Raw genomic sequence first — 113,576 nt, forward strand, 5'->3', positions numbered from 1 at the left:
GGTGTACAACCACCCGAAGGCGATGCCCATCGCGAAGTTACCGATGAACGCGCCGAACCCCTGATAGAGGTGATAGCTGCCGCGGAGAAGGGCGGTGCCGATGATGATCTTCCACCGCCCCCAGCCGAGGTCGCCGAGCCGGGCGTAGAGGTAGCCGACGACGATCACCTCCTCGGTGAGGGCGGCGCGCAACGCCGAGAGCAGCAGCACGGGCACGGTCCACCAGTACGCGTCGAGCGCGGTCGGCACGACGTCGACCGAGATGCCGAGGGCGCGCCCGCCCAGGTAGACGGCTATTCCGGGGATGCCGATCGCCGCCGCGAGGCCGAGGCCCGCGAGACCGTCGCGGCGCACGCGTGTCGAGTCGATGCCGAGCCGGCCGAGGTGCGGACGACCGGACTGCCAGAGGAGGAAGACGACGAGGGCGACCGGCACCAGGTCGAAGACCACCGCGAGCACCTGGTAGATCAGGTCGAAGGCCGGCCGTTCGCTCAGCGACGTGTTGAGCGTCGCCGTCTGGTCCGCCAGAGCCTCGGTCCGTGTCATCCGGTTCACTATCGAAACGATCGAATAGACGGCGGATGCGCCGAGAGACAGGCCGAGGACGATTGCGATCTCGAAACGGATCCGGCCGCGTGATGGGAGAAGCGACACCTCGGTGGTCACACGGCCTCGGGGCGGGGCAGGCGGCAGGCCGCGGTGCCGCCGGGGAGACGGTGACGGTTCAGAGCGACTACCCGGTAGCCGACGGCGGCCATCCACGAGTACGGGGGAGTGGCGAGCAGGTGACCGGCGAATCGGAGCAGAGCGTTGGGCTGGCTGCGCAAGAGGGCGGAGACCGCGAGGTGTCCGGCGTAGTGGCGCGACGGCGTGATGTACCACGCGTAGTCCGTGACGTCGTCGACGGTGAGCCCCAGCGAGTCGAGGTCGGCCCACTGCGACGGGATAGTGCGCGGCGGATTGGGCAGCGTGCGCTCGAGACGCCCGACCCAGGTCGAGCAGAAGGCACAATCGCCGTCGAAGACGAGCAGGTGCGGGGCGGGCATCGTCTGGTACTCGGATTCGCTCACACACCGATGCTACGCCGCCGCGAATCTATGGGGGACAAGCCCACGAAGCCGCCCTGCGCAACGACCGTGCAGAAGGCCGGATGTACACGCAGCATTCGTGTGCTGTGCGCAACAATGTGGAGAATGAGTTACCAGCGTGTAACGTTTCCACTCTCCGCTTTGCCGATGGGCAGGCGCCGATTTAGGGTACATCTAACCAACCCGGCACTTTCGCAGCAGTTTGTTGTGCCGTGTGAAATCTCGCACTGGAGGAAAATTGAAAAGATCACGTATCGGCATGGGCGCTATCGCGCTCGTGGCGGCCAGCGCTCTGGCGCTGACCGGTTGCGCCGCAGGCGACGATGAAGCTTCGTCGCCCAGCGGCGACACGTCGGCGATCGTCTCGACAAACGGTTCGGAGCCTCAGAACCCGCTGATCACCACGAACACCACCGAGACCGGCGGTGGCAAGATCGCCACCTCGCTGTTCGCCGGCCTGGTTTCGTACGACGCTGACGGCGCCATCGAGAACGAGGTCGCCGAGTCGATCGAGTCCGACGACGCCACCACCTGGAACGTCACCCTCGAAGAGGGATGGACCTTCACCAACGGCGAACCCGTCACCTCGCAGTCGTTCGTCGACGCGTGGAACTACGGCGCCAAGCTCAGCAACGCGCAGAGCGCTTCGTACTTCTTCGACAACATCGTGGGCTACAACGCCGAGGCGGACAGCGAACTGACCGGCATCACTGTCGAAGACGACACCCACTTCACCGTCGAGCTCATCGCGCCGGAGGCCGACTGGCCCCTGCGCCTCGGTTACACGGCCTACATGCCGTGGCCGACCGTCGCGCTCGAGGACATCGAAGCCTTCGGTGAGAACCCGATCGGAAACGGCCCGTACATGCTGGCCGAAGAAGAGGGCTCGTGGAACCACGAGGTCGGAATCAGCCTCGTGACGAACCCCGACTACGACGGTGTTCGCAAGCCCGTCAACGGCGGACTCGAGATCAAGTTCTACACCGACCTCGACGGCGCCTACGCCGACGTGCAGTCGGGCAACCTCGACGTCCTCGACGCCGTCCCCGACTCGGCATTCGAGACCTTCGAGTCCGACTTCCCGGACAGCGCCGTGAACCAGCCTGCCGCGATCTTCCAGGGCTTCAACATGCCGTACTACCTCGAGCACTGGAGCGGCGAGGAAGGCAAGCTGCGTCGCGCGGCTCTGTCGATGTCCATCGATCGTGAGCAGATCACCGACGTGATCTTCCAGGGCACCCGCACCCCGGCGACCGACTTCACCTCGCCGGTTCTCGACGGCTACTCCGACTCCCTCGAGGGATCCGAAGTTCTCGAGTTCAACCCCGAGGAAGCCAAGAAGCTGTGGGCAGAGGCCGACAAGATCTCGCCCTACACCGGCACGTTCGACATCGCCTACAACTCCGACGGTGGCCACCAGGCCTGGGTCGACGCCGTGATCAACAGCGTCAAGAACACCCTCGGCATCGAGGCAACCGGCAAGGCGTACCCGACCTTCGCGGCCGCTCTCGCCGACCGTGACGCCAACAAGCTCACCGGCGGAACGCGCGCCGGCTGGCAGGGCGACTACCCGTCGCTGTACAACTTCCTCGCGCCGCTCTACACCACCGGAGCCGGTTCGAACTACGAGGACTACAGCAGCGAGGAATTCGATTCCACCCTCGCCGAGGGCACCAAGGCGTCGACCGTCGAAGACGCCATCGCGAAGTACCAGGACGCACAGGAGATCCTCCTCGAGGACCTTCCGACGATCCCGCTCTGGTACTCCAACGTTGTGGGAGTTTCCGCCGACACCGTATCCAACGTGACGTTCGGCTGGGATTCCGTCCCGCTGTACTTCGCTATCACCAAGGGCTAGTAACATACCTGTTTGATCTCAGCGCGTAATGTCCGGGGCAAAACTGCCCCGGACATTACCGTGAGTGGCGTGACTCGACGATTGTGATCTCCATGTTCAATAGTTCAATGCGGGGTGCCTGATGCTTTGGTACACGGGCAAAAGAATCCTCCAGATGATCCCGGTGTTCTTCGGGGCGACTTTCCTCATCTACTTCATGGTGTTCGCCCTCCCCGGCGACCCCATCGCGGCTCTCTACGGAGACCGCCCGCCCACCGAGGCGGTGCTCGAACAGGTCCGGGCGAGGTACAACCTCGACCAGCCGTTCATTGTGCAGTACCTGCTCTACATCGGCGGGCTGTTCACGGGCGACTTCGGAACGACCTTCTCCGGCCGGCCCGTCACTGACGTGATGGCCGCCGCGTTCCCCATCACCTTCCGCCTCGCGATGCTGGCGTTGCTCTTCGAGGCCTTCTTCGGCGTCCTCGTCGGCTTCATCGCCGGTCTCCGCAAAGGCAAGCTCTTCGACGCGTCGGCCCTCGTGGTCAGCCTGCTGCTGATCTCGGTGCCGACCTTCGTCATCGGCTTCATCCTGCAGTACCTGTTCGGGGTGCAGTGGGGTCTCGTGCGGCCCACCGTGAGCGGCGAGGCGCCGTGGAGCGAGCTGGTGCTGCCCGCCGTCGTGCTCGCATCGGTCTCGTTCGCGTACATCGTGCGCCTCACCCGCGCCAGCGTCTCGGACAACCTCAGCGCCGACTTCGTGCGCACCGCGACAGCAAAGGGGCTGTCGCGACGCCGGGTCGTCACCGTGCACGTCCTCCGCAACTCCCTCGTGCCCGTCGTCGCCTTCCTCGGAGTCGACCTGGGCGCCCTCATGGTCGGTGCGATCGTGACCGAGGGCATCTTCAACATCAACGGGGTCGGTGGCACCGTCTACAAGGCCATCACCCTCGGAGAAGGTCCGACCGTCGTGTCGTTCATCGCGGTGATGGTCATCATTTTCGTGCTGGCGAACCTGCTCGTCGACCTGCTCTACGCCGCCCTCGACCCGAGGATCCGCTATGCAAAGTAATAACCGTCCCGAGCAGGCGCACTTCGTTGCCTCGCTCGAAGACACGCCCATCGTCGCCGTCGACAAGCTCGACGAATCCCAGAAGGCGCGCAGCACGTGGGCCGACGCGTGGGACTCCATGCGCCGCCGGCCGATGTTCTGGATCTCGTCGGTGCTCATCGTCTTCATCGTGATCGTCGGCCTGTTCCCTGGGCTGTTCACCCAGGTGGATCCGACCTCGTGCGACCTCTCGTCGAGCAACGGCTCGCCCGAGGCCGGGCACCCGCTCGGCTTCACCCGCCAGGGCTGCGACGTCTACTCGCGCATCGTGTTCGGCACCCAGGCCTCCCTCACCGTCGGCCTGCTGGCCACGGTGCTCGTGACGCTGTTCGGTGCGATCGTGGGAGCTCTCGCCGGCTTCTACGGCGGATTCTTCGACTCGCTGATCTCGCGCGTCGGCGACATCTTCTTCGCGATCCCCACCGTGCTCGGCGCGATTGTGCTCATGACGGTCATCCCCGACCGCACGGCACTCACCGTGGCACTCGTGCTGTCGGTGTTCGCCTGGCCGCAGGTGGCCCGCATCATGCGCGGTTCGGTGTTGTCGGCGCGCAACTCCGACTACGTGACGGCCTCGACCGCCCTAGGCGTCTCGAACTCGAAGATCCTCGTCCGTCACGTCGTGCCGAACGCCATCGCCCCGGTCATCGTGGTCGCGACCGTCTCCCTCGGCACGTTCATCGTCGCCGAGGCGACGCTGTCGTTCCTCGGAATCGGGCTCCCCTCGAACATCATGTCCTGGGGCAACGACATCGGGCAGGCCCGCACCTCGATCCGCACGAGCCCGCAGGTGCTGATCTACCCGTCGATCGCGCTGTCGATCACGGTCCTGTCCTTCCTTATGCTCGGTGACGTCGTGCGCGACGCCCTCGACCCGAAAGCGAGAGCGCGCGGATGAGTAACACACTGGCTGAACCGATTGCCACCTCACACTCCGGAGCCGAGAGGCCGCTCCTGCAGATCCGCGGGCTCGAGGTCGGGTTCCAGACCCAGCGGGGGCTCGTTCCCGCCGTCCGCGGCGTGGACCTCACGCTGTACGCCGGACAGACCCTCGCAATCGTGGGCGAATCGGGTTCCGGCAAGTCGACCACCGCGCAGTCGATCATCGACCTGCTCCCGGGCACCGGCAAGGTCACGGCCGGCGAGATCCTCTTCGAGGGGCGCGACCTGACAAAGCTGAACTCGCGGGAGATCCAAGACGTCCGCGGCCGTCTCATCGGCTACGTGCCGCAAGACCCGATGTCGAACCTCAACCCGGTCTGGAACATCGGATTCCAAGTGGAAGAGGCCATCACCGCGAACAGCTCGCTGCGCGGCAAGGCCGCTCGGGCCGAGACCATCAAGGTACTCAAGGAAGCGGGCCTCAGCGACGCCGCCGACCGGCTCAAGCAGTACCCGCACCAGTTCTCCGGCGGCATGCGCCAGCGCGTGCTCATCGGCATCGGTCTCTCGGCGAAGCCGAAACTCCTGATCGCCGACGAGCCGACCTCAGCGCTCGACGTCACCGTGCAGCGCCAGATCCTCGACCACCTCGCGACGCTCACGCGTGACTACGGCACCTCGGTGCTGTTCATCACCCACGACCTCGGCCTCGCTGCCGAGCGTGCCGAGCAGCTCGTCGTGATGTACAAGGGCAAAGTCGTCGAGTCAGGTCCCTCGACGGAAATCCTCGCCGATCCGAAGCACCCGTACACCCAGCGCCTCGTGGCCGCGGCTCCGAGCCTTGCCTCGCGTCGTATCCAGTCGGCCAAGCACACCGCCACCGACGCCGACGACGCCGAGATCTTCGCCGGCGGCTCGCTCGACGACACCCTCGTCGCGCGCGCCGTCGAGCGCGAAGCCACCGCCCCCGCCCGGGACCTCATCTCGCTCAGCAACGTCTCGAAGGTGTACCGCATCCGCACGAAGGGGTTCAAGCACAACGAGCTGCTCGCCGTGAACGACGTCTCGTTCGGCGTGAAGAAGGGCACGACCACTGCTCTGGTCGGCGAGTCCGGCTCGGGCAAGTCGACCGTCGCCAAGCTCATCCTGCAGCTCGAGGGCATCACGTCAGGCTCCATCGAGTTCGACGGCCAGGATGTCGCGGGGCTGCGCGGCGCCGACCTGCTCAAGTTCCGTCGCCGGGTCCAGCCCGTATTCCAGGATCCCTACGGTTCGCTCGACCCGCAGTACAACGTGGGCAACACGATCGCCGAACCGCTGCTGGCCCACAAGGTGGGAACGCCGAAGGAGCGCCAGGAGCGCGTGCGCGAGCTGCTCGACCAGGTGTCCCTGCCCTGGTCGACCCGGTACCGCTACCCGAGCGAACTCTCGGGCGGCCAGCGCCAGCGCATCGCGATCGCTCGCGCGCTCGCGTTGAAGCCCGACGTTCTCGTGCTCGACGAAGCGGTCTCCGCGCTCGACGTGCTGGTGCAGGGCCAAGTACTCAACCTGCTGACCGAGCTGCAGACCGAGCTCGACCTCACGTACCTCTTCATCACGCACGACCTGGCGGTCGTGCGGCTCGTCGCCGACAACGTCTGCGTGATGCGCAAGGGCGAGATCATCGAGTCCGCGACGACCGACGAGGTGTTCGAGAACCCGAAAGAGCAGTACACGCGAGACCTGTTGGCCGCCATTCCAGGCGCACACTTCGAGTTCGGGCGCTAGGCCGTGTTCGCGGCGGCGGGGGACCGGGCGACGTGCTCGCTCGGGAGCCTCCCGCTGCTGCCCGCGAATACCCGCCCCCGGCTCGTCGGCGCCTCTGCGCTTCCGCGCGACGTGATAACGCCGGCGACGTCGGCCCGTGTCCCGGCGCACTCGCGCGACGAGCGCAGGCTGGCCCGCATCGACCGCAAGGTGGCTGAGAGGGACCGCCCGGCGGTCTGAATCCGCTGTTCAGGCGGTCGACGCTGTGCCTACAGCGAACAGTGAGGGTTTAGCCGTTACACTGGTTTGTGCAGGGCACCATCGACGTGATCCTGAGATCCCCACAAACCACCTCCGCGTTTGTGCGTGGTCGTGCCCATGCCGCGAAAGCGCAACGCGCGCGCCCGTCACCGCTAAGAAGCAGTCAAGGAAAACACCTATGGCAATCGCCACCCGCACCGACCTGCGCAACGTCGCAATCGTCGCCCACGTTGACCACGGCAAGACCACGCTGGTCGACGCCATGCTCCGCCAGACGAACTCGTTCGACGCACACGCGCACCTCGAAGACCGCGCCATGGACTCCAACGAGCTCGAGCGCGAAAAGGGCATCACGATCCTCGCGAAGAACACCGCGGTGCTCTACAACGGCAAGCACGCCGAAGAGAACCACGCGGGCGGCAACATCACGATCAACGTGATCGACACCCCCGGCCACGCCGACTTCGGCGGCGAGGTCGAGCGCGGCCTGTCCATGGTCGACGGAGTCGTCCTCCTCGTCGACGCGTCCGAGGGCCCGCTCCCGCAGACCCGCTTCGTGCTGCGCAAGGCCCTCGAGGCCAAGCTCCCCGTCATCCTCCTGGTCAACAAGACCGACCGTCCCGACGCCCGCATCGACGAGGTTGTCGCCGAGAGCCAGGACCTCCTGCTCGGCCTCGCCTCGGACATGTCCGACGAGCACCCCGACCTCGACCTCGACGCTATCCTCGACGTTCCCGTCGTCTACGCGTCCGGCCGCAACGGCGCCGCGAGCTGGAACAAGCCCGAGAACGGCACGCTGCCCGACAACGAAGACCTCGAGCCGCTGTTCGACGCGATCCTCAAGCACATCCCCGCGCCGACCTACGACGACGAGCACCCCCTTCAGGCCTGGGTCACCAACCTCGACGCCAGCCCGTTCCTCGGACGCCTCGCGCTGCTGCGCGTCTTCCAGGGCAACATCAAGAAGGGCCAGACGGTCGCCTGGGTCAAGCACGACGGCTCCGTCGCCAACGTGAAGGTCACCGAGCTGCTCATCACGAAGGCGCTCGACCGTTACCCCACCGACTCCGCAGGCCCCGGCGACATCGTCGCCGTCGCCGGCTTCGACGACATCTTCATCGGTGAGACCCTCGCCGACCCCGAAGACGTCCGCCCGCTGCCGACCATCACGGTCGACGACCCGGCCATCTCGATGACCATCGGAACCAACACCTCGCCGATGATCGGCAAGGTCAAGGGCCACAAGCTCACCGCGCGCATGGTCAAGGACCGTCTCGACCGCGAGCTCGTCGGTAACGTCTCGCTCAAGCTGGTCGACGTCGGACGCCCCGACGCCTGGGAGGTCCAGGGCCGTGGAGAGCTCGCGCTCGCCATCCTCGTCGAGCAGATGCGTCGCGAGGGCTTCGAGCTCACCGTCGGCAAGCCGCAGGTAGTGACCAAGCGTGTCGACGGCAAGCTGCACGAGCCGTTCGAGCACCTCACCACCGACGCGCCCGAAGAGTACCTCGGCGCCATCACCCAGCTCCTCGCCGCCCGCAAGGGTCGCATGGAGGGCATGAGCAACCACGGCACCGGCTGGGTGCGCATGGAGTTCGTCGTGCCGTCGCGCGGCCTCATCGGATTCCGCACCGAATTCCTCACCGTCACGCGCGGTGCGGGCATCGCCAACGCCGTCTCGCACGGCTACGAGCCCTGGGCCGGAAACATCGAGACCCGCACGAACGGCTCGATCGTCGCCGACCGCGCCGGTGTCGCCACCCCGTTCGCGATGGTCGCCCTGCAGGAGCGCATGTCGTTCTTCGTCGAGCCCACGCAGGAGGTCTACGAGGGCATGGTCGTCGGCGAGAACTCGCGTGCCGACGACATGGACGTCAACATCACGAAGGAAAAGCAGCTCACCAACATGCGCCAGTCGACCTCGGACTCGTTCGAGCGCATGACGCCGTCGCGCAAGCTGACGCTGGAGGAGTGCCTCGAGTTCGCCCGCGAAGACGAGTGCGTCGAGGTGACGCCCGAGTTCGTGCGCATCCGCAAGGTCGAGCTCGACGCCAGCGCCCGCCAGCGCAGCACCGCCCGCCTGAAGAAGCAGAACGCGTAAGTCACAGCACATACACACGAGCCCCGCCCCGGATCATCCGGTGCGGGGCTCGTCTGCATTTAAACTGGACGCATGACGACTTCGCGCCTCCGGATCGCCCGCCCCCTGTCCATCGCCCTCCTGATTTTCGCCGCGCCAGCGCTGGTCGGATGCAGCGTGGCAGAGAACATGGTCGACGGGGTCGTGAGCGAGGCCCAGGACCAGGCCGGAGACGCGGTCTCCGACGCGCTGGGCGGCGCCGGTGTGAGCACCGACGGCGAGCTGCCCACCGGTTTCCCGGCCGACGCGATCCCGCTCGTCGGCGAGGTCCAGGGCGGCGGCAGCGCCCCCGGCTCGACCGGCTGGGTCGTCGTCACCACCCTCGCCGGCGACGACTTCGCCTCGGCGCAGGCCGCACTCGAGTCCGCCGGCTACGTGCCGAGCGCCGCGGACGGCGACGCCGACAGCGGCTTCGGCACCTTCACCCTCGCGCCGTACACGGTCGTGCTCACCGTCGCGACCGACGGGGCCGGCGTCTCGACCGCGACCTACGTCGTCACAACGAGCTAGCCGAACAGCCCGTCGCCGATCGAGCCGCCCGTTTTCGCGCCGGGCGGTACCGCGAAGATGCCAGAGCCCACGTGCCGCAGGTACTCGTTCATCGCGTCGTTCTTCGCGAGCCGCAGCTGGATCGGCACGAACTGCTCGCGCGGGTCGCGCTGGAAGCAGATGAAGAACAGTCCGGCGTTGAGGCGGCCGAGGTCGTCGTTGCCGTCGACGAAGTTGTAGCCGCGGCGCAGCATCTTCGCGCCGCCGTTCGTATCCGGGTGGGCCAGCCGCACGTGCGCCGCCTCGTCGATGAGCGGAGCGTCCTGCCTGCCGGTCGCGTCGAAGTCCGGGGCGGTGAACTCGGTGCCGCCGCTCAGCGGTGCGCCCTCGCCCTTCGTGCGTCCGACGACGCGCTCCTGCTCGCGCAGCGACGAGCGGTCCCACGTCTCGATCGTCATCCGGATCTTCCGTGCCACCAGGTAGCTGCCGCCGGCCATCCACCGTGCGCCGTCCGAGGCGCGGGCCCAGACGTCCGCCGCGGTGTCGGAGTCCTCCGCGCGCAAGTTGGCGGTGCCGTCCTTGAAGCCGAACAGGTTGCGCGGCGTCGCCTGCGCCCGTGTTGTCGACGAGGTTCGCCCGAAGCCCAGTTGCGACCAGCGCAGGCTGGCCCGGCCGAACGCGATGCGGGAGAGGTTGCGGATCGCGTGCACCGCCACCTGCGGGTCGTCGCTGCAGGCCTGGATGCACAGGTCGCCGCCGGTGAGTGCGGGGACCAGGGCGTCGCCGGGGAAGTGCGGCAGGTCTATGAGCGCCTCGGGGCGTCTACCGGCGAGGCCGAAGCGGTCGTCGAACAGCGTCGGACCGAATCCGAAGGTGATCGTGAGGCCCGACGGTGGGAGGTCGAGTGCCTCGCCCGTGTCATCCGGAGGCGCGTCGTACGGTCCGCTCGCCGGTCCGTACTGCCCGGCCCCGAGCCCCGTCGTCATCCGGTTCGCCGCGTAGGTCCAGTCGGACAGCAGCTCCTCGAGTTCGGCCGCCGTGATGTCGCTCACGTCGAATGCCGCGAAGTGCAGGCGGTCCTGCGCCGCGGTGATGATGCCCGACTGGTGCTCGCCGAAAAAGGGATAGGAGGCGGCGGCTCCGGATGCGGCCGAGGCCTCTGGCGTGAAAACGCGGTCGACCCCGAAGCCGAGTCCGGCGCCCACGACGCCGGCGCCGGCCAGCCCGAGGAGCCCCCGGCGGGACAGCCGCGGGCTGCCCGGTTCCTGGTCGTCAGTCATCCGTCGACTAGCCGACCAGAACCGCGGTGAGCTTGCTCAGCGGCTCGCTCAGGGCGTTCACGCCGTCGGCCAGCTCCTTCACCTGCTCGGTGGTGAGGTCGGTGTAGTACGTGAAGCCGGTCTCGAGGCTGCCGTAGCCGGCGAGGAGCGACTCGAGCGAGGCGAATTCCTCGTCGAGCTGGTCGACCAGCTCGGGATCCTTCGGCTCGACGATGTCGCGCACGCCCTCGTAGGCCACGCGGGCGCCCTCGAGGTTGGCCTGGAAGTCCCAGAGGTCGGTGTGCGACCAGATCTCTTCCTCGCCGGTGATCTTGCCGGAGGCGACCTCGTCGAGCAGGCCGATGGCGCCGTTGCTGATCGCGTCGATGGAGACCGTGTAGTCGCTCTCGTGCACGGCATCGTTCAGTGCGGCGGTGTCCTGTTCCAGCAGGTCGGCGAACCGCGCCCGCTCGTCGGCGGTCAGCGGCACGTAGGCCTCTCCGCCGTTGTTCTCGGCGGTCGGCTGCCACAGGTCCTTCTCGATGCGGTGCCAACCGGTCCACTCGGTGCCCTCTTCGACGTCCGCCTCGCGGAAGTCGATCTTCGGGTCGAGGTCGCCGAACGATTCGGCGACGGGTTCGATGCGCTCGTACGCGGCGCGTGTCGGAGCGTAGAGGGCGCGCGCGGCCTCGTCGTCGCCGGCGCGGTAGGCGTCGAGGAAGGTCGTCGTCGAGGTCACGAGTCCCTCGACCTGGTTCTTGATGTACGCCACGTAGTTCGCGGCGGCCGCCTCGACGAGCTCTTTGTCGTCGCCGTCGGCGGCGAGGTCGGCTCCCGAGTCGGTGACGGTGAAGGCCGCCTTGCCGATGCCGTCGCCCACCATGCCGGGCTTGCAGACGGTGAAGTAGTCGCCCGGCTTCGCCTGCACCACGAGGTCGCGGGTGATGCCGGGGCCGATGTTCTCGACTTCGCCGACGATGCGCAGCTCGTCGTCGGCCAGCAGGTAGAACTCGGTGACCTGGTCGCCGGTGTTCTCGATGCTGAAGCTCACGCTGCCGCTCGGAGCCTCCGTGGCCGAGAGCACGCAGTCGGTCGCGCTCGAGTCGACAGTGAGCGCCGTCGCGTCCGCGCCGCCCGTCGCGGCGGGGTTGTTGGCCACGCAGGCCGAGAGCGCGAGCAGGGCTGCAGCGCCCATGCTCGCCGCGAAGACCGCGCGGGTGCGGATCGGGGTCGCTGTCGACCGGTTCATAGGGCTCCTTCTGGGGTGATGGTGGATGACACGGGCGCGGACCTGGGCGCCGAGCCGCCCTGACGGCGTGCCGAACGCAGGAACAGGAACATGACCGGAACCACGTAGGCGACCCACGCGACGGCCTCGAGGACCGTGGTGGCGGGGGAGAAGTTGAAGACGCCCTTGAGCAGGGTGCCGTACCAGCTGTCGGGCGGTACGGCCGCCGAGACGTCGAAGGCGAGGGTGCCGAGACCCGGCAGGAATCCGGCCTCCTGCAGGTCGTGCACGCCGTAGGCGAGCACCCCGCCGGCGACGACGATGAGGAACGCCCCCGTGTAGGTGAAGAACCGCGAGAGGTTGATCGACACGACGCCGCGGTAGACCAGGTAGGCGAGGACGACCGACACGGCGATACCGAGCGCGGCGCCGAGCAGGGGGAGCGTCGTCGACCCGCTCGCCTGCACGGCCGCCCAGATGAACAGGGCCGTCTCGAGTCCTTCGCGCCCGACGGCGAGGAAGGCGACGAGGACGAGCCCCCACCCGGCACCGGAGAGGTGGTTGTCGATCTCGCCGCGCAACTCGCGCGACAGCCCACGTGCGGTACGCAGCATCCAGAAGATCATCCACGTGACGAACCCGGTGGCGACGATCGACAGCAGTCCGCCGATGAGCTCCTGCGCCTGGAACGACAGGCCGTAGGCGCCGAACGTCAGCAGGCAGCCCAGGCCGAGAGACAGGGCGACGGCGAGACCGACGCCCAGCCAGATGCGGGGAAGCACGTCGCGGCGGCCGATCTTGACCACGTAGGCGATGAGGATGCCTACCACCAGCCCGGCTTCGAGGCCCTCGCGCAGGCCGATGAGGAAGTTTGCGAGCACGGGTCTTCTCTGAAAGTGGGGGGAGGGGATTGGTAAGGCTTACCTTAGCCATTCGACTCTAATCCCTCTTGTCTAAGCTGTCCACTAATGTCTGACTTCACCGCACCCTCGGACCCGGCCGAGCGCGTTCTCTTCGTGCACGCGCATCCCGACGACGAGAGCATCACCACCGGTGGCACCATAGCCACGCTCGTGAGCGCCGGCGCAGCGGTGACCGTGCTCACCTGCACGCGCGGCGAGCTGGGCGAGGTCATCCCCGACGAGCTGCAGTACCTGCTGGACTCCGGCGACGAGCTCGCCGCTTACCGTGAGGGCGAGCTCGCCGAGGCGATGCGGGCGCTGGGTGTCACCGACCACCGCTACCTGGGCGAGGCCAACGCCCGCTGGGTCGACCTCGAACCGCGCCGGTACCTCGACTCGGGGATGCGCTGGGGCGCATCCGGAACCGCCGAAGCCCTCGACTCTAGCGACGAGCCCTCCCTCGCAGCCGCGCCGGTCAGCGCGGTCACCGCGGACATCGCGGCGGTCATCTCCGACATCGCAGCGACCGCCGTCGTGAGCTACGACGAGCGCGGCGGCTACGGACACCCCGACCACGTCCGGGCCCACGACGCGGCACGACGCGCCGCCGAGGTCATGGGCGTGCCCTACTTCGAGATTGCCACGGATGCTCGCGGCCCGGTCGTCGTGGACGTCACGCCGGTCGCGGACCGCAAACGCGCCGCGCTCGCGGCCCACCGCACGCAGCTCACCCTCGACGGCGACACTTTCGCGCTCTCGAACGGCGTCTCCCAGCCGATCGGCGTCACGGAGTCGTTCCGACGGGTCAGCACGGAGGCGGCCGACGAGAGCGTGCCCTTCCGCGAGCAGACCGTCGGCGTCAAGATCGGCGTCGCAGCACTCGTGCTGGTGCTCGGGGCGCTCATCGGCACGCTGATGACCGCCGTGCACCAGTCGAGCGGCACGGTGGGCGACCTCGCTGTGCCCTGGGGGCTGGCCCTCGCCCTCGTGGCATCCACCGGCTTCGTGGTGGGGCTGCGGGTGCTCACCGGATCGCGCATCCTGCCGATCCTTGCGACCGTCGGCATTATGGGCGTCACCGCGTATCTCGCCTCGCCGACGGTGGGCGGATCCGTGATCGTGCCGGCCAATTTCGCCGGTGTTATCTGGACTTTTGCTCCCGCGGTCGTCATTCTCGTCGCGGTCGCGTGGCCCAATCTCAGCCGCATCACGCCGGTCACCGCAGAACCCCAGCCTCACCGTGGGTAAGATTGTCTAGTTCTCGTGCCGTGAAAGGATCTCGACCTAAGTGACCTACGTCATCGCCCAACCCTGTGTCGATATCAAAGACCGCGCCTGCATCGACGAATGCCCCGTCGACTGCATCTACGAGGGTGACCGGATGCTCTACATCCACCCCGACGAGTGCGTCGACTGCGGTGCGTGCGAGCCGGTCTGCCCCGTCGAGGCCATCTACTACGAAGACGACGTGCCCGAGCAGTGGGCCGACTACTACAAGGCGAACGTCGAATTCTTCGACGAGGTGGGCTCGCCCGGCGGAGCCGCGAAGGTCGGAGTGATCCACAAGGACCACGCGCTCGTTATGGCCGAGCCATTCAACGGCCACGCCGAATAGCGTGACCCGCTCGCCGCTCAGCCTCCCCGACTTCCCGTGGGACGCGCTCGTGCCGTTCGGCGCGCGCGCACGGCTGCACCCGGGCGGCATCATCGACCTGTCGGTCGGCTCGCCCGTCGATCCGACGCCCGCGCTGATCCGTGACGCGATCACGGCCGCGACCGACGCCCACGCCTACCCGCAGGTGGCGGGAACTCCGGCGCTGCGGGAGGCGATCGTCGAGTGGTACGCGCGGCGCAGGGGAGTGCACGGGCTCGACACGGCCGACGTCCTGCCGTCGATCGGCTCGAAAGAGCTCATCGCGTGGCTGCCCCTCATGCTCGGCATCGGGGAGGGCGACGTGGTCGTACACCCGAGCGTCGCCTATCCGACCTACGCCATCGGCGCCGCCCTCGCCAAAGCGACCGCGCTCGCGAGCGACGACCCCGCCGAGTGGCCGCAGAACACCAGGCTCGTCTGGATCAACTCGCCGGGCAACCCCGACGGCCGCGTGCTCGACGTCGAGACGATGCGCGCCATGGTGGCACGCGCCCGAGAACTGGGCGCCGTGATCGCAGGCGACGAATGCTACGCCGAACTCAACTGGGCCGCGGATGAACCGACCCCCTCGGTCCTCGACCCGCGGGTCGTCGGCGGCGACCGTACCTCCGTGCTCTCGGTCTACTCGCTCAGCAAACAGTCGAACCTCGCCGGGTACCGCGCCGGGTTCGTCGCCGGAGACGGCGCGCTGATCGCCGAGCTCCTCGGCGTGCGGAAGCACGCCGGGCTCATCCCGCCGGCTCCCGTGCAGGCGGCGATGATCGTCGCGCTCGGCGACGAGACCCACGTCGATGTGCAGCGCGAGCTCTACCGTTCGCGGCGCGACCGCCTCAAGGCCGCCGTCGAGGCGGCCGGATTCACCGTCGACCACAGCGAGGCGGGGCTCTACCTCTGGGCGACCCGCGGTCAGGACGCGTGGCAGACCGTCGCCGACCTGGCCGACATCGGCCTGCTCGTCGTGCCCGGTACCTTCTACACCGACGGCGCCCCCCAACACGTGCGTATCGCCCTCACGGTGAGCGACGACGACATCGATACCGCCGTCGAGAGGCTTGCCGGGCTGGCCTGATCTTTTGGAGGGATCCTCCAATAGGCTTTGTGCACTTTTGGCGGCGATACGACTAGTCAAGCGTGGCCGAATAAGCTGGCGGTGTGAATGACATGGCGCCAGGTACAGAGAAGGCCACGCTGCATTTTCCGGGGGGAACAGCGGAGTTCCCGGTCATTCGCGGCGTTGACGGCCGCGACAGCATTGATATCTCCACTTTTATGAAGCAGACGGGGTTCACCACCCTGGATCAGGGCTTCGTGAACACCGCCTCGACGAAGAGTGCGATCACCTACATCGACGGCGACGCGGGCATCCTGCGCTACCGCGGGTATCCGATCGAGGCCGTCGCGAAGAACTCCACCTACCTCGAGGTGGCGTGGCTGCTCATCTACGGTGAGATCCCGTCGGAGTCCGAGCTCTCGGCTTTCGACGATCGCATCCGCCGGCACACGCTGCTGCACGAAGACCTCCGCCGGTTCTTCGACGCTCTTCCGCACAACGCCCACCCGATGTCGGTGCTGTCGAGCGCGGTCTCCGCGCTCTCCACCTACTACGAGGGCTCGCTCAGCGTGAAGGACCCCGAGCAGATCGAGATGTCGATCGTCCGCCTGCTCGCCAAGCTCCCGGTGATCGCGGCCTACGCGCACAAGAAGAGCCTCGGCCAGGCGTTCCTCTACCCCGACAACTCGCTGAGCTTTGTCGACAACTTCCTCAAGCTCAACTTCGGCACGATGGCCGAGCCGTACGAGGTGAACCCGGTTCTCTCCAAGGCCCTCGACCGGCTGCTCATCCTGCACGAAGACCACGAGCAGAACGCGTCGACCTCGACCGTGCGTCTCGTCGGCAGCACCGAGGCCAACATCTTCGCCTCGGTCTCGGCCGGCATCAACGCCCTCTACGGACCGCTCCACGGCGGCGCCAACGAGGCCGTGCTCAAGATGCTGCGCGAGATCAAGGAATCGGGCGACGGCGTCTCGAAGTTCGTCGACCGCGTGAAGAACAAGGAAGAGGGCGTGCGCCTGATGGGCTTCGGCCACCGGGTGTACAAGAACTTCGACCCGCGCGCGACCCTCGTCAAGGAGAGCGCCGACGAGGTGCTCGAGGCCCTCGGGGTGCAGGACGACCTGCTCGACATCGCCAAGGAACTCGAGGCCGTCGCGCTCGCCGACGACTACTTCGCCGAGCGCAAGCTTTACCCCAACGTCGACTTCTACACCGGGGTCATCTACAAGGCAATGGGCTTCCCGCCGCGTATGTTCACGCCGCTGTTCGCGATCGGACGCCTCCCCGGCTGGATCGCCCACTGGCGCGAGATGAACCTCGACCCGGCCACGAAGATCGGGCGCCCGCAGCAGCTGTACATCGGCGAGCCCGAGCGCACCTGGCCCGAGCGCTAGAGCCGGTCGAGTAGGCCGCTCGCGGCCGTGCTCGTGCCGGTCGAGTTGGCCGCCCGCGGCCGTATCGAAACCCTCGGATGCCGCGGCTCCCGTTCCCCGGAACGTGAGCCGCGGCATCCGTCGTTTCGCGGCCCGAGCCTTATACGCCTTGCGCCCTAGCCGACCGGGGTCGCCGTCAGCGTGACCCGGCGGTAGCCGATACCGAAATCGCCCGCGGCACTGGGGCTGCAGCGGATGCCGAGCGTGACCGCGGGTACGTCGTAGATAGCGCCGGCGCCGAGGCGCGTCCATTCGCCGTTGCCGGGCACCGGGAACACCGTGTCGTCGAGGTAGCCGATGCGCCCGCTCGCGTCGATGAGCCCGCACTCGAGTACGGTGTCGCGCCGGTCGGCGAAGAACTGCACCTCGGCGCCATACTCGACCCGGTAGGTGCCGTCGGCCACCGTGAGATTCGTGAGCGCGAGCTGCTGGCCCGGCTGAAAGAACCCGACACGCAGCGCGGAGTCGTCCTGCGCCCGCCCTGGCATACCCCAGACGACGCTCGCGCCGGCGACGGCGGCGGCGGCCACCCCGGCGAAAACTGCCAAATGAAGGAAAAACCGGGTGCGAGTCACAGCTTTCCGCGCCGGCGAGGGGTGCCGCGCGAAGATCTCCTTCATTTGGCAGGTCCGGCTAGGCGTGCAGCGCCGAGTTCAGCTCGATGCCGGTGCCCGAGCGGGCCAGCACCTCGACCGCGCCGGTGAGCGAATTGCGGCGGAACAGCAGCCCGGGCACGCCGCTGAGCTCGGCAGCCTTCACGGTGCGCTGCGCAGCGACGGGCTCGGCGTCCGAACCCTTGGGGGCCACGACGAGCACCTTGGTGCCGGCGGTGACGTACAGCCCAGCCTCGACCACCGAGTCGTCGCCGATCGAGATGCCGATGCCCGAGTTGGCGCCGAGCAGCGCGCGTTCGCCGATCGTGACGCGCTGCGTTCCGCCGCCCGAGAGCGTGCCCATGATCGAGGCGCCTCCGCCGATGTCGGAGCCGTCGCCGACCACGACGCCCTGCGAGATGCGTCCCTCGACCATCGAGGTGCCGAGCGTGCCGGCGTTGAAGTTCACGAAGCCCTCGTGCATCACGGTCGTGCCGGGGGCGAGGTGGGCGCCCAAGCGCACCCGCGACGCGTCGGCGATGCGCACGCGGGCGGGCACGACGTAGTCGAGCAGGCGCGGGAACTTGTCGATGCCGTGCGCCGAGATGCCGGCGCGCTGCAGCACGGGACGCAGACGGGTGAAGTCGTCGGGGTGCATCGGTCCCGCGGTGGTCCACGCCACGATGGGAAGGTACCCGAAGATGCCGTCGAGGTTGATCGTGTTGGGGGCCACGAGCAGGTGGCTGAGCAGGTGCAGGCGCAGGTAGGCGTCGGGGGTCGACGCCGGCGCGGCATCCAGATCGATCTGCACCGTCTGGAAGTCGACGTGCACGTTCCTGCGCTCGTCCGGTCCGAGCAGCGGCTCGAGCTCGGCCGGCGCGATGTACGGGTCGACGCCCGCCGGGAACTCGCCGAGAACCGGCGTCGGGAACCAGGTGTCGAGCACGGTCGAGTCGGCGGCGATCGTGGCGAGGCCGTAGCCCCAGGCGGCGCGAGAAGTCATGCCCCCAGCGTACCGACCCTAAACTTGACCCCATGCCCGTCGCCGACACCACGCTGCCCGTTCTCGACCTCAGCCAGACCTCGATCGACATCACCCGCCAGTTGTGCGACATCGAGTCGGTGTCGGGCAACGAGGGGCCGATCACCGAGGCGATCCTCGTCGCGCTGGCCGGTGCGGAGCACCTCGAGGTGCTGCGCGACGGCGACGTCGTGATCGCCCGCACCAACCTCGGCCGCGACAAGCGCGTCGTGATCGCCGGCCACACCGACACGGTCCCGCTGAACGACAACCTCCCGACCCGCTACGAGACCGAAGACGGGGTCGAGTACCTCTGGGGCCGCGGCACCGTCGACATGAAGTCGGGTGTCGCCGTGCAGCTCAAGCTCGCCGTCGAACTCACCGAGCCCGCCGTCGACATCACCTGGCTCTGGTACGACCACGAGGAGGTCTCCGCCGACCTCAACGGTCTCAAGCGCCTCGCCGACAACCGCCCCGACCTCCTGCAGGGCGACTTCGCGATCCTCGGAGAGCCGACGCGCTCGGAGATAGAGGGCGGATGCAACGGCAACGCCCGAATCGAGGTGCGCACCTTCGGCCTCCGCGCGCACTCCGCGCGGGCCTGGGTCGGTCACAATGCCATCCACGACCTGTCCCCGATTCTCGACACCCTCGCCGCCTACGTTCCCCGCGAGGTGGAGGTCGACGGGCTCGTCTACCGTGAGGGGCTGAACGCCGTCGGCATCACCGGTGGTGTCGCCGGAAACGTCATTCCCGACGCCGCGATGGTGCACATCAACTACCGGTTCGCGCCGAGCCGCTCGGGCGAGGAGGCCATCGCCCACCTGCGCGAACTCTTCGAGGGTTACGACGTGACGGTCGTCGACCTCGCCGAGGGCGCCCGTCCGGGGCTCGACGCCCCGCTCGCCCAGGACCTCCTCGCGGCCGTCGGCGGCGAGGCCAAGCCCAAGTACGGCTGGACCGACGTCGCCCGCTTCTCGGCGCTCGGTATGCCCGCCGTGAACTACGGACCCGGCGACCCGCTCAAAGCGCACGCCGACGACGAACGCGTCGCGGTCGACCAGATCACCGCGTGCGAGCAGGGGTTGCGCGCATGGCTCATGACGGGCTGAGCGAGCTGATCGGAACGGGCGGCGGTCGCGCGCCGACGAAACCCAGCCCGGCGGTCTGGCTGAAGGTCCGTTACCGGTTGACGGCATGGTGGGCACGAGTGCTCGTCGTCTTCGTCGTCTCCCGGGTCGTCACTAGCGCGATCCTGCTCTGGTTCGCGTCGCGGCAGGAGGCGAACGCCTGGACGGGGGCACACCCGGGCTACCTCGACTTCGCCAAGATGTGGGACGGCCACTGGTATTTCATCGTCGCCCTCGCCGGCTACCCGAGCGAACTGCCGATGACCGACGACGGTCACGTGGGGGAGAGCGCGTGGGCGTTTATGCCCGCCTACCCGTTCCTGGTGCGCGGGCTGATGTTCGTCTCCGGTCTCGACTTCCGCGCCGTCGCGGTGTTCGTCTCGGTGGCGTTCGCGCTCGGCACCGCCCTGATGTTCTACAAACTCATGAGGCTCGTGCTGCCGGAGGGAACGGCGCTCTTCTCGGTAGTGCTCTACTGCTTCGCCCCGCTCTCGCCGATCCTGCAGGTGGCCTACGCCGAGTCGATGCAGGCGTTCTTCCTCACCGTCGCGCTCTACCTGCTGATGAAGCGCGACTACTGGGCACTGCTGCCCGTCGTGGTCGTGATGTCGCTCACACGGCCGAGCGGCCTGGCCTTCGCCCTCGCGCTCGGCCTGCACGTGGTGTACCGGTGGGTGCGGCGTGACCGGGATCCTTTCGGGCGGCGGGAGATCGTGGCATCCGTCACCGCCGGCCTGGTCAGCGTCGCGAGCGGGTTCGCCTGGCTCTTCGTGGCGGCCGCCACTACCGGCTCCCTCACCGCGTACACCGACACCGAACTCGCCTGGCGCTCGGCCTACATCGGGTATCAGGAGCTGGTGCCGCTCACGCCGTGGTTCCTCGGTGCGAACTTCTGGGTTCCCGGCGCACTCGGCGTCGGGCTGCTGGTCGCCGCGGTGGTGGCCTTCGCCGCCTTAATGTTCACGCCGGCCGTGCGGCGGTTGGGTCCCGACATCCGGTTCTGGGTCGCCAGCTACGTGCTCTACCTGCTCGCCGTGTTCTTCCCGCAGTCGAGCACGTTCCGGCTGCTGCTCCCGGTGTTCCCGCTCTGGGGTGCTCTCGCGCAACCGCGTTCCCTGGTCTACCGTCTGGCCCTGGTCGGCCTGTGCATCGCCGGCCAGTTCGGTTGGATCCACATCGCCTGGTGGGTCGACGGGTACGACTGGACGCCGCCGTAATCAGCTAGTTAAGTTACGCTCGGTTTTTCTCATACCGATTCATAGTCAATAATGGGTAGGTACCTATGAAAGGGGACTTCAGATGGCAGCCATGAAACCGAGGACCGGCGACGGCCCAATGGAGGCTGTGAAAGAAGGTCGCCTCATCATCGTTCGTGTTCCGCTCGAGGGTGGGGGCCGGCTCGTAGTGTCGGTCAACGACGCTGAAGCAAAAGAGCTCCACGACGCTCTCGCGGGCGTCGTCGCGACCGCTTAACAGATTTCCTACGAGAAACCCGCGTGATCTCCCGATCGGGAGTCACGCGGGTTTCTGCGTTTAAGTCCGTCGTCAGTCGGCGATCTTGGTGAGCTGCAGCAGTCCGTCGCCGACGGGGGAGAGCGAGCTGATGACCGCGGATGACTCGGCGACCTCTCTCAGCAACGTGCGGAATCCCGTCACGGTGTCATCGCGCTGGGCCGGGTCGGCGACCCGCCCGCGCCACAGCGCGTGCGCCACGACGACGGTGCCGCCCGTGCGCACCATGCGCAGGCCGTGCTCGACGTACTCGATCACCGAGTACGGGTCGGCGTCGACGAGGACCAGGTCGTAGCTCGACTCGTTCATGCGCGGCAGCACGTCGAGCGCGCGGCCGGCGATGAGGCGGACCCGGTTCGCGGGGATATCGGCTGCGGTGAAGGTGACCTTGGCGAGCTGCTGGTGGTCGATCTCCGAGTCGATCGACGTGAGAACGGCATTGGGTGCGCCCGTGAGCATCCAGAGCCCGGAGACGCCGAGCCCGGTGCCGATCTCCATGATGTTGCTGGCGTTGGTCGCGGCGGCGAGCACCGCGAGCTGGGCGCCCGTCGCGGGCGACACGGGTTCGACCCCTACCTCGACGGAGTGTTGACGCGCGAGCGCAATCTCCGGTCGTTCGACGATGAATTCTTCCGCGAACTTCCAGCTCGACTCTTTACCTGCCACCAACGACTCCTTGTTCGTCCCCCACTGTAAGCCAGTCCCCGGCAAGCAGGGACTATTCTGGGCGGGTGTCCTTTGGGTTGACGTTCGAGAAGCTGGTGATCATCGGGATCATCGCCGTCTTCCTGCTCGGACCCGAACGGCTGCCCTACTACGCGTCGCAGCTCGCGCGCCTCACCAAGACCGTGCGCGGCATGGCGAACGGCGCGAAAGAGCGCATGCGGGAGGAGATGGGGCCCGACTTCGACGAGGTCGACTGGAAGAAGCTCGACCCCCGCCAGTACGATCCGCGGCGGATCATCCGCGAAGCCCTCGTCGACGACGAGCCCGTCCCCGTGATCAAGCCGCCCATCGTGTCCGCCTACGCCCAGCGGCAGGCCCTGCTGCGCGACGGCAAGCCGGCGCCGTTCGACTCCGAGGCCACCTAGCTGCTGGTCGATTAGCTCGCTCCGCGGGCGTATCGAGACCCCCGTTCAGCGGCGCCGCAGCGCCTTCAGCAGCACGAGCACGCCCACCATCAGGCCCGCGGACGCGGCGAACTCCCGTCCGCTGCGCGGCAGCGTGAACAGACCCGTGGATGCCGCGACGGTGCGCGCCTCCACGAAGCGCAGCAGCCCCTCGGGGCCGTTGCGACGCCCGAGCCCCGACTGCTTCATGCCGCCCATCGGAGCGTCGATGCTGGAGAACGTTGCGCGATAGCCCTCGTTGATGTTGACGCTGCCCGCGTCGAGGCGTTCGGCGACGCGCCTGGCGCGGGAGACGGAGCCGGCGAAGACCGACGCGTTGAGGCCGAACTCGGAGGCGTTCGCCGCCGCGACCGCTTCGTCCTCGCTCTGCACGACGTGGATGGCGACGACGGGCCCGAAGGTTTCTTCCGTCGCGCAGAGCATGTCGTCGGTGACGTCGGCGAGCACCGTCGGTTCGAAGAAGAACGGTCCGAGGTCGGGTCGGGCACGGCCCCCCGTGAGCAGCATCGCGCCCTTCGCGACCGCGTCGTCGACGTGGGCCTGCACGCGTTCGAGCTGGGCGGCGGAGGTGAGCGAGCCGACATCCGTCGAGAAGGCGAGGTCGGCGCCCTGCTTCAACTGCGCGACCCGCTCGACGAACAGCCGGGTGAAGGAGTCGGCGACGTGCCGCTGCACGTAGATGCGTTCGATCGACACGCACAGCTGCCCCATTGACGAGTAGCAGGCGTAGACGGCGTCGGCGGCGGCCTTCGCCGGGTCGACGTCGTCGAGCACGATGAGCGGGTTCTTGCCGCCGAGCTCGAGCGAGGCGCCGATGAGGCGTCCGGCCGCCCGCACGCCGACGCTCGTGCCGGTGGGCGTGCTGCCCGTGAAACAGACGTAGTCGGCGTTGTCGACCACCGCGTTGCCGATCTCGGCGCCGTCGCCGGCGACCACCGACCACAGTGCCGCGGGGACGCCGGCCTCGATGAAGGCGCGGCGGGAGGCGAGGATCGTGAGTGCGCCCTGGTTGTCGGCCTTCTGCACTACGCCGTTGCCGGCGGCCAGGGCGGGGATCACGTCCATGAGCGAGAGGCTCAGCGGGTAGTTCCAGGGCGTGATCACGCCGACCATGCCCTTCGGCCGGTAGCTCACCCGCGTGCTGACCACGAAGGGGATGCCCGAGCGGCGGCGACTCGACGCGAGCACCGAGTGGGCGGAGACGGCGTAGTAACGCGTGACGCTCGCGCCGCTGAAGACCTCCTCGAAGGCCTGTCCGCGGGTCTTGCCGGTCTCAGACTGCAGGGTGTTCATCAGCTCTTCGCTGTTGCGCAGCAGCAGGTCGTGGGCCCGAAGCAGCACGGCCCGGCGATGCGCTGGCCCCGCGGCCAGCCAGGCGTGCTGCGCGACCCGTCCGGCCGCGGCGGCGGCGGCCACGTCGTGCGCCGTGCTGATCGGGACCTCGTGCGACACCTCGCCGGTGAACGGGGCGATGACGGGGGTGCTTGTGGTTCCCGTGAAGCTGAGATCGCTGACGAGTTCGGCGACGAGTGTGCGGTTGAGGGCTGTTGCTGGCATGTCTCGATCCTAGGGAGCGCCGTCGGGGTTTTGATACGGCCGCGAATCCTCCTCCGCAGGCTCAGCCGGCTTCTCAACCAGCTGACGCCGTTTCGTGCTCGGCCTGAAAGCGGGCGGCCTCGGTGCGCAACGCCTCCACCACGAGTCGTACCGACGGCCGCTCGGCCCGGTCGGGACGCATGAGCGCCGAGATCTTGCGCACCGCGCGCACGCCGGTGAGCGGCCGGGTGACGAGGCCGTTCTCGTGATCACGGGTGGTGAACCGGGGCAGGATCGCGATGCCGTGGCCCGCCGCGACGATCGACTCGACGATGCCGTTGTCGACGAAGCGCTGCATCACCCTGGCGGGCGAACCGTTCGCGGTCTCGATCTGGCGCAGGATGCGGTCGAACGGGAAACCGGCGGGAACACCGATCCAGGTCTCGTCGATCACGTCTCTGGGCGAGAGCGACTTCTTCTCCGAGAGCGGGTGTCCCTCGGGCAGGGCCACATCGAGCGGCTCCGTCATGAGCGGCACGACTGCCAGCCCGCGCTCGCGCCACGACGGCAGGATCGCCGGCGCGTCGGCCACGACGATATCGAAGTCGGGCGTCAGGTCGGCGAAGTCGGGGAGCAGGGGATCCTGGTCGCTGCAGTCGAGTGTGAGCCCGGCGACGTCCCGGATAGCGGTGAGCAGCCCGGGCAGCAGCATCTGCCCGCCGGTCGGAAAGATCGTGAGGGTCACATCGCCGCTCGGTGCCTGCTTGAAGTCGTTCCAGAGCGCGTCGGCCCGCTCGAGCGCGACGGCGACGTCGGTCGCAGTCTGCGCGAGCATGCGTCCCGCGCCGGTCAGCACGATGCCCCGGCCGCGGCGCTCGGTGAGGGGGATGCCCGCCTCGCGTTCGAGCACCTTGAGCTGCTGGGAAACCGCAGATGACGTGCGATTTGTCGCGGCTGCCACCGCCGTGATGCTTCCGCGCTCGGCGAGTTCGCGCAGCAGTTCCAACCGTCTCACGTCCATGTAGCAACTCTACATATATGCACAAGAAGTATGCGATTGTGCTAACGCTTCGGCAGGGCTTGAATTGTTTCAGACCTAGAGAAAGAAATACCCATGATCATCGAATTCATCATCATCGGCGCCCTCGCCGTAGCCGGCATCGTCGGAGCAGTCGTCATCACGGTGCGCGACGGTTACGGCCGCATCCCGACCCGCCGCGCGTAGTCGGCGCATCGCGCCTGACGGCGCACTCAGACGGCGACCAGGTCGCGGTCCGGAAGCGCAGCAGCTCACACTGAGCCGCTGCGCTTCTGTCGTTAACGGGCGGGGTCGGTCGACACGGTCGCACCCGCTGCGCGGTGGATTTTCACCGACGCGGACGAAATTTCTGCGGCGCCAGCGGAAATACGCCGCGCAACGGTCCGGCAGCCCCAGCGGGCCGGCGGATGCCGCGGCTCACGCCCGGCGGAACAGCCCCGGGTAGTCCACCACGAAGCCGGCATCGTCGACCGTGATGTCACGGTGGAAGTCGGAGTCGCGCGACTCGAACCGGTAGCTGCGCTCGTCCAACCGGGTGTAACGCTGCGGGTCGGCGGTCACGGTCAGTCCCGGCAGCGCGATGTAGGCCGTCACGATGTCGGCGCTCTCGCCCACTCCCAGCCCCAGCCGCCAGATGGGCAGGGTGTTGGTCAGCGGGGTGGCGGTGATGTCGACGTCGATCGCTCCGGCCAGCCGGTCGAGCAGACGCCCGTCGCCCTCCGTCCAGTTGCCGTGCCCGTCGGCGAACAGCACGAGCGAGCTGGAATCGGTGGCCAGCCGCACGGTGCGGGTCGCCCAGCTCGCGTCGGTGTCGATCGCGTAGCGCACGCCGACCGCCCCCTCGACCAGGCCGTCGACGTGGCATCCGTCTGCCGACATCGTGACCTCGGTCGTCTCGGTCGTCTCCCCGCCGGTGCTGTCGGTGCCGACCCAGTGCAGTTGTGTCATGGGTCCGGTCTAGTACGCGGCCTCGGGCCGGCGCAACGCCGTTGACGGGGGCGCCGCTAGGTGACGGTGAAGCCGAGCTTGCGGCCGGCGAGCCCGCGGCCGCGCACGGCGAGCTGCCCGGCGAGGGCGCTGATGGCGCGCGCGGCGGGATCGTCGGGGTGCGAGATCACGATCGGCAGGCCGGCGTCGCCGCCCTCGCGCAGGGCGATGGAGATGGGGATGGCGGCGAGCACGGACACCGGCTCCTCCGCGGTCGACAGGCGGGACGCGGCATCCGCACCGCCCCCGCTGCCGAAGATGTCGAGAACCGAGCCGTCCGGCTGGGCCAGGCCCGCCATGTTCTCGATCACGCCGATGACCTTCTGTCCGGTCTGCCGGGCGACGAGGGCGCTGCGCTCCGCGACTTCGGCGGCGGCCGGCTGCGGGGTAGTCACGACGATGATCTCGGCCTGGGGCAGCAGCTGGCCGATCGAGATGGCGATGTCGCCGGTGCCGGGCGGGAGGTCGAGCAGCAGCACGTCGAGGTCGCCGAAATACACGTCGGTGAGGAACTGCTGGATGGTGCGGTGCAGCATGGGGCCGCGCCAGGACACGACCCTGTCTGCCGCTTGTCCCGAGCTTGTCGAAGGAACGAACATGCCGATTGAGATGACCTTCACGTCGTGCGCGAGCGGCGGCAGGATCATGTCGTTGACCTGGGTCGGCGTCGCGCCGGCGATGCCGAGGATGCCCGGAATGGAGAAGCCGAACACGTCGGCGTCGACGATGCCGACGCGCAGTCCCGTGGCGGCGAGCGCGACGCCGAGGTTGGCGGTGAGCGTCGACTTACCGACGCCGCCCTTGCCGCTCGTCACGGCGTAGATGCGCGTGAGCGAGTCGGGGCCGAACTGCACGGTCTTGGCCCGCCCGCCGCGGAGCTTGTCGGTCAGGGCGTCGCGTTCGGCGCGCGTCATGATGCTCACGTCGACGTCGACGGACGAAATGCCCGAGACGGATGCCGCGGCCTCCCGCACGTCGCGCTCGATCGTGTCGGCGGCCGGACAGCCCACGATGGTGAGCTTGAGCGCGATGCTCGCGGTCGCACCGGCGACGCTCACGCCGCTGATCATGTCGAGGTCGACGATCGGCTTGCGGATTTCGGGGTCGATGACGCGACGCAGAGCGGTCAGAACCTGCGCTTCGGTCGCTGAGCCTGTCGAAGCGCTAATCCGCGGTCTCTTTCGTGCCGTCGCGCTCGTCGAGCTCGGCCAGCAGGCTGCGCAGCTCGCTGCGGATGAAGTCCTTCGACGCCATATCCCGCATCGCGAGCCGCAGGGCCACGACCTCGCGGGCGAGGTACTCGGTGTCGTTGAGGTTGCGCTCCGAGCGCTGCCTGTCCTGCTCGATCTGCACGCGGTCGCGGTCGTCCTGCCGGTTCTGCGCCAGCAGGATGAGCGGCGCGGCGTACGAGGCCTGCAGCGACAGGATGAGCGTGAGCGCGGTGAAGCCGATCGCGGCCGAGTCGAACCGGATGCCCTCGGGCGCCACCGTGTTGTAGATCATCCAGATGACCACGAACACGCTGAGGCCGAGCAGGAACCACGGGGTGCCCATGCCGCGGGCGATCGACTCGGTGAACCGGCCGAAGCGGTCGCGGCTCTCGAAGCGGAAGGCCGTGCGCAGGCCCTTGGGGGAGTCGAGTCGTGTCTCGGCTCGGTTGATGCGGTTAGTGCGTGCCATGCGGTGTCCTCCTTCCCTTCACAGGGATGCTCGAGGTGGTTACGGGTACGGGGGCGGGTTCCGGTTTCTCTTCGTCGGAATCGGTACTTCGCCAGTCGTCGGGCAACAGATAGTCGAGGACATCGTCAATGGTCACCACCCCGACCAGTCGGTGGTTCTCGTCGACCACGGGCACCGAGACGAGGTTGTAGCTCGCCAGGATGCGGGAGACCTCGGCCGCGCTCGCCGCGGCGCGCACGGGCTCGAGGGTCTGGTCGAGCAGCGTGCCCAGCCGCTCGTTCGGCGGGTAGCGCAGCATCCGCTGGAAGTGCACCATGCCGAGGAAGCGGCCCGTGGGCGACTCATAGGGCGGCAGGGTGACGCAGATGGCGGCGCCGAGCGCGGGGGCGAGTTCGTGCCGACGGATGAGCGCGAGGCCCTCGGCCACGGTCGCGTCGGCCGAGACGATGATCGGCTCGGTGGTCATCAGACCACCGGCGGTATCCGGGGCGTACGCGAGCAGGAAGCGCACGTCTTCGGCCTCTTCGGGCTCCATCAGGTCGAGGAGTGCCTCGCCCCGCTCGTCGCTGAGGTGCGCGATGAGGTCGGCCGCGTCATCCGGCTGCATCTGGTCCAACACGTCTGCCGCGCGGTCGTCGTCCAGCTGGTTGAGGATGTCGACCTGTTCGCTCTCGGGCATCTCCTCCAGTACGTCGGCGAGACGGTCGTCGCTGAGTTCTTCGGCCACTTCGAACATGCGCTGTTCGGTGAGGTCGAGCATCGCGTTCGCGAGGTCGGCGGGCAGCAGGTCGGCGTAGCTCGCCACGAGCTGGGTGGCCGACTGGGCCTCGCCCACGGTGGTCTTCTCGCTGATCTCGCGCCAGCGCACGAAGATCGTGGCGCCCTTGCCGAACGGCGACCCTGGCGGCTTGGGGCGACGGCAGAAGAGCTGCGCGATCTCCCACTCGCCGAGGCCGGTCTCTTCGATCGCGACGTCCTCGATGGTGGCCTCGCCCGAACCGTCGGCGAGGGTGACCTTGCGGCCGAGCAGTTCGGCCATCACCCGGATCTCGCCGCCGCGCTGTTCGAACCGGCGCAGGTTGATGAGCCCGGTCGTGATGACCTGGCCCGAACCGATGCTGGTGACGCGGCCGATCGAGAGGAAGACGTGCTTCTTGCCCGGCACCTCGACGACGAAGCCGACGACCCGCGGTGCCTGCTTGTTGCGGTAGACGACGAGCACGTCGCGCACGCGGCCGACCTTGTCTCCGTTGGGGTCGAAAACGGAGCACCCGGTCAGGCGGGCAGCAAAAACTCGTGTGGCGCTCACGGTAAAACCCTACCGCCGCAATGGAAGAATGGGATTCGTGAGCAACCAGAGCGCCTTCGGACGCAGACCCCAAGCCCAGCCAAGCCTGCCGCAGGGCGACGTTCTCGGTACCTACGAGACGTACCCGGAGGCCCAGGCCGTCGTCGACCGGCTGTCGAAGGCCGAGTTCGAGGTGAAGCAGCTCGCTATCGTCGGCAACGACCTCAAGACTGTCGAGCGCGTGACCGGCAAGCTCACCTACGGCCGTGCGGCCGCGACGGGTGCGGCGAGCGGCGCCTGGTTCGGGCTCTTCTTCGGTGTGCTGCTCTTCCTGTTCTCGACGACTCCGCAGATCGGCTTCGTCGCCGCGGCCGCGCTCATCGGCGCCGGTTTCGGCATGCTGTTCGGCATCGTCAGCTACTCGATGGGCCGTCGCCGCCGCGACTTCACGTCGACCCACCAGGTGCTCGCGTCGAGCTACCAGATCATCATCGACCCGCAGTTGACGGCGAAAGCCCAGCAGCTTCTCGACCGTCCCGAGAATTCGTCGGTATAGTCGCCCCATGGTCGACGCCCGGATTCTCAACACCGCAGCGGCCCTGAAGACCGCCGTCCTCACCCTCGCCGCGGCGACGCCGATCTCGCGCATCACGGTGTCGGATGTCACGCGCGAGGCCGGCATCAACCGCGCGACCTTCTACGCGCACTACGCGTCGCCGTCGGCGCTGCTCGCCAACGCGCTGACGAGCGAACTCGACGAGGTGCGAGAAGCCGACACCCAGCTGCGTCTCGACGGCGATCTCGCGGCCGACCTCGTGACCCGCAAGGCGATCGCCGACACCGCGGCGCACATCGACCGCCACCTCGCGATCTACCGCCTGGCGCTCGGTGACGCGACCGACGGCACGATCCAGCACGTGCTGTCGAGCCACCTCACCGTCTCGAGCCGGCAGCACCTGAGCGAGTCGGTCGACCCCGGCGACATCCCTGGCGACCCCGACCTCGTCGCCGCCTTCGTGGCGAACGGCCTGGTCGGCGCGATCGCCGTCGCGGTCGTTTCCGACCACTGGGACAAGGACAGGGTCGCCGACGTGCTCATGGCGATGATGCCCGACTGGTGGGACTAGCCCTGTAGCCACGCCTCCACGTCGTCCGCCGTGCGCGGGATGCCGATCGAGAGGTTCTCCGCACCGGAATCGGTGACGAGGATGTCGTCTTCGATGCGCACGCCGATTCCGCGGTACTCCTCGGGCACCGTGAGGTCGTCGGGCTGGAAGTAGAGGCCGGGCTCGATGGTGAACACCATGCCCGCCTCGATCACCCCGTCGAGGTAGAGGTCGCGCCGCGCCTGGGCACAGTCGTGCACGTCGATGCCGAGGTGGTGGCTCGTGCCGTGCACCATGTACCGGCGGTGGTACTGGGCCTCGGGCTCGAGCGATTCCTCGGCCGTGACCGGCAGCAGGCCCCACTCGGCGGTCTTCGCAGCGATGACCTTCATGGCCTCGGCGTGGATGTCGCGGAAGCGGATGCCCGGGCGCACGATCGCGAACGCGGCGTCGGCGGCCTCACGCACGGCCTCGTAGACGCGGCGCTGCACCTCGGTGAACGTGCCGTTCACGGGCAGCGTGCGCGTGATGTCGGCGGTGTAGTAGCTCTCCAGTTCGATGCCGGCGTCGAGCAGGATCACGTCGCCCGGAACCACAGGGCCGTCGTTGCGGGTCCAGTGCAGCACGCAGGCGTGGGGGCCGGATGCCGCGATCGTGTCGTATCCCACGGTGTTGCCGTCAGCGCGGGCGCGCCGGTTGAACGTGCCCTCGACGAGGCGTTCGCCTCGCTCGTGGGCCACGATCTCGCCAAGGTCGGCGATGACGTCGTCGAAGCCCTTCTTCGTGGCGTCGACGGCGAGGCGCATCTGGCGGATCTCGTAGGCGTCCTTCACGAGGCGCAGTTCGCTCAGGTCGCGCGCCAGGTCGAGATCGGCGTCGTTCTCGACGTTCTCGCTGTCGGCTGCGAGCAGGCGGCGCCCGTCGACCTGGTCGGTGATGTCGCGGTCGGCCTCGCGCACGACGACGGTGTCGGCGTCGATGGCGTCGAGCACGGCGGCGAAGCCGTCGAGGTTGGCGGTGGCGAGTCCGAGGTCGGCGGCCACGTGTGCGAGCGAGGGGCGGGGGCCGGTCCAGAACTCGCCGATGTCGGAGTTGGCGTAGAACTCGTCGGAGTCGCGACCGGCCGCCTCGCGGAAGTAGAGCGTGGCGTCGTGGCCGTCCGCCGTCGGTTCGAGCACCAGCACGCTTCCGGACACGGCGTCGGCGCCCCAGCCGGTGAGGTGGGCGAAGGCGGAGTGGGCGCGGAACGGGTAGTCGGTGTCGTTCGAGCGAACCTTCGCGGAGCCGGCGGGCACGATCACGCGCTTGCCCGCGTAGAGGGCGGAGACGCGGGCGCGACGGGCGGCGGCGAACGGTGTCTGCTCCCTGGGTTCCGGCGTGGCATCCGGTCTTTCAGCCCATCCCGATGAAATGAAATCCTTGAACGACGTGGACACCGGGGTCGTCGAACGGTTGGAGGTGGCGCGCGGGGCGTCGGTCGTGTTGTCAGCCATCCCTCTATTGTGCCCCTCTCGCCGGTCGGCGAGGGTGGACAGGGGTCAGCGCCGCCAGGTCGAGCGGCGGGCACCGCGCACGGTGCCGTTGGCGTCCTCGGGGAGGATGGAGAGGAAGGAGTCGACGGGCCCGCCCTGCGCCACGTGGGCGGTGGCAGACACCGGCTGCCAGGCGTCGGTCGACGCCGCGGGGGCGACGGTCACGAGCGGGACGACGAGTAGTTCTGAGGCCAACACGGCCACATCCTTCCGGCCCGCCTGCTGTAGCGTGCCTACGCCGATGGTCGCATCAACTTCGGGCCGTGTCCACGACCCTTTCGGGGGTGTCGCGATGCGGAATACCGCGGATGCGCCCGAGGTCACCCCGCCGGCGCGAATTGCGCGACGAGCGGGCGGTGGTCGCTGCCCGCGCCGTCCTGGTCCTGCACGACGCGCATGCCGGAAACACGCCAGTTCTCGGTCGCCATGGCGTGGTCGATCGGCGAGCCGAGCAGCGCCGGTGCGGTCGTCGGCCACGTTCCCACGGCCGCGTTGCCGGTCGCCAGTGCCGCGTCGGCGCAGTCGCCGAGCGTCGTGGTCGCCGACGACGCGAGCCCGCTCATGTGGTCGAGGGTCGCGTTGAAGTCGCCGGCCATGATCACGTTCTCGCCGGCGCAGGTGTCGGCGAGCCAGTCGAGGTCGGCCTGCCAGTTACGGAACTCGCCGGGGATCGGCGCCACGGCGTGCACCGAGATGATCGTCGGGCCGGACCCGTCGTCGGGACGCAGCACCACCGTCGGCAGAGTCGCGGTCTGGCCGACGCTCTCGTCGACGGTGTAGGTGCCGAGGTCGGCGCTCCACAGCACCGACGTCGACCGCGACTTCGAGATCTGGTCGAACGCGGTGGTCTCGACCCACATCGGTCGCCCTGCCGCCTTCATCAACGCCGCGACCTCGAGCGAGAACGCCTTCGTGGTCTCGGGCAGGGTGAGGATATCGGCGTCGTTCTCGATGGCGAGGTCGGCCACGGTCGCGGCCCCCGGTACGTCGCCGAGGGTGTTCCAGGAGAGCACGGTGACGGTCGAGTCGCCCGCCGTCTCGAAGGCGGTGTCGCCGAAGCCGCGGGTCGAGAGCACTGCGGCGTTGACGAGCGTGAACGCGAGAAGCAGCACGGCGAGCGTCGCGAAGAACCGGCGAACCGGCCGGGCGAGCAAGGCGAGCAGCGTGAGACCGACGATGAGCGCGATCGCGATGAGTGCCGCCGCTGCTCTGAACGAGACCACGTGGGCGATGCCGAACGTCTGCTGCAGGCCGAAGAACTGGGGCCAGGCGAACACGAACAGCACCGCGGCGACGGCCACGACGACGGCGGCAGCGAGGACTCGGCGAAACATGGCCCCTCACCATACCCGTTCGCGCTGGGGCGGGCCGCGGCCGCAATAGAGTTGCAGGATGACCGGACCGATCGACCTGCACGCCCACAGCAGCGTCTCCGACGGCACGGAGACACCGAGCGAGCTCGTGGAAGCGGCGGTCGACGCGGGCCTGAGCGCGGTGGCGCTGACCGACCACGATTCGACCGCGGGCTGGGCAGAGGCGGGCGCCGCGGCATCCGGAACCGGTCTTATGGTCGTTCCCGGCATGGAGCTGAGCACCAACCACGGCCCCGCGAGCGTGCACATGCTCGCCTACCTCTTCGACCCGAGCGACGTGAACGTGCTGCGCGAGACCGCCCTGATCCGCGACGGGCGGCTGCACCGGGCCGAACGCATCGTGGAGCGCATCGCCGCCGACTACGCCATCACCTGGGACGACGTGCTCGCGCAGTCCGTCGACGGAGGAACCATCGGCCGCCCGCACATCGCCGACGCGCTCGTCGAGAAGGGATTCGTCACCGACCGCAGCGCCGCGTTCGAGAGCATCCTGCACTGGCGCAGCGGCTACTACGAGAAGTACTACGCGCCGTCACCGCTCGACGGCGTGAAGCTCATCGTCGCGGCCGGGGGAGCGCCCGTGCTCGCGCACCCCGGCACCCGCGGGCGCGACTGGGTGATCGACGAGCGCAACATGGCCAAGCTCAAGAACGCCGGACTGTTCGGGCTGGAGGTGTTCCACCGCGACAACACCGCGAGCGGCAAGGAGCGCCTGTTCGAACTCGCGGAGATGTTCGACCTCGCGGTCACCGGATCGAGCGACTACCACGGCGAGGGCAAGCCGAACCGGCTCGCCGAGAACACGACGAGTCCCGAGGTGCTGGAGAAGCTGCTCGCGACCGCGACGGGCTCTCGGCCGTTCTAGCCGGCTCGGGTCTCGCAACTCAGGCAGATTCGCGGATGCTGCGGCGCCCGCCGCCCGAACCCGCGGCGACGACTACACCCAGCCCCTTTCTGCCTGAGGTGCGCGCGGAGTGCGGTGCGATCGTTCCGGCGCGCGAAAAAGGGGCCGGGCGTGAGCCCGGCCCCTCGTTGCGCTGAGCGGTGTTACTCGGCCGCGGGCGTCGACGGGCGACGTGTGCGCGAACGGTTGCGGCTGCGCGGCGGACGGGAGGCGCCGTCGGCCGCGGGGGTCGTCGCGGGGGCGTTCGAGCCGCCCGCGGCGGAGTCGCGCGGCGGGCGTCCGCCACGGTCGCCGCCGGAACGCTGGCCGCCGTCACGACCGCCGCGACCGCCGTCGCGCGAGCCCGAGGCCGCCTGCGGTTCGCGGACGCGGGGCGGGCCCGCCGTCTTCAGGCGGCCCTTCGAGTCTGCGGGGATGTCGAGGTCAGCGTAGAGGTGGGGCGACGAGGAGTAGGTCTCCATCGGCTCGGGGATGCCCATCTCGAGCGCCTTGTTGATGAGCGACCACTTGTGCATGTCGTCCCAGTCGACGAACGTGACGGCGATGCCGGTCTTTCCCGCGCGGCCGGTGCGGCCGGCGCGGTGCAGGTACGTGTCGTGGTCGTCGGGGATGGTGTGGTTGATGACGTGGGTCACGTCATTGACGTCGATACCGCGAGCCGCGACATCCGTGGCGATCAGGATGTCTTTCTTGCCGGCCTTGAACGCGACCATCGCGCGCTCGCGCTGGTCCTGGTTGAGGTCTCCGTGCACGGCGGCCGCGTTGAATCCGCGGTCGTTGAGTTCCTCGACGAGCTTCGCCGCCGCGCGCTTGGTGCGGGTGAAGACGACGGTCTTGCCGCGGCCCTCGGCCTGCAGGATGCGGGCGATGACCTCGTCCTTGTCGAGCGAGTGCGCGCGGTAGACGACGTGCTTGATGTTCTTCTGCGTCAGGCCCTCGTTGGGGTCGGTCGCGCGGATGTGGATCGGCTTGTTCATAAAGCGACGAGCGAGCGCCACGATCGGGCCGGGCATCGTGGCCGAGAACAGCATGGTGTGACGGTTCGTCGGCGTCTGGGCGAAGAGCTTCTCGATGTCGCTGAGGAAGCCGAGGTCGAGCATCTTGTCTGCCTCGTCGAGCACCATGACCTTGATGTCCTTGAGCGACAGCATGCGCTGGCTCGCGAGGTCGAGGAGACGGCCGGGCGTGCCGACGATGACCTGTGCTCCGGCCTTGATCTGTTCGACCTGGCCCTCGTAGGCCTTGCCCCCGTAGATGGCCGCGACGGTGGTGGAGCGGTTGGATGCCGCGAGCGTGAGGTCTTCGGCAACCTGGACGCACAACTCGCGCGTCGGTACGACGACGAGCGCCTGCACCCCGGGGGCGGGGTTCAGGCCGAGTTCCTGAAGCAGGGGGAGGCCGAACCCGAGGGTCTTACCGGTACCCGTCTTGGCCTGGCCGATGATGTCCTGTCCGGCGAGACCCATGGGGATGGTCTGCTCCTGGATGGGGAAGGGCTCGACGATGCCCTTGGTTGCGAGCGCGTCGACCATGTCCTGGTCGACTTTGAGATCAGCGAATGTCAATTGAGATAGCCCTTACGGATTACGAGGTACGCCCGCTTTGTCCTAGGGCGTAGGGCCCCCGCCAGAAATGGGGGGCATTGCGGCTAGTTTAGCCGTTTGTGCTGGGAAGAGGGGTCGCCGCGCTGCCCGCGGCGGATCAGCCCCCTAAGCTGGGCACGTGGTCAATTGGTTTTCGCGCACGGGCAAGCGCGCAGAAGTTCCGCGTCTTCGTCCCCGGTCCGAGACCGAACCGGCCACCAAGGTCGACCTGGCTGAACTCACGCCCGACCTGCTCACCTTCCTCGGCAAGGCCGCGTACCTGCAGCTGACGATCTTCGAAAACCTCGGCCGAGCCATGGCCGTCGCGCCGACGACCGAGGCGAAAGAGGTGCTGAGCCGGGTTGCGGCGCTGTCGCTCGCCAAGCACCACGGCCTCACCGCCGAGATCCGCCGCCACGGCGAAGAGCCGGGCGCCGTGATGGAGCCGTTCACGCGTTCGATCGACGACTTCCAGCGCGTCACCCAGGGCGGCGACTGGTTCGAAGAACTGCTCGCCTGCCACATCACCGCGGGCTTCCTCGACGACTTCTTCGTGCACCTCGCTGCCGGGCTCCCCACCGACTACGCCGGTCGGGTCACGACGGTGCTGCGCGCTGACTCCGGTGCCGAGCTGCTCGCCGACGAGCTGCGCCGCGAGATCGAGGCCGACGACAAGCTCGACTCGCGCCTGGCCATGTGGGGCAGGCGGCTCGTGGGCGACACGATGCTGGTGGCCCGCGCGACGCTCGCGCCGAGCGCCAACAGTGTGAGCGACGAGGCGCGCATCGAGCCGGTGTTCACCGAGCTGATCGCAGCACACACCCGCCGCATGGACGGCCTCGGCCTCACGGCCTAGCGCTGTTCGCGCCGCGGTACAGACCACAACCGGCCCTGGGTGGCGTCGGTTAGGCGCGGCCGCCCGACAGCTCGGTCAGCAGTGCGCGGTCGGCGACGTGCCGACGCGCAGGGAGACGGAGCGCCACGACGAGCGCGGCGAGGATGCCGACCGCGAGGGCGATCACCCAGATCCAGCCGCCGTCGAAGGTGAAGCCGAGCCAGAGCAGGCCCACCCAGACGACGGATGACACGGCCGCCGCCACACCGGCGGGGAGTGCGACGCCGTAGGTCTCACGACCGCGCAGCAGGAACGGCAGGGCGAACCCGACGCCCGCGGCAATGAGAACGACGAACAGCAGCTCCATGGGTCAGGCGACGAAGCCGACGCGGCGGGTCGACTCGGAGCCGATCTCGATGTAGCCGATGCCCGAGACGGGAACGAGGTAGAGCTTGCCCTTGCTGTCGACGAGCTTGACGAACTTGGTGTCCGTCTCGAGGGCGGTCGCGACGATGGTCTCGACCTCCTGGGCCGTCTGCGACGACTCGAAATTGATCTCACGGGGGCTGTTGATGATTCCGATGCGAATGTCCACGAAGCAAGATTACGACACCGCGCGAGCGCGCCGCCGACACGTTCACTCCTGGCATAACCGTAGCCGGCCGTGTCGGTGCCGCCGGGTACCGTATTGAGCGTGGCCATCCGGGGATTCGAACGAGCGAGCGCTCCCGTCGCGGGCACCGCGGGTGTGGATCTCGACCCCTCGCAGCGGGTAGTCATCGACACCGCAGACGACGAATCGGCCGCGGTCATCGGCGCGCCCGGCACCGGCAAGACGGCGACGCTGATCGAGCTCGTCGCCGACCGTGTGCTGCAGCGAGGGTGGAACCCCGACGAACTCGTCGTGCTCACCCCGAACCGGGCGTCCGCCACCCGCCTGCGCGACTCCCTCGCTCTGCGCCTGGGCGTCGCGACGAACGGCCCGATCGCCCGCACCACCAACTCCGTCGCGTTCGAGCTCGTGCAGCACGCCGCCCAGATCGCCGGGGCCGACCGCCCCAAGCTGCTCACCGGCGGCGACCAAGACCAGATCGTCAAAGAGATCCTGCAGGGTCACATCGACGACGGCACCGGGCCCGCGTGGCCCGACATTCTCGCGCCCGAGGTGCGGCAGCTGGGCGGCTTCCGCACCGAGCTGCGCGAACTGATGATGCGCGCGACCGAGTTCGGCGTCTCGCCTCAGCGGTTGCGCGAGCTCGGCGCGCTGCACGACCACGCCGAGTGGGTCGCGGCGGCCGACTTCATCGACGAGTACCTCGGCATCGTAGGTTCGATGGCCGAGAACGCCCTCGACGCCGCAGAGCTCATGGCCTTCGCCACGGCCGCGCTCGAGGGCGACATCGGCGACAAGCTGGGTCGGCTCAAACTCGTGATCGTCGACGACCTTCAGGAGACCACCGAGGCCACGATCGGCCTGCTGCGCGCGTTCGTGGCGCGCGGCGTCGCGGTGGTCGCGTTCGGTGATCCGGATGTCGCGACCAACGCATTCCGCAGCGGAGAGCGCGACGCCCTCGGCACGCTGTCCACGCGGCTGGGGTTGCCGGGCCTGCGCACCTTCATCCTGAGCACCGCGCACCGGCAGGGCCCAGAACTGCGCGCACTGACCAGCGCGGTGACCGACCGCATCGGCACCGCCGCCGCCGGCAGGCAGCACGCTGCCGTCGCGGGGGGCGTGGCATCCGACCAACCCGTCGTCACGGTGAGTGCCGCGACGCCGGCCCGCGAGGTCGCGGCGATCGCGCGCCTGTTCCGCCAGCATCACCTGCTCGGCGGGGTGTCGTTCTCCCGCATGGCCGTCGTGGTGCGCACCGGCTCGCTCATCCGCCCGGTCTCGCGGGCGCTCGCGCTCGCCGAGGTGCCCACCCACACCCTCGCCGGCGCGACCGCCCTGCGCGACGACCACGCCGCGCGCGCGCTCGTCACCGTCGTCGACGTCGCGCTCGGCCGCACCGAACTCACACCGCCGGTCGCCACCGAGATCATGCTCGGCCCGTTCGGCGGATTCGACCGGCTCGCCCTGCGCCGCCTGCGGGTCGCGCTGCGGGCCGAGGAGCTCGCGGGCGGCGGCAACCGCGGCAGCGACGAACTGCTCGTCGAGGCGCTCGGTGCGCCCGGCCGGTTCGCGACGATCGACCACCGCATCGGGCGCAACGCCGACCGCATCGCCCAGACCCTCACGGCCACCCGCGAGCTCGCGCAGACCGACGGCTCGATCGAGCAGTTGCTCTGGCTGGTGTGGGAGCGCTCGGGCCTCGCCAAGGTCTGGTTCGAGCAAGCGCTCGGCACCGGACTCACCGCGGCGGACGCCAACCGCAACCTCGACGGCGTCATGGCCCTCTTTACCGCCGCGCGCCGGTTCGCCGAGCGGCGCCCCAACGACTCCGCCCGCCTGTTCATCGACGACCTGCTGGGCGCCGAGGTACCCGAAGACACCCTCGCCCCTCAGACGAGCGGCGAGTCCGTGCTCGTCACCACGCCGTCGGGAGCCGTGGGCATGGAGTTCGACGTCGTCGCTGTCGCCGGGCTGCAGGAGGGCGTGTGGCCCAACCTGCGCATCCGCGGCTCGCTGCTCTACCCGCAGGCGCTCGTCGAGGCGTCGAAGTCGACCCTAGCCGCGGCGGGCGGCGACGCGGGGGCAGACGCGGTCGACCAGCGCAAGCAGGTGCTCGGCGACGAGCTGCGCATGTTCGCGCTGGCCGTGTCGCGCGCCAGCACGCAGGTGATCCTCACCGCCGTCGCCAACGAAGACGAGGCCGCATCCGTGCTGTTCGGCCTCGTGCCGGCCGGCCTCGCCGAGGCCCTCGACCCGACCGAGTGGCACCCGCTCTCGCTGCGCGGTGTCACCGGGAGGCTGCGGCGCGAACTCGTGCGGCCCCGCCCCGACGCGTCGGCCTTGTTCGCCGCGGCAGACCGGGCGGATGCCGCGGCTTCCCTCGCCCGACTGGCACGCGAGAGCGTTCCGGGCGCGGATCCCGCCGAATGGCACGGCGTGCTGCAGCCCTCGACGACCGGCCCCCTGCACGACCTCGACGACCCCGACGTGGTCGTCGGCGTCTCGCCCTCGAAGCTGGAGGCGTTCGAGGAGAGCCCGCTCAACTGGTTCATCGACGTGATGAGCGGCACCCAGACCAGCACCGCCATGGGGCTCGGCACGATCGTGCACTGGGCGATGGAGACGGCAACCGACCCCTCGCTCGACGCGCTCTGGGAGGCCGTGCAGTCGCGCTGGAGCGAGCTGCTCTTCGAGTCGCCGTGGCTCGCCGAGAAGCAGAAGCGCGCGGCACGCGTGCTCACCGCCGGGCTCTCCGAGTACCTGCACGACTTCCACTCCGCCGGTCGGAAGCTGGTCGCGCCCGAGGCGGCGTTCAGCGTCCTCGTGGGCCGAGGCAAGCTCAACGGCAAGATCGACCGGGTCGAGCAGCACGAAGACGGTTCGATCGTGATCGTCGACCTCAAGACCGGGCGCGCCGAGACCAACCAGACGAAAATCGACACCAACGCCCAGCTCGGCGCCTACCAGCTCGCCTACGACCACGGCGTGCTCGAACAACTGCCCGACGGCCACCAGCCCGGCGGCGCGAAACTGCTCTACGTGGCATCCGGCAAAGGCGGCAAGCTGTACCGCGAGGCCGTCCAGGGTCCGCTCGTCGGTCCCGAACTCGACGAGCTGCGGGCACGCATCGAGCTCGCCGCGATCGGCATGGCGGCCGCCGAGTTCGCGGGGGTCTTGAACCTCGACAGCTACGGCTCCGGTAACGACCCTAAGTACCGCATCCATCTGGTCAAGGCGGTCAGCGCGTGATACCCATGACGACCGTCTCCACCAGAGTCAGTGCTCTCGACATCGCGGCGGCGATCAAGGGCAACCCGCCCACGCCGCAGCAACGTGCCGTGATCGAGGCCGACCTCGCCCCGGCCCTTGTCATCGCGGGCGCCGGAAGCGGCAAGACCGAGACCATGGCCAACCGCGTGCTCTACCTGCTCGCCAACGGCATGGTCAAACCGAGCGAGGTGCTGGGGCTCACCTTCACGCGCAAGGCGGCCGGCGAACTGGCCACGCGCATCCGCGAACGCATCGAACAGCTTGCGGTGGCCGGCCTCATCGGCGACGACTACGACGTCTTCGACGCTCCGACCGTCGCGACCTACAATTCTTTCGCCAACTCGATCTACCGCGACAACGCCGCGCTCATCGGACGGGAGAGCGACGCCGCGGTCTTGAGCGAGGCATCCAGTTGGCAGCTCGCCCGGTCGATCGTGGTCGCGAGCCACGACGAGCGCCTCGCCGATCTCGACAAAAGCGTCGACGTCGTGACCAAGGCCGTCATCAACCTCAATCACGAGCTGAGCGAGATCGAGCACGGCTCCGACGACGTGCGCCGCATGGTGGGCGAGCTCGGCTCGGTGCTCGAACTGCCCTACGGCGGGCGGTCGAACGCCCGCTATCCCGAGGTGCGCAAGGCGGTCGAGGCGGTGCAGGGCCTGCCGGTGCTGCTCGACCTCGCCGACGCGTTCGCCGAGGCGAAGGCCAGCAGGGGGCTCGTCGAGTACTCCGATCAGGTGTCGCTCGCTCTGACGGCGACCGAACGCGTGCCCAAGGTCGCCGAAGAACTGCGCGAGCGTTTCGCTGTCGTGCTGCTCGACGAGTACCAGGACACGTCGGTCGTGCAGACCCGCCTGTTGAAGAGACTGTTCCGTGACCACGCCGTTATGGCCGTCGGAGACCCGCACCAGTCGATTTACGGATGGCGCGGCGCCAGTGCCGCGAACCTGGGCGGTTTCCCGGCCGATTTCAGCAGCACGCCCGCCACCGTAGCGAAGTTCGACCTCTCGACAAGCTGGCGCAACGGGCACGCGATCCTCGCCGCGGCCAACGCCCTCGTCGAGAAACTGAACGTCGTGACCACGGTCGAGGTGGGCGCACTCACGGCGAGCCCGGCGGCCTCCGGCGAAGACCTCTCGGTCGTGTTCGAGGAGACCGTCAACGACGAGGCGGCGGCCACCGCGGCCTGGCTCAAGGCGCAACTGGCTGTCCCGTCGGCGAAGGGCGAGCAACGTTCCGCGGCTCTGCTCATGCGCACCCGCTCCACGATGTCGGTGTTCACCGCCGCGCTCGATGCGGCCGACGTCAAGTATCACGTGCTCGGCATCGGCGGCCTGCTGCAGGAACCCGAGATCGTCGATCTCGTGAGCGCGCTGTGGGTGGTCAACGATCCGACCGCCGGCTCGCAGCTCATCCGTCTGCTCACCGGTTCGCGCTGGCGCCTCGGCGTCCAAGACATCCACGCGCTCAGCCGCCTCGCGTCGTGGCTGCGCGACCGGGACTACGCGCAGCAGCCGCTCGACGACGACCTGAAGCAGGCCATGCGCGACTCGGTCGCCGAGAACGAGGGCGGCTCGATCGTCGAGGCCCTCGACTTCATCGCCCACTCCCGCCGCGAGCACGGTGCACTCAAGAACTTCAGCGAGGCCGGCCTCGACCGGCTGCGCGACGCCGGTGCCCTGTTCGCCCGCCTTCGGTCGCGTGCCGGGCTCGACCTCGTCGACTTCGTCACCCTCGTCGAGCAGGAGCTCATGCTCGACATCGAGGTGGCCGCGAACGACCGGGTGCCGCTCGGCAACGGCAACCTCGAGGCCTTCTTCGACGCGCTCGGTGGCTACCTGGCGAGCGACGACCGCGCCTCCCTCGGCGGTTTCCTCGGTTGGCTCGCCGTGGCCGAGTGGCGCGACAGCCTCGGCCCCCGCCCCGAAGACCCCGAGCCCGGCACCGTGCAACTGCTCACGATCCACGGCTCGAAAGGGCTCGAATGGGACATCGTCGCCGTGCCACGCCTCGTCGAGGGCGAGCTTCCCGGCGCCGCGAAAGACGGCTACAACGGCTGGCTGTCGCTCGGCGCCCTCCCCTACGAGTTCCGCGGCGACGCGAACGAATTGCCTCTGCTGCGGTGGCGCGGCATCGAGACGCAGAAGGAGTTCGACGACAACCGCAAGCGGTTCAAGCTCGACCTCGAGGCCCGGCACCGGCTCGAGGAGCGCCGTCTCGCCTACGTCGCCGTCACCCGGGCCCGGCACTCGTTGCTGCTCAGCGGGTCGTTCTGGTCGAAGCAGTCGAAGCCGCGAACGCCGAGCGAGTTCCTGCTCGACCTCGAAGAGTCGGGCGTGATCGGCGAGCTGCCGGTCGAGAGCGAGAACGAAGAGAACCCGCTCGGCAGCGAGCCGGAATACCTGCAGTGGCCCGTCGACCCGCTGGGTGTGCGGCGGCAGCGCGTGGAGCAGGGGGCGGCTGTCGTCAGGGAAGCGATCGCCGACGAGACGCTCACGTGGAACGCGCTCCATTCGCCGGGGAAGTGGAGCGACGACCTCACCCTGCTGCTGCGCGAGCGGGCCGCGCGTCTCGGTGCGAACGAGGTGGTGGCGGTTCCCACCCGCGTCTCCGCCTCTCGCTTCAAAGACTTCGTGAGCGAGCCGGCATCCGTGGCCTCGTCGCTGCGCAGGCCGATGCCGGAACGTCCGTACAAGGCGACCCAGATCGGCACGCTCTTTCACGCCTGGGTCGAGCAGCGGTACGGCATGGGTGGCACGAGCGAAGAGCTCGACACCCTCGGGTTCGAGCTTGACGAGGGCGACGCCGTCTCGAACGACGCCGAACTCGTGCGGCTGCAAGACGTCTTCGCCCGCTCGGTCTGGGCCGGCCGCCGGCCTGTCGACGTGGAGCGCGAGATCCACCTGCCGTTCGACGGGCGCATCGTGGTCTGCAAGATCGACGCCGTCTACCGCGACGGCGACCGCTATCAGGTCGTCGACTGGAAGACGGGCAAGGCGCCGAAAGACGCCGCGGACCTCGAACGCAAGCAGCTGCAACTGGCGCTCTACCGGCTCGCCTACGCGCGCTGGGCCGGCATCGACCCCGCGCTCATCGACGCGGTGTTCTATTTCGTGGCCGACGACACCGTCGTCACACCCGACCGCATCTTCGACGAGGCCGAGCTGCTGACCCTCTGGAGCGAAAGCGTGGGCTAGCACGCTCGCTGAGCGACCTCCCCGACCGGCGCGGCGGGTTAGACCGCGCGCTCGGTTCGGTCGAGCAGCGCCTCGACGTCTTCGATCGTCGAGGTCTCCATCGTCTGCGGGTTCAGCGGGTTCATCACGTCGTTGAGGGTCGAGTCGACCAGCGCGCTGAGCATCTCGACCGCGTCATCCACGATCTCGGTGCTGCGCGTGTCGGTGCCGTGCAGCAGCCACTTGGCGATCTCGAGCTCGGCGTACAGCTTCGCCCGCTGGCGCACGTGGCGGTCGCCCGAGCCGCGGACCGCGGTGTAGGCGTCGAAGGCGCTGTCGGCGACGGCTTCCGGTGCGCCGAGCAGCCAGGAGAGGTCGCGGGCGGGGTCCCCGACGCGCAGCTCCTGCCAGCCGAGCAGGCCGGTGACGACGCCGTCTGCCGACAGGAACGAGTCGGCGCTCAGCGCGTTGTTGATCGGGGTGGTCTGGAACTGCCAGAGTTTGCTGTCCTCGGTGGCGCGTTCCCAGCGTCCGAGCAGCGCGGGCGGCACGAGGCCGGTCGCGGAGGCGCGGTCCATCACGCTGACGGCGGCGCGCAGGCACTCACCGGCCGCGAGCACGGGCAGGCCGGCGTCGGCGACGAAGCTCGTGGGCAGCATGTGCACGGCGGCGACGGACGAGCCGATCGCCGCGGCGAGCCCACGCGGTCCGGCGTCGAGGCGGCCGAGGCCCACCTTGGTGCCGTAGACGAAGTCGTAGACGACCGCGCGGGTGCCCGAGACGGGAACCTGCCCGACGTAGCTGGAGACCGCGAAGGGGAGGCGGGTGCGCACGCCGGCGCTGATGGCGCGCAGAGCGACGAGGTCGGCGGACTGTTCCGCCTCCGCCCGCTCGTTGCGCGGGACCCGGATGATGAGGTGGCGACCATCACGAGCGGTGAGCAGGGCCGCGTCGAAGTCGTTGTTCTGCGCCGAGCCGAAGCTCGACGTGGCAACGAGGTCGAGGTCGTCGACGGCTGAGGTCGCGAGCGCGGCTAGAGTGAGATGGGATCTGGCCATACCCAACAGGGTAGATCGCCACACCCCCGCTTACCCCGAACGCCACGCACTTCCGATGGGCCTGATCATGCCGAATTCTTTCCTTGCTCGGCTACCTCTGTCACGTTACGAGGTCGACCGCGACTATCTGACCCGCGATGCTCCGGATGCCATCGGTGCGCTCCTACAGGATCCCGCGACGCGCATCCTCCCGCTGTTCCAGGGCAGCGCGCTGCTGGCCACCCCGACGTCTCTGGCCCTCGTGCCGGTGACCGCCGTACCGACCGCGGAGCTCTACGTCTACCTCGGCCGCTCGATCTCGACGACCAGCCCCGAGCCGGTCGGCACCCCGGTGGTGGCGGCGGTGCTCACCGACGCCGGCCACCTCGCCGAGTCCGACTGGGGCAACCTGCGGCAGATCGGCGGTCTGCTGAGCGACCGTGACGCCGGTCTCTTCACCGAGGCCCTCGGCATCGTCAACTGGCACGCCTCGCACCCGTTCTCGCCGAAGACCGGCGTCGCCACCACCCCGGGCAAGGCGGGCTGGACGCGTGTCGACCCGACAACGGGGCGCGAGATCTTCCCCCGCACCGACGCCGCGATCATCGTGGGCGTCACCGACTCGCACGACCGCCTGCTGCTCGGCTCGAACGCGCTCTGGGCGAGCAACCGGTTCTCGCTGCTCGCCGGCTTCGTCGAACCCGGCGAATCGCTCGAGGCCGCCGTCATCCGCGAGATCTTCGAGGAGTCGGGCATCAACGTCATCGACCCCGTTTACCTCGGCAGCCAGCCGTGGCCCTTCCCGGCGTCGCTCATGCTCGGCTTCACCGCCCGCGTCGACCCCGCCGTCGAGAGCCTGCTCACACCCGACGGCCACGAGATCCTCGAACTGCGCTGGTTCACCCGCGACGAACTTCGCGACTCGCTCGGCGAGATCCTGCTGCCCGGTCCCACCTCGATCGCCCGCTCGATCATCGAACGCTGGTACGGCGGCCCGCTCGACGACGGCTCGGCGTGACCACGAGCGAGCTCCGCAGCGCGGAGAGCCTCCTCGCCGGCCTCGACGACCAGCAGCGGGTCGCGGCCGAGACCCTGCTGGGCCCGGTCTGCCTGCTCGCGGGCGCCGGCACGGGCAAGACCCGCGCGATCACCCACCGCATCGCGTACGGGGTCGCGACCGGCGTGTATCCGCCCGGACGGGTGATGGCGCTGACGTTCACCAGCAGGGCCGCGGGCGAGCTGCGCAGCCGACTTCGCCACCTCGGGGCCGCGGGCGTCTCGGCGCGCACCTTCCACGCATCCGCCCTCTCGCAACTGAACTTCTTCTGGCCGCAGGTCGTCGGCGGGACCATGCCGCGGCTCATCGACAGCAAGGCGCGCCTGCTCGCCCAGGCGGCAGACACGATCCGGCTGAAGCTCGACACGGCGACGTTGCGCGACACGGCCGCCGAGATCGAGTGGCGCAAGGTCTCGCGGCTGAGCATCGAGCAGTACGGTGTGGCGGCGCAGTCGCGCACCCTGCCGCCCGCGCTCACCATCGACAAGGCCACGGCTTTGCAGCAGGCCTACGAGAACCTGAAGGACGAACGCCGCCAGCTCGACTTCGAAGACGTGCTGCTCGCCACGGCCGGCATGATCGAGACCGAGGCCCGGGTCGCCCAGCAGGTGCGCGAGCAGTACCGCTTCTTCGTGATCGACGAGTACCAGGACGTCTCGCCGCTGCAGCACGACCTCGTCAAGCTGTGGATGGGGGAGCGCAACGACCTGTGCGTCGTCGGCGACGCCAGCCAGACCATCTACTCGTTCGCGGGCGCGACACCGGAATACCTGCTGGGCTTTCAGAACGCGTACCACGACGCCACCGTCGTGCGTCTCGAGCAGAACTACCGCTCTACGCCCGGCATCATCGAGGCAGCCAACCGGCTGATGAAGGGGCGGCCCGGCGCGCTCACCCTGCACTCGCCGCCCGACGCCGAGGTTCCGCCCGGCGCGATGCGCCCGCCGCTCGTCGACGGCTTCGACAGCGACACGACCGAGGCGCGCGCCGTGGCCAAGGCCGTGGCCGACGAGATCGCCGAAGGAACCCGGCCAGAGAACATCGCCATCCTGTTCCGCATCAACGTGCAGGCCGCCGCGATCGAGGCGGCGCTCAACGCGATCGGCGTGCCCTACCTGGTGCGCGGCGCGACCCGCTTCTTCGAGCTGCGCGAGATCAAGGAGGCCCTGATGATGTTCAAGGGCGCCGCCGTCTCGATCCAGGGCGAGCCGCTGTTCAAGACCGTGAGCGACGTGCTGCGCTCCCTCGGCTGGACCCAGGAGGCGCCGGAAACCCGCGGCGCGGTCCGCGACCGCTGGGAATCGCTCAACGCCCTCATGGGCCTCGCCGAGCAGACGCCGGCCGGGACCACGCTGAAGGACTTCGTCGACGACCTCTTCGAGCGCCAGGCGGCGCAGCACGAACCGACGCTCTCGGCCGTGACCATCGCGACGCTGCACTCGGCGAAGGGACTCGAGTGGGACTCCGTGCACCTCGTCGGTCTGAGCGAGGGGCTCGTGCCCATCACCTACGCGAAGACCGAGGAGGCGATCGACGAGGAGCGCCGCCTGCTCTACGTCGGCATCACGCGGGCTCGGCGAAAGCTGAGCCTGTCGTGGGCGGCGACGGGTACGAACTCCGGCGGCTACCGCCCCGGACAGCGGCAGGCGAGCCGCTTTCTCGCCGAGCTGCAACGCTGACGCCCGTGCAGCCGCACTCGGGGTGCGGCCGCCAGGTGTGGATCGTGGTCGCCCCCGACCGCGAGTCGATCTCCGTCGACACATGAGCGGATGCCGCGTTCCCCGAGTCGAGCCTCGCGAGCGCCGCGCGGCTCGCCGCCACCGCGATCTCCCCGGCCACGAGGGCCGTCTCGATCGGCGACCGACGCCCCCACAGCTGGGCCGAGAGCGCCGGCCAGGCCGGGTCGGCGTCGGTGTGGTACCGCTGCAGGCAGTAGAGGCATGGACCGACTCCCGGCTCGATCATGGGGCCGACGCTCGAGCTCGTGTCCGACAGCACGACGGGCAGGTGCGGGATGTCGCGGCGAAGCCACAGACCGTGCAGGTCGGGCGCGAGCACGAAGTGCCCGACCGCGATCGCCAGGTCGCACTCGACGGCGGCGGCCGCCTCGACCTCGCTCGCGCGGCTCACGCGGACCCCCTCGGCGGCGAGCGTCGCGGCGATACGGTCGGCGGTCGCCCCCGACCCGACGAGGGCCACGGAGCGGGCGCGCTCGGGTGCCGGGCTTTCCAGGGCGGGAGCGACCGCCTCGAGCAGTGCGGCCGCGGCGGCCTCGTCCACCCCGCCGCCGCGCGCGATCATGTCGAGACCGGGCTTGCTGACGCCCGCGAGCAACGCCGAGAGCATCAGCTCGTCGGCCGTCGAGACCTCGTGCAGCACGACGACGGGGGAGGCGACGCCGAGCTGCAGGCTCGAGGGCGAACGCCACACGAGCGGATACCGCGGGTCGAGTTTCAGCACCATGCGGGAGAGGATGGCACGGCCGGGCTAGGGCGCGAGCGAACTATCCACAGTGGCGCCGGCGGGCGGTCAGTCTTCGCGCGGGCGTTCGCTCGAATCGTCGTTGAGCAGGTCTTCGATCGCCTGGTCGATGTCGTCCGGCGCCGGGGTACCGGCCTTGAGCCGTGCGACGAGGGCGCTGGGGTCCGTGATGTCTTCCGCCGTGGGCACGAGGTCGGGGTGCGGCCACAGGTCGTCCCTCGCTTCGGCACCGACGGCATCCGTTACCGCCTGCCACATGGCGGCCGCCTCGCGCAGGCGACGCGGTCGCAGTTCGAGGCCGACGAGGGTGGCGAACGCCGACTCGGCGGGGCCTCCCGAGGCGCGGCGACGGCGCACGGTCTCGGCGATCGCCACCGCGGAGGGCAGACGCGACGTCGCCTGGGCCGTCACCACATCGACCCAGCCCTCGATGAGGGCGAGCGTGGTCTCGAGGCGGGCGAGAGCGGCGAGCTGGTCGTCGGACTTCGGCGGGATCAGGGCGCCGCTGGTCATGGCCGCGCGCAGCTCTTCGGGGTTCGCCGGGTCGAAGTCGCTCGCCAGCTCTTCTAGCCGGGTCGTGTCGATGCGGATGCCGTGGGCGAACTCGGTGATCGACGTCATGAGCTGCAGCCGCAGCCACTTCGCGTGACGGAACAGGCGGGCGTGGGCGAGTTCGCGCACGGCCAGGTAGAGCTGCACCTGGTCGACGGGAACGTCGAGGCCCGACGCGAAGGCGGCCACGTTCTGCGGGATCATCGCGGCCTGCTGGTCGGACTCCTCGTGCTCGGAAGCGGCCAGCGAACCGAGCAGCGGAATGCCTATGTCGCCGCCGGAGACGACCTCGCTCGAGAGCTGCCCGACCACGTGGCCGAGCTGCATCGCGAACAGGGTGCCGCCCACGTTGCGCATCAGCTGGCTCGCGCCCGCGATCATGTCGGTCATCTCTTCGGGCGCCTGGTCTTTCAGCACGTCGGTGAGCGAATCGGCGATGCTCGTGGCGACCGGCTCCGCGAGCTGGATCCAGATCGGCATGGTGGCGGCGACCCACTCGCTGCGGCTCATCAACCGGGGCTCGACGGTGAGCTCGGAGATCTCCGTGGCCTCGGCGAGCCAGAGCGACGCCACGTGGAAGGCCTGCTCGAGCTGCGAACGTTCGGCCGGAAGCGACACCACGGTCGTGCGCGATGCGATGTTCTTCGCCTGTTCGAGAGCGAGACCCCAGTTGATTCCATCGCCGCTGGTCTTCAGCGCGTTCTGCAGCTGCGCGATCAGCTGGGCGACCACCTCGGGGTCGTTGGGCAGCCCGGCAGCGCTCGCCAGCTTGCTCGGGTCGAGGTCGGTGTTGCCCTCGAGAAACGCGCGCAGCATTTCACGGAACTCTTCTTCGGACGGCTCTTCCCGCGAATCTTCAGGCATGCAAACTACGCTAGCCGCTGCACGCCGGATGGGGCTGGGTTTTCGCCTAGGCTGGATCTTCTGGCTGTGCGCCCGTGGCGAACACTCTTTTTCGTCCGTCTAAACAAAAGGATTACGGTGGCGCTTTTCGCCGATTCCGACCCGGTCTCGAGGCCGCGTCGCTCACGTGGCTCGACCATCGGTTGGTCCCTCATCCTGCTCGCGATGCTCGTGACTCTCGTGGTGGCGGTCGTGCCGTCGCCGTACGTCATCGAACAGCCGGGCCCGGTCTTCAACACGCTCGGACAGGTGGAGGTAGGGGGAGAAGAGGTCCCCATGATCGAGATCGCGGATGCCACGACCTACCCCACCGGCGGATCGCTCGACATGCTCACGGTGTCGATCAACGGCAACCGGGACAACCGGCTCAACTGGTTCCAGGTCGCCTCGGCCTGGCTCGATTCGAGCAAGGCGGTCGTGCCTCTCGACAGCGTGTACCCCGAGGGCGTCACCGTCGAGCAGTCGAACGAGCAGAGCCAGACCGACATGCAGAATTCGCAGCAGGAGGCGATCGCGGCGGCGCTCACCCAGCTCGACTACGACTTCACGACGAGCCTCGAGGTCGTCGACGTCGGCGAGGGCACCCCGGCGTCCGGGCAGCTCGAGACCGGCGACATGATCGTGAGCGTGAACGGCGAGACCTTCACCGACGTCACTGGGCTGAAGGCGACGATCGCGGAGAACGGCGTCGACACCCCGGCCACCGTGGTGATCGAGCGCGACGGCGCCGAGCAGACGCTCGCGGTCACCCCGGTGATGAGCGGCGGCACCGCCTCGGCACCCATCGTGGGCATCACGGTGAAGGGCGACTTCACGTTCCCCATCGACGTCACCATCCAGCTCGAGAAGGTCGGCGGCCCGAGCGCCGGCCAGATGTTCGCCCTCGGCATCATCGACAAGCTCACCCCCGGCGAACTCAACGGCGGCAAGAACGTAGCGGGCACCGGCACCATCACCGGCGACGGCACCATCGGCCCGATCGGCGGGATCCGCCAGAAGATGTACGGCGCCGTGCGCTCGGGCGCCGACTACTTCCTCGCTCCCGTCGACAACTGCGACGAGGTCGTCGGGCACGTTCCCGACGGACTCGACGTCTTCGCGGTGACGACGCTCGACGACTCGCTCGCCGTGCTCGATGCCGTTTCGACGGGCGGTTCGACGGCCGCCCTGCCCACCTGCGAGGCGGGCTGACGACAAGGCGCAGCGGTCTCGCAGTCGGCTCCGTTAAGATGACCGAGACCGACCACTAAGGCCAGGAGCAGTCGCTTGACTTCCACAGCAAACCCACCCGTCAGCCGCACGAGGGTCACCCTCGCGATTACCGCAGCGATCCTCGCAGTGCTGGTGGTGATCTTCTTCATCGTCGCCGGGTTCTACACCGACATTCTCTGGTTCGACCAGCTCGACTTCCTCAACGTGCTCACGACGCAGTGGATCGCCACCGCCGTCATGTTCCTCGTCGGATTCCTGGCCATGGCCGTGCCCGTCTGGGTGAGCATCGAGGTCGCCTTCCGCGCCCGCCCGGTCTACGCGAAGCTCAACTCGCAGCTCGACCGCTACCAGCAGGTCATCGAGCCGCTGCGCCGCCTCGCGATGATCGGCATCCCCGCCGTCCTCGGGCTCTTCACCGGCGTCTCGGCGGCCACTCGCTGGCCCGTCGTTCTCCAGTACTTCAACCGCACCTCGTTCGGCGAGACCGACCCGCAGTTCGGGCTCGACGTCTCGTTCTATATGTTCGAACTGCCGTTCTTCCGCGGCGTCGTGGCCTACGCCTCGGCGATCGTGCTCATCGCGGGCATCGCCGCCCTCGCCACCACCTACCTCTACGGTGCGATCCGAGTGACGGGCCGCGAGGTGCGCATCTCGCGTTCCGCACGCATCCAGCTCGCCATCATGGCGGCCCTCTACGTGGCCCTCCAGGCGCTCAGCATCTGGCTCGACCAGTACACGACCCTCGCCTCGCGCGGCGCAGGCTACCTGCAGACGGGTGCCGGCTTCACCGAGGTCAACGCCACCATTCCCGGGCGCGCCATCCTCGCCATCGCGGCGGGCGTCGTCGCATTGCTCTTCATCGTCACCGCGGTCATCGGCCGCTGGCGCCTGCCCGTCATCGGCACGGCGCTCCTCCTGGTGAGCGGACTCATCCTCGGCGGCATCTACCCGTGGATCGTGCAGCGCTTCCAGGTGGAGCCGAGCGCCCGCACGCTCGAGTCCGAATACATCGATCGCAGCATCGAGGCCACGCGCACCGCCTATGGTGTCGACGGCGTGACTGAGACCCCCTACAACGCCACGACGGATGCGGAACAGGGCGCGCTGCGCTCCGACGCGGAGACCACCGCGAACATCCGCATCATCGACCCGGCTCTCGTTTCGGAGTCGTTTGCCCAGCTCGAACGATTCCGCCAGTACTACCAGTTCCCCGCCCACCTCGACGTCGACCGCTACAACATCGACGGAACTGTGCAGGACACCGTGATCGCGGTGCGCGAGCTCGACCAGGAGGGTCTCGGCGACTCGCAGACCCCGTACTCGAACGCGTTCGTCTACACCCACGGCTACGGCGTGGTCGCCGCCTACGGCAACCAGCGCACGACCGACGGCCAGCCGGTGTTCCTCGAATCGGGCATCCCCTCCACGGGCGCCCTCGACATCGAAGAGCCGCGCATCTACTTCGGCGAGGAATCGCCGGCCTACTCCGTCGTCGGAGCGCCCGAGGGCGACACACCGATCGAGCTCGACTACCCGTCGGGCGATGACGACGACGCGTCGAACATGACGACGACCTACGAGGGCGACGGCGGGCCGATGCTCGACAACCTGTTCTCGAAGCTCGCCTACGCGATCAAGTTCCAGTCCGAGCAGATCATCCTGTCCGACGCCGTCACGAGCGAGTCGCAGATCCTCTACGACCGCGACCCGATCGAGCGCGTGAAGAAGGTCGCCCCGTACCTGACCACCGACAGCGACGCCTACCCGGCGGTCGTCGACGGCAAGGTCCTCTGGATCGTCGACGCCTACACGACTAGCGCGAACTACCCGTACTCCCGCGTGGAGAAGCTCAGCGACACGATTGTCGACACGACGACACCCGCCGTGCCCTACGCGGTCGACAACGTCAACTACATCCGCAACTCGGTCAAGGCCACGGTCGACGCCTACACCGGCGAGGTCACCCTCTACGCCTGGGACACGGAAGACCCGATCCTGAAGACGTGGCAGAAGATCTTCCCCAACTCGCTGCAGTCGGCCGACGACATGAGCCCCGACCTGCTCAGCCACGTGCGCTACCCCGCCGACCTGTTCAAGGTGCAGCGCGCGATCCTCGGATCGTTCCACGTGACCGACGCGAACTCGTTCTACTCGAGCGACGACCAGTGGGTCACGCCGAACGACCCGACGTCGCCGGCCGCGGCTCCCACGTTGCAGCCGCCGTACTACCTCACGATGCAGGTGCCCGGCACCGATGCATCCGCATTCACGCTCTATTCCACCTTCATCCCGCGGGCCGCGGCCACCTCGAGCAGCAGCATCCTCACCGGCTATCTCGCGGTGAACTCGGATGCGGGCCCGGACTACGGCAAGCTCACGCTGTTGACCCTGCCTAAGCAGGACACGGTGCCGGGCCCAGGCCAGGTGCAGAACAGCTTCAACTCCGACACCGAAGTGGCCAGCCAGCTCTCGCTGCTGCAACGCGGTGACACGGAGGCGATCCAGGGCAACCTGCTCACGGTTCCCGTGGGCGGCGGACTGCTCTACGTGCAGCCCGTCTACGTGCAGGCTACCGGTGGCACCAGCTACCCGCTGCTGCGTAAGGTGCTGGTCGCGTTCGGCGACCAGATCGCCTTCGAAGACACCCTCGACGAGGCGCTCGACGCCCTGTTCGGCGGTGACTCCGGAGCCGACGCCGGCGACGGCGGCACCGTCGTGACCCCGGTGCCAGGGGAAGAGGTCGACCCGGGAACAGATCCGGAGACCCCGGTTCCCGCCCCGACCGACCCCGGAACCGACACCGGCGACGAGACCACGCTGGCCTCTGCGCTCGCCGACGCCAAGCAGGCGCTCGCCGACCGTGAAGCGGCGTACGCGGCCAACGACCTCGTGGCGGCGGCAGAAGCGGACAACCGCCTCACCGCGGCCCTGGACGCGGCCCTCGCAGCCAGCGAGTAACGATGGTCGAGCTCGGCTCCGGCGACTGGCTGGACGCAAACCGCGCGCAGTGGGACGAACGGGTCCCACTGCACGTGGCGAGCGAGTTCTACGACCAGTCGAGGCTGCGGGCCGGGCACGGCACGCTCACCCCGATCGACGAGGTCGAGCTCGCCGCGATGTTTCCCGACGGGCTGGAGGGCAAGCGGATCCTGCATCTCCAGTGCCACTTCGGTGCCGACACCCTCGCGCTCGCACAGCGCGGGGCGGAGGTCGTGGGGGTCGATTTCTCGAAGCCCGCGATCGTTCAGGCGCGGGCGCTGGCCGCCGAACTCGACCTGGCCGATCGCTCGCGCTTCGTGATCGCCAACATCTACGACCTGCGGCACACCCTGCCGCAGCCCGAGTCGTTCGACATGGTCTTCACCACGTGGGGCACTATCGGCTGGCTGCCCGACGTCGCCGAGTGGGCGCGCATCGTGGAGTGGTTCCTCAAACCAGGGGGCACGCTGTACTTCGCCGACGGGCACCCGGCGGCCTGGGTTCTCGACGGGGGAGAAGGCGAGCTGCCCACGTTGCAGTACCCCTACGACTCCGACGGCGAGCCGGATATCGGCGACGACGACCAGGACTACGCGGTAGCCGAGGCGAAGCTCACGAACACCCGCACGTACGAGTGGCCACACCCGCTGAGCGAGATCATCACCTCCCTGCTCGCCACTGGTCTCACGCTCGACTTCTTCCACGAGCACTACGAGATCCCGTGGAAAATGTTCCCCGTGCTCGAGGCCGCCGGCGACGGCCAGTTCCGCTGGCCCGACACCAAATGGCTGCCGCTCGCCATGAGCCTGGGGGCGAGCAAACCGCTCTGAGCGCGCACGGTGGAAACCGGCCCGACAAAGCCGTGCTATCGTTGATCTTGCAGCGCGGGGTGGAGCAGTTCGGTAGCTCGCTGGGCTCATAACCCAGAGGTCGCAGGTTCAAATCCTGTCCCCGCAACAGAGAAGAAGTCCCGGTCACTTGTGGCCGGGACTTCTTGCTTTAAGCGTTCAGCCTCAGCGCGCCAACCTCGGCCGCACCAACCGGTGGCTCTCGGTCACGAGGTCGACGAGCAGCTGCTCGGGCACGTCGAGCGGTACCGTCAGCCAATGCCGCTTGTTCATGTGATACCCGGGCGTGATCGTCGGGTGCTGCGCCCGCACCGCCAGGCCGTCGTCGGGCGCCGCCTTGAGGGTGACGGCGGGGGAGGGGTCTCCCGGTTCCGTCATGATCGCGAAGACCTTGCCGTTCGCGGCCTTGTAGACCGGGGTCTCCGGACCGAACGGAAAACTCTCCGTGGCCCCGGCCAGGTTCAGGCACAGCTCGCGGAAGTCCTGCTCGCGCATCTACTTGTCGATCATCCGAACGAGTTCTTCGATGAACTCGGTGAACCCGGTCGAGCGCCTGATGAGCTCGAGCACGCCGGCACGGTCGGCGAAGACCTCCACGAACTGGTCGAACGTCGACTGGAACGACGCCCGTCCGCCCGAGTTGAACGCAATGAGCGCGATCACGTTGACGCGGTTCTCGCCCCAGGGCATCGCGGTCTCGTTCACCGCGATCGCGATAGACGTGCGCGTGGCCGTCATCGCCATCGCGTGCGGCACCGCGATCGACTCGGTGAACGCAGTCGACGAGAGCAGTTCGCGCTCGATGGCGCCGTCGATGTAGCTCTCGTCGATGATGCCGCGCTCGACCATAAGACCGCCCAGCACCCGGATCATCGACGCCTCGTCCGCCGCCTGCACGTTGCGCAGGAACAGCGACTCGTCGAAATAGAGCAGCAGGTCGTCTTTGATCCGGATGCGGCGCCGGTGCCGACGCACCCGCGAGATGGCCCGTCGGATGTTCTCCACGTCGCCCTCGGTCAGGAACGGCTGGATGACCACGACGTTGTCGCCCGCACCGGGGAAGGCGATCGTGCTGAGCACGAGGTCGGTGGCGAAATCGCCGGAGTCCACGTCGGTGCGGGTCACCACGACCTCGACGGACACCTCGTCACCGAGCGCCGCCTCGATGTGACGGCGAAGGATGTCGTGCATGTCGTAGTAGCCGGGGGAGACGATCGCGACCGTGAGGCGTTCCTCGTGGCGGGACTGCCGTTCCAGGTGCGACCCGATGTGCATCGCGATGTACGAGATCTCGTCGTCGTTGATCGTGATCGACTTCTCACGCTGGATCTGGCTGGCCATAAACACGGCCACGTCGTAGATCATCGGGTACGAGGTCTTGATCGATTTCACGAGCGGGTTGCGCGAGTAGGAGTTGTCCTGCGCCCGCGCGATCAGGTTGCCCACGTGCAGGGCGAACCGCACCATAAACGTCTCGTCGTCGAGGTCGAGCAGGTATTCCTCGCCGACCTGGCCGACGACCCGCCGCACCGTCTCGAGGTGTTCGGGAACGACGTAGTTGTCGACGACCGACTGCACCGGCTCGTTCTGGCCGGGGGTGATGACCCGGGTGGTGAGCAGTTTCGCGAGGTAGTCGAGGTCGGTGCGGTCGAGCTCGACGTCGAAGTGGCTTCGCGTGAGGTCGGCGAGGGCTGCCGTGATCGGGGTGGGGTCCGCGGCATCCGCAATTTTGGGGGTCGGGCGTCGGATGACACGGTCCACGGCGATCGCGACGTGCAGCAGCACGCTGTTGACGCCGTACTCGTTGACGAAGTAGCCCTGGGCCTCGAGCATCTCGATGAGCGCGGTCTTGAACGCGCCGAGGTCCTCGGAGACGAATTCCCGCTGGACGTTCTCGAGCTCGAGGAACCCCTGCGCGCTCTCGGTGCGGAAGATCTTGCTGAGCACCCGGCGGTACTCCGCCTCGGTTCCCGTGAGCGAGACGACACTCCCGCGTCGGCTCAGGGTCAGGCCGGCCTCCTCGCCGAGCACCTTGACCTTGCGCAGGTCGCTCTCGATGGTCGACTCGCTCACGTAGAGGCTGTCGGCGAGGGTGTGCACGTCGAGACCGCCCGGCTCTTCGGTGAGCCGACGCACGAGGTGGTGCACCCGGTCGCGCGGGGTGTCGGCGTCGCGGGCGCGGCCACCGCTCGCGAAGGTGGCGTAGGCCTCGCGGTTAAGGCGGTAGCCGTTGGTCGACGACGAAATGATGCTGAGCGGGTGCGCGGCCGCCTTGGCCGCGGTGACATAGCTGCGCACACTGCGCGTCGTCACCCCGAGGTGTTCTGCCAGCTCCGCCGCGGTCACGCGGTTATCGCTCTGCGACAGGTAGTGAAGCAGGCGCTCGTACTTATCGCTCATTTACAGCAACTTAACCACGTTCACGCGGTCTACGCCTGCCCTCAGACGCTATCTTCCGCGGGGGCGGAAGGAGAACTACTGGAACGGGAACGCATTTCGATCAAAGATTGAGGTCTAAGTACGTCGATTCGCTGTTACGCAGGGAACGCAAGGAGGCGATCCATGACCACCATTCTGATTATTTGTGGTGCCGGCGCTTCGAGTACCTTCCTCGCCGGACGCATGCGCACCATCGCTGCCGCCCGTGGCGAATCCGTCACCGTGCAGGCCGCGAGCGACGACGACATCGATTCCCGCCTTCCCGCGGTCGACGTTCTGCTCGTCGGATCGCACCTCTCCTCGACCTTCGACGCCCTGCGCGACCGCGCTGCCGGCTACGGCGTACCGGCCGGACTGCTGGCGAGCACCACCTTCGGCCCCGGCGGCGCCGAGGCCGCCTACGATCTTTTCTCCTCCCTCACCACAACCCAGAAGGACACACCTCATGGCTGACCGCACTGTCACGATCGCTTCCGCCCACGGCCTGCACGCACGGCCCGCATCGCTGTTCGTGCAAGCCGTCACCGCGACGGGGCTCACGGTCGAGCTCACCAAGGGTGACAAGAAGATCAATGCCGCGAGCATCCTCGGCGTCATCTCGCTCGGCATCGAGCACGGCGACGAGGTCACCCTGCACACCGAGGGCGACAACGCCGAGGCGGCACTCGACGATCTGGCCGCCTTCCTCGGAACGGACCACGACGCATGAGTACCCTCACCGGAGTAGGAATCGGGCGCGGCCTCGCCGTCGGCCCCGTTCTGCGCATGCCCGAGCCCCTTCCCGAACCGACGGATGACGCGAGCACCGTCGGTGGCGACGCGGAGAAGGTGCGCGCCGCCGGTGCCCTCGCCGCGGCTGCCGCCGACATCCGTCTCCGCGGTGCCCGCGCCGGTGGAGCCGCCAAAGACGTGCTCGACGCGCAGGCGTTCATGGCCGAAGACCCGACGCTCAAGGACGACGTCGACGCGCGCATCGGCACCGGCAAGACCGCCGAACGCGCCGTGTTCGAGGCATTCGCCGCCTTCCGCGACCTGCTCACCAGCATGGGCGGCTACATGGGGGAGCGCGCGACCGACCTCAACGACGTCTCGCAGCGCGTCGTCGCCCACCTGCAGGGTGTCTCCGCCCCCGGTGTGCCCGATCCCGACTACCCCTTCGTCCTCGTCGCCCGCGACCTGGCCCCCGCCGACACGGCGCTCCTCGACCTCGACAAGGTGCTCGCACTCATCACCAGCGACGGCGGACCCACGTCGCACACGGCGATCCTCGCTCGCGAGAAGTCCATCGTCGCCGTCGTGGGCGCATCCGGAGCCCTCGACCTCGCCGACGACCAGGTCGTCGTCGTCGATGCGTCGACCGGAATCGTGAACGTCACCCCCAGCGAAGGCGAGCAGGCAGCAGCGTCCAGCACGATCGCCGCCCGCGCCGCAGCGGCCGACGCCCCGGTCGGTCCCGGCGCCCTCGCCGACGGCACCCCCATCCCGCTGCTCGCGAACCTCGGCTCGACCGACGGCGCCCTGCCCGCCGTGGAGAAGGGCGCTGAGGGCGTCGGCCTGTTCCGCACCGAGTTCCTCTTCCTCGACTCGGACAAGGCGCCGACCGTGGCCGAGCAGCAGGAGAAGTACACGCAGCTGCTCACCGCGTTCGCGGGCAAAAAGGTCGTCGTGCGTGCGCTCGACGCGGGCGCAGACAAGCCGCTGAGCTTCCTCAACGACGAGCCGGAAGAAAACCCGGCCCTCGGGCTGCGCGGCATCCGCGCGCTGCGTGCCAACGAGCCGATCCTGCGCGACCAGCTCACCGCGCTGGCCAACGCCGACGCGGTGACCGACGCCGACCTGTGGGTCATGGCGCCCATGGTCTCCACGGTCGAAGAGACCCGCTACTTCACCAAGCTGGCCAGGGAGCTCGGCATCAAGACCGCCGGGGTCATGATCGAGGTACCGGCCGCGGCACTGCTAGCCGACCGCATCTTGCCGGAGACCGACTTCGCCAGCATCGGCACCAACGACCTCACCCAGTACACCCTCGCCGCCGACCGACTGCTCGGCTCCGTCGCCTCGTTCCAGGACCCGTGGCACCCCGCCGTGCTGCGTCTGGTCGGCGAGGTCGGCCGCGCGGGTGTGACGGCCGGCAAACCCGTCGGCATCTGCGGCGAGGCTGCAGCCGACCCGCTGCTGGCCGTGGTGCTCGTCGGTCTCGGGGCGACCTCGCTCTCGATGTCGGCGGCGGCGCTCGCCGACGTGCGCACCGAGCTCGCGCGATACACCCTCGCGCAGACGCAAGAATTCGCCGAGATTGCCCTCTCGGCTAATAGCGCTGTGGAGGCCCGCGTCGCGGTGACCGCCGCAGCAAACTCTCTCACCACCTCAACCACACTCACAGAATCGGAGTAACACCCATGACAACGACGTCTGAAACAAAACGCGGAGGAACACGAGTAGGTGTTCAGAAGTTCGGCACGTTCATCAGCAACATGGTGCTGCCGAACATCGCGGCGTTCATCGCCTGGGGCCTCATCACTGCCCTGTTCATCGAGACCGGCTGGCTGCCGTTGCTCGGCATCGACGCCACCTGGGTGCAGCAGCTCGGTGGCTGGAGCTCCGACCCCGACGTGACCAACACCGGGCTGGTCGGCCCGATGATCACGTACCTCCTTCCCCTCCTCATCGCGAACACCGGTGGCCGCATGGTCTACGGCGTGCGCGGCGGCGTGGTCGGAACCATCGCGACCATGGGTGTCATCGTCGGAGCGGGCATTCCCATGTTCCTCGGCGCGATGATCGTCGGCCCCGGTGCCGCATGGGTTATGAAGAAGGTGGACGCCCTCTGGGCCGGAAAGATCCGCGCCGGCTTCGAGATGCTCGTCGACAACTTCTCCGGCGGCATCGTCGGAGCGGGACTCGCCGTGGTCGCATTCTTCGTCATCGCCCCCGCGGTCACCGCGATCAGCTCCTTCCTGGAGACCGTCGTCAGCTGGCTCGTCGAGACCTCGCTGCTGCCCCTCGCGAGCATCTTCGTTGAGCCCGGCAAGATCCTGTTCCTGAACAACGCGATCAACCACGGCGTGTTCACCCCGCTCGGCACCGTCGAAGCGGAGCGTAACGGCCAGTCGATCCTCTTCCTCATCGAGGCGAACCCCGGCCCCGGCCTCGGTCTGCTGCTCGCCTTCGCCGTGTTCGGTGTCGGCCTGCTGCGCGCGAGCGCTCCCGGCGCGATCCTCATCCAGTTCGTCGGTGGTATCCACGAGATCTACTTCCCCTACGTTCTGGCGAAGCCGCTGCTCGTCGTCGCCGTCATCGCCGGTGGAGCCAGCGGTGTTCTCACCAACGTGATCTTCCAGTCCGGTCTGCGCGCCCCCGCGTCGCCCGGCTCGATCATCGCGATCCTCGCGCAGACGCCTCCCGGCAGCTTCGTGGGCGTCATCCTCTCGGTGATCATCTCCGCCGCGGTCTCGTTCCTCGTGGCATCCATCATCATCCGCGCGAGCCGCAAGACCGACCTCGCGGCTGTCGCCGCGGGTGACACCGCTCTCGCCGATGCCGTCGCCAAGAACGCCGCCAACAAGGGCCGCGACAGCCAGGTCGGTTCGCTGCTGAGCACCTCGGGCGGCGACGCCGCGGCGACCTCGACCGTGGAGCCGCAGAACACCGCGGCCGTCAGCGCCCCGATCACGTCCATCGTGTTCGCGTGCGACGCCGGCATGGGCTCGAGCGCCATGGGCGCGACGGTCATGCGCAACAAGATCAAGAAGGCCGGCATCGAAGGGGTGACCGTCGTCAACCAGGCGATCGCGAACCTCGACGGCAGCGCCGACCTCGTGATCACCCAGCGCGAGCTCACCCCTCGCGCAACCGAAAAGTCGCCGAACTCGCTCCACTACTCGGTCGACAACTTCATGGGCAGCCCCAAGTACGACGAGGTCGTCGCCCTGCTCGAGTCCCAGAAGGCCTCGAAGTAACACCAGCTCCACACCTGCACCACACGAATAGCCAGGAAGAATAGAGGAAACGCATGAGCAACGTGCTTGAACTTGCACAGATCAACCTGCACGGGTCGGCGACGACACCGGCGGAAGCGATCGACGAGGTCGGACGATTGCTGGTCGCCTCGGGTGGGGTAACACCCGAGTACATCGCCTTCATGCACGAGCGTGAAGCAACGGTGTCGACCTACATGGGTAACTTCCTGGCTATTCCGCATGGCACGAACGAGGGCAAGGACACGATCCTCGCGTCCGCGCTCTCGTTCGTGCGCTACGACAACCCCATCGACTGGGACGGCAACGAGGTCCGCTTCGTCGTCGGCATCGCGGGCAAAGACGGCGGTCACATGGAGGTCCTCTCCTCGATCGCCATCGTGTTCAGCGAAGACGACGAGGTCGCCAAGCTGCTCGCCGCCCAGACCCCCGAAGAAGTCATGGAAATCCTCGGGGACGTGAACGCGTGAAGGCCGTACATTTCGGCGCCGGAAACATCGGTCGCGGCTTCGTCGGTCTCATCCTGCACAAGGCCGGCTACGAGGTCGTCTTCGCCGACGTCAACGCCGAGCTGATCGACGCACTCGCCTCGACACCGAGCTACGTCGTCACCGAGGTCGGCGACGGCGCGAGCGTCTGGACGGTCGACAACTACCGCGCGCTGAACAGCTCGACGCACGAGGCGGACGTCATCGCCGAGATCGCGTCGGCAGACATCGTGACCACCGCGGTGGGCCCGAACATCCTGCGCTTCGTCGCCCCGCTCATCGCGAAGGCCATCGCCCAGCGTTCGGCCGACCTCGAGCCGCTCGCCGTGATGGCGTGCGAGAACGCCATCAACGCCACCGACCTGCTCAAGGTCGAGGTCGTCAAGGCGCTGCCCGACGCCGCCCTCGCCGACGGCGCTATCTTCGCCAACACCGCCGTCGACCGCATCGTGCCGGGACAGGACCGCGACGCCGGTCTCAACGTGACCGTCGAGTCGTTCTTCGAGTGGGCCATCGAGTCGACGCCGTTCGGTGCTGTGACCCCCGTGATCCCCGACGCGCATTTCGTCGACGATCTCGCCCCCTACATCGAGCGCAAGCTGTTCACCGTCAACACCGGCCACGCGACCGCGGCGTACCACGGCTTCGCGGCCGGCGTCTCGTCGATGTCCGAGGCCTTCTCGACGCCCGAGATCGCAGCCGAGGTTCGCGCGGTCCTCGCCGAAACCAAGGCCCTGCTCGTCGCGAAGCACGACTTCGACCCCGAGGTCCAGCAGGCCTACATCGACAAGAACATGGTGCGCTTCGCCAACCCCGAACTGAGCGACACCGTCGACCGGGTCGGTCGCCAGCCGCTGCGCAAGCTCGGCCGCAACGAACGGTTCGTCGGCCCCGCCGCCGAACTCGCCGAACGCGGCCTCGGCAGCGACGCCCTCGTGCGGACGATGGGCATCGCCCTCGAGTTCGACGTCGCCGAGGACCCGCAGAGCGTCGAACTTCAGCAGCTGCTGTCGGATTCGACCGCCGACGAGTTCGTGACCTCGGTCACCGGCCTCGACGCGGCGCACCCGCTCTACCCCGCCGTCGTCGAGGTCGTGCGCGCACACCAGAAGTAGGCTGGCCCCATGAGTTCTCCCGAGTCCGCGATCGCCGTCGCCCAGTTCGCGCCGGTCGCGGACCCGGGGGAGAACCTCGCGACCATCCGCACGCTCACCGAGCGTGCCGTGTCGCGGGGCGCAACTCTCGTGGTCTTCCCCGAGTACTCGTCGTTCTTCGAGCCCGAGCTCGGACAGGGCTATGTGGATGCCGCCCAGCCCCTGGACGGAGACTTCGTCGCCGGGCTCGCCGCCGTCGCCTCCGAGTACCGCACGCACATCGTCGCCGGGCTCGTCGAGGCCAACGCCGACGATCCCGCCCGCTTCTCGAACACCCTCGTCGCGATCGACCCGGGCGGAGAGCTCGTCGCGAAGTACCGCAAGATGCACCTCTACGACGCCTTCGGCTCCCGCGAGTCCGACTGGGTCGTCGCCGGCGCACTCGACGCGCCGGAGACGTTCTCCTTCGGCGACTTCACCGTCGGACTGCAGACCTGCTACGACGCGCGCTTCCCCGAGGTCACCCGCCGACTCGTCGACGCCGGAGCCGACCTCGTGCTCATGCCCTCCGAGTGGGTGCGTGGGCCGCTCAAGGAGCATCACTGGCGCACTCTGCTCACGGCGCGGGCCATCGAGAACACCATCTACATCGCCGCGGCCGACCAGGCCCCGCCGACCGGTGTCGGAAACAGCATGATCCTTGACCCCATGGGAGTCGAGATCGCGACGGTCGGAGAGGCCACGGATGTCGCGGTCGCCTGGCTCTCTAAAGACCGCGTTACACATTCTCGCGAAATTAACCCCGCACTTCGCCTCAGGCGGTTCGGCGTTGCATCGATCGGCCATTCTCTCCCTTAGAGTTGACCTAGTAATTTGGGGAGGATCTGCCATGGCTGAGGCCTATCGAGTTGTAGTCGTCGAGGACGACGCCGACGTCGCTTTCTACACCAAGACGGTGTTGGAGAAGCGCGGCGGTTGTGTCGTAGAGACGGTTTCCGACCCTTCGCTGGCCCGCGCGGTCATCAGCGAGTTCCTGCCCGACGTCGTCGTCACCGACATCGAGATGCCCGGCATCAACGGTCTCGAACTCATGGAGCAGATCCGCACCGACCACCCCGGCATCCCGATCGTCGTGATGACGGCCCACATCTCGGTCGACTACGCGGTCGGCGCACTCAACGCCCAGGCCGACGAGTTCCTCATCAAGCCGATCAGCGCATCCGACCTGGTCACCGCCGTCATGCGGCTCGCGGCCGACGGCCGAGCGAACCGCTCCGACAAGAGCGAGCAGGCTCCCGAGAGCGTCCTGGCCATCGGAGCGCACCCCGACGACGTCGAGTTCGGCATCGGCGGCATCCTCGCGGCGCACCGTGCCGCGGGTGACACCGTCACGATCCTCACGCTGTCACGCGGAACCTCCTCCGGCCAGCACACGGACCTCCAGCACGAGTCGCTCGCCGCCGCCGAGATCCTCGGAGCCCGTCTCTTCCTCGAAGACCTCCCGATGAAGGCGCTCGACGCCGGCACCGCGGCCGTCGACACGATCGCCCGCGTGGTCGCCGAGGTCTCGCCCACCATCGTCTACACGCACAGCGTCAACGACGACGACGCCGACCACCGCGCGGTCCACGAGGCGGCTCTCGCCGCGACATCCGCGGTGCCGACCGTCTCCGCCTTCCAGAGCCAGTCGTCCACCGTCGACTTCCGCCCCTCGAAGTTCGTCTCGATCGACGGGTACACCGACACCAAGCTGGCCCTCGTGGAGTGCTTCCTCGGTGGAGACGGCATCCGCTCCTACCTCGACCCCGAGTTCGTCCTCGCCTCGGCCCGCTACTGGGGCCGGTTCGGCGGCGGCACGAGCGTCGAACCCCTCGAGACGATTCGCGAGGCGGCTCCCGTCGCAGGCACGGCAGTGCCGGTCGCCGCAAGCTCAATCAGCGAAGCGTGACCACGCCAGCGGTGGCAGCGGCTCCCGGACTCGACCAGCGAGTCCGGGTGCTGATCGTCGAAGACAGCGACGACCAGCGGCTTCTGCTGCGCCGCTATTTCGAGCGTGCGGGCTGCGACGTGCGCGTCGCCCCGAGCGCCGAGGAAGCCATCGCCGCCTACGGTGACGTGACGCCCGACGTCGCGGTCATCGACCTCGTCCTTCCGGGCATGGACGGCTGGGCGCTCGCGGTGCGGCTCGGCGCCGACAACCCCGAGTGCGTCATCGCCATCACGTCGGTGCTCAATACCGAGGACTACCCTCACGGCCACCCGTCGCTGCCCAAGCCCGTGACCGGAGCGAAGGTACGCCAGATGCTGAGCGACTTCGTGCCGAAGTGGACCGCCGCGTGAAGTTGTACCACTGGGTGCTCGACACCATCAGGGTAGACAAGGCCTCGACGTTCCTCAAACAGGGCCCGTTCGCGCTCGCGTTCCTCGGCGCGGTCCTCATCGTTATGGTGTCGCCGAACATCGACTTCACGGTGTGGCCGGCGGCACTCCTGGGAATGTGGGGCGTGCTCGTCGCCACCGCGCTGGCCGCGGTGATCAGCTATCAGCCGACTCTGGTCCGCCTCGCGATCCTGGTGCCGGTGCTCGACCTCGTCGCGCTCAGCGCGTTCCGGGCGGGCACGGGCGGCAACCTGTCGCCATTCAGCTCGCTCATCATCCTCCCGGTGATCTGGATCGCCGCTGAGCCGGGGCGACGCTACATCATCATCGCCGGTGTGGGCACCGCGATCGCCCTCACCGACATCCTCGGATTCAGCCCCGCCGCGACATCCGGAGACCTTCTTCGTTCCATCTTCGCGCCGATCGTCTTCGCCATCGGGGCCGCAATCGTCAACGAGGTCTCGCGACAGGGCCGGGTGCAGGTCGAGTCGGTCAGGCGGCTGGCCGAGGAACGCGAGAGCATGCTGCGCGGCGCCGAGGACTACACCAAACGCCTGCGCGAGAACGAGGCGCAGCTACGGGCGGCCGACAAACTCACCCGCAGCGTGCTCGACGCGGTGACCGAACAGTCCGTCGTCGGCACCGACGTCACCGGAAGCATCGACGTCTGGAACCCGGGCGCGGAACGCATGCTCGGGCTGACCGCGGCCGAAGCACAGCGCAAGAGGTTCATCTACGACTTCCACGTCGCCGCCGAGCTCGACGAGCGCTCGCGCGAGCTCAACTACCCGCCGGGGGAGACGGTGCTCACCCCGGGCTTCTCCGCGCTCGTGGAGTCGGCCCGGCTCGGCACACCCGAGGTTCGACAGTGGACCTACGTGCGGGCCGACGGGCTGCAGCTCGCCGTCGAGGTGGCCGTCACCCGTCGGGTCAACGACTTCGGCGAGACCGCCGGCTACCTGTTCGTCGCGACCGACGTCACCCAGGCGCTCGAGGTGTCGCGGCTCAAGGACGAGTTCGTCGGGCTCATCTCCCACGAACTCCGCACACCCCTCAGCTCGATCCTCGGGTACCTCGAACTCATGCGCGACGACGCTGACGACCCGCTCTCCGAAGAGCAGATGATGTACCTCGGCATCGCGGAGCGCAACGCGCACCGGCTGCTGCGCCTCATGGGCGACCTGCTGTTCACTGCCCAGGTGGGAGCGAACTCGTTCAACATCGAGCGCTCCGAGGTCGATGTCGCGCCCGTCGTGCTCGCTTCGATCGAGTCGGCGAACCCCGTCGCCGTCGCGCAGGGCGTCACCATCGTCGCCGAGGTCGACGACGACTTCGCCCTCGTGAGCGGCGACCCCACGCGTATCGGGCAGGCGATCGACAATCTGCTGTCCAACGCGATCAAGTTCACACCGCGGGGCGGGAACGTCACAGTCGCGGTGTCGTGCGACGGCAGCGACATCGTCGTGCGTCTCACCGACACCGGCATGGGCATTCCGGCCAACGAGCTCGACCAGCTCTTCTCGCGGTTCTTCCGCGCGTCGACGGCGACCCGCGCGGCCGTGCCCGGAGTCGGACTCGGTCTCACGATCACGAAGGCGATCATCGACGCCCACGGTGGATCCCTCGACGTGGAGAGCGAGGTCGGCGTCGGAACCACCTTCATCGTGCGTCTGCCGAAAGTGACCGCGGCGGTCGAGCCGGCCTGAGCCGGCGGTTGCGCTCGGCCTAACGGGCGAGGGCGCCCAGGCGCGCCACGGCTTCCTCGAGCACACTCTCACGCTTGCAGTAGGCGAACCGCACGAGCGAGCGATACTCGGCGCGGTTGCCCTGCCGCACGAACGCGCTGATCGGCACACCCACGACCCCGGCCAGGCCGGGCAGGGCGCGGCAGAACTCCTCCGCGTCGTCGTAACCCAGGGGCGCAGCATCCGCTACGACGAAATATCCGCCCTGCGCACGGGTCACGGCGAAACCGGCGTCGGTGAGGCCCGACGACAGGAGGTCGTGCTTGCGGCCGAGGGTCGCCGCGATGCCGGTGAAGAACGAGTCGGGCAGAGCGAGGCCCACGGCGATCGCCGGCTGGAACGGAGCGCCGTTCACGAACGTCAGGAACTGCTTCACGGCGACGATCGACGAGACGATCGCGTGGGGCGCCGTGAGCCAGCCGATCTTCCAGCCCGTGGTGTTGAAAGTTTTGCCGGCGCTGGAGATCGTGATGGTGCGCGCGCGGGCACCGGGGAGCGTGGCGACGGGAATGTGGGGCGCGTCGAACACGAGGTGCTCATACACCTCGTCGGTGACGATCAGCGCGTCGTGCTTGGTCGCCAACTCGACGATGAGCTGCAGCGTCTCGCGCGGCAGCACCGACCCGGTGGGGTTGTGCGGATTGTTGATCAGGATGAGCCGGGTGCGATCGGTGATCGCGGCCCGCAACTCGTCGGGGTCGGGCTGAAACAGGGGCGCACGCATGGGCACGGTCACGTGGGTCGCGCCGGCGAGGCCGACGATCGCACCGTAAGCGTCGTAGAACGGCTCGAGGGTGACGACCTCGTCGCCCTTCTCGGTGAGGGCGAGAATCGTGGCGGCGAGCGCTTCGGTGGCGCCCGCGGTGACGAGAACTTCGCGGTCGGGGTCGACGGTGAGACCGTAGAACCGCTGCTGGTGGGCCGAGATCGCGTTGCGCAGCACCGGCATTCCGGTGCCCGGCGGGTACTGGTTGAAGCCGTCGGTGATCGCTTGGCGCGCGGCCTCGAGCACTTCGGTCGGGCCGTCCTCGTCGGGGAACCCCTGACCCAGGTTGATGGCGCCGGAGCTCGTCGCGAGCGCGCTCATCTCGGCGAAGATCGTGGGCCGCAGCCCGCCGTCGTCACCCAGGAGCATCGCTCCTCGAGCCGCTTGCTGCCAGGAACCGGAGACTGTCATCGTCGTTTAAGCCTAGCCGCCCGGTGGCTGTGGATAATTCGCGGCCGTCGTCGGGTATTTGGCCTATCTTGTGCGGATGCGAACAACGTTTCGTTCGGCCGCCGTAGCACTCGTGCTGGTCTCCGCCCTTGCCGCGTCAGGTTGCGCGCCCGAAGGCCCGAAGGCCGACGAGAAGCCGAGCCCGACGGCCACCCCGCTCTTCGCCTCCGACGAGGAGGCTCTTGCGGCGGCGGAGGAGGCGTACGCCGCGTATGTTCAGTTGACAGACGCAATACTCGCTGCCGGCGGTTCCGGCATCGAACGGCTCGGCGAAGTTGCAGCGGGTCAACAGCTCCGGACCGATGCAGACGAAATCGGGGAGCTAGCGACTTTAGGCTATCGAACAGTGGGTCAGACGACTTTCTCCGATTTTGCGCTTCAAGGGTACGACCGCGACGGAGCTGATGGCATCGCGGTAGTAACCGCCTATGTCTGTGAGGACGTGAGTGGTGTCGACGTTCTCGATGCAAATGGCATTTCTGTGGTGGAGGTCTCGCGCCCAGATCGAGCCAAATACGAAGTGACATTCGATTCTGCGACTCCAGCCTCCTCGCAGTTGCTGGTCTCCCTTCGTCAACCGTGGGTGGAACCGGAATGCTAAGCATGCTTCCAGCAGTAGCAGCAGTGGCGATAGCCGCGTCCATGGTCGCCGGCCCGCTGCCATCGCGCGCGGGCGCGCCGGCGGCTTGTGGAACGCTGACGCAGAAAGTCGGCGGTTGTCCCGAAGTGCTAGGACGCATCGGCCACGACGATGTCAGCCTCAGTGGAGGCAGTGGAGGCAGTGGAGGCAGTGGAGGCAGTGGAGGCAGTGGAGGCAGTGGACGCAGCGGCGACAGCGGCGCCTCGGGCGACGGCGCGAGCCGTGATCGCACCGGCCCGCCTCGGCCCTTCAGCAAGAACCAGCTGAACAACGAGCAGCGCAGGGCTTACGAGGCGCAACTCGAAAACGAGGCGGCGGCCCGGGGCGACTTCTATCGGCCGGAGTTCTGGTCGACCTATACGGGAACACCGCCCACCAATGTCACCCTCGCCGACATCGCGAGCTTCCGCCCGGCGACCGGCGGAAACCACATGGAACCCAACGGCTGGATCGTGGTGGGTCTCGACACCAACTTCTATTCCGACGCCTCCACTCAAATTGTGAACGGCACACTGCTCGGGCTTCCCGCCTCGGTGCGCTTCAGCTCGCGCTCGTTCATATGGAACTACGGCGACGGGACAACCCGATCGAGCGCCACCCCCGGCGCGAGTTGGGCCGCGCTGAACCTTGCCGAGTTCTCGCCGACGCCCACTAGCCACGTCTTCGCCGAGCCCGGGACCTACGCGATAGATCTGACCGTCGAATACGCGGCGGAATACCGGTTCGGCGCGAGCGGCTGGGTGCCGATCGACGGCACCCTGCAGCTCCCGGCAAATAGGATTACGGCGACCGCGGCAGACGCTACGACAGTGCTCGTGAACCGGGATTGCCGCGACAATCCTGACGGTCCCGGTTGCTGAAATGCCGGCTCTATAAAGCCGAGGGTCGCTTCCAGCGCACGCATATAAAACGTACAGGTTAGCGCGGGATGCTTACTGCGCTGGAAGGAGCACCTGATGACCGACACCCCCGAGATTCCCGCAACACCCGTAAACTCCACGCCCCCCACACCCGTGAACCCCGCACCTCCCGCGCCCCCTGCCCCTCCGGCACCGCGCGCCCTCTCCGAGGCGCCCCACTCTTCACCCGCACCCGCACCCGCAGTCGCGCAGCCCGTGCCGCACTACGAGAGCTCGGCGACGCCGCCGACCCCTCCCACCAACTCGGCCCCCGCAAAGGACGGCTCTTCGTTCCGTCGCAACCGTCCCGTGCTGCTCGTCGCAGCTCTCGCGGTCGGCGCTCTCGTCGGCGGAGCCGCAGGCGGCGGCATCGTGCTCGCGCTCACCGACGGTAACGGCGGATCGTCGGTCGGCGCAGTCACGTCGCCCGCGAACATCACGGTCAACAACCCCGACGACGCGACCACCGTCACCGCGGTTGCCGCCACGGCTTCCCCGTCCGTCGTGACGATCTCCGCGACATCCAGCGATGCGGGCGGAACCGGCTCGGGCGTTGTCCTCAGCCCTGACGGCTACGTGCTGACCAACACCCACGTCGTCACCCTTGACGGTGCGACCGGCGATGCCGCGATCAAGGTGCAGACCAACGACGGCCGGTTGTACTCGGCCGCGATCGTGGGCACCGACCCCATCTCCGACCTCGCAGTCATCAAGATCGAAGGCGTCACCGACCTGCAGCCCGCGAAGTTCGCCGACTCGAGCAAGCTCAACGTCGGCGACACCGCCATCGCGATCGGCGCGCCCCTCGGCCTCTCCGGTACTGTCACCGACGGCATCGTCAGCGCCATCAACCGCAGCATCACGATCGCTTCGTCGGCGGCACCCACCGACCCCGAGGCGACCGCGCCCGACTCCTCGGCGCCCGATGACAACCTCTTCGAGTTCGGCTTCCCCGGACAGGAACAGGACAGCCAGGCCGCCCCGACCGCCAGCTCGTCCACCATCTCCCTCGCGGTGATCCAGACGGATGCGGCGATCAACCCCGGTAACTCCGGTGGCGCCCTGCTCAACGCCGACGGCGAGGTGATCGGCATCAACGTCGCCATCGCCAGTGCCGGCGGCACCAGTGCCGCCTCGCAGTCCGGCAGCATCGGCGTCGGCTTCGCCATTCCGGCGAACCTGGCCGAGCGCGTCGCGAAAGAGATCATCGACAACGGAGCGGCCACGCACGGCCTGCTCGGTGCCTCGATCAGCGACGTCACCGAAGACGCGGCGCAGGCCGACAGCGACACCGTCGGCGCCAGCATCCAGGAAACGACGCCGGGAGGCGCCGCTGCCGCAGCCGGTCTCGTCTCGGGTGACGTGATCACGGGCATCAACGGCATCCCCGTCACCGGGAAGACCGACCTCACCGCACAGGTCCGGGCCCTCGCTGGTGGAGCCAAAGCCACGATCACCTACGTGCGCAACGGCGAATCGTCGACCGTCGATGTGACGCTCGGCACGCTCTCCTAGAAACACCCCGGCCAGCAGGCAGAGGGGCACGCGACTCCGGTCGCGTGCCCCTCCCGCCGTTAACGGACGCCCTCGCTGCGGCTGGTAGGCTCAACCGACCCGCCCCAGCACGAGTATTGGATCACATGGCCGCCACGGCAGACGCGCTTCCCGGAGTCTCCTACGTGATGCCGGTGCTGAACGAGGCGATGTATATCGAGGTCGCCATCGCGACGGTGCTCGCCCAGGATTATGCGGGTGCGAAAGAGCTGATTCTTGCGCTCGGGCCGTCGACGGATAACACGGATGCTATCGTCGCCCGCCTCGCCGCATCCGACCCCCGCATCACCGTGGTACACAACCCCGACGTCGACATTCCCGTCGGACTCAACCGCGCCATCCGGGCCAGCAAGCACCCCATCATCGTGCGGGTCGACGCACACTCCGAACTCGAGCCGGGCTACACGAGCCGCGCCGTGGAGACGCTCGAGCGCACCAAGGCCGCCAACGTGGGCGGCATCATGCACGCCCGCGGTAAGACGCCGTTCCAGTCGGCGGCCGCCCGCGGCTACAACAGCCGGTTCGGCCTCGGCGGCGCCCGCTATCACGGCGGCGGCGACGAGGGGCCGGCTGAGTCGGCGTACCTGGGTGTCTTCCGACGCGAAGTGCTCGAAGAGGTCGACTACTTCGACGAGACGATCCGCCGCGGCGAGGACTGGGAGCTCAACCTGCGCATCCGCGCCGCCGGCCACACGGTCTGGTTCGACCCGGAACTCAAGGTCACCTACTGGCCGCGCGACAGCTGGAGCAAGCTCGCCCGCCAGTTCTGCGCCACCGGCATCTGGCGCGGCGAACTGGTGCGACGCTACCGCGGTCGCAACCCGTGGCGGTTCTTCGTGCCGCCGGTGCTCGTGCTCAACGTGCTGGCGAGCGCCATACTGCTCGTGCTGCAGGTCACCGGCGTGGTGGGCGGCTGGGGGAGTGCTCTCGCATCCGTCATCTATCTCGGACCGATCGCGTACGTGCTGCTCGTGCTGTGGCTGGCGTTCGGCGCCGACCGCTCGTCGAAACTGCTCGACCGCTGGTTCTTCGTCGTCGTCTTGCCTACCATGCACCTGAGCTGGGGCGTCGGCTTCATCCTGGGCGTAGTGCGGGGCGCGCGCGACAGCGTCGACACGTCGCGGGCAGGGATCTAGCTCAGCCGATCGCCTTGCGGGCGATGAGGCGGGCGACGATGCGCTCGGCCGAGTGCCCGTCGTCGCGCGGGTTGAACCGCTGCTGCCAGGCGCGGTACCTGTCGGCGTAGTCTGCCTTCACCCGCTCGCGGTCGAGCACCAGGTCGACCAGCTCGGCGGCGTTCTGCACGACGGGTCCGGGGGCGGCCTCGTCGAGGTCGAAGTAGAACCCGCGCAGCTGCTCACGGTAGTGGTCGAGGTCGGGCGCGAAGAAGAACATCGGCTTGCCCGTGACGCTGTAGTCGAACATGACCGAGGAGTAGTCGGTGATGAGGGCGTCGGCGACGAGGAAGAGCTCGGTGACGTCCGGGTAGCCGGTCACGTCGAGCACGTTGCTCGCGCGCACGTCGCGGCCGGGACGCAGGGTGCGTGAGTGGCCGCGGATGAGCGTGACATAGCCCGGACCGAGCGCGTCGGTGAATGCTGCGACCTCGAGGTGGTCGATGTGCTCGGGCCGGTCGTCGCGCCACGTCGGGGCGTAGAGCAGCACGGTCACGTCGTCGGCGATGCCGAGCCGCTCCCGGACGGCTGCGCCGTTGCCGCCGACGAGCGCGTCGTCGCGGGGGTAGCCCTCCTGCCAGATCGGGCCGAGGAAGGCGTAGGCCGAACGGAAGACCGCGGTCGAGTGCTGGTTCTGGGCGAGCATGATGTTCCAGCGGCTGCGCTCGCGCACCGTGGCGAGGGCGGTGCGCAACGAGACGCCGGGGCGGCCCAGGGCGATCTTCTTCAGAGGCGTCCCGTGCCACGTCTGCAGCACGGTCTGGAAGGAGCGTCGGCGGAACCGGTTGCGGAGCCAGTCGTTGACAACGAGCAGGCGAGCAGAGCCCCGGATGCGCCACCAGTCAGCACTGCCCTCGATGAGCGGGACGGAACCCTGCGGTACCTCCACCGAGGCGTCGACGACACTCCAGTAGCGGGCCACGTCGGGCCGGGTCGCGGCGAACTCGCGGTCGATGGCGAGCGGGTTGCACGTCGCGCTCTGCCCGTAGAAGCTCTCGAAGAATACTGCGTCGAGCGGCGCCTGCTTTGTGCCGCGATAGCGTGCTTCGAGCGCCGCCTGCGCGTCCGGGCCGCGCTCGGCGTCCGTGAGCGGCGGTGACACCTCGACCGTGAGGCTCGAGCCTCCCGCGACGACCTCGGCGCGCAGCAGGCGGGGGGCGAGCACGGGAGCGGGGAGCGGCGCCTCGACGTCGGCGTCGAGCGTCAGAACGTAGGAGCCGGAGGGCGCGGGCAGGAGCGGTCCGCTCCAGCGGGACGCCAGCAGCGGGAAGGCGGCGGTGAATCGCCCGTCGGCCTGGTCGATAGTGCCCGCGAGGTCTTGCCGCGGCCCGCGCAACACCGCCCCGATGGCGCGTCCCGTGCCCGACACGACGACGCGCGGGGCGGATCCCCCTTCGACGACGATCGAGTCGATCGTGGTCGCTGTCGACGGGGAGCCGAGGGGGAGACTCGCTGTCATTCGTGCTCTTTCAGCCGGGTGGTGATCTGACGGTACACTCTCGCAGTGTTTTCGCCGTCGTGAAACGCGTGGTGGCTCGCGGCGAGGGACGCCGCGTGCTCCACGAGCACCGCCCGAACCGCCTTGTCGGTGTCCGCGGCGGCGAGCACCGCCAGAAGCTCGCCCCACGTCGACTTCTGCGTTCCGCCGCTGAAGCTGTCGTAGTCGACGTACAGGCCGCGGCTGGCGGTATACGCGTCGACGTCGGGCGCGAGAAAGATGATCGGCCGGCCGAGCAGGGAGAAATCGTAGGCGATCGACGAGTAATCGGTGATGAGGGCGTCGACGGCGGGGAGCACGGGCGTGACGTCGGTGCACCGCGCCGAGTCGAGCAGTACGACGTGGTCGCTCAGCGCCAGGCCGGCCGCGTAGTCGCCCACGCCGTGCGGGTGCGGCCGCAGCACGAGCGTCGAATCGGACGCCTCGAGCAGTGCGACGATCGCCCGCCATTCGGCCGCACTCGGGATGCCGGGGTCGACCTCCCCGTCGCGCCAGGTCGGGGCGTAGAGCACCACTCGCCGGCCGGTGTCGTCGATGCCGAGCTGGGCGAAGAGCAGGGCGCGCGCGGCGACGTTGCGGTCCGTCTCGTCGCCGGCGACCAGAAGATCGTCGCGCGGGTCGCCGGTGACGACGACACGGTGGGCGGGCAGGTCGAAGGCGGTGCGCAGCCGCGCCGCAGAGACTTCGGATGCCGCGGGCATGATGTCGATCGACCGTGCGGCCGTGCGGTACATGAGCCGCAGCATCCGGCGCACCACGACGGAGCCGGGCAGCAGCCGCGTGCGCAGGGTGGCCGGGGAGTCGAGGTTGATGCGCTTGAGGGGGATGCCGTGCCACAGCTGCACCACGAAACCGCCCCGCAGCCCGTAGCGGTTGGCGTCGCCGAAGCCGTGCGTGACGACGATCACACGGGCCCGCAGGGTGGCGAACAGGCCACGCCGCGACGACTTGAGTACCGCAGGTATGCCGAGGTCGGCCGCCGCCGCGAGGTCCCGTTCGTCACGGGCCAGCCAGAGCAGAGTGAGCGCCGGATTCTCGCGCCGCACGAGGCGGTAGAGCGCGAGCGCCCCCTCGCCCACGCCGGGGCCGGAACCGAAGACCCAGAGGTCGCGACGGCGGGGCACGACAATGCTGGCGAGAGCGCCGAGACCGTAGCCCGGGAGGGCCAGCAGCTTCTTCGCATTGCCCGCGGCAAAGGTGACAGGGGCTATCTGAGGCACGCCCCAGCGTAACAGCCGGGCCGGAGCCGGGTCTCAGGTGGGTAACGGTGGCACCGTGCGGCGGGGAACGCGCAGCCGGGACTGATTTAATCGGAGGGTGCCACTCCTCAAAGACGCCCAAGCCGCCCGACGAGTGCTCCGCAACATCCTCAAGTCGCGCCGATCGCGGGCGGAACTCGCCCGCCGGTTGCCGACGCTGCAGCAACCGGCCGCCGGCTCGGTGCAGGTGGTCGTGTACTTCGCCGACACACGCGTGAACATGTACCAGATCCGCCAGTGGTACGCCCCGCTGGCCGAGCTCGCGAAGACCCGGCAGGTGACGATCATTGCCCGCTCGCCCGGGACCATGCTCACGCTGCTCGACGAATCGCCCGTGCCGGTCGTGTACCTGCGCCAGGTGGTCGACCTCGAACGGTTCATCCACTCTCAAGACATCAAGATCGTGTTCTACGTGAACCAGAACACCAAGAACTTCCAGATGTTCCGGTACGGGCGCATGTGGCACGTTTTCATCAACCACGGTGAGAGCGACAAGATGTACATGACGACGAACCAGTTCAAGGCCTACGACTACAGCTTCATCGCCGGCGATGCCGCCAGGGAGCGGCTCGCCCGCAAGCTGTGGGACTTCGACGTCGACCGCAAGGCCATCCCGATTGGACGCCCCCAGGCCGACCACTTCGCCGCGGAACTGCCGTACCCGGCCGACGACCGCACGGTCGTCCTGTACGCGCCGACCTGGGAGGGCGACCGCGCTTCGGCGGCGTACGGCTCGATCGCGACCCACGGCGTCGCGCTCGTCAACGCGCTCATCGCCACCGGCACCCACCGCGTGATCTACCGCCCGCACCCGCGAAGCGGCGTCGTCGACCCGGCCTACGGCGCGGCGAACCGCTCGATCATCGCCGCGATCCAGTCGGCCAACGCGGCCGACCCGGCCGCGCACCACATCTTCGACGACGGCAACGACCTGGGCTGGCAGCTGGCAGGGGCGGATGTCGCGATCACCGACATTTCGGCCATGGTGTACGACCGGCTCGCCACCGGCAAGCCGCTCATCGTGACCCGCCCAGTTTCGCCCCGCGCCGAGATCGACGAGACGGGCTACCTCGGCTCGAGCGAGTGGCTCACGGCAGGCGACGCGGACGGCATCGTTGCTATCGCCGACCGCGTGCTGCACAGCGAGGAGGCCCAGGAGAATCTGCACTTCTGGGTTGAGCGCCACTTCGGCGACACGACCCAGGGTGCCGCGACCGCCCGGTTCCACGCTGCGGTCGAACTCCTCGTGGCCGAGTGGGAGCGCAACGCGCTGCTGCACTCCGACGACGATCCGTCGAGCGAAGACCCCTTCGACGACGACGACGAAGACGCCATCAGCGACGACTGATCGCGTCAAAAGCTCACCCGCCAGAGGTATTCGTCTCCGTTCGGGCGGAACCAGCGCACGATCACGACTGAGTTTCGTGCCAGGTCGTGTCCGCGTACGGCGAAGCCGAGCACCGCGCCAGGAAGCAGCCTGCTCTGGCTGAGCGGTAGCAGCAGGCCCGAGCCGAGCACGGCGAGCCGCATACCGTCGAGCGTCTCGGCGCTGCGGTTGACGAGGTAGTAGCGCACCGGGGCACGCGAGCGGTCGACGATGAAGGGAACGCGGTAAGCGAGTGGTTGCATGCCGCGAAGCTAGGTTCGGCCAACGACGGTGGAGCCGTCGCTGTGCAAGCCCCAGCTCGCGATTAACCTGTGGAGGAGTGGCGGCGTAGCGTCAAAGTCATGCCCCGCCTGCGTAGAAGCAACCTCCAGACGCCCGGCCTCGGCCGGGTCCGACACGGGCGGGGGTATTCCATCCGGGACGCGCGCGGCAAGAAGGTCGACGACGAGGCCATCCGTGAGCGAGTCGACACCCTGGCGATCCCTCCCGCGTGGACGGACGTGTGGATCGCGCCCTATGCGAACAGCCACATTCAGGCGACGGGGCTCGACGAGGCCGGCCGCAGGCAGTACATCTACCACTCGTTCTGGCGCGAGAAGAAAGACCGCGCGAAGTTCGATCGTGCCCTGTTGCTCGCCGAGGCCCTGCCCAACGCGCGGCGCGCGGTGACCATCGACCTGCGTAGCGAGGGAACGACGCGTGCCCGCGTGCTCGCCGCAGCCTTCCGCATGCTCGACACCGGCGCGCTGCGTGTCGGTTCCGAGCGCTACACCGAGACGAACGGCAGCCACGGGCTGTCCACCCTGCTGTGCGCTCACGCCAAGGTGAGCGGCACGACGGTGACCCTCAAGTTCCCCGCGAAGAGCCGGCAGGAGTGGAGCTCGGAAATCACCGACGTCGACCTCGCCGAGCTGCTCGCCATCCTCAAGAAGCGTGGCCCCACCGCACGACTGCTGGCCTACGAGGTCGACGGCGAATGGCGCCCGATCACCGCGGAGGAGATCAACGAGTACGTGCGGGAGCGCACGGGCGGCGCTTTCTCGGCGAAGGACTTCCGCACGTTGCGCGGCACGGTGGCCGCCTCGGTGAGCCTCGCCAAGCGCGGTCCGGCGAAGTCGAGCACGGCGCGAAGCCGGGCGCTCGCTCAGGCGATGCGCGATGCCGCCGCCACCCTGGGCAACACCCCGTCGATCGCGAAGAAGAGCTATGTCGACCCGCGGGTCGTCGCCAAGTACCGGCACGGCCAGACGATTGACCGCACGAAGACGGCGTCGGCCGAGGCCGAGCTGCGCAAGCTGCTCGGGTAGAGCCGCCGCGTCCTACGCGGAGGGGTCGACCGGGAAGTCCCGCTGGGCCTTCTCGAGCGCACGCTGGGTGCGGGACATGCGGGGCTGCTTCTCGCCGCGCAACCGCTTGGGAAGGCGCTGCTCCTTCGCCGGCTTGGGCTGCTTCGGCGCTTTGACCCGCAGCGCGAGCACGGCCGGGAACTCCGGCGGCGCCGCACGGAAAGCCTCGCGGGCGCTGCGCACGACCTGGCGGCCGAGGAGGTTGTTGCCGGCGCCGCCGACGACGGCACCGATGCCGAACGGGATGGCGCGACCGACCACGTTCGTGCCCTGCGTCAGCGCAAACCGCTTCAGGAAGGTGCGCTTCAGCCGGTCGGCGATCTGGCCCATCGCGGCCTGCGGAAGGCTCTTGGTCACCATCTCGCCCCAGAACTTGTTGCGCACCGGACCGTTGCCGGAGGCCTGGCCCGCGAGCTGCTTGACGAGGTCGCTGCCCGCCGAGCCGAGGATGAGCGTCATTACGAGCGTGCGTGCGCGGTCGGGGTCGTCGACGGCGATACCGTGCACCTCGGTCACCGACTGGGCGAAGAGGGCGCTCGCCTCGAGGAAGCCGCCGGTCTCGACGGTGGAGAGAGCGAGGGATGCGCCGATTCCCACGGCGGGGATCACCGCGCTCGCGCCCACGAGCGCTCCGCCCGTGGTCACGGCGGTGAGGTAGCGCCGCTCGAGGATGCGGATGACCTGCTCGGGCGTCGCGTCGGGGTTGTGCGCGCGGATGCTGTGCAGGTGCGCGAGGACCGCGGGCCGCTGCACGGTGAGCAGCCGGTCGATGCCGCCCACAACGAATCGGTTGGCCTCGGGAATCTGCGGGGTGGCCGCGGGTATCACTGGCTTGATCATTTCACTCCGTAGTCGGCGTTGTACCGGTCGAGCACGTCCGCGATGGGCGCGTCGAGCACCAGCTCGCCCTTGTCGAGGTAGAGGCCGCGGCTGCAGAAGCGGCGCAGGTCTTTTTCGCTGTGCGAGACGATGAACAGCGTGCGACCGCCGGCGAGCAGCTCTTCGATGCGGTTGTAGCACTTCTCCTTGAAGGCGCGGTCGCCGACGGCGAGCACCTCGTCGACGAGGATGATCGGCTCTTCGAGCCTCGATACGACGGCGAAGGCGATGCGCACCTTCATGCCGCTCGAGAGGTGCTTGTAGGGGGTGTCGAGGAAGTCGCCGATCTCGGCGAACTCGATGATCTCGTCGAACCGGGCCTGGATCTCGGCTCGCTTCATGCCGTGGAGCCCCGCGGTGAGGTACACGTTCTCGCGCACCGAGAGGTCGTTCACAAAACCGCCGGTGATCTCGATGAGCGGTGCGACGCCGCCCCGCACTCCGACTCTGCCCTCGTCGGGAAGCACCACTTCGGCGACGAGCTTGAGCAGCGTCGACTTGCCCTGGCCGTTGCGGCCCACGACCCCAATGGCCTCGCCGGGCTGCACGTCGAAGGTGACGTGGCGAAGCGCCCAGAACTCGCCGGGGCGCGTCTTGCGCGCGCGGGCGCTGAAGAGGTCTTTGAAGTTGCGACGGGCGCGACGGTTGCGGCGGTAACGGATGCCCGCATCCGTCACAGAGATCACCGCGGTCTGCGGGGCCGTCGCTGCGCGGTCGGCGATGTCACTCTGGGTCACGGGTCAGATCTCTTTCAGCACCGAACGGATGGTGCGCTTGAACACGAGCATGCCTATACACAGGATGACGATACTCATCGCGGCTGAGACCCAGACCATAAACCAGTCGTCGGGAGAACCGAGCTGCTCGGGGAAGAACGCGCCCCGGTAGAGCGAGAAGATGCCACTGAGCGGGTTGAACGCCGCCCAGAAGTGCAGGTTCGGAGGCAGGTCGGTCACCCCGTAGATGATGGGCGACGCGTAGAAGAGAAAGCGCAGGGCGAGTTTCACGGCTCGTTCGAGGTCGCGGAAGAACACCACAAGCGGCGCGACGATGAGTCCGACCCCGACGGTGAGGATGCCCTGGATGATGATAGCGAGGGGGAAATAGAGAATGTTGGCGTTGACGGTCGCGCCGCTGATGATCACGAAGAAGGCCAGCACGGGCAGGCTGGCGATGAATTCGATGCCCTTCGACATAACGAGGCTGACGACCCAGATGGTGCGCGGGATTTTCGTCGACCGCACGAGTTTGGCCTCTTTGATGAAGGCCCTCGTGGTGTCGGAGACGGCGCCCGTGAACCACGTCCACGGCAGCAGGGCCGAGAGCAGGAAGACGATGTAGGGCTCGGCGCCGACGTCGCGGCCGAAAACCTGGGTGAAGACGAACCAGTAGATGCCCGCCATGACCAGCGGGTCGAGAATCGACCAGACGTACCCGAGAGCCGACGTGGAGTAGCGCACACGCAGATCCCGCGTCGCGAGCAGCCGCAGGGAATGCCAGTAGCGCGCTAAGGGCGTGCTGGCGGTGCGCTCGGGTGGTGCAACGGTCACGTGGATCCTTTGGGGCTAAAGGGCACCTGGGCGGCGTCCATCGACCCCTACCGCGGCCGGTTAGACGAAGAGGTTCGCCCGTTCCAGGTCTTCAGCGAAGTCGATCTCCACTGCGTAGAGGTCGGAGATGTCCACCGGTTCGATGTGCAGCTTGTCCTGCTCAATGGCCAACTCTATGCCACGTTCGAAGTAGTCCTGATCGCCGACGCGCTTGAGCTGACGCAGCAGAACGGCCTTGTCGTCGCGGGAGATGTAGTTGATGCCGACCGCTTCGCCGAGACCGTTCTTCACGGTCTTCGAGAGCTCCCTGATGTAGCCCTCCGCGTCGGTCGTGTACTTGACCTCTTCGTCGGAGACCTTCGCGGTGTTTACCGACACGAACGACTGGTCGCGGGCAACGAGCTTGGCAGCGCGCTCCAGCGCGGCCGGGTCGAACACGACGTCGCCGTTCATCCACAGCACTCCGCCCGGAGCCGAAGCCTGCAGGGCACGCATGAGGCTCTTCGAGGTGTTGGTCTGGTCGTACTGCTCGTTGTAGACGAAGGAAGCCTCGGGGAACGCCTCGATGATGTGCTCGAGCTTGTAACCGACCACCACCGTCACCTGGGCGGCCTTGCCGAAGGCCTGGTGGATGTTGTCGAACTGCTGACCCATGATGGTGCGGCCGTCGGCGAGCTCGGTGAGCGGCTTCGGCAGCGAACGGCCGAGGCGGCTGCCCATACCGGCGGCCAGAATCACAATCTGCGTGGTCACGATGAGTCTCCTTGATGTCAAGCTAGTGCTACGAGGCAACGAATGACTGTGGCAAGTTTGCCTGTTGTTTACCTGTAGGTGAATATCTGGACACGACACTGTGCTGGTATAACCTTACGGGCCACCCGCGTGCGGGGGCCAGAGCAGAGCCGCGATGTTGTCGATTCGTGATGGAACCTCTGGGAGTCGCGAGCGGTTGGTACGGTTGACCAGTGGATTCCGAACCCGACCTGCCCGAGGCCCAAACACCGCCCCCGGCACGCACTCCGGCCGCCCGCGTGACCAGTACCCCGAAGAAACAGACGGGTGCGCCGCGCAAGCCCGCCGCCCCGCGTCAGCCGCGATCGAGCACGTCGACGACGGCCGCCGCCAAGACGGGAACGGGCGCCAAGCCCGCTACGCCGGCGAAGCCCGCCGCACCGAAGACGGGTGCGGCCAAGCCCGCGACCCCGCGCACCACGACCCCGCGCGCCACCACACCCCGATCCACGACGCCCAAGGCCGCAACCGCCAAGCCGGCAGCCGCAAAGTCGGTCGCGTCGCCGAACGCCGAGAGGCCGGCCGTCAGGCGCACCCCGGCGAAGAAGACGACGACGGATGCTGCGAAGCCCGCCGTCAGCACGGAGCTCTCGGCTCCCACGCCCGGGCAATCCACGCCGGCCGACGTGTCATCCGACGTGCTCCCGGAAGCGGTGACAGCGGAAGCGCCGACAGCCGACACGTCCACAACCGAGCCTCCGGTGGCCAAAGCGCCCGCGAAGCGGCCCGTTCGACGGCCCGCCGCGAAGAAGCCGGTGGTGACCGACCCCGTCGTGGAGACCGAGCCAGAGGAACTGGCCGTCGTCGAGCCCGTCGTCGAGGTCGAGCCCGCGGTCGAGATCGAGCCTGTCGTCGAAGTCGAGAGTGTCGTCGAAGGCGAGACTGTCGCACTGCCCGCCGCCCGCGAGACCGTGTTGAAGATCTCCGGCCTCGTCAAGCGGTTCGACGACAAGACCGCTGTGGCCGGCATCGACCTCGAGATCGAGGCCGGATCGTTCTTCGGCATCGTCGGACCGAACGGCGCGGGCAAGACGACAACCCTGTCGATGGTCACCGGTCTGCTACGCCCCGACGCAGGCACCGTCGTCGTGCATGGAGCAGACGTATGGGCGAACCCGGTCGTGGCGAAGCGAACGATGGGCGTGCTGCCCGACCGCCTCAGACTCTTCGACCGGCTCACCGGCGCCCAGCTGTTGTACTACTCCGGCATCCTGCACGGGCTGGAAAAGAGTGTGGTGCGCAGCCGCAGCGCAGACCTGTCGGCCGCCTTCGGGCTCGAAGACTCGCTCGACCGCCTGGTGTCCGACTACTCGGCCGGAATGACCAAGAAGATCGCGATCGCCGCGGCAATGATCCATTCGCCCCGACTGCTCGTGCTCGATGAGCCGTTCGAGTCGGTCGACCCGGTCTCGGCGGCCAACGTGATCGAGATCCTGCAGAAGTACGTGGCCGCGGGCGGAACCGTGGTGATGTCCAGCCACACGATGAACCTGATCGAGCGCATCTGCGACTCGGTTGCGGTCGTCGTGAACGGTGCGGTCCTCGCGACGGGAACCATGGCCGAGGTGCGCGGCGACAAGTCGCTCGAAGACCGGTTCGTCGAACTGGCCGGCGGGCGCAAGGCGGCGGAGGGCATGGAGTGGTTGCACAAATTCTCCGACTGAAGCTGCGGCTTCTCGGCAACTCGTTCAGGCGCAGCCCCTGGCAGCTGCTCGGACTCGCGCTCGGCCTGCTGTACGGACTCGGCACCGCGGTGCTCGTGGTCGGCGGCCTGATCGCCCTGCGGTTCTTCGACGTCGATGTCGCGGCCAGCGCCACGATCGTGCTCGGCTCGGCGGTGCTCGTCATCTTCACGGTGTTGCCGCTGGTTCTCGGAATCGACGACACCCTCGACCCGCGCAAGTTCGCGCTGTTCGGCATCCCCAACAACAAGCTCGCCACCGCGCTGGCTGTCGCGTCCTTCGTCTCGGTGCCGACGATCGTTGTGACGATCATGGCGGTCGCCCAGATCGCCACGTGGAGCCGCGGCGCGGCCCCCGTGCTGCTCGCGATCATCGCCGCCGTGGTCATCGTGGTCACCTGCGTGCTGTCGGCTCGGATCTCGACCTCGGTGGCCGCATTCCTGCTCGCGACCCGGCGTGCGCGCGACACCACGGCGATCCTCGGACTGATCGCGCTCGTCGGCCTCTCGCCCGTCATCGTCGCGCTCGTATCGGTCCACTGGGCCCGCGAGGGACTCGACGTGCTCGAGCGCATCGCGGCGGTGCTCGGCTGGACTCCACTCGGCGCAGCGTGGGCGGCTCCCGCGGCCGCCGCGGCCGGGGATGCAGGCGGTGCAGCGCTCAAGCTGTTCATCGCGGTCGGCTGGATCGCGGTGCTCGCCCTCGTCTGGCGCGCGCTGGTGGCACGCATGCTCACCACGCCGCAGCGTCAGGCCCAGGCCAAGCGGTACTCGGGACTCGGCTGGTTCGGGGTCTTCCCCGCCACCCCCACCGGCGCGATCGCGGCCAGGAGCATCACCTACTGGCTGCGCGATTCCCGCTATGGCACGTCGCTCATCGCGATCCCGCTCATCCCGATCTTCATGGTCGTCGCGCTCGTGATCGGTGCGGGCCCGCTGCCGCTCATCGCACTGCTGCCCCTGCCGATCATGTGCCTCTTCCTGTCGTGGTCCATTCACAACGACGTCGCGTTCGACAACACGGCGGTCTGGCTCCACACCTCCGCGAGCACGCCCGGCCGCGCCGACCGCATCGGACGCCTCCTTCCCGCGCTCATCGTCGGACTCGTCGTCATCGCGGCGGGCTCGGTGATCAGCGCCCTCGTCTACGGCGACTGGTCCGTGCTGCCGAGCGTCGTCGGCGTGAGCACGGGCATCCTGTTCAGCGGCCTCGGGCTGTCGAGCGTCATGTCGGCCCGCTTCCCGTACGCGGCCGTGCGCCCCGGTGACAGCCCGTTCGCGCAGCCACAGAGCGGCAGCCCGGCGGGACTGCTGCAGGCCTTGTCGTTCGTGGCCATCCTGGGGTTCGCCGCTCCCGCCGTCGTGGCCGGCGTCATCGGATTGAACGAGGGCGGCTACTGGCCACTGGTCTCGCTCGCGGCGGGCGTCGTCGTAGGGGTTCTCGTGCTGATCGGCGGTGTCGCCTGGGGCAGCCGCAGTTTCGAGAAGCGCGGACCGGAGATCCTCGCCTTCGCGATGCGCAACTAGGCGCAGCTCGACCGAGCGGAGCGCCGGCGGCGAAAGTAGAATCGGTCTATGACTGATACCGAGCACACCGGCGGAGGCACCTCCACTCTCGATCGCGAACTCGAGGAGCTGCTCAACAGCGAGCAGGTAGAAGAGGGCGACCACGAGCGCTTCTCGCACTACGCACCGAAGAACAAGATCATGGAGTCGGCGCTCACCGGCAAGCCAGTGCGGGCGCTGTGCGGAAAGCTGTGGACACCCGGCCGCGATCCGCAGAAGTTTCCGGTCTGCCCGACCTGCAAAGAGATCTACGAAACGCTGAAGTAGCTAGCTCGTGGCGTAGACCGTCGGGATGGCGGGCTCGCCCCGTCCGAGGCGGAATGCCTGATCGGAGAGTTCGGCGATGGCGGCGGCCCGGTGCGTGCGGGCCACTCCCGTGCCATGGGCTCCGAGGTAGTCGGCAACCGGCTCACCCTGGATCATGAGGGGCACGAGAAGGCGACGCTCGGCATCCGAAGCCGGCGGCTCCTCGCCGACATAGATCGTCTCGGCGACGGCAACTCCGTTTTCGATGCTGCGCACCGGGTGCTTGCGCCCGCCGACCGTGGCTTTCGCGGCCGACTTCTTCGCCACCGAGACCCACTCGCCTGCGTCGTCGCGCCGCGCAACGAGCTTGTAGACCATCGAGGCGGCGGGATGCCCCGAACCGGTGACGACCGAGGTTCCGACCCCGTACGAGTCGACGGGGGCCGCTCGCAGGGAGGCGATCGTGTACTCGTCGAGGTCGTTCGTGACGGTGATCTTGGTGTTGACGGCGCCGAGAGAGTCGAGCTGGCGGCGCACAGCGCCGACCTGCGCGGGCAGGTCGCCCGAGTCGATGCGCACGGCGCCGAGCCCGGTTCCCGCGACCCGCACGGCTGTCTCGACGGCCTTGGGCACGTCGTAGGTGTCGACGAGCAGCGTCGTGCCCGAACCCAGCGCGGCGATCTGCGAGCGGAACGCCTCCTCTTCGCTGTCGTGCAGCAGGGTGAACGCGTGCGCTGCGGTGCCCATCGTCGGGATGCCCCACTCGCGTCCGGCCTCGAGGTTGCTGGTCGCGCCGAATCCGGCGATGAACGCCGCCCGTGCTGCGGCGACCGCGGAACGCTCGCCGGTGCGCCGGGAGCCCATCTCGGCGAGCGGACGGCCGTCGGCGGCCGAGACCATGCGCGCCGCGGCGCTCGCGATGGCGGAGTCGTAGTTGAGCACGCTGAGGGCGAGGGTCTCGAGGATGACGGCCTCGGCGAACGTGCCGTCGACCACGAGGATGGGGGAGTTGGGGAAGTAGACCTCTCCCTCCTGGTAGCCGGAGATGTCGCCGTGGAACTTATAGTCGGCGAGCCAGTCGAGCGTCTTGTCGGTGACGACACCGTGGTCGCGCAGCCAGGTCAGCTCGGCGTCGTCGAAGCGGAAGTCACGGATGAGGTCGAGCAGCCGCCCGGTACCCGCGACGATGCCGTAGCGACGCCCCTCGGGCAACCGGCGGGCGAAGACCTCGAAGACGCACTCCCTGTCGTGCAGACCGCTGCGCATGGCGGCGTCGATCATGGTCAGTTCGTAGCGGTCGGTCAGCAGCGCGCTCGTCATGTCAATGAGCCTATCGAGGTCGGCGGCGTGCTCTAGCGTGAGCGGATGACAAGCGCGCGCGCAGCCACGACCCGCTGGATCTTCGCCGGTCAGCTCGGCGACCTGTTCGACGACGGCGGGCCGATGCTGCTGATCGAGGCGAGATCGGTGTTGCGCCGGCGCCCGATCCATCGGGCGAAGGCCCACCTCATCCTCTCGGCGATCCGGCATCGGGCCGCCGAGCTCGGCGACCGAGTCGAGTTCCACCAGGTCGAGAACTATTCCGAGGTGACGCGCGGCCGCGACGACCTCGAGGTCATCGACCCGACGTCGTACGCCGCCCGGCGCACCGTGCGTCGGCTCGGCGCGCGGGTGCTGCCCAGCCGCGGGTTCGTCACCAGCGAGGAGGACTTCGCGGCATGGGCGGCGAGCCGTGGCAACGGCCGGCTGCTGTTGGAGGACTTCTACCGCGACACCCGGACGCGCACCGGGCTGCTCATGGAGGGGCAGTCGCCCGTCGGCGGGCAGTGGAACTACGACCACGACAACCGGCAGCCGCCGCCGAAGAACGCCGTGTCGCTGGGGCTCCCCGACCCCCGCTGGCCGGTCGAAGACGACATCGACGCCGGAGTGCGCGCGGACCTCGACCGCTGGCAGGCCGCGGGCGACATCCGGCTGGTCGGCGACGACGGTCCGCGACGGTTCGCCGCCACGGGGGAGGAAGCGCACGCGGCGCTCGCCGACTTCATCGAGACCCGCCTCGGCGACTTCGGCACGTTCGAAGACGCCACGCTCACGGGCGACTGGACGATGGCGCACTCGCTGCTCAGCGCGCCGATGAATCTCGGGCTGCTCGACCCGCGCCACGTCGTCGAGACCGCGGCGGCCGAGTACGCGAACGGCAACGCGCCGCTCGCGAGCGCGGAGGGCTTCGTTCGCCAGATCGCCGGCTGGCGCGACTACGTCTGGCACCTCTACTGGCATCTCGGCGAGGGCTACCGCACCGGCCACAACGCCCTGCGCGCCACCGTCGACCTACCCCGGGAGTTCGTCGAGCTCGACGCGGCGACGATCGAGGCGAACTGCCTCAAGCATTCCATCGGCGGGCTGCGCGAGCGCGGCTGGGCCCACCACATCCAGCGGCTCATGGTGATCGGCAACTGGGCGCTGCAGCGCGGCTACGACCCCGTGCAGCTCAACGACTGGTTCACCGACATGTTCGTCGACGGCACGCCCTGGGTGATGCCGGCGAACGTGATCGGCATGAGCCAGCACGCCGACGGCGGCATCGTCGCGACGAAGCCGTACGCCTCGGGCGGCGCCTACATCGACCGGATGACGGACTACTGCGGCGGCTGCCGCTTCAACCCGAAGAAGCGGCTCGGACCTGACGCCTGTCCGTACACGGCCGGCTATTGGGCGTTCCTCGACCGGGTGGAGCCCGCGTTGCGCGGCAACCACCGCATGTCGCAGCCGCTCGCGGGGCTGCGTCGGCTCGCCGACCGCGAAGACGTCGTGCAGCAGGAGAGGGAGCGTGACGGCTTCCACTAAACTGAGGCTCGTGACAGATGCGCCGATCGGAGTCTTCGACTCGGGAGTCGGCGGCCTGACCGTCGCCCGGGCCATCATCGACCAGTTGCCGCGGGAGTCGATCACCTATGTCGGCGATACCGCGCACTCGCCCTACGGGCCGAAGCCGATCGCCGACGTGCGCCGCTACGCGCTCGAGGTGATGGACGACCTCGTGGCCGAGGGCGTGAAGCTGCTCGTAATCGCCTGCAACACGGCGTCGTCAGCGATGCTGCGCGACGCCCGTGAGCGGTTCACCGGCGGCTACGGCATCCCCGTCGTCGAGGTCATCCAGCCCGCCGTGCGCGCCGCCGTGCGCCAGACGCGCAACAAACGTGTCGGGGTGATCGGCACGGTCGGTACGGTGCAGTCGCTCGCCTACGAGGACGCGTTCGCCGCGGCATCCGACCTGCACATCTTCACCGAGGCCTGCCCGCGGTTCGTCGAATTCGTCGAGGCCGGCGTCACGAGCGGCCCCGAGCTCTTCGCGGTCGCCGAGCAGTACCTCGCGCCGCTCAAGGCCGCCGACATCGACACCCTCGTGCTCGGCTGCACGCACTATCCGCTGCTCGCCGCGGCCATCCAGTACGTGATGGGCGAGGAGGTGACCCTCGTCTCCAGCGCGGAAGAGACCGCATACGACGTGTACCGGATGCTCGTAAAACACGGCCTCGAGCGCACGTCTCACGAGTCGCCGGTCTACAGGTTCGAGGCGACCGGCGGCAGCCAGCAGCAGTTCCTGCGCCTCGCCAGCAGGTTTCTCGGCCCCGAGGTCACCCGGGTCGACCTGGTCGAGACCGGCGCGATCCACCTCCCCACGATTGACCTTTCACGAGCACCTCTACCGAAAGCAGACGCCTCATGACCCGTTCCGACGGCCGCACGGCCACCGACCTCCGCCCCGTCACGATCGAACGCGGCTGGAGCGCGCAGGCCGAGGGTTCCGCCCTCATCTCGTTCGGCAACACCAAGGTGTTGTGCACCGCGTCGTTCACGAACGGCGTGCCGCGCTGGCTGAAGGGAAAGGGCACCGGCTGGGTCACCGCCGAGTACTCGATGCTTCCGCGCTCGACCAACGACCGCATGGACCGCGAGAGCGTCAAGGGCAAGATCGGCGGCCGCACGCACGAGATCTCGCGCCTCATCGGCCGCTCGCTGCGCGCCGTGGTCGACATGAAAGCGCTCGGCGAGAACACCATCGTGATCGACTGCGACGTGCTGCAGGCCGACGGTGGAACGCGCACCGCGGCGATCACCGGCGCGTACATCGCGCTCGCCGACTCGCTCGAGTGGGGCCGTGAGAAGGGATTCATCGGCAAGAACTCCAAGCCGCTCATCGACAGTGTCGCCGCGGTATCGGTCGGCATCGTGAAGGGCGAGCCGCTGCTCGACCTCGCCTACGTCGAGGACGTGAAGGCGGAGACCGACATGAACGTGGTCGTCACCGGCCGCGGTCTCTTCGTCGAGGTGCAGGGCACCGCCGAGGGCGCGCCCTTCGACCGCGACGAGCTGAATGCCCTGCTCGACCTGGCCCTCGGCGGAACGGCCGACCTCACCGCGATGCAGGTCGCGTCGCTGGCGTCATGACCGTCCGGCTGGTGCTCGCCACCCACAATGCGCACAAGGTCGAGGAGTTGCGCCGCATTCTGGGCGACAGGCTCGACGGTATCGAGCTCATCGGCTACGACGGCCCCGAGCCGGTCGAAGACGGACTGACGTTCGCCGAGAACGCGCTCATCAAGGCGCGCGCAGCCGCGAAGCACACCGGCCTCGCCGCGATCGCCGACGACTCCGGGATCTCCGTCGACTCGCTCGACGGCGCCCCCGGCATCCACTCCGCCCGCTACGCAGGCAACCGCGACGACCGCGAGAACCTCGAGCTGTTGCTCGCCAACCTCGAGGGGATCACCGACCGCGAGGCACAGTTCACCTGCGCCGCGGCCCTCGTCGACGGTGACTTCGAGCACGTCGAACTCGGTGTCTGGCCGGGCAGCGTCCTGACCGGGCCGACCGGCGTCGGCGGGTTCGGCTACGACCCGGTGTTCCAGCCGCACGGCCTCACCGTGAGCGCGGCCGAACTCACCGCCGACGAGAAGAACGCGATCAGCCACCGCGCCCTCGCGTTCGGGCAGATCATGCCGGTCGTGCGCGCTCAACTGCTGCGCTGAGGTGCGCACGGCACCCTGTCGATAACGCACATCATTCCTATCAAGCGCGCACCCCTAGCCGGGTGCGCGCGCGGCGTTTACCGTTGAGCAAGTGACACACGACAAGCACGCCGGGCATGACCACGCCGCCGGGGTGACCAACCGCACCAGGCTCGTCGTCGCCATCGCCATAGTCGCGGTGTTTCTCGTGGTCGAGGTCGTCGGCGCGGTCCTGTCCGACTCGCTGGCCCTCTTGGCCGACGCCGGCCACATGCTCTCCGACCTGTTCGGCCTCACGGTCGCCCTGGTCGCGTTGCTCATTGCCGCGCGTCCGGCAACCGATCGGCAGACCTTCGGCTACCAACGCGCCGAGGTGTTCGGCGCCCTCATCAACGGTGTGATCCTCACGGTCGTCGCGATCTTCGTCGCCGTGGAGGGCGTGGGTCGCCTGCTGCGGCCCGACGACGCCGAGGTGCTCGGTACGCCGATGCTCGTGGTCGCCGTGATCGGGTTGGGGGCGAACGTGGCGTCGATGCTCGTTCTGCGCGGCGGCAGCGACCAGTCGATCGGCATGCGCGGCGCCTACCTCGAGGTGCTCGGCGACTTCTTCGGCTCCGTCACGGCGATCGTGGCCGCGCTCGCCATCCTGCTCACCGGCTTCGTGCAGGCCGACGCGATCGCGTCGCTCGTGATCGCCGCGCTCATCGCGCCGCGGGCGTTTATGCTCCTGCGCGACGTCGTGCACGTGTTGAGCGAGTCGGTGCCGCGCAACATGGACGTCGAGACGATCCGCGAGCACATCCTGGGCACCCCGGGCGTCGTCGACGTGCACGACGTGCACGTCTGGGCCATCACCTCGGGCGCCCCCGTCTTCTCCGCCCACGTCGTGGTGACCAAGGAGCTGTTCGAGAGCGGCGGCACCGGCGCGCTGCTCGACGAACTGGGCGGCTGCCTATCGGGTCACTTCGACGTCGCGCACTCGACGTTCCAGCTCGAACCGACCGAGCACGCCGACCACGAAGAGCAGCACCACCGCTAGTTTCGGACTGCCGAAAAAGCTAGGGTTTCGGGGTGCCGAAATCGTCGATCGCCCCACCAAGCAAGGTCACCGCCCGCTCCACCCTGCTGCTGCTCGGGCCCGCCTTCGTCGCGGCCATCGCTTACGTCGACCCCGGCAACGTCGCCGCCAACCTCACCGCCGGCGCCCGCTACGGCTACCTGCTGCTCTGGGTGCTCATCCTCGCCAACCTCGTCGCCGTGATCGTGCAATACCAGTCGGCCAAGGTCGGACTCGTCACCGGCCGTAGCCTCTCCGAGCTGCTGGGCGAGCGGCTGAGAACCGGCCCGCGCCGCCTCTACTGGGGCCAGGCCGAGCTCGTCGCGGCCGCCACCGACATCGCCGAGGTGATCGGCGGCGCCATCGCCCTCAACCTGCTGTTCGGCATACCGCTGCTGCTCGGCGGCGTCATCGTCGGTGTCGCGTCGATGATCCTGCTCGCCGTGCAGTCCCGGCGAGGCCAGCGCTCGTTCGAGATCGTGATCGTGACCCTCCTCGGCGTGATCGTCGTCGGTTTCGTCTCCGGCCTGTTCGTGAGCGACCTCGACGCCGGCCAGATGCTCGCGGGGGTCGTCCCACGCTTCGAGGGCGCCGACTCCGTGCTGCTCGCGTCGAGCATGCTCGGGGCCACGGTGATGCCGCACGTCATCTACCTGCACTCGGCGCTCGCTCGCGACCGACACGGTGTGACGCGCGACGCGAGTCGCATCCGGATGCTGCTGAACGCCACCCGCTGGGACGTCGGGGCCGCCCTCGTGGTTGCCGGCGCCATCAACATCTCGATGCTGCTGCTGGCCGCGTCGAGCCTGCGCGGCGTCGAGGGTACCGACTCGATCGAGGGGGCGCACGCCGCCATCGAGGCGAACCTCGGTCCCGTCATCGGGGTCGTGTTCGCCCTCGGTCTTCTCGCGTCCGGCCTCGCCTCGACGAGTGTCGGCACGTACGCGGGCGCGTCGATCATGGGCGGGCTGCTGCGCGTGAAGATCCCGCTGTTGGCCCGTCGGCTGGTGACGCTCGTACCCGCGCTGTTCGTGCTCGCCGTCGGCTTCGACCCGACCAGGGCGCTCGTCCTCAGCCAGGTGGTGCTGAGTTTCGGCATCCCGTTCGCCCTCGTGCCGCTCGTCACGTTCGCCAGCTCGAAGACGCTGATGGGCGAGTTCGCGAACGCCGCCTGGCTGCGCTGGGTGAGCTGGGTCGCGACCGCCGCGATCATCGTCATCAACGTCGTGCTCATCGCCCTGGTGATCGGGGGCGCCTGATGCCCCAGAAGCCGCTATACGCGACGGCGGTCGAGGACTACGTGAAGGTCATCTACGCGCACACCGAGTGGCAGCCGGAGCCGATCACGACGTCGGTGCTCGCCGGACGGTTGGGGCTCGCCGCGTCGTCCGTCACCGAGATGGTGAAGAAGCTCGGGGTTCAAGGACTGGTCGACCACGTTCCCTACGGGGCCGTGATCCTGACACCGGATGGCACGGCTCTCGCCCTGCGGATGGTGCGGCGCCATCGGCTGATCGAGACCTGGCTGGCCGGGCAGTTCGGCTACGGCTGGCACGAGGTGCACGACGAGGCGGAGGTGCTCGAGCACGCCCTGAGCGACCGCCTGCTGGACAGCATCGACGAACAGCTGGGCTTTCCGACCCGAGACCCGCACGGCGACCCGATCCCGAGCCGCGACGGCCGGGTCGAGCAGCCGGCCGCCGTGCTGCTGCGCCGCATCGGCATGGGGGAGACGGTGCGGGTCGTGCGGATCAGCGATCGCGACCCCGCGCTGCTGCGCCGCCTCGAGGCCGAGTCGATCACGCTCGATCGCGAGTTCACGGTCGAGTCGGTCGAGCCCTTCGCCGTGCGGCTGCGGGACGGGCGGTCGGCGGTAGCCCTCGCGCACGACTGCCTCGACTCGGTCTGGGTGGGCCGATAGCGACGAGGCCGCGTAAAGTAGCAGCGCTATGACTACTCACACCCCGAAGAACCAGCCCAACGACGATTCCCCCGCCGAACGCATCGCGAAGGTCGTCGCCGAGCTGGGGGAGGACGACGTCATCGCGCGCGCCACGGCGCTCATCGCCGGCCTCAACGCGGGCGAAGAATTCCTGCTCGCCGTCGGAGGGCGTCACGCGCAGGGCATCCTCGACGGCGCCCCGGCGCTGTACTGGCCCGAGGTGTGGGGCGCCCGCACGTTCCTCTACGTGTGGAACGACAGCGCCATCCCCGCCGTGCTCGCCGGTCTCGGCAACCAGGCCTGGCGCGTCCGCGAGATGAGCGCGAAGGTGGTCGCGCGGCGCGAGCTGCAGTACCCCGCCGAGGTGGCCGCGCTCGCGACCGACGAGGTGGCCCGCGTGCGAGCACAAGCCGCGCGTGCGCTCGGCGAGATCGGCAGCGCCGACGAGGTCGACGTGCTGCGATCCCTGCTGAAGGACCCCGAGATCGAGGTGCGCCGCGAGGCGGGCGGGGCGCTCAAGAAGCTGCGCGCGAAACTTCCGGCGGCCGAAGCCCCCGGCGCATCCGACGGCTCCACCGCTTCCGACGGCTCCGGCGAAGCGCCGAACGAAGGCTAGTTCTTCGGGTCGTTGCTCTTGTCCTGGTCGAACAGGGCCTGGTCGAGCACGAGTTCCGAGGTGTCGGTCGCGGCGGCGGCCGCGCGGTTCTTACGCGACTTCCGCACCGACTGGATGTAGTGGTACGCCGTCGGGATGACTGAGACGGCCACCGCGCCGAGCAGGATGACGTCGATGTAGTGGGTGACGAAGTCGGCAACCGGCGGGATGTATCCCAGCAGGAAGCCGGCGAAGGTCAGGCCACCGCCCCAGATCAGCGCGCCGATGAGGTTGTAGAGCGAGTACTTCTTGTAGTTCATGTGGCCCACGCCCGCGGCGACGGGGGCGAAGGTGCGCACGATCGGCACGAAGCGGGCGACGATGACCGCGAAGCCGCCGAAGCGCTCGAAGAACGAGTTGGTGCGGCGCACGTTCTCCATCGAGAACAGGCCGGTCTCCTTGCGCTCGAAGACCTTCGGGCCGAGCTTGTGGCCGATCAGATAGCCGACCTCTCCGCCGAGGAACGCCGCGAATCCGATCGCCAGGCACACCCACCAGATGTCGATCTCGATGCCCGACCCGCCGACGGCCACGGTACCGGCGAAGGTAAGCAGGCCCGTGATCACGAGCAGGGTGTCACCGGGGAGAAGGAAACCGACGAGCAGACCCGTCTCGGCGAACACGATGAAGCACACACCGAGCAGCGCGAAGGCGCCGAATCCCTCGATCAGATTCGCTGGATCGAGGAACGGGATGAGGGCGGTTGAAAACACGGGCAAGACTCCAGTCGTCGGTTGCCGTTGAGGTCAATCGGCGGCGGCTACGGTGTGAACTCCTCACAGGGTACTCCGCGCCGCGTCACAGGATGCTGAGAAATGCGCCTATTCGCAAGAGATCATTCTGAAGGTGTACGCGACCCGTCGCACGGGGGAGCGCGGCCCGTCCTCAGGCGTCCCGATCGGCCTCTCCATCGCCCGTCATGATCGCCCGGATTCGCTTCACCGGCAGCTTCGGCGAGCGATCGGCGTTGACCACCCCGTTCGTCTCCTGGCCGGTGTCGGTCAGCTGGGTGTAGCAGTAGCCGGAGAGCACCTCGCTCGCGCGCACCGCGTCGAGCAGGGCGGCCATCCGCTTCGCGAAGTCGTCGGCCGACGAGGCCGTCGAATAGCCCCACGCGTCGTCGAACTCGCTGTCGGGCGCGAACTTCACGCCGCCGAACTCGGTGAGCATCACCGGCTGGCCGCGGTCGGGTTCGTCGCTCAGGCGCAGGCGTCGACCGGCCGGGCCGATGCCGGCGAAAAGCGCGTCGACGCTGGCCTTGTCCGCGTACCGGGCGGCGAGCACCTCGCCCGACTCCTCGTAGTCGTGGATCGACCAGATGTCGGAGTCGAGGTGCTCCCAGCCGTCGTTCGACACGACGGGCCTCGAGGGGTCGAGGCTCTTGGTGAGGTGGAAGAGGCTGCGCACGTGGTCGCGCACGGCCGCGTCCTGGGAGATGTGCTGCACGCCCCAGCTCTCGTTCAATGGCACCCAGGTGACGATGCTCGGGTGCGAGGAGTCGCGACGGATGACGTCGGACCACTCGGTCGCGACCCTGCGCGCCGCCGTGGGCGAGAACTCGTAGGCGCTGGGCATTTCCTCCCAGAGCAGCAGGCCGAGCCGGTCGGCCCAGTAGAGAAAGCGTGGGTCTTCGATCTTCTGGTGCACACGCGCCGAGTTGAAGCCGAGGTCCTTGATGAGTTGCACCTCGGCCCGAAGTGCGTCGGCCGAGGGCGCCGCGAGATGCGACTCGGGCCAGTACCCCTGGCTCAGCACCGAGCGCAGGAACACGGGGCGGTCGTTGAGAAGGAAGCGACCCCGGTCGACCGCCGCGCTGCGCAGACCGAAGTAGGAGTAGATGGTGTCGCTCGACGCGAGCCCGCTCAACGTGACCTTGACGTCGATGAGCCGCGGCGCGAGGTCGCTCCACAGCAGCTCCTCGTAGTTCTGCCCGTTGATCTGCCGGGGGACGACGACGGTGACGCTCACCCGGTGCGAGTGCACGGCGATGCCGTGGGTCGCGAGCGGCTCGCCCTCGTAGCTGAGCTCGACCTCGAGGCGGGTGTCGGCGTCGAGGCGTCGGTTGAGTTCGACGGTGACCACGACCGATCCCGTCGCCACGTCGGGGGCGAGCGCCAGGTGGTCGACGTGCAACTCGGGCACCGTCTCGAGCCAGACCGGCTGCCAGATCCCGGTGGTGCGGTGGTACCAGATGACGTGCGGGTCGAGCTCCCAGTCCTGCTTGCCGCGCGGCTGGGCGACGTCGAGCGGGTCGTCTTCGGCGCGCACCACGAGCGCGTGCGGGCCGTCGCCGGTCACGGCATCGGTGACGTCGAACGAGAACGGGGTGTGACCGCCCTCGTGGTGGCCGAGCAGCACGCCGCCCAGCCAGACGGAGCACCGGTAGTCGACCGCCCCGAAGTGCAGCAGAGTGCGGCCGCCGTCGCGCGACGGCACGATGATCGACCGGCGGTACCAGACGACCGGGTGATAGCCGGTGTCGTTGATGCCGGATGCCGGGGACTCGGGCGGGAACGGCACGGTGATCGTGCGGTCGAACGCCGTCGGGGTGGCCGGGACGAACCATCGATCGCGCAGTCCCTTATCGGCGTCGTCGAAACGCAGGTCCCACTCGCCGCTCAGATCCGTCCACGACGGGCGCACGAGCTGCGGTCGAGGGTAGCTGCCGTCTTGGCGCGAAGCGCGAATCGGGGTGGCGGTCGTAGCGAGGGCGTCGATGTCCATGGCTACAGTGTGCTGCATTTTTGCAGCGCTGTAAAACGGCAATCCGAGCCGCGCGCAATGCAGCGCGTCGCCGGTTCAGTCGCTCGGGGCGCTTTCCCGCACGACGAACGAGTAGTCGGCGATGCGATGCCGGCCGAGACCGGTGTATCCGCCGATGCGCTCCTCGAGCATGTCGAGCGCCATCGTCGCGATCTGCGTCGTGTCCGGCGCCACCGTGGTGAGCGACGGGTGTGTGAAGGCCGCCATGGAGATGTCGTCCCACCCCACGACGGCGACATCCTCGGGCACCCGCAACCCGTGCTCCTGCAGGGCGCGGAGGGCTCCGATAGCCGCGAGGTCGTCGCGGCAGACGAGCCCGTCGAAGACCCGGCCGTCCGCGAGGGCGCGACGCATCGCATCCGCGGCATCTTTCGCACTGATCGCCGCGCTCGGGACCACGAGCGACATATCGACGGTGAGTCCCGCCGCGTCGAGCGCGAGCTGGAAGCCCCTGAGGCGCTGCAGCGAGGTGACCGACTGGTCGAACTCCTCGTGGCCGACGAACCCGATGCGCGTGCGCCCCGCCGCGACGAGGTGACTGGTGGCCTGGATCGCCGCCGCCTCGTTGTCGATCATCACGTGGTCGACGCTGAGCGGAGCGGGCCCCTCGCCGAGCAAGACGAGCGGCACGTCGGCCCGGCGCTTCGAGATCTCCATCGACGGCATGCGCGACGGCTGGAAGATGACGCCGTCGACGAGTCCCGCTTCACGCGTGGAGATGATCGCCCGCTCGCTCTCGATGGTGCCGTCGGTCTGCTCGAGCAGCAGGCGGTAGCCGCGGGCGCTCGCCAGGTGGGCGATGATGCGCGCCAGCTCGGCGAAGTACGGCAGGCTCACGTCGCTGAAGGCGAGGGACAGCATTCCCGTGCGGCCCGTCGCGAGCCGGCGGGCCGACGCGTTGGGGCGGTAGCCCAGCTCGCTGATCGCCGCCTCGACGCGGGCCCGCATGCTCGGGCTCACGTGCGGGTACTGGTGCACGACGTTCGACACGGTCTTCATCGAGACACCGGCGAGCTCGGCCACGTCCTGCAGGCGCACGTTTGCCATGGTGGTCCGTTTCTTGTCCGTCGGGAGGCGTGGCGCTCGTCGCCGTCGACCCGCGCGTTCTCGCTGCTCACTGTACCGACCGATACCGCAGTGAAAGCTCGTTTTGCTTGACTCCGATATTACAGCGCTGTAAATTGGCCGGTGCAACGAGGCGAAGGTGGTCGACGTCCGACGTCACTCCCGGTGCGTCAGCACCGGCCCGCCCCAGCACAGCCCAGCACCGTCACTCAAAGGAGAGCAACACATGAAGAACCCCACACTGCGCGCAGCCGCCGCGGTTGCGATTCTCGGACTAGGGGTCTCGCTCGCAGCGTGCTCCGGGGGCAGTTCGAACAGCGCGTCAGACAGCGTTCGCGCCGAAGCCGAATACTCCGGCCCTCAGGTCGACATCACCTTCTGGAACGGCTGGACGGGCGGCGCGGCCCCCGTGCTTGTTCCCCAGCTCGTCGCCGAATTCAACGAGACCCACCCCGACATCAAGGTCAAGAGCAACGCGATGGAGTGGGCGGACATCACCCAGAAGATGCCCCTCGCGATCAAGGCCGGCAAGGGTCCGGATGTCGCGGTCGCCCACGGCGACGACGTCGCGACCTACGCCGCCCAGGGCCTGCTGCTCAAGACCGACGACGTCGTCGAGGCGCTCGGCTACGACGAGGACGACTTCCCCGAGGGCCTGATGGACGCCGGGCAGTTCGACGACAGCCAGTACGGCGTGCCGTGGAGCGTCACCCCGCTCGGCCTGTACATCAACAAGGACGTGCTGGTGAAGGCCGGACTCGATCCCGAGACCGCCCCCACCGACCAGAAGAGCTACCTCGCAGCCCTTGAGGCCCTCAAGGCCGCAGGGGTGCAGGGCGAATGGGCCGACGGGTATGTGTTCACCGGGACGTTCGAATTCGAGTCGCTGCTCTGGCAGTTCGGTGGAGAACTCTTCAATGAAGATGTCACGGAGGCCACCTTCAACTCCGAAGCCGGCGTCAAGGCGCTCACCTGGATGACCGACCTCATCGAGAAGGGCTACAGCCCGGCGAACGTCGCCCAGGACGGCAACATCAACGCCCTCATCGGCGGCGAGACGGCATTCAACTGGAACGGCGTCTGGCAGACGACGAACGAGGCCCTGCAGTCGGTCGACTGGACGGCGATCCCCGTTCCCCAGATCGGCACCGAGAAGGCCGTCTGGTCGAGCTCGACGCACTGGATGTTCCCGGCCAACAAGAACCAGGACCCCGACAAGTCGGCCGCCGCGGCGACGTTCGTCAAGTGGATGAACGACAACTCGGCCGAATGGGCGTCGACCGGCGAACTGCCCGCACAGAACACCGTGCGTGAAGACCCGGCGCTGCTGACCGACTACCCGGCTCTCGCGCCGTTCCTCGAGCAGCTCGAGTACGCACGTTACGAGACCGTCTCGCCCGGCATCACCAACGCCATGGCCGAGGTCACCACCGGCGTCAACGAGGCCATGCTCGGCAAGAAGTCGCCGAAGGAAGCGCTCGACGACGCCGCCGAGAAGGCCACGCAGCTGCTCAAGCAGAACAAGGCACAGTACGGTGGCTAATCCCAGCATCGTCCCGCCGCTCCGCGGGGGCTCCGGCCTCCGCGGGGCGGCGGCCCGCCGCAAGACCCTCACGGCCTACCTGTTCCTCGCGCCGTTCCTGGTCATCTTCGGGATCTTCGTGCTGTTCCCCGCGGTCTACGGACTGTGGATCAGCCTGCACGTGTGGAACCCGCTGCTCGACGACCACCCCTTCGTCGGCCTCCAGAACTTCTTCGACCTGTTCACCCCCGGATCGATCACCTACGGCGACTTCTGGGAGAGCATGCGCGCGACGGGCATCTTCGTCGTGGCCAGCGTCCCGTTCCTGCTCGCCGTGCCGCTGGCCATCGCGCTCCTGCTGAACCGCCGCATCAAGGGCGGCACCGTCTTCCGCGGCATCTTCTTCGCCCCGTACGTGCTCGGCGTCGCCGTCGTCAGCGTGCTCTGGCGGTACCTGCTCGACCCGCAGCTCGGTGTGGTGAACGCCGTGCTCGAGCTGCTCGGCCTGCCCTCGGACATTCCGTGGACCGTCGACGTTCCGTGGGCCTGGATCTCGCTCGTCGGCATCACGGTCTGGTGGACCCTCGGCCTCAACACCGTCATCCTGCTCGCGGGCCTCAAGGGCATCAACCCCGACCTCTACGAGGCCGCGTCGCTCGACGGCGCGGGGGCGTGGCGCAAGTTCACGAGTGTGACCCTCCCGGGGCTCCGACCGGTCATGACCTTCGTGGTCACCGTCACCCTGCTCTCCTCGGCCAACATGTTCGGCCAGTCGTTCCTCATCACGCAGGGCGGCCCGGGCACCCAGACCCGCACCGCGATCATGTACATCGCCGACCAGGGCCTGGTGCAGAACCAGATGGGTGCCGCCACCGCGATGAGCTACGTGCTGTTCGCGATTCTCGCCGTCGTCAGCGTCATCAACTTCCGCCTGCAGCGGGACAACACGAAATGAGTACCGTGACCACGACCATGCAACGCGGCACGCGGCGCAAGAACGCGCCCAACGTGCTCACCTACGTGGCTCTCTTCCTGATCTCGTTCATCATCGTCGTCCCGCTGCTGTGGATGCTGCTGACGTCGTTCAAGACCGACTTCGACGCGATCAACTCGCCGGCGTCACCGCTGCCCGACCCCTTCACCAGCGAGGCCTACGTCACGCTCGCGACCGGCAACCTGCCGATCCTGCAGTGGTTCTTGAACAGCGTCATCGCCGCCACGGCGCAGACGGTGATCATCCTGGTGACCGCGTCGGCGGCCGCGTACGCGCTCGCCCGGCTGGAGTTCCACGGCAAGAAGATCGTCTTCGGGTTGATCATCGCCACGTTGCTCGTGCCCGGCGTCATCTTCCTCATCCCGAACTACCTCATCGTCGACAGCTTCGGCTGGCTCGACACCCTCTGGGCGATCATCGTGCCCGGTTCGGCGGGCGCGTTCGGCGTCTTCTTCCTGAGGCAGTTCTTCATCGGTCTCCCCGGCGAGATCGAGGAGGCGGCCCGCGTCGACGGCGCCGGCGACTTCCGCATCTTCTGGCAGATCATCCTGCCGCTGTCCCGACCGGCGCTCGCAACGCTCGCGGTGCTCAGCTTCCTCACCAACTGGAACGACTTCATCTGGCCGATCTACGTGCTGCTCAGCCCCGAGAGTCTCACCCTCCAGCCCGGCCTGTCGGTGCTGCAGGGCACCTACTCGACGCACTTCGGCATCGTGATGGCGGGAGCGGTGATCGCCTCGGTCCCCGTTCTGATCCTGTTCACGCTCGCGCAGAAGCAGATCGTCGAGAGTGTGGCGTCGTCGGGAGTCAAGGGTTGATGCGCCGGTCGGTCGTCGCGCTGGTCGCGGTCGCCGTGGCGCTCGCGGGCTGTTCGAGCGGGGGATCGGGTGCGGATGACGCGGAGGTGCAAGTGGACACGGACGACTTCGCCATCGACCAGGATTTCCCGGACCCCGATGTACTGGCCACCGGCGACCGCTACTACGCGTTCGCGACGAACGGGGCGGGCTTCAACGTGCAGGCGGCGGTGTCGACGGATCTCGAGAGCTGGGAGACCCTGGCCGTTGACGTTCTTCCCGAGCTGCCGGACTGGGCGTCCCCGGGCAAGACCTGGGCGCCCGAGGTCACCGAGGTCGCGCCCGGCGACTTCGTGATGTACTTCACCGCGGCGAACAAGAGCCCCGCCCTCCAGTGCATCGGGGTCGCGACCGCGACGAACCCGGAAGGCCCGTTCACCCCGGTCGGCACCGGTCCGATCGTCTGCCCGCCCGACGAGGGAGGCGCGATCGATGCGGCCACCTTCGTCGACGACGACGGCACGCGCTACCTGCTCTGGAAGAACGACGGCAACTGCTGCGGCCTCGACACCTGGTTGCAGATCGCTCCGCTTTCGGCCGACGGCACGGCGATCGTGGGGGAGACGACGAAGCTGCTCATGCAGGACCAGGACTGGGAGGGCAACCTCATCGAGGCGCCCACCCTCGTCAAACGCGACGGCGTCTACACGCTGCTGTACTCCGCGAACGACTACGGCGGCGACGCGTACGCGACCGGCTACGCGACAGCGCCATCCGCCCTCGGGCCCTTCACGAAGGCCGACGGCCCGCTGCTCACGACGGAGATCAGCGCCGGGCGCTATCTCGGACCGGGCGGTCAAGACGTCGTGACGGCCCCGGATGGTACGGACGTGCTCGTATTCCCCTCGTGGGACTCGCTGTTCATCCAGCGCGGCGTGAACGTTGTTCCGCTCGAGTGGGACGAGGGGAAGCCGACGGTGGTGCTACCGTAGGTCGGCTTCCGGCCCGCTAGAGGACCGTCTCGTAGTTGTGGGTTTCGTACGGGCGGAACGGCTCTTCCAGATCGCCCGTGTCACGCTCGTCGTGCTCGACTTCTTCCGAGCGGAAGATCAGCGGGACGCCCGGCGATACCGCAACGGACACCTCGACGTTCCCGTACACGACGAAATCCACGAGGCCGCCGCCGGCACGCAGTGCAGCGACGACTTCCTCTTTCGTGTCGCGCACGTCAGTGCCTTGGGCGAGGTGGAACGTCCTCCCGGCTACTTCGACATAAGTCCTCTTCATGGTCGATCCTTCCGGGGCTCTCTTTGAGACTATGCCTCCCGCCGCAATAAGGCGAACTAATCGAGGGAGTCTCGGCAGCATAAACTGGGGTGTCTATCGTGTTCGAACCCGTGCGGGGCAGACCGAACTCTGGCGGAAGGCTCACTGTGGGAACTCTTTATTACGGCGATGCGCGCTATCCGATCCGCATCGAGGATCGGGCGCTGGCCCACCTGAAAATCGTGATTCTGACGAAATTGAGACGCAACGAGAGCTTCGCGTTGTCGTGGGAAAAAAAGCCCGCCGACGGCAGCGGTCGTGGGACGGTCTGGATACATCCGGCCCTGTCGTTTCACTTCGAGTTCTCGGGTAGCAAAGAACCCGAAATCAACATGGCGTGGCTCGAGAAAATGAGCGAATCCGCGAACCGCACCCTCGGCCTGCGCATCGATGACGAACCCCGCGAAGGCGAGGCAGACCCGGCCGCCGCGCGAGCGGGCGTTTGAGCGAATCGTCACCGGCGCTATCGACGCGTAGGTACTGTGCGGGAGAAGGGACTTGAACCCTCACGCCTTTCGGCACAGGTACCTAAAACCTGCGTGTATACCAATTTCACCACTCCCGCGAGCGCTCACAAGTGTAATCGAGAGGTCGCGGGCGCCCCGTTCACACTATTCGCGAACGACTGTCAGGATTTTCTGAAAAAATACTAGACGCCGAGCCCATCTCATGATTGTCTCAATGTGAAGAGTTTTTCTCTCATGGGGGAGGGGGTTCACAATGGACGTGTCTCGTTCGCTTCACGCAGCGCGCCTCGTCGCGCTGGCCGCCCTCGCCGCCGTCCTCTGGTTCATCCTGAGCTTCTTCTCCGAATCGCACTCGGCATCGGCAAACGCTCCGTCGCCGCTCGATCCAGTCGGGTCTCTCGTCGGTTCGGTCACCGAACCGCTCGCCCCTGTCGTCGTGCCCGTTGTCGCCGCGCCCGCTCAGGTCGTCGCCCCGGTGGTCCAAGCGGCCGCACCGGTCGCGGCCCCTGTGGTCGCCGCGGTTGTACCCACGGCGGCTCCGGTCGCAGCCGTAGCGGCCCCGGTCACGAACGTCGTGTCGACCGTGACGACGCCCGTTGCCGCGGCGGTCGCGCCCGTCGTGCAGCCCCTCGCTCCGGTGGTCTCGTCGGCCGTTGAACCGCTCGCACCGGCACTGACCGACGTCGTGACTCCGCTGGCTCCCGTGATCTCGCCAATTCTCGACCCGCTCGCTCCCGTCGTCTCGCCGGTGCTGAACCCGCTCGCGCCGGTCGTTGGTACGTTTTCGCCCGTGGTCCCGCTCGCGTCGGGGGTTCTTCCATCCCTCGACTCATTCGTCGGCTCCCTCGAGGTCGCGCCCGTGCACGACGCGGTCGACGCTGTGCTCGCAGACGTCGCGTCTGCGGTCGGACTCACCGTTTCGGCGCGCGAGTCGGATTCCGCGGCTCGCGTGACCTCGGCGGGTGTCACCCCGCAATCTTCGCTGAGCGTAAAGCTCGCGACATCCGCGCACCTCGACTCGGCACCGGGTATGCCGCGCGAGGCGCCGCTGCCCGCTGCACCGACGGCGCTTTCGGGTAGCGCTGCTTCGAGTGCAGCGGGCCCTTTCCCTGTAGGCGCCGATCTCGTGCGCGGCTTCGATCTCTCCCGGGCTACCTGGGCGGCTGTCTCGACGGCTTCCGACGACGAACTGCCGTCGTCGCCCACGTTCCCCTCTGACGAGACTCCTGACTGAGTGGGGCGTCCCTGCCATCTGACGCAGGCACGACCGCAGCTTCCGCGAGAGGAAGCATCACATCATTCAATCAACAAGGAGTAATAACCATGTCTACGTACGTTTCTCGGGGGCTCGCCCTCGTGCTATTCACCGGGGGGCTTACGCTCCTCGGGGCAGGGGTCGCCAACGCTGCCGACACCACCGGAGACGACGGGCTGCTCTCGGGCACCCAGGTCGTCGCGCCCATCGACGCTCCGATCGACGTGACCGGTAACGCGGTCAGCGTTCTCGGTGACTCGCTGTCGGGCGCTGCCGTCACGCCGTCGCCGGCCGCGATTCCGGCGGCACCTGCACCTGCACCGGCTCCGGCTCCGGCTCCGGCTACAACCTCCGGAACCGACTCCGCTCTGGGCGGCACTCAGGCCGTCGTGGAGGCCGCCGCGCCGGTGGCCGTGCAGGGCAACGCGATCAGCGTCGTCGGCGATTCGTCGGCCACTCCGGCACCGGTTGCTGCTGCTCCGGTCGCCGGACCGGCCGCGCCGGCGTCGGCTCCGACCACGTCGGGCAACGACAGCGTCGCGGGTGGTACTCAGGTGGTGCCCGACGTCGCGGTCCCGGTGACGGTCGGTGGCAACGCGATCAGCGTGCTGGGCGACGCGTCGTCGGAGAATGCTTCGGTGCCGACCGCGGCGGCGGCTCCCGCTGAAACGACCGACGGCGCCTCTACCTCGGGTAGCGACAGCGTCGCCGGAGGCACGCAGCTGGCGCCCGACCTGGTCGCTCCGGTAACGGTCGGGGGAAACGCGATCAGCGTGCTGGGCGACTCGTCGTCGGAGGGCGCTTCCGCGCCGACCGCTGCCGTTCCTAGCCGCACGACCGGCTCGACTGACGGTGCGACCACCTCGGGCAGCGACGGCATCGCCGGTGGCATGCAGGTCGCGTCGGTCGTCGAACTTCCCGTCTTCGTCGGTGGTAACGCGATCAGCATTCTGGGGGATGCTGCGTCCACCGGTTCATCCACGTCGATCCAACAAGAGGGTACGAGCGACGACGTGACGACCACGGGGGACGATGGAGTGCTGGGCGGAACGCAGATCCTTGCGTCGATCTCGCTGCCGATCACCGTCGGGGACAACGCCATCAGCGTTCTCGGTGACACCGAGACCGGCGCTGGTTCGACGACCGGCGTCGGCACCCCCGCGGTGCCGACAGTCCCGGCCGGACCGACCACGCCGACGGCACCGGTCACGAGTCCGCTGACGACCGACGCCGATACGAGCAACGGAGTGACCGGCGCGGCCACCACCGGCGTGACCCTCACAAACGGGCTGGGCACCGGGACGGGCCTCGGTTTCACCCTCGGTTCGACCGGTACTTTCGGATCGGCCGGTACCGCGACCGCGGCACTCTCGACCGTCGCTCTCGCGTCGACCGGTGTGGAGATCGCGCCGCTGCTCGGCGCGATCGGGTTCCTGTTAATCATCGGTTTCGGACTGCTGCTCGCCAACCGCCGCCGCGCATAACAGAGACGCTTGCCGGGCAGCCTCGTTCAGGGGCTGCCCGGCTTCGTCGCGCCCGCGGCATCCGGAGTAGCGTCTATGGGGTGAGGTTTCTGTGGCGGCGGCGGCGAGGCGTGGATCTCGGCACGTACACGCACCCGCCGGTGGCTCCGCTCGCGCCCATCGAACAGGTCGTCGAGGAGGGCGTGATGATCTCCGCCTCCGCCGTGCGCATGGCGCTCAAGAACCAGTTGATCGTCGCCGCCCTCCGCGAACACCACGCCTACGATCCGGAGGCGATCGCCGGTGCGGCGCGCGAACAGCTGGCGTCGGTGGCTGCCGAGAGCGCCGCCACGGCCGAACGGCTCGACGAGGTGCGGACCGAACGCGGCTACGTGCGTGCCGACGCCGGCGAGGGTGACGAGAACAGCGCACTGCGCGACGAGGAGTACCGCCGCCGCCCGACCGTGCACCGCATGCTTGCGGAGGCGCTGCTCGAGATGGCAGACGACCCTGCCGCGATCGACGAGCTGGTCGACGCCGCCCGCACCGACGCGGCGCAGGAGATCGGGCGCGAGGTAGTCGGCGGACTCCGTGCGCGCGACTTCGCCGCCGACCCCGACTACGAGGCGTCGAAGCAGCAGCGGCTGCTGGGCCTCATCAGCGTCGACCTGGCGAAGTTGGCCGTCCCGGAGCAGTAGGCCCGCTCGCCCACCCTGTGGAAAACTCCCGCGGCCAGCGTGGCATCCGAACACAATGTCTGCATGTCGCACGCCGAGTCGATCATCACCGACCAGGTGCGCGAGCGCGTGCGGCGCGACGGCGTCGACCTGCGCACCGACCGGGAGCTCGCCGGCCGCTACGTCAGCGACGCCGTACGGCGCTACAGCGAGCGGGCTCTCGGTGGGTCGGTGCCGCTGCTGGCCGACGAGGCGATCACCACGCGGCAGATCGTCGCGACCCTCACCGGCTTCGGCGCGCTGCAGCCGTTCTTCGACGACCCGGAGATCGAGGAGATCTGGATCAACGGCCCCAACCGCGTGTTCGTCGCGCGCGACGGAGTGCCCGAACTCACCACCGTCGAGCTGACCGACGGCGAGGTGCGCGACCTCGTCGAACGGATGCTGCAATCATCCGGCCGTCGCGTCGACCTGTCGTCCCCCTTCGTCGACGCCTCGCTCCCCGACGGCTCACGGCTGCACGTCGTGATTCCGGATGCTGGCACTCACGAATAATCGAAAGTCGACTATTCCCTATCTGAAGACGCTCAGCGAGCATCGTTTCGCTGGGCTGCGCCACGAGTTTGATGAGGGTATTGACAATCGTTGGATCTGACCGATCGCCCTTGAGCCCATGAGATGTGGCGAGGACCTTCGCAGAGACCCGCGTCGACTCTCTGGTCAAACCTAGCTATCGCGCATTTTGCGGCGCTATCCCACCTGGGGGATCAGCCGCCGTCAGGTGTCATTGACGTTCTGGAGCTGCGTCCACGAGGGTGTTCATCTCCGCCGCTCAGCACCGCACTTCAAGCGACTGTCGCCCGGCTTGCGGTCACGCTCGTGCAGAACCAGCTGGCCACCAGCTGCTCGAAATGTCTGGTGACGATCGGTGTTGTGTTGATTACAATAAACAGACTGATCGACCAAAAGGGAACTTATGGAGACTACTGGGCATCGCGAAGGCGACTCGCGACAACTCTCTTTCGCATTCTGGGACCGGAAGATCGGCCCGTTTCTCGATGCCGTTGGAGTGTTGAATGTCGCCGCACTGTCTGGCGAAGAGTTACGAGTCTGCGAAGAATTTGGGGACATTTTGGCGCTGCCGACTGTCGGGCATCTCGACGTCTTGTACCCAGCGTTCCAGTTTGGCGCGCGAGGCGAACTGCTGCCCGGCCTTCGCGAAGTATCGGGAGCCCTTGAATCAGGAGCTGTAGATAGTTGGGATATAGCGCTATGGCTCACAACGGTTCGCAAGAGCTACGGAGGAAAGTGCGCTGTCGATCTAATCCGGGCTGGGAGGACTGATGAAGTGGTCGCTACGGCTCTCAGAGACGGTCGGAAACCAGCCGGACCGTACGATGCGTGAATGAGAGCCACAGTGTGCACACTTTGATGGACCAGGCGAGCGGTGCCTACCTCGTCCGCACCACCGCATCCCGCTACCTGATCAGCCTCGATCTCAACATCGTCCGCCGCCACCCCGACGCCGGCCCGCCGACAGAGGTCGCCGCGCTTCGACGCGACCACGTTCAAATCGACCTCCTCGCCGTCTACGAGTGCACGGTCGGCATGGAGATGGAACTCATCGTCGACCTCCACCTCCCGAACGTCCCATTCACCCTCAGGCGGTCGATGCCTGTGGTGTCGATTGAACGGCTGTCCGACGCCGAAGAGGCGGCGCTGTTGTGAGCGCGGACCTGCCGAACCCTCTGCAGACGGATCGACGCGTCGGGCTCCTGGGCGATGTGCACGGCGATTTTTCGCACCTGATGGCCGCCGTGCATGTCTTCGCAGCAAGGAACATCAGGTGTGTGATCGTCTTGGGTGATTTCGGGTATCCGTGGCCCTTTGAGGACTGGAACCGAACTCTGAACAAACTCAGCCGGCGCCTCGCCTCACGGAACATGGACATTGTGGTGATCGATGGGAATCACGACTGGCTGCCGAAGATCAAGGAGTTCCCGGTCGGCGCAGACGGTTTGCGTCGGTTGCGCCACAACGTAATTCACGCTCCGAGGGGCTACCGCACGACGCTCCTGCCCTATAACTCGGGCTGGCCCACCAACGTCGTCCGCCCGGGCAAGGTCCTCGCCGTGCTCGGCGGCGCCAACTCCATCGATCGGCATCACCGAACCGTGAACACCGACTGGTGGCCAGACGAATCACTCACCGAAGAAGACCTCGCGGCACTCGGTACAGACCATGCCGACGTGCTCCTCGGTCATGACGCCCCGCTTGATGTCCCCGACCTCGACCGTGCGCTCGCCTCCGAGAACAGCGACTGGCCACCGGAGGCCGTTGCATACGCGGAGCAAGGTCGACGCATGTTCCACTGCGGATTTATGGCCGTGTGGCCCGAGGTCAGTGTGGGAGCGCACTACCACCGCCACGTCGACCAGGTTCTCGCCTACGAAGACGACGCGGGATCATTCCGCTGCCGCGTCGTCATCCTCGACCAGAACAGGCCCAAGACGATCAGCCTCGCGATACTCGATACGGGGACGCTACAGCTGGAGTTCTTCACCCGTGGCGACACCAAGGTTGAAAGGCTCAGGATGCGCGACCAGGGCCGATGGGTCGTACGCACCCCCGACGCGGACTTCGGCTTTGACCTCGACGCGCGCACTGTGGAGCGGCGCCCGTTGCCGGGCGCACGTCTGTCGCCGCTCCTCGACCACCCGCTCCCGTTGCTGAACATCCGCATCGTCCACGTCGGGGCCGTCGCCATCTACACGTTCGACCCTCTCGACGAGCACATTCCCTACCAAGACCAGTTCTCGTCCGGCGTTGTGCAAATGATCGAGAGGGATGACGATGCCCACCGATGACGACAAGAAGTCGGCCTGGATCCGATTCGAGGGCGAGGCAAGGCGACTGCTGATCCGTCGGCCGCGGTTTGACAGGGATGGACTGTATTTGTTCGGCCGGCGGTACGCAGCGCAGACGGTGACGCTCACGGCCGCGGAGCTGCAGGCACTGTTAAACGGCCGCGTCGTGGCAGTCGACGTTGTCGGCGAGTACCTCCTATACCTGAACGTCGAGGACGGGGCCGTCGATGCTGCGAGGTCGGCGGTCGCGGTGGAGAGGCCGCAGCTTCGCTATTCGGAGCGGGTTCGGGTGCGTGCTGCACAGGTCAGGGTAAATGCAGGCCGTCGAGCTCACATCCCGACTCCAGAATGGATTATCGAGCTGGCGAAGAAGAGCTCGGATGAAACGCGCGAACAGTAAGTGGAGATTTCGTGCGGTCAAGCGTTTGGTCAACGCTGCAAAGACGTCGAGCGCGAAGGCCATGAACGCAGGGCGTGTCAGACTTCGGTTAAGCACTCGGCCCGACACACAGACCGGTGACATGCAATCAGAGTTATCGACTGGCAGCACACTCACCAGCTCGAATTATTAGGGGCGCAACATGACCTTCTTACTGATCGGATCCGAGGATGGCGGCGACGCGGACTCGCCCGTGCACGCCCATGTCGTTATCGATGAGCGACACGGTCGGGCTGGTCATTTCCAAGAGCGCTTTTGGAAGTCGGAACGTCGAGGGGCGATGATCTTTGTTGCTAGCGCGGTCGCCTTGGGCGCCGGCTCCCTGGAAATAGCCACGATCAGCTACGTGAGATCACCCGGGATCGTCCCTTACACGCCGTCGGCACCGGCTGGGTTCGATGCGGGCACGACATCCGCGGCCATCAGCGCCGTGCAGCCTCTTGACGACCTCAACTTCTGGGCGGGGCTCGGTCCCGAGCTCCTGACCGCTGACCCAGCGTGGCCCGTGATCACCCGACTGTACGTCGACACTGCGACCATGGGACGGATGGATATTGACGTTGTAGACAATACGCCGCGAGTCCGCGAAGATCGCGGGTAGTTCCCCGGCCGGCAGGCCGCCCACGAATGGCCACAAATTCACCTGGCCAGAGGTTAGGCAGCGATGTGCGCGCGTACTTGGCGACAACAACTGGCAGCTGACGGCTACCTCGTCCAATTTCATGGTGGGTAAACGTCCCGTCATATCTAGCCCGCTTGTCGCGGGATTGGAACATGACCCCCGATGGGGGGCGTAGGCTGAAACAGTTCCGTAGCCCAGACCCCGCCGCGAGTGCACACCGAACTCCGGCGGAAGGCACACGATGGGCACGTTCTACTACGGCGACGCGCGTTATCCGATCAAGCTCGAAGACCGGACACTCGCACATCTGAAGATCGTCATCCTTACCAAGCTCAGACGAAACGAGTGCTTCGCATTCTCGTGGGCGAAGAAATCCAACGACGGCAGCGGGCACGGGACCGTCTGGATACATCCAGCTCTCGCATTCCACTTCGAATTCCTTGGAAGCAAAGAGGTCCCGATCAACCTGGCCTGGCTCGAATCCATGAGCGAATGCGCCAACCGCGCCCTGGGCCTCACGATCGGGGACGAACCGCGGTCGCCGGCAGCGGGGGATGGCGTGGACGCGGTTCCCCGGAAGTCCGACCCGGTTTCATATCCCGAGCCCGTCCCGGTGCTCGTGCTCGCGGATGCGCTGACCTAACTGCGATGGTCGACCTCGACCTGAGAGGCGGGGAATTCGAGATGCGTCAGATCTGACATGAAGCCGCCCCGCGATGAAGGTCGCTGCGCCGTGCGACGCGAGGACGCGATCCTCGCCTTCGATCTTGACGCTCGGACAGTGGAGCGGCGGCCGGTGGCTCGGGCGCGGAAGTCTCTAAGCAATCGGCCTGGATCCGATTCGAAGGCGAGGCGAAGAGGCTACTGATTCGGCGGCCTCGGTTCGATAGGGACGGGCTGTATTTGTTCGGGCGCCGGTATGCGGAGCAAAAATTGACGCTGACGGCCGCGGAACTCGCTGCGCTGTTCGAGGGTCGGACGCTTGCGGTGGATGTGAACAGTGAGTACATCCTCTATGTGAGCGCCGACGTCCGCGCACTCGACTCCGTTGTAGTGCTCGGTGCGATGACCGGATCGAACGCGGGGCGACCGCCCAGCGCCCAGGCCGGGTCGGCGTCAATTCCACTACGGGAAGAACCAAGGGCGCAGGCCACGTATGAGCAGCAGGTGCTCGCGGCGCGCATCAGGGTGAAGATTGACAAGCAACGGCGCCGGCCCCGGGTGATGACGCCGGAGTGGATCGTGCAATTGTCGAAGAGCGACATCGGGCGCTGAATCCGGTGAACACACGAATGTGGACGATGCCGCGCATAAGGGAACTTCGGACTGTCTCGGGACGGCTGGTCTTCGGCGAGCGAACGACGGGATAGCCGAGTCCGATCTATACGCCATCATCGACACGTAGCTAAATTCGGTACACCTCGGCGAAAGAACTGACAATGGCAGTGCAAGTCATCGTGATCAACGGCGGGTCCAGTTCCGGAAAATCGGGAATCGTGCGCTGTCTAAAGTCGATTCTGCCGCAACCTTGGCTGAGCTTCGGGGTCGATACGCTCGTCGAAGCTTTGCCTCCCACGCTCTCTGACGCCGAAAGCGGAGTAGCTTACGGAGCAGCAGGCGAGGTTCTCCTCGGGGGACAATTCCTAGAGATAGAACGAGCGTGGACAGCGGGCTTGGCCACGATGGCCCGGAATGGCGCGCGAATCATTATCGACGACGTGTTTCTCAGCGGCTCCGCCTCCCAGGACAGGACCCGACGATTGCTGGACGGACTTGATGTTCTCTGGGTAGGCGTCCACTGCGACGCGCGGATCGCTGCCGGCCGGGAGCTGGCAAGAGGCGACCGTATTGCCGGCATGGCGGCGCTGCAGGCTGAAATCGTCCACCGCGGCGTCGAATACGACATCGAAGTCGATACCGGACGCACGGAGTCCATTGACTGTGCGGAGGCTATCGCCGCAGCGGTGGCTTTGAGGGACACCGCTGTCGCAACCGTGCGTCGAGATCCGGTCGCCCCGCCGTACTGAGCGCGCCACCATTGATTCGTGACAACGCCGCCACGCTTTCCACTGAGGGAAGAACGTCGGCAATCTGCAGCCCTTGAAGTTCTTCGCAGAGGCTAACCCCGTCCACGCCATGGTCTGGACGTGCCGGAACAGCATGGTTGCGCATCCCGAGTCAGACCTTCGGCTGCCAACCAACCCTGCGCTGTTCGGCGAGTCGATCAACACCTGCGCAATTTTCTCCTCCGATCCCGCTCGCCACCCGGCTAGTCACACGGGAAAATTCACGTACGACGCGCTGGATCCCGGAAGCCCGCAGATCATCGAAATCGCTGGAGAAGTCACATCAGCCATCCCGACGGCAGCCGGAATCGAGGGCGCGGAGCCCGACTTTGTTATCTACGGAGACCCGGCGGCCGTCCAGTTTAGTAACAAAAATTTGTGGGGCACGAAGAGCACGAGGGCGATAAACGGGTTCGTTATTCCGGTAACGCCGGGCGACGACCCGATCGTCAAACTGTTGGGACCAGGTGTGGGAATCATCTCCGCACAAAGTGTTCACCCGAATAAGATCGGGACAAGTGCGTATGCGGCCACGATGGAATTCGCCCTGGGCTGGTTTTAGCGGCCCGCTTGACGCATTGGAAAGCGAGTCCGGTTGAGTAAGAAGCTCTGGTCCAGCGGACGCATCGCTGTTTTGACGGTCGCGGCGTTGGTCGCGCTGACCGGATGCGTCGACGACCGTCCGACCGTCGGCCCCGAGTCGGCGGCGGACGTGCGGCCAGCGGCTCGTGCGAGCGTCGTCGGAGCCACGACACTGCCGACGACTGCTGGGCTTTCTCGGGTGAAGTCTCGCGTTCACGATGCTTGTGGAATTGGCGGGGTGGGTTTTCAGCCTGCGGACGTCCCGCGCAATTATCGCTGCGGAGTCGGCTCGGTCGCCCTGTATTCGATTGAAGGCGCAACAGCGGTAGAGGCGGCGACTTTACTAGACGCCGCACTGACTTCGAACGAGTGCACGTCCGCGGAGCAAATCTCGTCGAATCCAGCGCTTTTCAATGCCGGAAACGGCGCCACTTCCGCGGAGCAGGTAATTGAATCGTTCTACGAATGCACACCTGGTGGAGTAATCGTCCATTTCGGCGTAGCCGATGATCCCGGTATCGAGGCGATGCTCCCATATTTTCCCTATGTTCCCTCTGGCACCGATGTCGAGATGGAGCCAGCAATATCCGTTGAACTATTGAGAGCGGCGATGGTAAGCGGCAACAGATTCGTGGCAGTGCTCGAAGTGAGCGAAGACTATTTCGAAACGGACGTATGCGACGGGGTCCATGTGTGTCAGTGACCGGATGGCGCCCGAATCCCGCCCATTCGGTCTGGCGGCAGGATCGTCTCAGCTCGGCACCACCGGACGCCGTAACGGCGGCGTGCTTGCCTCGAATGCGGTAATTGGATTGTTGCCGTTGCCGTTGCCGTTGCCGGCCCAGACCTGACGCCCAATCGGTCGATCTCCTACCGTTCTAGCATGAACGGCGAACCCGAAGCCGCACTCCCGAACTGTTCCCAATGTCTGACGCCGCTGTGACCAGCCGGCTCCGATGAGCGGTCGTATTTCTGGTGTCCAAAGACCAAAGCGTCCAAATTGGTATGAGCTGAAAGTTTCGGGTGATCGGTCGGACCGGCGATCTCGAAGTGCCCGTCCAGCTCCGTCTCCGAGCTCGTCCCCTAATCTTGCGACCTGACCTAAGTCAGCGGTAAAACGACCGCGTTGAGGCCTTCTTCGTGGAACCGCCCAAGCCATCCCAGCGGAGAGTCAGACTGCCAATTTCGCGTGCTGTTGTCGATCGTAGAATTCCGCCAGTCGTCGGCGCGGTGTAACAGCGGGACTGCGGCGTCGGTGAGATCCATGCCCGTCGGGGACAGACCTGAGGCTCGCGGCGCTGCGGATACATTGGCCGTGGACGCGGCCCCGTTTGGCCGGCCTGAACTTGTCTTGCAGCCGGGCGCCCGCAGGTCGCAAGCAAGCAGCGCGCATCGCCGACCACTGAAGCGCGAAGTACACGACGCCGGCGATGCGGCCGCCTAGTACCTCTCGGCCGCAATCACTGCAACGCCCGAACTCGTCTGAAATTTCTCCATGCCGATCACAGCTGCGGCGGAAGTGCACCTATCCAGGAGCCGCGAGAAAAGCCGCCGCACGGAGTCGGCGACGGGTCAGGCTCGTCGGCGTCGCCGCGACCGCTTGGCCGGCAACGCCGAGCTGACGATCAGCAACGCGCCGACGCCGATGTACGGCCATGGGTTATGCCCGAAGGCCGTTCCGAAGCTGGTCGCCAGGAGCGTGAGAACTTGAAAGAAGCCGTCGATGAAAAGTGT

Annotated in this window: 110 protein-coding genes and 2 tRNA genes (2 of these 112 running past the window's edge); 71 read left to right on the top strand and 41 right to left on the bottom strand. The window is 67.9% G+C overall.

Translation table 11 applies throughout. The features are described 5' to 3' along the window. A protein-coding gene (locus IEV96_RS00315) for a CPBP family intramembrane glutamic endopeptidase (protein WP_188508733.1) crosses the window boundary here: on the bottom strand, window positions 1-546 show its 5' portion. It extends 117 nt beyond the left edge of the window; the window shows 546 of its 663 coding nt (coding positions 1-546); its start codon is at window positions 544-546; the stop codon falls past the left edge of the window. Window positions 547-662: 116 nt separating this feature from the next. Further along, window positions 663-1,070, bottom strand: a complete 408-nt coding sequence (locus tag IEV96_RS00320; protein WP_229732883.1) for a thiol-disulfide oxidoreductase DCC family protein — start codon at window positions 1,068-1,070, stop codon at window positions 663-665. 256 nt (window positions 1,071-1,326) lie between these two features. On the opposite strand from IEV96_RS00320, the gene IEV96_RS00325 reads away from it, so the two are divergent. From IEV96_RS00325 to IEV96_RS00350, 6 genes are all read left to right on the top strand, one after another. Continuing rightward, window positions 1,327-2,946, top strand: coding sequence for a peptide ABC transporter substrate-binding protein (locus tag IEV96_RS00325; RefSeq protein ID WP_188508734.1), 1,620 nt, complete (start codon window positions 1,327-1,329; stop codon window positions 2,944-2,946). A 121-nt stretch (window positions 2,947-3,067) separates the two neighbouring features. Then, the gene (locus IEV96_RS00330) at window positions 3,068-3,997 is read left to right on the top strand and encodes an ABC transporter permease (protein ID WP_188508735.1); all 930 of its coding nucleotides are present in this window, start codon (window positions 3,068-3,070) and stop codon (window positions 3,995-3,997) included. Beyond that, window positions 3,987-4,934 (top strand): ABC transporter permease, encoded by a 948-nt coding sequence (locus IEV96_RS00335; RefSeq protein WP_188508736.1) that lies wholly within the window; start codon window positions 3,987-3,989, stop codon window positions 4,932-4,934. The genes IEV96_RS00330 and IEV96_RS00335 overlap by 11 nt, the downstream gene beginning before the upstream one ends. After that, a complete protein-coding gene (locus IEV96_RS00340) occupies window positions 4,931-6,685 on the top strand; it encodes a dipeptide ABC transporter ATP-binding protein (RefSeq protein ID WP_188508737.1) in 1,755 nt (584 codons plus the stop codon). Before IEV96_RS00335 ends, IEV96_RS00340 begins: the two co-directional genes overlap by 4 nt. A gap of 418 nt (window positions 6,686-7,103) precedes the next feature. Further along, window positions 7,104-9,023 carry a translational GTPase TypA gene (typA, locus tag IEV96_RS00345; protein ID WP_188508738.1) on the top strand — a complete coding sequence of 640 codons (1,920 nt, stop codon included), beginning with the start codon at window positions 7,104-7,106 and terminating at the stop codon, window positions 9,021-9,023. A gap of 72 nt (window positions 9,024-9,095) precedes the next feature. Beyond that, window positions 9,096-9,572: a hypothetical protein gene (locus tag IEV96_RS00350; RefSeq protein WP_188508739.1), complete on the top strand. Its 477-nt coding sequence runs from the start codon at window positions 9,096-9,098 to the stop codon at window positions 9,570-9,572. On the opposite strand, the gene efeB is transcribed toward IEV96_RS00350, so the two are convergent. From efeB to efeU, 3 genes are read right to left on the bottom strand one after another with little or no spacing between them, the layout of a single operon-like run. Beyond that, window positions 9,569-10,831 (bottom strand): iron uptake transporter deferrochelatase/peroxidase subunit, encoded by a 1,263-nt coding sequence (gene efeB, locus IEV96_RS00355; RefSeq protein WP_188508740.1) that lies wholly within the window; start codon window positions 10,829-10,831, stop codon window positions 9,569-9,571. The two genes, IEV96_RS00350 and efeB, sit on opposite strands and share 4 nt — an antisense overlap. 7 nt (window positions 10,832-10,838) lie before the next feature. Then, a complete protein-coding gene (gene efeO / locus IEV96_RS00360) occupies window positions 10,839-12,059 on the bottom strand; it encodes an iron uptake system protein EfeO (RefSeq protein WP_188508741.1) in 1,221 nt (406 codons plus the stop codon). After that, window positions 12,056-12,919 (bottom strand): iron uptake transporter permease EfeU, encoded by an 864-nt coding sequence (gene efeU, locus IEV96_RS00365; protein ID WP_188508742.1) that lies wholly within the window; start codon window positions 12,917-12,919, stop codon window positions 12,056-12,058. Before efeU ends, efeO begins: the two co-directional genes overlap by 4 nt. Before the next feature lie 87 nt (window positions 12,920-13,006). Here efeU and IEV96_RS00370 point away from each other — a divergent pair, with 87 nt between their 5' ends. The 4 genes from IEV96_RS00370 (at window position 13,007) to IEV96_RS00385 (ending at window position 17,042) form a co-directional block, all read left to right on the top strand. Then, complete coding sequence (locus IEV96_RS00370) at window positions 13,007-14,188, top strand: PIG-L family deacetylase (protein WP_188508743.1); 1,182 nt, start codon at window positions 13,007-13,009, stop codon at window positions 14,186-14,188. A gap of 40 nt (window positions 14,189-14,228) precedes the next feature. After that, the gene (gene fdxA / locus IEV96_RS00375) at window positions 14,229-14,555 is read left to right on the top strand and encodes a ferredoxin (protein ID WP_188508744.1); all 327 of its coding nucleotides are present in this window, start codon (window positions 14,229-14,231) and stop codon (window positions 14,553-14,555) included. 1 nt (window position 14,556) lies between these two features. Continuing rightward, window positions 14,557-15,663, top strand: a complete 1,107-nt coding sequence (dapC, locus tag IEV96_RS00380; RefSeq protein WP_188508745.1) for a succinyldiaminopimelate transaminase — start codon at window positions 14,557-14,559, stop codon at window positions 15,661-15,663. Between the two features lie 92 nt (window positions 15,664-15,755). Next, complete coding sequence (locus IEV96_RS00385) at window positions 15,756-17,042, top strand: citrate synthase (protein ID WP_188511058.1); 1,287 nt, start codon at window positions 15,756-15,758, stop codon at window positions 17,040-17,042. A 155-nt stretch (window positions 17,043-17,197) separates the two neighbouring features. Here IEV96_RS00385 and IEV96_RS00390 read toward each other — a convergent pair whose 3' ends face one another. Further along, the gene (locus tag IEV96_RS00390) at window positions 17,198-17,629 is read right to left on the bottom strand and encodes a hypothetical protein (RefSeq protein ID WP_188508746.1); all 432 of its coding nucleotides are present in this window, start codon (window positions 17,627-17,629) and stop codon (window positions 17,198-17,200) included. An 85-nt stretch (window positions 17,630-17,714) separates the two neighbouring features. Then, the gene (gene dapD / locus IEV96_RS00395) at window positions 17,715-18,677 is read right to left on the bottom strand and encodes a 2,3,4,5-tetrahydropyridine-2,6-dicarboxylate N-succinyltransferase (RefSeq protein WP_188508747.1); all 963 of its coding nucleotides are present in this window, start codon (window positions 18,675-18,677) and stop codon (window positions 17,715-17,717) included. Window positions 18,678-18,709: 32 nt separating this feature from the next. On the opposite strand from dapD, the gene dapE reads away from it, so the two are divergent. The 3 genes from dapE (at window position 18,710) to IEV96_RS00410 (ending at window position 21,298) form a co-directional block, all read left to right on the top strand. After that, window positions 18,710-19,807, top strand: a complete 1,098-nt coding sequence (gene dapE / locus IEV96_RS00400) for a succinyl-diaminopimelate desuccinylase (protein ID WP_188508748.1) — start codon at window positions 18,710-18,712, stop codon at window positions 19,805-19,807. Continuing rightward, window positions 19,789-21,042, top strand: coding sequence for a glycosyltransferase family protein (locus IEV96_RS00405; protein ID WP_229732885.1), 1,254 nt, complete (start codon window positions 19,789-19,791; stop codon window positions 21,040-21,042). Before dapE ends, IEV96_RS00405 begins: the two co-directional genes overlap by 19 nt. Window positions 21,043-21,124: 82 nt before the next feature. Continuing rightward, the gene (locus IEV96_RS00410; RefSeq protein ID WP_184233803.1) at window positions 21,125-21,298 is read left to right on the top strand and encodes a DUF3117 domain-containing protein; all 174 of its coding nucleotides are present in this window, start codon (window positions 21,125-21,127) and stop codon (window positions 21,296-21,298) included. Window positions 21,299-21,370: 72 nt separating this feature from the next. Here IEV96_RS00410 and IEV96_RS00415 read toward each other — a convergent pair whose 3' ends face one another. Continuing rightward, window positions 21,371-22,003 (bottom strand): O-methyltransferase, encoded by a 633-nt coding sequence (locus tag IEV96_RS00415; RefSeq protein ID WP_188508749.1) that lies wholly within the window; start codon window positions 22,001-22,003, stop codon window positions 21,371-21,373. A 65-nt stretch (window positions 22,004-22,068) separates the two neighbouring features. Here IEV96_RS00415 and IEV96_RS00420 point away from each other — a divergent pair, with 65 nt between their 5' ends. After that, the gene (locus IEV96_RS00420) at window positions 22,069-22,428 is read left to right on the top strand and encodes a twin-arginine translocase TatA/TatE family subunit (protein WP_188508750.1); all 360 of its coding nucleotides are present in this window, start codon (window positions 22,069-22,071) and stop codon (window positions 22,426-22,428) included. Between the two features lie 45 nt (window positions 22,429-22,473). Here IEV96_RS00420 and IEV96_RS00425 read toward each other — a convergent pair whose 3' ends face one another. From IEV96_RS00425 to IEV96_RS00450, 6 genes are all read right to left on the bottom strand, one after another. Next, on the bottom strand, window positions 22,474-24,024 hold the full coding sequence (locus IEV96_RS00425) for a succinic semialdehyde dehydrogenase (RefSeq protein ID WP_188508751.1): 1,551 nt from the start codon (window positions 24,022-24,024) through the stop codon (window positions 22,474-22,476). A gap of 73 nt (window positions 24,025-24,097) precedes the next feature. After that, on the bottom strand, window positions 24,098-25,024 hold the full coding sequence (locus tag IEV96_RS00430) for a LysR family transcriptional regulator (protein ID WP_188508752.1): 927 nt from the start codon (window positions 25,022-25,024) through the stop codon (window positions 24,098-24,100). Window positions 25,025-25,459: 435 nt separating this feature from the next. Beyond that, entirely contained in the window at window positions 25,460-25,990 is a 531-nt protein-coding gene (locus tag IEV96_RS00435; protein ID WP_188508753.1) for a putative glycolipid-binding domain-containing protein, read from the bottom strand. Between the two features lie 56 nt (window positions 25,991-26,046). Next, window positions 26,047-27,198 (bottom strand): Mrp/NBP35 family ATP-binding protein, encoded by a 1,152-nt coding sequence (locus tag IEV96_RS00440; RefSeq protein WP_229733324.1) that lies wholly within the window; start codon window positions 27,196-27,198, stop codon window positions 26,047-26,049. Next, entirely contained in the window at window positions 27,194-27,709 is a 516-nt protein-coding gene (locus tag IEV96_RS00445) for a DUF1003 domain-containing protein (RefSeq protein WP_188508754.1), read from the bottom strand. The genes IEV96_RS00440 and IEV96_RS00445 overlap by 5 nt, the downstream gene beginning before the upstream one ends. Next, a complete protein-coding gene (locus IEV96_RS00450; protein WP_188508755.1) occupies window positions 27,696-29,018 on the bottom strand; it encodes a magnesium transporter MgtE N-terminal domain-containing protein in 1,323 nt (440 codons plus the stop codon). The genes IEV96_RS00445 and IEV96_RS00450 overlap by 14 nt, the downstream gene beginning before the upstream one ends. Before the next feature lie 37 nt (window positions 29,019-29,055). Between IEV96_RS00450 and IEV96_RS00455 the strand changes: the two genes are divergently transcribed. Continuing rightward, window positions 29,056-29,553 (top strand): YflT domain-containing protein, encoded by a 498-nt coding sequence (locus IEV96_RS00455; RefSeq protein ID WP_229732887.1) that lies wholly within the window; start codon window positions 29,056-29,058, stop codon window positions 29,551-29,553. Between the two features lie 7 nt (window positions 29,554-29,560). Beyond that, window positions 29,561-30,124, top strand: a complete 564-nt coding sequence (locus IEV96_RS00460; RefSeq protein ID WP_188508757.1) for a TetR/AcrR family transcriptional regulator — start codon at window positions 29,561-29,563, stop codon at window positions 30,122-30,124. On the opposite strand, the gene IEV96_RS00465 is transcribed toward IEV96_RS00460, so the two are convergent. The 3 genes from IEV96_RS00465 to IEV96_RS00475 form a co-directional block, all read right to left on the bottom strand. Beyond that, window positions 30,121-31,596: an aminopeptidase P family protein gene (locus IEV96_RS00465; protein ID WP_188508758.1), complete on the bottom strand. Its 1,476-nt coding sequence runs from the start codon at window positions 31,594-31,596 to the stop codon at window positions 30,121-30,123. The genes IEV96_RS00460 and IEV96_RS00465 overlap by 4 nt on opposite strands. A gap of 45 nt (window positions 31,597-31,641) precedes the next feature. Then, on the bottom strand, window positions 31,642-31,833 hold the full coding sequence (locus IEV96_RS00470; protein ID WP_188508759.1) for a hypothetical protein: 192 nt from the start codon (window positions 31,831-31,833) through the stop codon (window positions 31,642-31,644). 122 nt (window positions 31,834-31,955) lie between these two features. Next, a complete protein-coding gene (locus IEV96_RS00475) occupies window positions 31,956-32,969 on the bottom strand; it encodes an endonuclease/exonuclease/phosphatase family protein (protein WP_188508760.1) in 1,014 nt (337 codons plus the stop codon). A gap of 58 nt (window positions 32,970-33,027) precedes the next feature. Between IEV96_RS00475 and IEV96_RS00480 the strand changes: the two genes are divergently transcribed. After that, window positions 33,028-33,873 carry a PHP domain-containing protein gene (locus IEV96_RS00480; RefSeq protein ID WP_188508761.1) on the top strand — a complete coding sequence of 282 codons (846 nt, stop codon included), beginning with the start codon at window positions 33,028-33,030 and terminating at the stop codon, window positions 33,871-33,873. Window positions 33,874-34,055: 182 nt separating this feature from the next. Here the strand turns inward: IEV96_RS00480 and IEV96_RS00485 are convergent, their stop codons facing one another. Further along, window positions 34,056-35,477 carry a DEAD/DEAH box helicase gene (locus IEV96_RS00485; RefSeq protein WP_188508762.1) on the bottom strand — a complete coding sequence of 474 codons (1,422 nt, stop codon included), beginning with the start codon at window positions 35,475-35,477 and terminating at the stop codon, window positions 34,056-34,058. A gap of 157 nt (window positions 35,478-35,634) precedes the next feature. On the opposite strand from IEV96_RS00485, the gene IEV96_RS00490 reads away from it, so the two are divergent. Beyond that, a complete protein-coding gene (locus IEV96_RS00490) occupies window positions 35,635-36,351 on the top strand; it encodes a ferritin-like fold-containing protein (protein ID WP_188508763.1) in 717 nt (238 codons plus the stop codon). 49 nt (window positions 36,352-36,400) lie between these two features. Here IEV96_RS00490 and IEV96_RS00495 read toward each other — a convergent pair whose 3' ends face one another. Both IEV96_RS00495 and IEV96_RS00500 read right to left on the bottom strand, forming a co-directional pair. Next, window positions 36,401-36,697 carry a hypothetical protein gene (locus IEV96_RS00495; RefSeq protein ID WP_188508764.1) on the bottom strand — a complete coding sequence of 99 codons (297 nt, stop codon included), beginning with the start codon at window positions 36,695-36,697 and terminating at the stop codon, window positions 36,401-36,403. A gap of 3 nt (window positions 36,698-36,700) precedes the next feature. Continuing rightward, window positions 36,701-36,925: a DUF3107 domain-containing protein gene (locus IEV96_RS00500; protein ID WP_188508765.1), complete on the bottom strand. Its 225-nt coding sequence runs from the start codon at window positions 36,923-36,925 to the stop codon at window positions 36,701-36,703. Between the two features lie 99 nt (window positions 36,926-37,024). Between IEV96_RS00500 and IEV96_RS00505 the strand changes: the two genes are divergently transcribed. Then, on the top strand, window positions 37,025-40,192 hold the full coding sequence (locus IEV96_RS00505) for an ATP-dependent helicase (RefSeq protein WP_188508766.1): 3,168 nt from the start codon (window positions 37,025-37,027) through the stop codon (window positions 40,190-40,192). A gap of 5 nt (window positions 40,193-40,197) precedes the next feature. Beyond that, window positions 40,198-43,410: an ATP-dependent helicase gene (locus IEV96_RS00510; RefSeq protein WP_188508767.1), complete on the top strand. Its 3,213-nt coding sequence runs from the start codon at window positions 40,198-40,200 to the stop codon at window positions 43,408-43,410. Window positions 43,411-43,448: 38 nt separating this feature from the next. On the opposite strand, the gene IEV96_RS00515 is transcribed toward IEV96_RS00510, so the two are convergent. After that, complete coding sequence (locus IEV96_RS00515; protein WP_188508768.1) at window positions 43,449-44,447, bottom strand: phosphotransferase; 999 nt, start codon at window positions 44,445-44,447, stop codon at window positions 43,449-43,451. 67 nt (window positions 44,448-44,514) lie between these two features. Here IEV96_RS00515 and nudC point away from each other — a divergent pair, with 67 nt between their 5' ends. Both nudC and IEV96_RS00525 read left to right on the top strand, forming a co-directional pair. Further along, window positions 44,515-45,444 (top strand): NAD(+) diphosphatase, encoded by a 930-nt coding sequence (nudC, locus tag IEV96_RS00520; protein ID WP_188508769.1) that lies wholly within the window; start codon window positions 44,515-44,517, stop codon window positions 45,442-45,444. After that, window positions 45,441-47,162, top strand: coding sequence for an ATP-dependent helicase (locus IEV96_RS00525; protein ID WP_188508770.1), 1,722 nt, complete (start codon window positions 45,441-45,443; stop codon window positions 47,160-47,162). The genes nudC and IEV96_RS00525 overlap by 4 nt, the downstream gene beginning before the upstream one ends. Here IEV96_RS00525 and IEV96_RS00530 read toward each other — a convergent pair. Both IEV96_RS00530 and IEV96_RS00535 read right to left on the bottom strand, forming a co-directional pair. After that, window positions 47,047-47,946, bottom strand: a complete 900-nt coding sequence (locus IEV96_RS00530; protein ID WP_188508771.1) for a hypothetical protein — start codon at window positions 47,944-47,946, stop codon at window positions 47,047-47,049. The two genes, IEV96_RS00525 and IEV96_RS00530, sit on opposite strands and share 116 nt — an antisense overlap. A 66-nt stretch (window positions 47,947-48,012) precedes the next feature. Continuing rightward, window positions 48,013-49,380 carry a zinc-dependent metalloprotease gene (locus IEV96_RS00535; protein WP_188508772.1) on the bottom strand — a complete coding sequence of 456 codons (1,368 nt, stop codon included), beginning with the start codon at window positions 49,378-49,380 and terminating at the stop codon, window positions 48,013-48,015. Between the two features lie 117 nt (window positions 49,381-49,497). Here IEV96_RS00535 and IEV96_RS00540 point away from each other — a divergent pair, with 117 nt between their 5' ends. The 4 genes from IEV96_RS00540 to IEV96_RS00555 all read left to right on the top strand — a co-directional run bounded on the left by IEV96_RS00540 (window position 49,498) and on the right by IEV96_RS00555 (window position 54,567). Further along, on the top strand, window positions 49,498-50,610 hold the full coding sequence (locus IEV96_RS00540) for a YlbL family protein (RefSeq protein ID WP_188508773.1): 1,113 nt from the start codon (window positions 49,498-49,500) through the stop codon (window positions 50,608-50,610). Between the two features lie 75 nt (window positions 50,611-50,685). After that, window positions 50,686-53,589 carry a UPF0182 family membrane protein gene (locus tag IEV96_RS00545; protein ID WP_188508774.1) on the top strand — a complete coding sequence of 968 codons (2,904 nt, stop codon included), beginning with the start codon at window positions 50,686-50,688 and terminating at the stop codon, window positions 53,587-53,589. Window positions 53,590-53,591: 2 nt separating this feature from the next. After that, entirely contained in the window at window positions 53,592-54,440 is an 849-nt protein-coding gene (locus tag IEV96_RS00550) for a class I SAM-dependent methyltransferase (RefSeq protein ID WP_188508775.1), read from the top strand. A gap of 53 nt (window positions 54,441-54,493) precedes the next feature. Next, window positions 54,494-54,567 (top strand) — tRNA-Met (locus tag IEV96_RS00555). 56 nt (window positions 54,568-54,623) lie between these two features. Here the strand turns inward: IEV96_RS00555 and IEV96_RS00560 are convergent. Further along, entirely contained in the window at window positions 54,624-54,953 is a 330-nt protein-coding gene (locus IEV96_RS00560; protein WP_188508776.1) for an MmcQ/YjbR family DNA-binding protein, read from the bottom strand. Beyond that, window positions 54,954-56,858 (bottom strand): BglG family transcription antiterminator, encoded by a 1,905-nt coding sequence (locus IEV96_RS00565; protein ID WP_188508777.1) that lies wholly within the window; start codon window positions 56,856-56,858, stop codon window positions 54,954-54,956. A gap of 162 nt (window positions 56,859-57,020) precedes the next feature. Here IEV96_RS00565 and IEV96_RS00570 point away from each other — a divergent pair, with 162 nt between their 5' ends. The 10 genes from IEV96_RS00570 to IEV96_RS00615 are packed head-to-tail and all read left to right on the top strand — an operon-like array spanning window position 57,021 to window position 66,541. Beyond that, window positions 57,021-57,350, top strand: a complete 330-nt coding sequence (locus IEV96_RS00570) for a PTS sugar transporter subunit IIB (RefSeq protein WP_188508778.1) — start codon at window positions 57,021-57,023, stop codon at window positions 57,348-57,350. After that, window positions 57,343-57,606, top strand: a complete 264-nt coding sequence (locus IEV96_RS00575; protein ID WP_188508779.1) for an HPr family phosphocarrier protein — start codon at window positions 57,343-57,345, stop codon at window positions 57,604-57,606. The genes IEV96_RS00570 and IEV96_RS00575 overlap by 8 nt, the downstream gene beginning before the upstream one ends. Next, window positions 57,603-59,291 carry a phosphoenolpyruvate--protein phosphotransferase gene (gene ptsP, locus IEV96_RS00580; protein ID WP_188508780.1) on the top strand — a complete coding sequence of 563 codons (1,689 nt, stop codon included), beginning with the start codon at window positions 57,603-57,605 and terminating at the stop codon, window positions 59,289-59,291. Before IEV96_RS00575 ends, ptsP begins: the two co-directional genes overlap by 4 nt. Before the next feature lie 5 nt (window positions 59,292-59,296). Then, a complete protein-coding gene (locus tag IEV96_RS00585; protein WP_188508781.1) occupies window positions 59,297-60,856 on the top strand; it encodes a PTS mannitol transporter subunit IIBC in 1,560 nt (519 codons plus the stop codon). Between the two features lie 53 nt (window positions 60,857-60,909). Continuing rightward, window positions 60,910-61,344 (top strand): PTS mannitol transporter subunit IIA, encoded by a 435-nt coding sequence (locus IEV96_RS00590; RefSeq protein WP_188508782.1) that lies wholly within the window; start codon window positions 60,910-60,912, stop codon window positions 61,342-61,344. Continuing rightward, on the top strand, window positions 61,341-62,477 hold the full coding sequence (locus IEV96_RS00595; protein WP_188508783.1) for a mannitol-1-phosphate 5-dehydrogenase: 1,137 nt from the start codon (window positions 61,341-61,343) through the stop codon (window positions 62,475-62,477). The genes IEV96_RS00590 and IEV96_RS00595 overlap by 4 nt, the downstream gene beginning before the upstream one ends. 9 nt (window positions 62,478-62,486) lie before the next feature. Continuing rightward, the gene (locus tag IEV96_RS00600; protein WP_188508784.1) at window positions 62,487-63,314 is read left to right on the top strand and encodes a carbon-nitrogen hydrolase family protein; all 828 of its coding nucleotides are present in this window, start codon (window positions 62,487-62,489) and stop codon (window positions 63,312-63,314) included. A gap of 31 nt (window positions 63,315-63,345) precedes the next feature. Next, window positions 63,346-64,404 carry a response regulator gene (locus IEV96_RS00605; RefSeq protein WP_188508785.1) on the top strand — a complete coding sequence of 353 codons (1,059 nt, stop codon included), beginning with the start codon at window positions 63,346-63,348 and terminating at the stop codon, window positions 64,402-64,404. Then, on the top strand, window positions 64,401-64,796 hold the full coding sequence (locus IEV96_RS00610; RefSeq protein WP_188508786.1) for a response regulator: 396 nt from the start codon (window positions 64,401-64,403) through the stop codon (window positions 64,794-64,796). Before IEV96_RS00605 ends, IEV96_RS00610 begins: the two co-directional genes overlap by 4 nt. After that, window positions 64,793-66,541, top strand: a complete 1,749-nt coding sequence (locus IEV96_RS00615) for a PAS domain-containing sensor histidine kinase (RefSeq protein ID WP_229732889.1) — start codon at window positions 64,793-64,795, stop codon at window positions 66,539-66,541. Before IEV96_RS00610 ends, IEV96_RS00615 begins: the two co-directional genes overlap by 4 nt. A 19-nt stretch (window positions 66,542-66,560) precedes the next feature. Here IEV96_RS00615 and IEV96_RS00620 read toward each other — a convergent pair whose 3' ends face one another. After that, window positions 66,561-67,757, bottom strand: a complete 1,197-nt coding sequence (locus IEV96_RS00620; protein WP_188508787.1) for a pyridoxal phosphate-dependent aminotransferase — start codon at window positions 67,755-67,757, stop codon at window positions 66,561-66,563. A 76-nt stretch (window positions 67,758-67,833) separates the two neighbouring features. Between IEV96_RS00620 and IEV96_RS00625 the strand changes: the two genes are divergently transcribed. The 4 genes from IEV96_RS00625 to IEV96_RS00640 all read left to right on the top strand — a co-directional run bounded on the left by IEV96_RS00625 (window position 67,834) and on the right by IEV96_RS00640 (window position 72,025). Beyond that, window positions 67,834-68,397 carry a hypothetical protein gene (locus IEV96_RS00625; protein WP_188508788.1) on the top strand — a complete coding sequence of 188 codons (564 nt, stop codon included), beginning with the start codon at window positions 67,834-67,836 and terminating at the stop codon, window positions 68,395-68,397. 2 nt (window positions 68,398-68,399) lie between these two features. Then, window positions 68,400-69,296: a PKD domain-containing protein gene (locus IEV96_RS00630; protein ID WP_188508789.1), complete on the top strand. Its 897-nt coding sequence runs from the start codon at window positions 68,400-68,402 to the stop codon at window positions 69,294-69,296. 96 nt (window positions 69,297-69,392) lie between these two features. After that, complete coding sequence (locus IEV96_RS00635) at window positions 69,393-70,850, top strand: S1C family serine protease (RefSeq protein ID WP_188508790.1); 1,458 nt, start codon at window positions 69,393-69,395, stop codon at window positions 70,848-70,850. A 125-nt stretch (window positions 70,851-70,975) separates the two neighbouring features. Next, window positions 70,976-72,025, top strand: a complete 1,050-nt coding sequence (locus tag IEV96_RS00640; RefSeq protein ID WP_188508791.1) for a glycosyltransferase family 2 protein — start codon at window positions 70,976-70,978, stop codon at window positions 72,023-72,025. Between the two features lies 1 nt (window position 72,026). On the opposite strand, the gene IEV96_RS00645 is transcribed toward IEV96_RS00640, so the two are convergent. Further along, a complete protein-coding gene (locus IEV96_RS00645) occupies window positions 72,027-73,523 on the bottom strand; it encodes a CDP-glycerol glycerophosphotransferase family protein (protein ID WP_188508792.1) in 1,497 nt (498 codons plus the stop codon). Continuing rightward, window positions 73,520-74,782: a CDP-glycerol glycerophosphotransferase family protein gene (locus tag IEV96_RS00650; RefSeq protein ID WP_229732892.1), complete on the bottom strand. Its 1,263-nt coding sequence runs from the start codon at window positions 74,780-74,782 to the stop codon at window positions 73,520-73,522. The genes IEV96_RS00645 and IEV96_RS00650 overlap by 4 nt, the downstream gene beginning before the upstream one ends. 97 nt (window positions 74,783-74,879) lie before the next feature. Between IEV96_RS00650 and IEV96_RS00655 the strand changes: the two genes are divergently transcribed. Continuing rightward, window positions 74,880-76,169, top strand: coding sequence for a CDP-glycerol glycerophosphotransferase family protein (locus IEV96_RS00655; RefSeq protein WP_188508793.1), 1,290 nt, complete (start codon window positions 74,880-74,882; stop codon window positions 76,167-76,169). Between the two features lie 5 nt (window positions 76,170-76,174). Here the strand turns inward: IEV96_RS00655 and IEV96_RS00660 are convergent, their stop codons facing one another. Continuing rightward, complete coding sequence (locus IEV96_RS00660) at window positions 76,175-76,450, bottom strand: hypothetical protein (protein WP_188508794.1); 276 nt, start codon at window positions 76,448-76,450, stop codon at window positions 76,175-76,177. Between the two features lie 99 nt (window positions 76,451-76,549). Between IEV96_RS00660 and IEV96_RS00665 the strand changes: the two genes are divergently transcribed. Continuing rightward, a complete protein-coding gene (locus IEV96_RS00665; RefSeq protein WP_188508795.1) occupies window positions 76,550-77,515 on the top strand; it encodes a DNA topoisomerase IB in 966 nt (321 codons plus the stop codon). Between the two features lie 12 nt (window positions 77,516-77,527). Here IEV96_RS00665 and IEV96_RS00670 read toward each other — a convergent pair whose 3' ends face one another. From IEV96_RS00670 to IEV96_RS00690, 5 genes are all read right to left on the bottom strand, one after another. Then, window positions 77,528-78,394, bottom strand: a complete 867-nt coding sequence (locus IEV96_RS00670; RefSeq protein WP_229732894.1) for a hypothetical protein — start codon at window positions 78,392-78,394, stop codon at window positions 77,528-77,530. After that, window positions 78,391-79,170: an ABC transporter ATP-binding protein gene (locus IEV96_RS00675; protein ID WP_229732896.1), complete on the bottom strand. Its 780-nt coding sequence runs from the start codon at window positions 79,168-79,170 to the stop codon at window positions 78,391-78,393. The genes IEV96_RS00670 and IEV96_RS00675 overlap by 4 nt, the downstream gene beginning before the upstream one ends. Window positions 79,171-79,173: 3 nt before the next feature. Next, complete coding sequence (locus IEV96_RS00680; RefSeq protein ID WP_188508796.1) at window positions 79,174-79,983, bottom strand: ABC transporter permease; 810 nt, start codon at window positions 79,981-79,983, stop codon at window positions 79,174-79,176. A gap of 60 nt (window positions 79,984-80,043) precedes the next feature. Further along, window positions 80,044-80,736 carry a phosphocholine cytidylyltransferase family protein gene (locus IEV96_RS00685; protein ID WP_188508797.1) on the bottom strand — a complete coding sequence of 231 codons (693 nt, stop codon included), beginning with the start codon at window positions 80,734-80,736 and terminating at the stop codon, window positions 80,044-80,046. 334 nt (window positions 80,737-81,070) lie between these two features. Then, window positions 81,071-81,463, bottom strand: coding sequence for a hypothetical protein (locus tag IEV96_RS00690; RefSeq protein WP_188508798.1), 393 nt, complete (start codon window positions 81,461-81,463; stop codon window positions 81,071-81,073). Window positions 81,464-81,665: 202 nt separating this feature from the next. Between IEV96_RS00690 and IEV96_RS00695 the strand changes: the two genes are divergently transcribed. Genes IEV96_RS00695 through IEV96_RS00705 form a run of 3 tightly spaced genes read left to right on the top strand, consistent with a single transcriptional unit; the run spans window position 81,666 to window position 84,289 of the window. Further along, the gene (locus tag IEV96_RS00695) at window positions 81,666-82,439 is read left to right on the top strand and encodes an ABC transporter ATP-binding protein (protein WP_229733327.1); all 774 of its coding nucleotides are present in this window, start codon (window positions 81,666-81,668) and stop codon (window positions 82,437-82,439) included. Continuing rightward, the gene (locus IEV96_RS00700) at window positions 82,415-83,983 is read left to right on the top strand and encodes a hypothetical protein (protein WP_188508799.1); all 1,569 of its coding nucleotides are present in this window, start codon (window positions 82,415-82,417) and stop codon (window positions 83,981-83,983) included. Before IEV96_RS00695 ends, IEV96_RS00700 begins: the two co-directional genes overlap by 25 nt. Before the next feature lie 48 nt (window positions 83,984-84,031). Beyond that, window positions 84,032-84,289: a DUF3039 domain-containing protein gene (locus IEV96_RS00705; protein ID WP_188508800.1), complete on the top strand. Its 258-nt coding sequence runs from the start codon at window positions 84,032-84,034 to the stop codon at window positions 84,287-84,289. Here the strand turns inward: IEV96_RS00705 and IEV96_RS00710 are convergent, their stop codons facing one another. Then, entirely contained in the window at window positions 84,290-85,594 is a 1,305-nt protein-coding gene (locus IEV96_RS00710) for a nicotinate phosphoribosyltransferase (protein ID WP_229733329.1), read from the bottom strand. It lies immediately after the preceding gene. 39 nt (window positions 85,595-85,633) lie between these two features. Here IEV96_RS00710 and IEV96_RS00715 point away from each other — a divergent pair, with 39 nt between their 5' ends. The 8 genes from IEV96_RS00715 (at window position 85,634) to IEV96_RS00750 (ending at window position 92,898) form a co-directional block, all read left to right on the top strand. After that, window positions 85,634-87,118 (top strand): cryptochrome/photolyase family protein, encoded by a 1,485-nt coding sequence (locus IEV96_RS00715; protein WP_188508802.1) that lies wholly within the window; start codon window positions 85,634-85,636, stop codon window positions 87,116-87,118. A gap of 10 nt (window positions 87,119-87,128) precedes the next feature. Then, the gene (gene murI / locus IEV96_RS00720) at window positions 87,129-88,001 is read left to right on the top strand and encodes a glutamate racemase (RefSeq protein ID WP_188508803.1); all 873 of its coding nucleotides are present in this window, start codon (window positions 87,129-87,131) and stop codon (window positions 87,999-88,001) included. Next, window positions 87,998-88,723: a ribonuclease PH gene (gene rph, locus IEV96_RS00725; RefSeq protein WP_188508804.1), complete on the top strand. Its 726-nt coding sequence runs from the start codon at window positions 87,998-88,000 to the stop codon at window positions 88,721-88,723. Before murI ends, rph begins: the two co-directional genes overlap by 4 nt. Further along, a complete protein-coding gene (gene rdgB, locus IEV96_RS00730; RefSeq protein ID WP_188508805.1) occupies window positions 88,720-89,304 on the top strand; it encodes an RdgB/HAM1 family non-canonical purine NTP pyrophosphatase in 585 nt (194 codons plus the stop codon). Before rph ends, rdgB begins: the two co-directional genes overlap by 4 nt. 91 nt (window positions 89,305-89,395) lie before the next feature. Then, on the top strand, window positions 89,396-90,322 hold the full coding sequence (locus IEV96_RS00735) for a cation diffusion facilitator family transporter (protein ID WP_188508806.1): 927 nt from the start codon (window positions 89,396-89,398) through the stop codon (window positions 90,320-90,322). Between the two features lie 32 nt (window positions 90,323-90,354). Continuing rightward, complete coding sequence (locus IEV96_RS00740) at window positions 90,355-91,599, top strand: Nramp family divalent metal transporter (RefSeq protein ID WP_188508807.1); 1,245 nt, start codon at window positions 90,355-90,357, stop codon at window positions 91,597-91,599. Continuing rightward, complete coding sequence (locus IEV96_RS00745; protein WP_188508808.1) at window positions 91,599-92,261, top strand: metal-dependent transcriptional regulator; 663 nt, start codon at window positions 91,599-91,601, stop codon at window positions 92,259-92,261. The genes IEV96_RS00740 and IEV96_RS00745 overlap by 1 nt, the downstream gene beginning before the upstream one ends. A gap of 28 nt (window positions 92,262-92,289) precedes the next feature. Then, a complete protein-coding gene (locus IEV96_RS00750; RefSeq protein WP_188508809.1) occupies window positions 92,290-92,898 on the top strand; it encodes a HEAT repeat domain-containing protein in 609 nt (202 codons plus the stop codon). On the opposite strand, the gene IEV96_RS00755 is transcribed toward IEV96_RS00750, so the two are convergent. The 3 genes from IEV96_RS00755 to IEV96_RS00765 form a co-directional block, all read right to left on the bottom strand. Further along, window positions 92,895-93,650 carry a DedA family protein gene (locus IEV96_RS00755; protein WP_188511064.1) on the bottom strand — a complete coding sequence of 252 codons (756 nt, stop codon included), beginning with the start codon at window positions 93,648-93,650 and terminating at the stop codon, window positions 92,895-92,897. The genes IEV96_RS00750 and IEV96_RS00755 overlap by 4 nt on opposite strands. A gap of 172 nt (window positions 93,651-93,822) precedes the next feature. After that, window positions 93,823-95,679 (bottom strand): glycoside hydrolase family 2 protein, encoded by a 1,857-nt coding sequence (locus tag IEV96_RS00760; RefSeq protein WP_229732898.1) that lies wholly within the window; start codon window positions 95,677-95,679, stop codon window positions 93,823-93,825. Window positions 95,680-95,736: 57 nt separating this feature from the next. Further along, window positions 95,737-96,747 (bottom strand): LacI family DNA-binding transcriptional regulator, encoded by a 1,011-nt coding sequence (locus tag IEV96_RS00765; protein ID WP_188508810.1) that lies wholly within the window; start codon window positions 96,745-96,747, stop codon window positions 95,737-95,739. A gap of 244 nt (window positions 96,748-96,991) precedes the next feature. Between IEV96_RS00765 and IEV96_RS00770 the strand changes: the two genes are divergently transcribed. Genes IEV96_RS00770 through IEV96_RS00785 form a run of 4 tightly spaced genes read left to right on the top strand, consistent with a single transcriptional unit; the run spans window position 96,992 to window position 101,070 of the window. After that, window positions 96,992-98,308, top strand: coding sequence for an ABC transporter substrate-binding protein (locus IEV96_RS00770; RefSeq protein WP_188508811.1), 1,317 nt, complete (start codon window positions 96,992-96,994; stop codon window positions 98,306-98,308). Then, window positions 98,301-99,242, top strand: a complete 942-nt coding sequence (locus IEV96_RS00775) for a carbohydrate ABC transporter permease (RefSeq protein ID WP_188508812.1) — start codon at window positions 98,301-98,303, stop codon at window positions 99,240-99,242. The genes IEV96_RS00770 and IEV96_RS00775 overlap by 8 nt, the downstream gene beginning before the upstream one ends. Continuing rightward, window positions 99,239-100,099: a carbohydrate ABC transporter permease gene (locus IEV96_RS00780; RefSeq protein WP_188508813.1), complete on the top strand. Its 861-nt coding sequence runs from the start codon at window positions 99,239-99,241 to the stop codon at window positions 100,097-100,099. The genes IEV96_RS00775 and IEV96_RS00780 overlap by 4 nt, the downstream gene beginning before the upstream one ends. Next, window positions 100,099-101,070 carry a glycoside hydrolase family 43 protein gene (locus IEV96_RS00785; protein ID WP_188508814.1) on the top strand — a complete coding sequence of 324 codons (972 nt, stop codon included), beginning with the start codon at window positions 100,099-100,101 and terminating at the stop codon, window positions 101,068-101,070. The genes IEV96_RS00780 and IEV96_RS00785 overlap by 1 nt, the downstream gene beginning before the upstream one ends. Before the next feature lie 16 nt (window positions 101,071-101,086). Here IEV96_RS00785 and IEV96_RS00790 read toward each other — a convergent pair whose 3' ends face one another. After that, window positions 101,087-101,305 carry a hypothetical protein gene (locus IEV96_RS00790; protein WP_188508815.1) on the bottom strand — a complete coding sequence of 73 codons (219 nt, stop codon included), beginning with the start codon at window positions 101,303-101,305 and terminating at the stop codon, window positions 101,087-101,089. Window positions 101,306-101,511: 206 nt separating this feature from the next. Here IEV96_RS00790 and IEV96_RS00795 point away from each other — a divergent pair, with 206 nt between their 5' ends. Next, a complete protein-coding gene (locus IEV96_RS00795) occupies window positions 101,512-101,850 on the top strand; it encodes a DUF7882 family protein (protein WP_188508816.1) in 339 nt (112 codons plus the stop codon). 37 nt (window positions 101,851-101,887) lie between these two features. Here the strand turns inward: IEV96_RS00795 and IEV96_RS00800 are convergent. Further along, a tRNA-Leu gene (locus IEV96_RS00800) sits at window positions 101,888-101,969 on the bottom strand. A gap of 155 nt (window positions 101,970-102,124) precedes the next feature. On the opposite strand from IEV96_RS00800, the gene IEV96_RS00805 reads away from it, so the two are divergent. The 13 genes from IEV96_RS00805 to IEV96_RS00865 all read left to right on the top strand — a co-directional run bounded on the left by IEV96_RS00805 (window position 102,125) and on the right by IEV96_RS00865 (window position 112,545). Continuing rightward, window positions 102,125-103,105, top strand: a complete 981-nt coding sequence (locus tag IEV96_RS00805) for a hypothetical protein (RefSeq protein ID WP_229732902.1) — start codon at window positions 102,125-102,127, stop codon at window positions 103,103-103,105. A gap of 89 nt (window positions 103,106-103,194) precedes the next feature. Further along, window positions 103,195-104,610, top strand: a complete 1,416-nt coding sequence (locus tag IEV96_RS00810; protein WP_188508818.1) for a chaplin family protein — start codon at window positions 103,195-103,197, stop codon at window positions 104,608-104,610. A 110-nt stretch (window positions 104,611-104,720) separates the two neighbouring features. Then, on the top strand, window positions 104,721-105,287 hold the full coding sequence (locus IEV96_RS00815) for a hypothetical protein (protein ID WP_188508819.1): 567 nt from the start codon (window positions 104,721-104,723) through the stop codon (window positions 105,285-105,287). 63 nt (window positions 105,288-105,350) lie between these two features. Next, window positions 105,351-105,821 carry a Flp pilus assembly complex ATPase component TadA gene (locus IEV96_RS00820; protein ID WP_188508820.1) on the top strand — a complete coding sequence of 157 codons (471 nt, stop codon included), beginning with the start codon at window positions 105,351-105,353 and terminating at the stop codon, window positions 105,819-105,821. Between the two features lie 876 nt (window positions 105,822-106,697). Further along, the gene (locus IEV96_RS00825) at window positions 106,698-106,994 is read left to right on the top strand and encodes a hypothetical protein (RefSeq protein ID WP_188508821.1); all 297 of its coding nucleotides are present in this window, start codon (window positions 106,698-106,700) and stop codon (window positions 106,992-106,994) included. Further along, a complete protein-coding gene (locus IEV96_RS00830; RefSeq protein WP_188508822.1) occupies window positions 106,991-108,133 on the top strand; it encodes a metallophosphoesterase family protein in 1,143 nt (380 codons plus the stop codon). The genes IEV96_RS00825 and IEV96_RS00830 overlap by 4 nt, the downstream gene beginning before the upstream one ends. Beyond that, window positions 108,120-108,533 carry a hypothetical protein gene (locus tag IEV96_RS00835; protein ID WP_188508823.1) on the top strand — a complete coding sequence of 138 codons (414 nt, stop codon included), beginning with the start codon at window positions 108,120-108,122 and terminating at the stop codon, window positions 108,531-108,533. The genes IEV96_RS00830 and IEV96_RS00835 overlap by 14 nt, the downstream gene beginning before the upstream one ends. 181 nt (window positions 108,534-108,714) lie before the next feature. After that, a complete protein-coding gene (locus IEV96_RS00840; protein WP_188508824.1) occupies window positions 108,715-109,173 on the top strand; it encodes a hypothetical protein in 459 nt (152 codons plus the stop codon). A gap of 262 nt (window positions 109,174-109,435) precedes the next feature. Beyond that, the gene (locus IEV96_RS00845) at window positions 109,436-109,837 is read left to right on the top strand and encodes a DUF7882 family protein (protein WP_188508825.1); all 402 of its coding nucleotides are present in this window, start codon (window positions 109,436-109,438) and stop codon (window positions 109,835-109,837) included. Window positions 109,838-110,127: 290 nt separating this feature from the next. Beyond that, window positions 110,128-110,469 carry a hypothetical protein gene (locus IEV96_RS00850; protein ID WP_188508826.1) on the top strand — a complete coding sequence of 114 codons (342 nt, stop codon included), beginning with the start codon at window positions 110,128-110,130 and terminating at the stop codon, window positions 110,467-110,469. A 164-nt stretch (window positions 110,470-110,633) separates the two neighbouring features. Further along, complete coding sequence (cpt, locus tag IEV96_RS00855) at window positions 110,634-111,221, top strand: chloramphenicol phosphotransferase CPT (RefSeq protein WP_188508827.1); 588 nt, start codon at window positions 110,634-110,636, stop codon at window positions 111,219-111,221. A gap of 73 nt (window positions 111,222-111,294) precedes the next feature. Next, window positions 111,295-111,822: a hypothetical protein gene (locus IEV96_RS00860; protein ID WP_188508828.1), complete on the top strand. Its 528-nt coding sequence runs from the start codon at window positions 111,295-111,297 to the stop codon at window positions 111,820-111,822. Between the two features lie 33 nt (window positions 111,823-111,855). After that, a complete protein-coding gene (locus tag IEV96_RS00865; protein ID WP_188508829.1) occupies window positions 111,856-112,545 on the top strand; it encodes a hypothetical protein in 690 nt (229 codons plus the stop codon). A gap of 869 nt (window positions 112,546-113,414) precedes the next feature. Here IEV96_RS00865 and IEV96_RS00870 read toward each other — a convergent pair. Beyond that, window positions 113,415-113,576, bottom strand: partial view of a hypothetical protein gene (locus IEV96_RS00870; protein ID WP_188508830.1) — the 3' portion only. Its footprint extends 18 nt past the window's final position; the window shows 162 of its 180 coding nt (coding positions 19-180); the start codon falls outside the window, past its right edge — the gene reads right to left on this strand; the stop codon is at window positions 113,415-113,417.

Source organism: Conyzicola nivalis (assembly GCF_014639655.1).
GTDB classification, from domain to species: Bacteria; Actinomycetota; Actinomycetes; order Actinomycetales; family Microbacteriaceae; genus Conyzicola; species Conyzicola nivalis.

Excerpts from the sequence above, each read along its gene's own strand:
- IEV96_RS00435 (WP_188508753.1), bottom strand. The coding sequence starts at position 25,990 with ATGACACAACTGCACTGGGTCGGCACCGACAGCACCGGCGGGGAGACG.
- IEV96_RS00410 (WP_184233803.1), top strand. The coding sequence starts at position 21,125 with ATGGCAGCCATGAAACCGAGGACCGGCGACGGCCCAATGGAGGCTGTG.
- typA (WP_188508738.1), top strand. The coding sequence starts at position 7,104 with ATGGCAATCGCCACCCGCACCGACCTGCGCAACGTCGCAATCGTCGCC.
- IEV96_RS00530 (WP_188508771.1), bottom strand. The coding sequence starts at position 47,946 with ATGGTGCTGAAACTCGACCCGCGGTATCCGCTCGTGTGGCGTTCGCCC.
- IEV96_RS00405 (WP_229732885.1), top strand. The coding sequence starts at position 19,789 with ATGGCTCATGACGGGCTGAGCGAGCTGATCGGAACGGGCGGCGGTCGC.
- IEV96_RS00350 (WP_188508739.1), top strand. The coding sequence starts at position 9,096 with ATGACGACTTCGCGCCTCCGGATCGCCCGCCCCCTGTCCATCGCCCTC.
- IEV96_RS00785 (WP_188508814.1), top strand. The coding sequence starts at position 100,099 with ATGCGCCGGTCGGTCGTCGCGCTGGTCGCGGTCGCCGTGGCGCTCGCG.
- IEV96_RS00550 (WP_188508775.1), top strand. The coding sequence starts at position 53,592 with ATGGTCGAGCTCGGCTCCGGCGACTGGCTGGACGCAAACCGCGCGCAG.
- IEV96_RS00425 (WP_188508751.1), bottom strand. The coding sequence starts at position 24,024 with ATGCCAGCAACAGCCCTCAACCGCACACTCGTCGCCGAACTCGTCAGC.
- IEV96_RS00625 (WP_188508788.1), top strand. The coding sequence starts at position 67,834 with ATGCGAACAACGTTTCGTTCGGCCGCCGTAGCACTCGTGCTGGTCTCC.
- IEV96_RS00585 (WP_188508781.1), top strand. The coding sequence starts at position 59,297 with ATGACAACGACGTCTGAAACAAAACGCGGAGGAACACGAGTAGGTGTT.
- IEV96_RS00805 (WP_229732902.1), top strand. The coding sequence starts at position 102,125 with ATGGACGTGTCTCGTTCGCTTCACGCAGCGCGCCTCGTCGCGCTGGCC.
- IEV96_RS00645 (WP_188508792.1), bottom strand. The coding sequence starts at position 73,523 with ATGACAGCGAGTCTCCCCCTCGGCTCCCCGTCGACAGCGACCACGATC.
- IEV96_RS00535 (WP_188508772.1), bottom strand. The coding sequence starts at position 49,380 with ATGCCTGAAGATTCGCGGGAAGAGCCGTCCGAAGAAGAGTTCCGTGAA.
- IEV96_RS00810 (WP_188508818.1), top strand. The coding sequence starts at position 103,195 with ATGTCTACGTACGTTTCTCGGGGGCTCGCCCTCGTGCTATTCACCGGG.
- dapE (WP_188508748.1), top strand. The coding sequence starts at position 18,710 with ATGCCCGTCGCCGACACCACGCTGCCCGTTCTCGACCTCAGCCAGACC.
- IEV96_RS00430 (WP_188508752.1), bottom strand. The coding sequence starts at position 25,024 with ATGGACGTGAGACGGTTGGAACTGCTGCGCGAACTCGCCGAGCGCGGA.
- IEV96_RS00620 (WP_188508787.1), bottom strand. The coding sequence starts at position 67,757 with ATGACAGTCTCCGGTTCCTGGCAGCAAGCGGCTCGAGGAGCGATGCTC.
- IEV96_RS00665 (WP_188508795.1), top strand. The coding sequence starts at position 76,550 with ATGCCCCGCCTGCGTAGAAGCAACCTCCAGACGCCCGGCCTCGGCCGG.
- IEV96_RS00715 (WP_188508802.1), top strand. The coding sequence starts at position 85,634 with ATGACAAGCGCGCGCGCAGCCACGACCCGCTGGATCTTCGCCGGTCAG.
- dapD (WP_188508747.1), bottom strand. The coding sequence starts at position 18,677 with ATGACTTCTCGCGCCGCCTGGGGCTACGGCCTCGCCACGATCGCCGCC.
- IEV96_RS00630 (WP_188508789.1), top strand. The coding sequence starts at position 68,400 with ATGCTTCCAGCAGTAGCAGCAGTGGCGATAGCCGCGTCCATGGTCGCC.
- IEV96_RS00705 (WP_188508800.1), top strand. The coding sequence starts at position 84,032 with ATGACTGATACCGAGCACACCGGCGGAGGCACCTCCACTCTCGATCGC.
- IEV96_RS00465 (WP_188508758.1), bottom strand. The coding sequence starts at position 31,596 with ATGGCTGACAACACGACCGACGCCCCGCGCGCCACCTCCAACCGTTCG.
- IEV96_RS00825 (WP_188508821.1), top strand. The coding sequence starts at position 106,698 with ATGGACCAGGCGAGCGGTGCCTACCTCGTCCGCACCACCGCATCCCGC.
- IEV96_RS00370 (WP_188508743.1), top strand. The coding sequence starts at position 13,007 with ATGTCTGACTTCACCGCACCCTCGGACCCGGCCGAGCGCGTTCTCTTC.
- IEV96_RS00495 (WP_188508764.1), bottom strand. The coding sequence starts at position 36,697 with ATGGAGCTGCTGTTCGTCGTTCTCATTGCCGCGGGCGTCGGGTTCGCC.
- IEV96_RS00670 (WP_229732894.1), bottom strand. The coding sequence starts at position 78,394 with ATGATCAAGCCAGTGATACCCGCGGCCACCCCGCAGATTCCCGAGGCC.
- rdgB (WP_188508805.1), top strand. The coding sequence starts at position 88,720 with ATGACCGTCCGGCTGGTGCTCGCCACCCACAATGCGCACAAGGTCGAG.
- IEV96_RS00445 (WP_188508754.1), bottom strand. The coding sequence starts at position 27,709 with ATGGCACGCACTAACCGCATCAACCGAGCCGAGACACGACTCGACTCC.
- IEV96_RS00475 (WP_188508760.1), bottom strand. The coding sequence starts at position 32,969 with ATGTTTCGCCGAGTCCTCGCTGCCGCCGTCGTCGTGGCCGTCGCCGCG.
- IEV96_RS00760 (WP_229732898.1), bottom strand. The coding sequence starts at position 95,679 with ATGCAGCACACTGTAGCCATGGACATCGACGCCCTCGCTACGACCGCC.
- IEV96_RS00635 (WP_188508790.1), top strand. The coding sequence starts at position 69,393 with ATGACCGACACCCCCGAGATTCCCGCAACACCCGTAAACTCCACGCCC.
- rph (WP_188508804.1), top strand. The coding sequence starts at position 87,998 with ATGACCCGTTCCGACGGCCGCACGGCCACCGACCTCCGCCCCGTCACG.
- IEV96_RS00840 (WP_188508824.1), top strand. The coding sequence starts at position 108,715 with ATGACCTTCTTACTGATCGGATCCGAGGATGGCGGCGACGCGGACTCG.
- IEV96_RS00605 (WP_188508785.1), top strand. The coding sequence starts at position 63,346 with ATGGCTGAGGCCTATCGAGTTGTAGTCGTCGAGGACGACGCCGACGTC.
- IEV96_RS00845 (WP_188508825.1), top strand. The coding sequence starts at position 109,436 with ATGGGCACGTTCTACTACGGCGACGCGCGTTATCCGATCAAGCTCGAA.
- IEV96_RS00820 (WP_188508820.1), top strand. The coding sequence starts at position 105,351 with ATGTCGCACGCCGAGTCGATCATCACCGACCAGGTGCGCGAGCGCGTG.
- IEV96_RS00575 (WP_188508779.1), top strand. The coding sequence starts at position 57,343 with ATGGCTGACCGCACTGTCACGATCGCTTCCGCCCACGGCCTGCACGCA.
- IEV96_RS00765 (WP_188508810.1), bottom strand. The coding sequence starts at position 96,747 with ATGGCAAACGTGCGCCTGCAGGACGTGGCCGAGCTCGCCGGTGTCTCG.
- IEV96_RS00570 (WP_188508778.1), top strand. The coding sequence starts at position 57,021 with ATGACCACCATTCTGATTATTTGTGGTGCCGGCGCTTCGAGTACCTTC.
- ptsP (WP_188508780.1), top strand. The coding sequence starts at position 57,603 with ATGAGTACCCTCACCGGAGTAGGAATCGGGCGCGGCCTCGCCGTCGGC.
- IEV96_RS00640 (WP_188508791.1), top strand. The coding sequence starts at position 70,976 with ATGGCCGCCACGGCAGACGCGCTTCCCGGAGTCTCCTACGTGATGCCG.
- IEV96_RS00335 (WP_188508736.1), top strand. The coding sequence starts at position 3,987 with ATGCAAAGTAATAACCGTCCCGAGCAGGCGCACTTCGTTGCCTCGCTC.
- IEV96_RS00460 (WP_188508757.1), top strand. The coding sequence starts at position 29,561 with ATGGTCGACGCCCGGATTCTCAACACCGCAGCGGCCCTGAAGACCGCC.
- IEV96_RS00660 (WP_188508794.1), bottom strand. The coding sequence starts at position 76,450 with ATGCAACCACTCGCTTACCGCGTTCCCTTCATCGTCGACCGCTCGCGT.
- IEV96_RS00600 (WP_188508784.1), top strand. The coding sequence starts at position 62,487 with ATGAGTTCTCCCGAGTCCGCGATCGCCGTCGCCCAGTTCGCGCCGGTC.
- IEV96_RS00510 (WP_188508767.1), top strand. The coding sequence starts at position 40,198 with ATGACGACCGTCTCCACCAGAGTCAGTGCTCTCGACATCGCGGCGGCG.
- IEV96_RS00565 (WP_188508777.1), bottom strand. The coding sequence starts at position 56,858 with ATGAGCGATAAGTACGAGCGCCTGCTTCACTACCTGTCGCAGAGCGAT.
- cpt (WP_188508827.1), top strand. The coding sequence starts at position 110,634 with ATGGCAGTGCAAGTCATCGTGATCAACGGCGGGTCCAGTTCCGGAAAA.
- IEV96_RS00590 (WP_188508782.1), top strand. The coding sequence starts at position 60,910 with ATGAGCAACGTGCTTGAACTTGCACAGATCAACCTGCACGGGTCGGCG.
- IEV96_RS00560 (WP_188508776.1), bottom strand. The coding sequence starts at position 54,953 with ATGCGCGAGCAGGACTTCCGCGAGCTGTGCCTGAACCTGGCCGGGGCC.
- efeO (WP_188508741.1), bottom strand. The coding sequence starts at position 12,059 with ATGAACCGGTCGACAGCGACCCCGATCCGCACCCGCGCGGTCTTCGCG.
- IEV96_RS00750 (WP_188508809.1), top strand. The coding sequence starts at position 92,290 with ATGACTACTCACACCCCGAAGAACCAGCCCAACGACGATTCCCCCGCC.
- IEV96_RS00480 (WP_188508761.1), top strand. The coding sequence starts at position 33,028 with ATGACCGGACCGATCGACCTGCACGCCCACAGCAGCGTCTCCGACGGC.
- IEV96_RS00385 (WP_188511058.1), top strand. The coding sequence starts at position 15,756 with ATGGCGCCAGGTACAGAGAAGGCCACGCTGCATTTTCCGGGGGGAACA.
- IEV96_RS00780 (WP_188508813.1), top strand. The coding sequence starts at position 99,239 with ATGAGTACCGTGACCACGACCATGCAACGCGGCACGCGGCGCAAGAAC.
- IEV96_RS00515 (WP_188508768.1), bottom strand. The coding sequence starts at position 44,447 with ATGGCCAGATCCCATCTCACTCTAGCCGCGCTCGCGACCTCAGCCGTC.
- IEV96_RS00340 (WP_188508737.1), top strand. The coding sequence starts at position 4,931 with ATGAGTAACACACTGGCTGAACCGATTGCCACCTCACACTCCGGAGCC.
- efeB (WP_188508740.1), bottom strand. The coding sequence starts at position 10,831 with ATGACTGACGACCAGGAACCGGGCAGCCCGCGGCTGTCCCGCCGGGGG.
- IEV96_RS00835 (WP_188508823.1), top strand. The coding sequence starts at position 108,120 with ATGCCCACCGATGACGACAAGAAGTCGGCCTGGATCCGATTCGAGGGC.
- nudC (WP_188508769.1), top strand. The coding sequence starts at position 44,515 with ATGCCGAATTCTTTCCTTGCTCGGCTACCTCTGTCACGTTACGAGGTC.
- IEV96_RS00770 (WP_188508811.1), top strand. The coding sequence starts at position 96,992 with ATGAAGAACCCCACACTGCGCGCAGCCGCCGCGGTTGCGATTCTCGGA.
- IEV96_RS00745 (WP_188508808.1), top strand. The coding sequence starts at position 91,599 with ATGCCCCAGAAGCCGCTATACGCGACGGCGGTCGAGGACTACGTGAAG.
- IEV96_RS00330 (WP_188508735.1), top strand. The coding sequence starts at position 3,068 with ATGCTTTGGTACACGGGCAAAAGAATCCTCCAGATGATCCCGGTGTTC.